This window comes from Ruminiclostridium papyrosolvens C7 (assembly GCF_000421965.1).
Taxonomy (GTDB): Bacteria; Bacillota; Clostridia; order Acetivibrionales; family DSM-1351; genus Ruminiclostridium; species Ruminiclostridium papyrosolvens_A.
This window is the reverse complement of record NZ_ATAY01000063.1, coordinates 230685-328067: the sequence shown is the minus strand read 5'-3', so window position 1 is coordinate 328067 and position 97383 is coordinate 230685. Positions and strand designations below refer to the sequence as shown.

The 97383-nt window shown below is 37.2% G+C and carries 85 protein-coding genes (1 of these 85 cut by a window edge); 72 read left to right on the top strand and 13 right to left on the bottom strand.

Annotated elements, in window-relative coordinates:
* Window positions 1-42: 42 nt before the first annotated feature.
* The 3 genes from L323_RS34605 to L323_RS34595 form a co-directional block, all read right to left on the bottom strand.
* Window positions 43-921 (bottom strand): sugar phosphate isomerase/epimerase family protein, encoded by an 879-nt coding sequence (locus L323_RS34605; protein WP_020816257.1) that lies wholly within the window; start codon window positions 919-921, stop codon window positions 43-45.
* Window positions 922-990: 69 nt separating this feature from the next.
* The gene (locus tag L323_RS34600) at window positions 991-2364 is read right to left on the bottom strand and encodes an FAD-dependent oxidoreductase (RefSeq protein ID WP_020816256.1); all 1374 of its coding nucleotides are present in this window, start codon (window positions 2362-2364) and stop codon (window positions 991-993) included.
* A gap of 43 nt (window positions 2365-2407) precedes the next feature.
* Entirely contained in the window at window positions 2408-3781 is a 1374-nt protein-coding gene (locus L323_RS34595) for an FAD-dependent oxidoreductase (protein WP_020816255.1), read from the bottom strand.
* Window positions 3782-4254: 473 nt separating this feature from the next.
* On the opposite strand from L323_RS34595, the gene L323_RS34590 reads away from it, so the two are divergent.
* The 14 genes from L323_RS34590 (at window position 4255) to L323_RS34525 (ending at window position 23984) form a co-directional block, all read left to right on the top strand.
* Window positions 4255-5874, top strand: coding sequence for a response regulator (locus L323_RS34590; RefSeq protein WP_020816254.1), 1620 nt, complete (start codon window positions 4255-4257; stop codon window positions 5872-5874).
* Window positions 5875-5913: 39 nt separating this feature from the next.
* Window positions 5914-7716, top strand: coding sequence for a cache domain-containing sensor histidine kinase (locus L323_RS34585; RefSeq protein WP_020816253.1), 1803 nt, complete (start codon window positions 5914-5916; stop codon window positions 7714-7716).
* 375 nt (window positions 7717-8091) lie between these two features.
* The gene (locus L323_RS34580; RefSeq protein WP_020816252.1) at window positions 8092-9060 is read left to right on the top strand and encodes an ABC transporter permease; all 969 of its coding nucleotides are present in this window, start codon (window positions 8092-8094) and stop codon (window positions 9058-9060) included.
* Between the two features lie 35 nt (window positions 9061-9095).
* Window positions 9096-9992 carry a carbohydrate ABC transporter permease gene (locus L323_RS34575; protein ID WP_020816251.1) on the top strand — a complete coding sequence of 299 codons (897 nt, stop codon included), beginning with the start codon at window positions 9096-9098 and terminating at the stop codon, window positions 9990-9992.
* A 71-nt stretch (window positions 9993-10063) separates the two neighbouring features.
* A complete protein-coding gene (locus L323_RS34570; RefSeq protein WP_020816250.1) occupies window positions 10064-11641 on the top strand; it encodes an extracellular solute-binding protein in 1578 nt (525 codons plus the stop codon).
* A gap of 85 nt (window positions 11642-11726) precedes the next feature.
* The gene (locus tag L323_RS34565; RefSeq protein WP_020816249.1) at window positions 11727-13100 is read left to right on the top strand and encodes an FAD-dependent oxidoreductase; all 1374 of its coding nucleotides are present in this window, start codon (window positions 11727-11729) and stop codon (window positions 13098-13100) included.
* A 275-nt stretch (window positions 13101-13375) separates the two neighbouring features.
* A complete protein-coding gene (locus L323_RS34560) occupies window positions 13376-14683 on the top strand; it encodes an FAD-dependent oxidoreductase (RefSeq protein WP_020816247.1) in 1308 nt (435 codons plus the stop codon).
* Window positions 14684-14767: 84 nt separating this feature from the next.
* On the top strand, window positions 14768-16036 hold the full coding sequence (locus L323_RS34555) for an FAD-dependent oxidoreductase (RefSeq protein WP_031342215.1): 1269 nt from the start codon (window positions 14768-14770) through the stop codon (window positions 16034-16036).
* A gap of 51 nt (window positions 16037-16087) precedes the next feature.
* Entirely contained in the window at window positions 16088-17167 is a 1080-nt protein-coding gene (locus L323_RS34550; RefSeq protein WP_020816245.1) for an erythritol/L-threitol dehydrogenase, read from the top strand.
* 17 nt (window positions 17168-17184) lie between these two features.
* Window positions 17185-18195 (top strand): zinc-dependent alcohol dehydrogenase family protein, encoded by a 1011-nt coding sequence (locus L323_RS34545; RefSeq protein WP_020816244.1) that lies wholly within the window; start codon window positions 17185-17187, stop codon window positions 18193-18195.
* Window positions 18196-18213: 18 nt separating this feature from the next.
* Window positions 18214-19236: a zinc-dependent alcohol dehydrogenase gene (locus L323_RS34540; protein WP_020816243.1), complete on the top strand. Its 1023-nt coding sequence runs from the start codon at window positions 18214-18216 to the stop codon at window positions 19234-19236.
* Between the two features lie 34 nt (window positions 19237-19270).
* Window positions 19271-20236 carry a carbohydrate kinase family protein gene (locus L323_RS34535; RefSeq protein ID WP_020816242.1) on the top strand — a complete coding sequence of 322 codons (966 nt, stop codon included), beginning with the start codon at window positions 19271-19273 and terminating at the stop codon, window positions 20234-20236.
* A gap of 303 nt (window positions 20237-20539) precedes the next feature.
* Window positions 20540-22573 (top strand): Na+/H+ antiporter, encoded by a 2034-nt coding sequence (locus tag L323_RS34530; protein ID WP_020816241.1) that lies wholly within the window; start codon window positions 20540-20542, stop codon window positions 22571-22573.
* Between the two features lie 130 nt (window positions 22574-22703).
* Window positions 22704-23984 (top strand): DUF3237 family protein, encoded by a 1281-nt coding sequence (locus L323_RS34525; RefSeq protein ID WP_020816240.1) that lies wholly within the window; start codon window positions 22704-22706, stop codon window positions 23982-23984.
* Window positions 23985-24000: 16 nt separating this feature from the next.
* Here the strand turns inward: L323_RS34525 and L323_RS34520 are convergent, their stop codons facing one another.
* Window positions 24001-24768 (bottom strand): helix-turn-helix transcriptional regulator, encoded by a 768-nt coding sequence (locus L323_RS34520; RefSeq protein WP_020816239.1) that lies wholly within the window; start codon window positions 24766-24768, stop codon window positions 24001-24003.
* Window positions 24769-25016: 248 nt separating this feature from the next.
* On the opposite strand from L323_RS34520, the gene L323_RS34515 reads away from it, so the two are divergent.
* The 29 genes from L323_RS34515 to larE all read left to right on the top strand — a co-directional run bounded on the left by L323_RS34515 (window position 25017) and on the right by larE (window position 61771).
* The gene (locus L323_RS34515) at window positions 25017-26435 is read left to right on the top strand and encodes a family 43 glycosylhydrolase (protein WP_038275885.1); all 1419 of its coding nucleotides are present in this window, start codon (window positions 25017-25019) and stop codon (window positions 26433-26435) included.
* A 256-nt stretch (window positions 26436-26691) separates the two neighbouring features.
* Window positions 26692-27750: a hypothetical protein gene (locus tag L323_RS34510; protein ID WP_020816237.1), complete on the top strand. Its 1059-nt coding sequence runs from the start codon at window positions 26692-26694 to the stop codon at window positions 27748-27750.
* An 874-nt stretch (window positions 27751-28624) separates the two neighbouring features.
* The gene (locus tag L323_RS0120905) at window positions 28625-29728 is read left to right on the top strand and encodes a mannose-1-phosphate guanylyltransferase (RefSeq protein WP_051153530.1); all 1104 of its coding nucleotides are present in this window, start codon (window positions 28625-28627) and stop codon (window positions 29726-29728) included.
* Between the two features lie 250 nt (window positions 29729-29978).
* Window positions 29979-30503 carry an antiterminator LoaP gene (loaP, locus tag L323_RS34500; RefSeq protein ID WP_020816235.1) on the top strand — a complete coding sequence of 175 codons (525 nt, stop codon included), beginning with the start codon at window positions 29979-29981 and terminating at the stop codon, window positions 30501-30503.
* A 93-nt stretch (window positions 30504-30596) separates the two neighbouring features.
* The gene (locus L323_RS34495) at window positions 30597-31529 is read left to right on the top strand and encodes a glycosyltransferase (RefSeq protein ID WP_020816234.1); all 933 of its coding nucleotides are present in this window, start codon (window positions 30597-30599) and stop codon (window positions 31527-31529) included.
* A gap of 39 nt (window positions 31530-31568) precedes the next feature.
* Window positions 31569-32291, top strand: coding sequence for a PIG-L deacetylase family protein (locus L323_RS34490; RefSeq protein WP_020816233.1), 723 nt, complete (start codon window positions 31569-31571; stop codon window positions 32289-32291).
* A gap of 102 nt (window positions 32292-32393) precedes the next feature.
* Entirely contained in the window at window positions 32394-32657 is a 264-nt protein-coding gene (locus L323_RS34485; RefSeq protein WP_020816232.1) for an acyl carrier protein, read from the top strand.
* Window positions 32658-32707: 50 nt separating this feature from the next.
* Window positions 32708-33520: an ABC transporter permease gene (locus L323_RS34480; protein WP_020816231.1), complete on the top strand. Its 813-nt coding sequence runs from the start codon at window positions 32708-32710 to the stop codon at window positions 33518-33520.
* A gap of 2 nt (window positions 33521-33522) precedes the next feature.
* Window positions 33523-34320 (top strand): ABC transporter permease, encoded by a 798-nt coding sequence (locus L323_RS34475; protein ID WP_020816230.1) that lies wholly within the window; start codon window positions 33523-33525, stop codon window positions 34318-34320.
* Between the two features lie 8 nt (window positions 34321-34328).
* The gene (locus L323_RS34470) at window positions 34329-35423 is read left to right on the top strand and encodes a radical SAM protein (RefSeq protein WP_020816229.1); all 1095 of its coding nucleotides are present in this window, start codon (window positions 34329-34331) and stop codon (window positions 35421-35423) included.
* Complete coding sequence (locus L323_RS34465) at window positions 35420-36559, top strand: glycosyltransferase family 9 protein (protein WP_020816228.1); 1140 nt, start codon at window positions 35420-35422, stop codon at window positions 36557-36559. Before L323_RS34470 ends, L323_RS34465 begins: the two co-directional genes overlap by 4 nt.
* Window positions 36560-36573: 14 nt before the next feature.
* A complete protein-coding gene (locus L323_RS34460; protein ID WP_020816227.1) occupies window positions 36574-38859 on the top strand; it encodes a glycosyltransferase family 9 protein in 2286 nt (761 codons plus the stop codon).
* Between the two features lie 13 nt (window positions 38860-38872).
* Window positions 38873-39838, top strand: coding sequence for an ABC transporter ATP-binding protein (locus L323_RS34455; RefSeq protein ID WP_020816226.1), 966 nt, complete (start codon window positions 38873-38875; stop codon window positions 39836-39838).
* A 13-nt stretch (window positions 39839-39851) separates the two neighbouring features.
* Entirely contained in the window at window positions 39852-41264 is a 1413-nt protein-coding gene (locus L323_RS34450; protein WP_020816225.1) for a B12-binding domain-containing radical SAM protein, read from the top strand.
* Window positions 41265-41295: 31 nt separating this feature from the next.
* A complete protein-coding gene (locus L323_RS34445) occupies window positions 41296-43200 on the top strand; it encodes a B12-binding domain-containing radical SAM protein (RefSeq protein ID WP_020816224.1) in 1905 nt (634 codons plus the stop codon).
* Window positions 43201-43219: 19 nt separating this feature from the next.
* Window positions 43220-44197: a peptidase U32 family protein gene (locus L323_RS34440; RefSeq protein WP_020816223.1), complete on the top strand. Its 978-nt coding sequence runs from the start codon at window positions 43220-43222 to the stop codon at window positions 44195-44197.
* A 6-nt stretch (window positions 44198-44203) separates the two neighbouring features.
* Window positions 44204-45022, top strand: a complete 819-nt coding sequence (locus L323_RS34435; RefSeq protein WP_020816222.1) for a hypothetical protein — start codon at window positions 44204-44206, stop codon at window positions 45020-45022.
* Window positions 45019-46644, top strand: a complete 1626-nt coding sequence (locus L323_RS34430; RefSeq protein WP_020816221.1) for a B12-binding domain-containing radical SAM protein — start codon at window positions 45019-45021, stop codon at window positions 46642-46644. Before L323_RS34435 ends, L323_RS34430 begins: the two co-directional genes overlap by 4 nt.
* 28 nt (window positions 46645-46672) lie before the next feature.
* Window positions 46673-48307: a carbamoyltransferase family protein gene (locus L323_RS34425; RefSeq protein ID WP_020816220.1), complete on the top strand. Its 1635-nt coding sequence runs from the start codon at window positions 46673-46675 to the stop codon at window positions 48305-48307.
* 5 nt (window positions 48308-48312) lie between these two features.
* On the top strand, window positions 48313-49953 hold the full coding sequence (locus tag L323_RS34420; RefSeq protein ID WP_020816219.1) for a B12-binding domain-containing radical SAM protein: 1641 nt from the start codon (window positions 48313-48315) through the stop codon (window positions 49951-49953).
* Window positions 49954-50008: 55 nt separating this feature from the next.
* Window positions 50009-51640, top strand: a complete 1632-nt coding sequence (locus tag L323_RS34415) for a B12-binding domain-containing radical SAM protein (protein WP_020816218.1) — start codon at window positions 50009-50011, stop codon at window positions 51638-51640.
* 42 nt (window positions 51641-51682) lie between these two features.
* On the top strand, window positions 51683-52765 hold the full coding sequence (locus tag L323_RS34410) for a DUF362 domain-containing protein (protein ID WP_020816217.1): 1083 nt from the start codon (window positions 51683-51685) through the stop codon (window positions 52763-52765).
* 19 nt (window positions 52766-52784) lie between these two features.
* Complete coding sequence (locus L323_RS34405; protein WP_020816216.1) at window positions 52785-53765, top strand: hypothetical protein; 981 nt, start codon at window positions 52785-52787, stop codon at window positions 53763-53765.
* Between the two features lie 30 nt (window positions 53766-53795).
* Entirely contained in the window at window positions 53796-55133 is a 1338-nt protein-coding gene (locus tag L323_RS34400) for a hypothetical protein (protein WP_020816215.1), read from the top strand.
* A gap of 34 nt (window positions 55134-55167) precedes the next feature.
* Complete coding sequence (locus L323_RS34395; RefSeq protein WP_020816214.1) at window positions 55168-56178, top strand: U32 family peptidase; 1011 nt, start codon at window positions 55168-55170, stop codon at window positions 56176-56178.
* Window positions 56179-56195: 17 nt separating this feature from the next.
* Window positions 56196-57578: a class I adenylate-forming enzyme family protein gene (locus L323_RS34390; protein ID WP_020816213.1), complete on the top strand. Its 1383-nt coding sequence runs from the start codon at window positions 56196-56198 to the stop codon at window positions 57576-57578.
* 288 nt (window positions 57579-57866) lie between these two features.
* On the top strand, window positions 57867-58529 hold the full coding sequence (locus tag L323_RS34385) for an HAD family hydrolase (protein ID WP_020816212.1): 663 nt from the start codon (window positions 57867-57869) through the stop codon (window positions 58527-58529).
* A 184-nt stretch (window positions 58530-58713) separates the two neighbouring features.
* The gene (locus L323_RS34380) at window positions 58714-60882 is read left to right on the top strand and encodes a DNA topoisomerase III (protein WP_020816211.1); all 2169 of its coding nucleotides are present in this window, start codon (window positions 58714-58716) and stop codon (window positions 60880-60882) included.
* A 79-nt stretch (window positions 60883-60961) separates the two neighbouring features.
* Window positions 60962-61771: an ATP-dependent sacrificial sulfur transferase LarE gene (gene larE, locus L323_RS34375; protein WP_020816210.1), complete on the top strand. Its 810-nt coding sequence runs from the start codon at window positions 60962-60964 to the stop codon at window positions 61769-61771.
* 66 nt (window positions 61772-61837) lie between these two features.
* Here the strand turns inward: larE and L323_RS34370 are convergent, their stop codons facing one another.
* A complete protein-coding gene (locus tag L323_RS34370) occupies window positions 61838-62284 on the bottom strand; it encodes an RrF2 family transcriptional regulator (RefSeq protein WP_020816209.1) in 447 nt (148 codons plus the stop codon).
* 230 nt (window positions 62285-62514) lie between these two features.
* Between L323_RS34370 and L323_RS34365 the strand changes: the two genes are divergently transcribed.
* The 3 genes from L323_RS34365 to L323_RS34355 are packed head-to-tail and all read left to right on the top strand — an operon-like array spanning window position 62515 to window position 65025.
* A complete protein-coding gene (locus L323_RS34365) occupies window positions 62515-63531 on the top strand; it encodes a methionine ABC transporter ATP-binding protein (protein ID WP_020816208.1) in 1017 nt (338 codons plus the stop codon).
* Entirely contained in the window at window positions 63521-64186 is a 666-nt protein-coding gene (locus L323_RS34360; protein ID WP_020816207.1) for a methionine ABC transporter permease, read from the top strand. Before L323_RS34365 ends, L323_RS34360 begins: the two co-directional genes overlap by 11 nt.
* A gap of 29 nt (window positions 64187-64215) precedes the next feature.
* The gene (locus L323_RS34355; RefSeq protein ID WP_020816206.1) at window positions 64216-65025 is read left to right on the top strand and encodes a MetQ/NlpA family ABC transporter substrate-binding protein; all 810 of its coding nucleotides are present in this window, start codon (window positions 64216-64218) and stop codon (window positions 65023-65025) included.
* A 147-nt stretch (window positions 65026-65172) separates the two neighbouring features.
* Here L323_RS34355 and L323_RS34350 read toward each other — a convergent pair whose 3' ends face one another.
* Window positions 65173-65541, bottom strand: coding sequence for a response regulator (locus L323_RS34350; RefSeq protein ID WP_020816205.1), 369 nt, complete (start codon window positions 65539-65541; stop codon window positions 65173-65175).
* 129 nt (window positions 65542-65670) lie between these two features.
* Entirely contained in the window at window positions 65671-66141 is a 471-nt protein-coding gene (locus tag L323_RS34345) for a CBS domain-containing protein (RefSeq protein ID WP_020816204.1), read from the bottom strand.
* Between the two features lie 379 nt (window positions 66142-66520).
* Between L323_RS34345 and L323_RS34340 the strand changes: the two genes are divergently transcribed.
* From L323_RS34340 to L323_RS34315, 7 genes are all read left to right on the top strand, one after another.
* On the top strand, window positions 66521-69238 hold the full coding sequence (locus tag L323_RS34340; RefSeq protein WP_020816203.1) for a sensor histidine kinase: 2718 nt from the start codon (window positions 66521-66523) through the stop codon (window positions 69236-69238).
* Window positions 69210-69938 carry a response regulator gene (locus tag L323_RS34335; RefSeq protein WP_020816202.1) on the top strand — a complete coding sequence of 243 codons (729 nt, stop codon included), beginning with the start codon at window positions 69210-69212 and terminating at the stop codon, window positions 69936-69938. The genes L323_RS34340 and L323_RS34335 overlap by 29 nt, the downstream gene beginning before the upstream one ends.
* Before the next feature lie 303 nt (window positions 69939-70241).
* On the top strand, window positions 70242-70319 hold the full coding sequence (gene kdpF, locus L323_RS42130) for a K(+)-transporting ATPase subunit F (RefSeq protein ID WP_081665718.1): 78 nt from the start codon (window positions 70242-70244) through the stop codon (window positions 70317-70319).
* Window positions 70320-70337: 18 nt separating this feature from the next.
* Window positions 70338-72059 (top strand): potassium-transporting ATPase subunit KdpA, encoded by a 1722-nt coding sequence (gene kdpA, locus L323_RS34330; RefSeq protein WP_020816200.1) that lies wholly within the window; start codon window positions 70338-70340, stop codon window positions 72057-72059.
* Between the two features lie 13 nt (window positions 72060-72072).
* The gene (gene kdpB / locus L323_RS34325; RefSeq protein WP_020816199.1) at window positions 72073-74127 is read left to right on the top strand and encodes a potassium-transporting ATPase subunit KdpB; all 2055 of its coding nucleotides are present in this window, start codon (window positions 72073-72075) and stop codon (window positions 74125-74127) included.
* Between the two features lie 45 nt (window positions 74128-74172).
* The gene (locus tag L323_RS34320; protein ID WP_020816198.1) at window positions 74173-74511 is read left to right on the top strand and encodes a hypothetical protein; all 339 of its coding nucleotides are present in this window, start codon (window positions 74173-74175) and stop codon (window positions 74509-74511) included.
* Window positions 74512-74545: 34 nt separating this feature from the next.
* A complete protein-coding gene (locus L323_RS34315) occupies window positions 74546-75172 on the top strand; it encodes a K(+)-transporting ATPase subunit C (RefSeq protein WP_020816197.1) in 627 nt (208 codons plus the stop codon).
* 93 nt (window positions 75173-75265) lie between these two features.
* Here the strand turns inward: L323_RS34315 and L323_RS34310 are convergent, their stop codons facing one another.
* Genes L323_RS34310 through L323_RS34300 form a run of 3 tightly spaced genes read right to left on the bottom strand, consistent with a single transcriptional unit; the run spans window position 75266 to window position 77875 of the window.
* Window positions 75266-76255: an ABC transporter substrate-binding protein gene (locus L323_RS34310; RefSeq protein ID WP_020816196.1), complete on the bottom strand. Its 990-nt coding sequence runs from the start codon at window positions 76253-76255 to the stop codon at window positions 75266-75268.
* A 38-nt stretch (window positions 76256-76293) separates the two neighbouring features.
* Window positions 76294-77112 carry an ABC transporter permease gene (locus L323_RS34305; protein ID WP_020816195.1) on the bottom strand — a complete coding sequence of 273 codons (819 nt, stop codon included), beginning with the start codon at window positions 77110-77112 and terminating at the stop codon, window positions 76294-76296.
* Window positions 77105-77875, bottom strand: coding sequence for an ABC transporter ATP-binding protein (locus L323_RS34300; RefSeq protein WP_020816194.1), 771 nt, complete (start codon window positions 77873-77875; stop codon window positions 77105-77107). Before L323_RS34300 ends, L323_RS34305 begins: the two co-directional genes overlap by 8 nt.
* 231 nt (window positions 77876-78106) lie before the next feature.
* Here L323_RS34300 and L323_RS34295 point away from each other — a divergent pair, with 231 nt between their 5' ends.
* On the top strand, window positions 78107-78358 hold the full coding sequence (locus tag L323_RS34295; RefSeq protein ID WP_020816193.1) for a hypothetical protein: 252 nt from the start codon (window positions 78107-78109) through the stop codon (window positions 78356-78358).
* Here the strand turns inward: L323_RS34295 and L323_RS34290 are convergent.
* From L323_RS34290 to L323_RS34280, 3 genes are all read right to left on the bottom strand, one after another.
* Window positions 78353-78622: a hypothetical protein gene (locus tag L323_RS34290; protein WP_020816192.1), complete on the bottom strand. Its 270-nt coding sequence runs from the start codon at window positions 78620-78622 to the stop codon at window positions 78353-78355. The two genes, L323_RS34295 and L323_RS34290, sit on opposite strands and share 6 nt — an antisense overlap.
* Before the next feature lie 77 nt (window positions 78623-78699).
* Window positions 78700-79596, bottom strand: coding sequence for a polysaccharide deacetylase family protein (locus tag L323_RS34285; RefSeq protein ID WP_020816191.1), 897 nt, complete (start codon window positions 79594-79596; stop codon window positions 78700-78702).
* A gap of 28 nt (window positions 79597-79624) precedes the next feature.
* Complete coding sequence (locus tag L323_RS34280) at window positions 79625-80662, bottom strand: M23 family metallopeptidase (protein ID WP_020816190.1); 1038 nt, start codon at window positions 80660-80662, stop codon at window positions 79625-79627.
* 231 nt (window positions 80663-80893) lie between these two features.
* Between L323_RS34280 and L323_RS34275 the strand changes: the two genes are divergently transcribed.
* From L323_RS34275 to L323_RS34190, 18 genes are all read left to right on the top strand, one after another.
* Entirely contained in the window at window positions 80894-81763 is an 870-nt protein-coding gene (locus tag L323_RS34275; protein ID WP_020816189.1) for an amino acid ABC transporter substrate-binding protein, read from the top strand.
* A 206-nt stretch (window positions 81764-81969) separates the two neighbouring features.
* Window positions 81970-82602 carry an amino acid ABC transporter permease gene (locus tag L323_RS34270; protein WP_020816188.1) on the top strand — a complete coding sequence of 211 codons (633 nt, stop codon included), beginning with the start codon at window positions 81970-81972 and terminating at the stop codon, window positions 82600-82602.
* Between the two features lie 29 nt (window positions 82603-82631).
* A complete protein-coding gene (locus tag L323_RS34265; RefSeq protein WP_020816187.1) occupies window positions 82632-83393 on the top strand; it encodes an amino acid ABC transporter ATP-binding protein in 762 nt (253 codons plus the stop codon).
* A 211-nt stretch (window positions 83394-83604) separates the two neighbouring features.
* Complete coding sequence (locus tag L323_RS34260; RefSeq protein WP_020816186.1) at window positions 83605-84144, top strand: helix-turn-helix domain-containing protein; 540 nt, start codon at window positions 83605-83607, stop codon at window positions 84142-84144.
* A gap of 38 nt (window positions 84145-84182) precedes the next feature.
* The gene (gene potA, locus L323_RS34255) at window positions 84183-85229 is read left to right on the top strand and encodes a spermidine/putrescine ABC transporter ATP-binding protein (protein ID WP_020816185.1); all 1047 of its coding nucleotides are present in this window, start codon (window positions 84183-84185) and stop codon (window positions 85227-85229) included.
* A 2-nt stretch (window positions 85230-85231) separates the two neighbouring features.
* The gene (locus L323_RS34250) at window positions 85232-86059 is read left to right on the top strand and encodes an ABC transporter permease (RefSeq protein WP_020816184.1); all 828 of its coding nucleotides are present in this window, start codon (window positions 85232-85234) and stop codon (window positions 86057-86059) included.
* Window positions 86053-86874: an ABC transporter permease gene (locus L323_RS34245; protein WP_020816183.1), complete on the top strand. Its 822-nt coding sequence runs from the start codon at window positions 86053-86055 to the stop codon at window positions 86872-86874. Before L323_RS34250 ends, L323_RS34245 begins: the two co-directional genes overlap by 7 nt.
* Before the next feature lies 1 nt (window position 86875).
* A complete protein-coding gene (locus L323_RS34240; protein WP_020816182.1) occupies window positions 86876-87925 on the top strand; it encodes an ABC transporter substrate-binding protein in 1050 nt (349 codons plus the stop codon).
* Window positions 87926-88117: 192 nt separating this feature from the next.
* Window positions 88118-88705 (top strand): rubrerythrin, encoded by a 588-nt coding sequence (gene rbr, locus L323_RS34235; protein ID WP_020816181.1) that lies wholly within the window; start codon window positions 88118-88120, stop codon window positions 88703-88705.
* A gap of 184 nt (window positions 88706-88889) precedes the next feature.
* Window positions 88890-90089, top strand: a complete 1200-nt coding sequence (locus L323_RS34230) for an iron-containing alcohol dehydrogenase (protein WP_020816180.1) — start codon at window positions 88890-88892, stop codon at window positions 90087-90089.
* 316 nt (window positions 90090-90405) lie between these two features.
* Complete coding sequence (locus tag L323_RS34225; protein ID WP_020816179.1) at window positions 90406-91239, top strand: methyl-accepting chemotaxis protein; 834 nt, start codon at window positions 90406-90408, stop codon at window positions 91237-91239.
* Window positions 91240-91316: 77 nt separating this feature from the next.
* Complete coding sequence (locus L323_RS34220; protein ID WP_020816178.1) at window positions 91317-93314, top strand: FAD-dependent oxidoreductase; 1998 nt, start codon at window positions 91317-91319, stop codon at window positions 93312-93314.
* 31 nt (window positions 93315-93345) lie between these two features.
* Window positions 93346-94251: an alpha/beta hydrolase gene (locus L323_RS34215; protein ID WP_020816177.1), complete on the top strand. Its 906-nt coding sequence runs from the start codon at window positions 93346-93348 to the stop codon at window positions 94249-94251.
* Between the two features lie 45 nt (window positions 94252-94296).
* Window positions 94297-94716 (top strand): DUF3237 family protein, encoded by a 420-nt coding sequence (locus L323_RS34210; protein WP_020816176.1) that lies wholly within the window; start codon window positions 94297-94299, stop codon window positions 94714-94716.
* 225 nt (window positions 94717-94941) lie between these two features.
* The gene (locus L323_RS34205; RefSeq protein WP_031342203.1) at window positions 94942-95502 is read left to right on the top strand and encodes a DUF1697 domain-containing protein; all 561 of its coding nucleotides are present in this window, start codon (window positions 94942-94944) and stop codon (window positions 95500-95502) included.
* Between the two features lie 39 nt (window positions 95503-95541).
* The gene (locus tag L323_RS34200) at window positions 95542-96060 is read left to right on the top strand and encodes a dihydrofolate reductase family protein (protein WP_020816174.1); all 519 of its coding nucleotides are present in this window, start codon (window positions 95542-95544) and stop codon (window positions 96058-96060) included.
* A gap of 125 nt (window positions 96061-96185) precedes the next feature.
* Complete coding sequence (locus L323_RS34195) at window positions 96186-96596, top strand: iron chaperone (protein ID WP_020816173.1); 411 nt, start codon at window positions 96186-96188, stop codon at window positions 96594-96596.
* Window positions 96597-97100: 504 nt separating this feature from the next.
* Window positions 97101-97383: the 5' portion of a hypothetical protein gene (locus L323_RS34190; RefSeq protein WP_020816171.1), read on the top strand. Its footprint extends 83 nt past the window's final position; 283 of the gene's 366 nt are visible here — the first part of the coding sequence; the start codon lies at window positions 97101-97103; its stop codon lies beyond the right edge, outside the window.

The following is a 97383-nucleotide window of genomic DNA, read 5'->3' as shown; positions in this document are numbered from 1 at the left end:
CAGCTCGTCATATTATTGCATATACCTGTATTACCAGAAGTACTATGGTTTGCGGTTTTCTAGCACATATCTGGAAAAATTAAGTGAGGCCTGTGCTTCTCTGTCCAGCTTTTCCTCATCTGCACCGTTGCTAATATCACGCCAAACCTTAATATTGGATCCGACAGTTCCGCCCATTCTTACAAAAGGTTCCATAACAACGCTGCCGTTATAACCTATATCAGCAAGTGCCTTACCAATTTCTATCCATGGAATTCTTCCTCTACCGGGAACTTTTCGATTACATTCGCCGGTGTGTAAATGTCCCAAGTAAGAGCCTGCAGTCCTGATTGCACCTCCCATACTATCTTCCTCGATATTCATATGGAAGGTATCAAGCATTACCTTTACATTGCTGTGACCAACCTGTTTTACAAAATCTACACCCTCTTGTGCGGTGTTAATTAAATAATTCTCAAATCTATTAAGAACCTCAAGGCAGAAATCCACTCCACAAGCCTCAGCTACCTGGGCAACTTCTCGAACATTTTCAACGCTGCGCTCCCAATCACCTTTTTTATCAATTGTCTTTGTGTAATCTACCGGCCAATAAGAATATATAGCTCCACCTATCAAATGTACATCCAGCTTGTAAAGACGTTTTAGTAAATCTGTATAAAAGGCTTTAGCATTTTTGCGAATATCAGGGTCAGGAGATGACAGATTTTGTTCTGCATTGGGTCCATGACCCACCGTAAGAGTAATTCCATTGCCACGGGCACATGCTTTTAGTTCGTTAATCTGATTGTCACTGTAAAAAGGTAGTGGTGAAGCTGCTATCTCTAGAATATCAAAACCAAGTTTTGCAACCTTTTCAATATAATATTTATAATCAGCTTCCCATTCTTGCTCCCAATATGCGTAATATATACCATGTTTCATGTTAGTCCTCCTTAAAGGCAGAAATCACTTCGACACATCTGACAATACTCCCACACTTATATGCTGATTTTATTCAGCGGGTTCAAGAATTACGTTGGCATTGCGGAGGATGTTACGAACTTCCTTCACATCCACCTGAGAGGGAAGGATATTCTGCTTAACTGCCAGTGCAGCACCTACGCCGGCTGCCTCTCCTATAGCCATACAGGTTGGCATAACCCTTGCAGAACTCATAACTACTGCATCCAACGAAGCGCATCTGCCGCTGAACATAAGGTTGTCAATATCCTTACTTACTGTACATCCGTATGGAATACCGTAGGGCTTTATGCGCTTAACAATTGTACCTGCGCCGTTACCTTCATGTATGTCAATGATGTAGGAACCCAGCGCCACTGTGTCTTCCGGCACGTCACCCACCATGATCTTTTCCTCAGTCAATTCACAGAGGCCGGCGAAACGACGTGTTTCACGGATACCCATTGAAGGATATATCTGAGTTATATAGCAATTTTCAAATCCGGGAACATACTTTTTGAGTGTTTCCACCAGCTTTGGAATCTGTAAATGGCCCTCAATTTCTGAACGAGTCAAATCCAGTACATCACTGCCGTTAATTCCCAGATGTCTAGTAGAATTAATGTGTACCTCCCCAGGAATCAGACTTTTAATGTAAATAAGGGTGTCTCTATCAACAGGCAATTCGCCTTTTGCTTTAAGTTCAAGGAATAGCTTACGTAGACCAACCATTACATGGTATGGGTTTGAACGGAAAAATTCAGCATTGTACTTGTCAAAGTCACATTCAATAGTATTACATAAACGCATCTGTTCAGGATCACTTGCTATGAATTCTATTGTTTTGTCGGTATCAACATTACCTAAAGTAAACATAAGAGTAGGTGGCTGCAATGCACCGGTGTCCTTTTGACCCATGTTGTAGGTAGCACCTGCCATATAGCCCATGTCACCATCTCCGCTGGCATCTATATAGACAGCAGCCTCTACCTCAATATGATAACCCTTTCCAAATAGCGTAACTGCTTTAATCTTACCATTCTCTACGTTGGTATCAATAATTTCAGTATGCAAAAGTATTTCAACGCCTGCATTAAGACACATCTCAAATGCAACGACTTTAAAAATCTCATGGTCGTAAAGAGTTATAGAATTGTGCATAGGGCAGGGATAATGATCTGTACAGGAATTACGTTTTTTCAGTTCATCAACAAGTTCTTGTGCGATACCTGCAGTTACAGGTTTACCGTCTTTGTCCAGATACCCTAACAACGGTAAACCTATCGTCAAATTACCGCCAAGATATCCGCTCTTTTCTACCAGAAGTACTTTTGCACCATTTCTGCTTGCTGCAATTGCTGCAGGGATGCCACCTGGACCACCGCCAATAACAACTACATCATATTTTCTTTGGAGGGTTTTCATAGTTTTTGTCTCCTTTAATTTTATAGTTTTATATTAGAGAGAATTAATCCTTGATAACTGCACCTTGCTCAATCAAAGTATTACGAAGATTAACAATGTCCACATTCTCAGGACAAACACCACTTTTAAGTGATATTGCAGCCGCTGTACCTGCTGCCTGCCCCATGGCTATACATGCAGGCATAACTCTATAGCTTGCTGCGGCTTCTGAGGAACCGCATATACTGCGCCCTGCAACAAGCATATTGTCACAGTTTTTAGGAATAAGACATCGGTAAGGTATTGTGTAGTATTTATCAACACAGGTAAATGTAACACCGCCGCCTGTTGAATTGTGTACATCAATTGCATATCCGAAGGTACATATTGCATCGTCGAAATGTTTACGTGAGAGTATATCTTCTGCTGTTAGCTCGTATTTTCCGACAATGTGTCTTGTTTCACGAACTCCTAGTGCAGTAGCTACTTGAATAAGCTGAACATTCTCACAGCCCGGAAGGTATTTTTTCATAAATGCTATAACTTCCTGCACTTGACGTCTGCCTTCAATAAGCGCTTTAGTTATATCTGAAGTCTTGGTAGCATCAATATGCGCAATACGAGTGGTATTTATCTTCCACCTTCCGGGTATATTCTGCTCATAGTTACCTAATTCGTTACGGTCAAGTGTCCAGTCACCGTTAGCCTTAGCTTCTTTTACATACTTAGCAAAACAATTGGCAACGTGGTTGTCCAAATTAGATTTATTAGCTTCAAGCTCCCCTAAATATTTATCACGGTCAATATTACCAACTTCAAAGAAAAGAGAGGTAGGCTGCATAATGCCCGTTTCCTTTTTGCCAAGCCACGTAGGAACTCCTGCGAAATAGGCCACATCAGCATCACCGGTGCAATCTATGTATAGTTTTGCACGAATTGCTGCAATACCTTCCTTCATATTAACAATTACATAATCTATTTTTTCGTCCTTAGTAATGCAGTCAGTAACCTGTACATTGAATAGTATTTGTGTACCTGATTCTTCAAGCATTTCTTCCATTACAACTGCAAGTATCTCCGACTGATAAGGAGTAACGTGTCTATGGCTTGCCATATAATATGAAGAATAAGATGTCATACCTTCCACTTTGGAAGGATGAATAGCACCACCCCGGGCCTCAGTCCGAAGGCAAAGTTCATCAAAAATACCCTTTACTAATTGTTCCTCAGCATCGTTATCATAGCAGGTCATAAACGGACCCACCAGACCTGCTGTAGCCATTCCACCAAGAATGCTTAAACGCTCAATAAGAAGTGTTTTAGCTCCGTTACGTGCCGCTGCAATTGCCGCTCCGAAGCCCGCTGTACCACCACCGATAACAAGGACATCTGTTTCTATTACAGTTTTAATGGTTTTTGTGTATTGAATTTCATTCATGGTATCCTCCTGAAAATCTTATTTTTTTATGTTAACAAATTAAATTTCAATATATACTTTAACGAAATTATTGTAATCAAAAACTACTGTATAAGCATGGAGGATTATCATTTAAAAGATTATTTTCTTTAAATATAACATTTAATACTTTCAAGTCAACAGAACAGGAAAATGAGTAAAAGATAGTGATAGTTTTTAAATAAATAGAACATAACTTCTATATTTTATCTCTGTATAAATCAACAAAATATAACAATTTATGATATAACATTTGATATTTCTACATTTAAATATTGTTGGGCCGTAATCATTTGTGGTATACTATGACACATAGATTTCCTGTATATTTGTTATACAAAAAAGTTTCAAATCATCGCATGTATGTAAGTTAAGCATGGTTTCTATGATAGATATCCAATTTCAGGGCGTGGATTTATAATAATTCGGGTATTAGATTCAGATGGGAGAAAATTATGTATAAAGCGATTATTGTTGATGATGAAGATTTGGTACGCCAAGGCTTAAGAAAACATTTCGATTGGAGCGAACACAATATCGAGATAGTTGCCGATCTTTCTGATGGTCAGAAGGCGTTTCAGTTTGTGAAGGACAATCATGTTGATCTGGTGCTTACTGATGTCCTTATGCCTTATATGGATGGAATAACATTGGCAAAGAATTTACGAGAGCTTTATCCGGAGATAAAGATAATATTTATTAGTGGTCATGATGATGTAAGCTACCTAAAAAATGCACTTAAAGTTGAGGCTGTGGACTATATTCTTAAGTCCATTGATTTGGACGAGCTTAAAGATACGGTTAGCCGTGTGGTAAATACTATGAATACTGAGAATCAGAGTAAAAAAACCATGGCTGATATGGAAAATCTTTTGAATCAGAGCTTTCCACTTTTACAAGAGCGTTTTTTTATAACAATGATTCGTGATGATTTCGAAGATCCGAATATAATGAAAGAACGTATAGAATTTTTGAATATTCCACTTAATGATGAAATGTATTATTGTGTACTGGTAGTGCAGATACAGCGTATTTACAGCAAGTTTCATGTCTTATCGGAACGTGAGCGTCAACTTCTTTCCCTGCAGATACAAAACGAATGTACAGAAGTTGGTAAACAATATAGTGATACCATCTGCTTTGAAAATAAGCAGGGTGAATATGTTATGATATTGTCCTTATCAGAAGATGAATATGAAGAAACTCTCCTTGAAGTTTCTGAAAATATTGACAAGCGTCTCAATGGTTGTATGAATCTGCCGGTATCCATTGGTATCAGTGACAGATTTAAAGGGCTTGAAAATATAAAAACATCTTATGAGAATGCAGCTAATGCCATAAGTAAAAGGTATTTACTTGATGACGAACTGACTATTTCCGTTGATAAATATGAAATGGACGAAAGTCTCAAAGAATATAAGGAGAGAGCTGAAAAAAGTCTTCAGGAATGTTTAAGCTGTGGAAATACAGAGCAGGTATCCGAGGTTCTTAGAGAGCTTTTTAATATTATAAGAGAAAAATTTCATCATGATGAAGAGCAGAATTTGATGATTTTTTTACTGCTGCTCCCGACACGAATAGTAACTGATATAAAAATAAATAAAAAAAGTGATTATTCGAATCAACGGATGATTTTAGAGAAATTCCTGTGCTGTGGGGATTTTGAAGAACAATGTCTTCTGATACAAAAGCTTTATTTTGAGGTGGCAACCCTCATGAGCAGCATGAGCAAAACGTATTCCCATACAATTATCAATCAGGTCCGAAAGACTATTGACGAACGCTTTAAGGAACAGATATCAATAAGTACATTGGCAAAGGATGTTTACTTAACACCCACATATTTGTGCGTATTGTTTAAACAAGTTACCGGAACTACAATAAATGATTATTTAACTCTGACCCGACTTGAGAAAGCAAAGAAACTTTTATCAGATCCGTACATTAAACTGTATGATGTATGTTATGAGGTTGGTTATTTATCACCAAGCTATTTTTCCCGTTTATTTAAGAAATACACAGGAATCTCGCCTAGCGAATATAGGAATGTTGCAATAGCATCTTCTGAGCAATAGCATTTGCATAAGAAATCGGTGTATAGAAAGGAATTATCTATGAATCGAATAAAGTTACGCGAGAAAATTTCCAAACGAATCATATATAGTGACAATATGCGCTTATCAAAACGAGCAATAGCTCTTTTTGCTTTTAGTGTGGTTATACCCCTCACAGTTATCGTATATTTGTATTCCATTCATTCGGCAAATATCATTGAGAATGAGCTTTCAAACAATATGCAATTGGCGGTCAGTCAAATAAAAAACAATTTAGATTACCGTTTTGAACAGATTTCTGAGAGTGCACTTTCAATTCTTAGTACAGCCTATCCTTACGTAAGAAGTGGCAGTACAAGTGTTGAAACTCAGTTAAAAGAATACGATGAACTAAAATCTCTGGTTTCAGCTTATGAAGGAAAACACATGATAAGTAAAGTACGTTTATATGTGCCCTCCGGAAAAATTTATGCAAACCAGCAGGAAACATTTTATTCTTTGCCGGAGCTTACGGAGCAATCCAGTGAAACATACCAAAGGGGCGTTGTTTGGCTTAAAACCTATGGCTCGCGTATTTATGAGGGAAGAGGGTTAACAAATATTATATCCTGCCGTATGACAATTTCCAGTAAAACCAATTATGATGAAATTGCAAGTATACTACAATTAGATATAGAAGAGACCAAGCTTAGCAGAATATTTTCAGCGGGTATAAGCATTGATGAGGAAATTTATCTGGTAGATTCAGATGGAGTTATAATATCTCATCCCGATTCAGACATGATTGGCAAGAATGGCCTTTCTACTACTGAGCTCAGTACTGTATTGCTGAATAAAACGGGACATTTGAGTGGAAGTATGAGTCAGGATGCAGATCTTGTGGCGTTTTCAAAATTGAGTGCAACGGACTGGTACCTTATTATGAGATTACCTTCAACTGCGGTTTATGGCTCTGATGTTTTTTCATTTGATGTTATGCGTGCACTTCTGATTATTGCTGTTGTAGTGGTTTTTGTAATCTCACTGATTTTGATATATTCCAGCATTATTGAAAATACCATAAAACGAATAAATAAAGCTATCATGGTACTTAACAATGAGGGTATTGATCAAGTTGACAGTGCTTTTTCAAAGAATAATAATAAATCACTTGCATTACTGGAGAATAATGCTAACCAATTGGTTGTTACTATCAAAAGGTTAATGGAAGAATCATATGAAGCAAAATTGAAAGCACGTGATTATCAGTTAAAAGCTTTACAGGCACAAATAAATCCTCATTTTCTCTATAATACTTTAGATTCCATCAAGTGGATGATATTGGAGGATCGTAAGAAAGACAGTATATGGATGATTAACGCATTTTCAAAATATTTCCGTCTGAGCTTAAGCAAAGGCAGAGATGTTGTTACTCTTCATGATGAAGTGGAGCTGATTCAGGCTTATATTGGAATTATGCAAAAAAGGTTTAGTAATATTTCTACCATAGATATTAATATAGAAGATAACCTCAAGGAGTGTCTTATTCCTAAATTATCTCTGCAACCGTTAGTTGAGAACGCCCTCAACCATGGAATTCTCCACAAACAAGCAGACGACGGCCGGCTTGTAATTACCGCAAAAAAGGAAAACGGTAAATTAGAAATCATTATAAAGGATAATGGTCAGGGAATGAGCCTGGAGCAGCTGGAAAGGCTTTTAAACCAAGAAAATAGCAATACAAAAGGCTATGGCCTTGGGAATGTAGATGAAAGACTTAAGCTATTCGGAGGGGATGATTGTGGACTCACGGTAAGCTCGGAGTTGAACATAGGTACAACTGTAACCCTGTCGTTACCTTTAAGATATATGGAGCAAGAGTAAATATATAGCTAAACATAACTCTGTGGCGTTAGTAATATTATTAGCGACCGTAAAATAAGTAAAAGAACATAGGGACTGCTAGAATACTATATCTGTGGCTTATTCTAGCAGTCTCTAATTCTATATATCGACTTTTTTAGTGCTATTTCAATAAAATCCATCACAAAATGAGCATATTTTTATGCAAATATAACAGTTTTGGATAAGAAATCAGAAGATTGAGTCATTCAACTCACAATGTTTGTATGCTAATATAAGAACATAGATTGAATACAAACTTGAACTGAAAGCTTTCAAAGTCTATATTCTACACATTTTAAAATGTTCTATTATGTAAAGTTTCTACTGACAGGCAATTTTCGGAGGAATAATACTATGAAAATGATTGCTTCAAAATCAAAAGCAAAAAACGAAATACAAAAGCATTCTAAATTCGGAGCATATTTGAGAGAGCATTATCTCATGTATATAATGTTGCTCCCCGGACTATTCTTTTTGATAGTCTATAAGTTCTTGCCACTGTATGGTATTACAATTGCGTTTAAAGATTATAGCATTTTTGCTGGTAATAATCCGTTGGATGCAATTGCAAAAAGCGAATGGGTAGGATTGCAGCATTTTGAGCGATTGTTCGCAAGTTCAGCGTTTATCAAAGTCCTTTTAAATACTTTGATTATTAACCTTTATAAGATTGTGTTCCTATTCCCAATTCCTATAATATGTGCGATTTTACTAAACGAAATTCGTAATAGAGTTTATCGTAAGCTGGCACAGACGGCAATATATATTCCATATTTCTTTTCCTGGGTTGTTACGTTTGGTATTTTCTATTCCTTGCTAGGAACTTATGGAATTGTAAACACCGGGTTATCTGCGTTCGGGTTTGAAAGGATTAGTTTTTTCTCGGATACAAACGTGTTCCGGGGACTGTTAGTCTTTACCGAGGGTTGGAAAGAAGTTGGTTGGAATACAGTCATTTATTTGGCGGCTATCACAGGTATTGACATTTCCCTCTATGAAGCAGCTCGAGTGGATGGTGCTTCCAAGCTACGTCAAATCTGGCATATAACATTGCCGGGAATGGCATCTACCATCGTATTGATGCTAATTCTAAAGGTAGGGTATATCCTGGATACCGGATTTGAACAGATTCTCGTATTCTACAATGCAACAGTATACGATGTAGCGGATGTAATCCAAACTTATGTTTACCGTATGGGCTTAGGTCAATCAGATTTTGCCTTAGGAACTGCACTTGGTTTATTTAATTCGGTTGTAGCATTTATCTTAATTGTTGGTGCAAATTCTATTTGCAAGAGGTTACTTCATAGGAGCATTTGGTAATTAACTGAAAGTATATCTTGTTAGAGGTGAAAACTATGTTTATGAAGAAAAAGAAAACGGGCACTCCGCTGGAAGCAAGTGAGAAGGTTATGATAGTAATTTCCTACATTATCATGAGTATACTTGCACTGTGTGCGATACTTCCTATTTTACATGTGCTATCAAAGTCATTCAGTAGTGCATCTGCTGTTACATCGGGTTCTGTGTTGTTTTGGCCGGTTGATATACAGTTTGAAACAATGAAATATGTTCTCAAAGAGACTACATTTTTACATTCCCTTAAAAATACCATAATTGTTACGGTTTTAGGTACAATCATCAGTATGGTGGTAACAATTACAACTGCGTACCCACTATCTAAACCCTCATTCAAAGGTCGTAAAGTATTTATTATGTTATACATTATCAGCATGGTGTTCTTTGGTGGAATAATTCCTGCATATATGGTGGTTCGTACCCTAGGTATTATTGATACATTTGCTGCGCTGATACTTCCGTTTTTTATAGTCCATTTCAATATGTTCATAGTTAAGAATTATTTTGAAGGCTTGCCTGAAAGTATTGAAGAATCAGCAAAAATTGACGGTGCCAGTGATACAAGAATATTGATATCCATTGTATGTCCAATGTCTACACCTGTATTGGCGACAGTAGCTATGTTGTATGCTGTTAATTATTGGAACAACTACTTCCACGCAGTTATGTATACCAATAGTACCGAAATGCAGACCTTGCAGCTATTTACCTATAATACTATAAGTAATACACAGACAATTGTTGAGCGTCTTGTAGCAGGTAATTACTCTAATGTTTCAATCGATGGGATTGTTTCAGCAGTAGTTGTTCTTTCACTAATACCTATTGTTGCATTATACCCATTGGTTCAGAGATATATGGTTCAAGGTATTACGATTGGTTCAGTCAAAGGTTAACCAAATTTAATTTTATTCCACATTGTAGTTTATCGGGAGACCGATAAAAATAAAAAGGAGGAAGGGAAATTATGAAGAAGATTTTTGTATTGTTTCTTGCGGTTTTGATGATTGTGTCTAGCTTAGCAGCTTGCGGACAGAGCAGTAATTCCACTTCAAGTAACACCTCAACAGCAGGTACAGCAACTGGGGCGAAAGCTCTGGATGGCGAGAAGCCGGAACTCAAGTATCTTGGCTATAATGTCAGCTTTGATCCTAACACTGACGGCATGGCAAAAATCTATGAAGAGAAAACCGGTTACAAAGTAAAGTACAACGTACTTCCGGCTGAAAATGCAGATGAAAAGCTCCTTATGGAAGTTGCATCCGGTGCTGATTATGATGTTATTCAGGTAAGTGTATCCCAGTTCCAAACGTTACTCTCACAAGGTGCATTGAAGCCTCTTTCAGATTTACTTAATCAGCATGGTCAGGATGTCCTCAAAGGTGTAAATGAAGATTCCTGGAAGGCTTGTTCGGGTCCTGATGGTAAAATCTATGGTATTCCTTACAAATATCCATACCCAACTGAAGTAACAACGTTCATGGTAGCAAGAATGGACTTGATGAAAGCAGCTGGCATTAATGAACTCCCAAAAACAATAGACGAATTCTATAACACTCTTGTTACTCTTAAAAAGTTTTATGGAGATAAATACATTATCTTCACCGGCCCTTTCCGTGCTGCTTCAGAAGCTTCAGTTAACTGGGATATCCCACAGAGTATAACCTCTGCATTTGGTATCTATAATGACTGGATGGTTGATGAAAACGGTAAAGTTTACTACATGACTGAACATAAGAATTTCTCTAAAATGATTGAATTCATGCAAAAACTATCAAACGAGGGACTTATAGATCGTGATTGGGCGGTTAACAACACAACCACGGTAAATGAGAAATTATCTGCAGGAAAAGCAATCATTGCGGCTTCAAACCGTGTTGGGGTTGCTGTTACTACTCCAATCATGACAGGTAAAGACGGGTTAGGCCTAAAGAATGAGGATCTTGGCTATATTGGTGCACTGGCAGGTTCTGATGGCACTTGCAAATATATGAAGACTGAAGCAATTAATCAGGTAACCTGTATACTGAAGAGCTCCAAAAACGCTGAGCATGTTATTAAATGGATAAACATTAAGCAGCAAAATCAGCTCTATCTGAATATCGGTGTTGAAGGTACACACTTTACTTATGATACTGATGGTTCAATAAAACCGATTAACCCTATCTTTGCAGAGGAACGTGGTAATTCCTACTGGTATCTTAACAGTACTAACGAGGAAGAGTTTGCAAAACAGTGGCCTTCTCGTGTTAGAAAGAGTGATGCAATGTGGGCTGCATTCGATGCAGTTACTAACAAAGCAAACAAAGAAACACCAAATATTTTTGTAGATAATACCTTCGCATTCATGCCTTCATTGGAGAATTACTCAAAATATAATCAGTCATTATTTAAGGCTACCAGTGACTTTACCCTCCAGCTTATCGGTGGAACAAAGAAAATTGGTGATCTCAAAACCTTCCAGTCAGACTGGACAAATAGTGGTGGTGAGAAAATAAGAACAGAAATGCAGAATTGGTATAACGAGTTCTACGGTAAAAAGTAAATATATAGCTAGTGTATTATTTGTAGCAGTCCCAATGGGGCTGCTACAAAACTAAATAACGAAATATATGATAAGGAGAAAGAGCATGAGTAAAATAAATTATACAAAAGAACTTCCTGTTTATCGTGATATAGATATTCTTGTTGTTGGTGCAGGACCTGCAGGTATCGGCGCCGCTATATGTGCAGCAAGAAACGGTGCAAAGACGTTAGTAATTGAGGATTCCGGCTGTGTGGGAGGACAGGCTACTAATGGTCTGGTAGGCCCTTTTATGACTGTATACGATGCAAAGAGTGAAAAGCAGATTATTAAAGGTATCTTTGAAGAAATAGTAAATCGCATGGTTGAAATGGGTGGTGCTATTCAGCCCAGTGAAGTGAGATCCAGAACATCTCGTGCAGGATTCTATAAAATTGGTCATGACCATGTAGGTCCCTTTGATCACGAGGCTTTAAAAATGGTTGCTTCAGACATGATTCTCGAAGCCGGTGCAGAACTTCTCCTGCACACCCAGTTTATAGATGTACTAAAAGAAGATGATAAGATTGTTGGAGTGGTGATTGCTAACAAATCAGGAATTTCCGTCATACATGCAAAAATTATAATCGACTGTTCAGGTGATGCAGATGTAGCAGCAAGGTCTGGCGTAAAATATGAACTAGGTAACATAAATGATGGCAACATGCAGCCGGCGACTATGTTTTTCAGAGTTTGTAATGTTGATTCAGAAAGATTGAAGGCGCATATTAAGGAGCATGAGGAGGAGATCCGTCCGTTCTATGGCCCGTTCAGCTGGTTAATCAAGGAAAAACAGGAGGAATGGGGAGATGTCCCTCGTGCAGAGGTGTGTCTCTTTGAAAGTCCTGAACCCGGTGAATATCGTTTAAATGTAACCCGAATTTTAGATATTGATGGAACCAATGCCGAGGATCTGACTAAGGCTGAATTAATCGGTATGAAACAGGTTCATAAAGTATTTGATTTTATGAAGAAATACGCCGTTGGTTTTGAGAATGCAAAGTTTATGGGTACAGCTGCCAGAATAGGAATTCGTGAAACTCGCCATATTGAAGGCCTGTACAAGCTGACATCAGACGACGTTATAAATTGCCGTGTGCCTGAAAACTCCATCGCTGTTCTGGCAACAAATATGGATACTCACAATAAGAGCGACCCGGGTGGAACATATTATACCTTAGAAAATGGCCCTTACTTTGGTGTACCATACACTTGCTTGGTACCAAAGGGTGTAAGCAATCTCCTTGTAGCAGGACGTTCTCTTTCAGCTGATGCCATAGCCGGTTCAGCTACCCGTATGATACCTTGCTGTATAGTATTTGGTCAGGCGGCTGGAACTGCTGCGGCATTAGCCATTAAGGAAGGTAAGCTCCCGGCCTCTATTGATGTAAACGAACTCCGTACAACATTGAAAGAGCAAGGTGCATTTTTAGGCGTATAGGAATTTATATGTTTTTAATATTGATGTTTCACTTGATTTAACTAAGTTTGAAACATTACACTAGAAAATTCCAATTGGATAAATTCCTATACTGCGGGGATTGAAAAAAGGGGAGTCCCCCTTTCAGGAGGGTGCTCAGAAATGTGAAACATCTCGTCCAAGAGAACCTAGGGTTCCCTAACGAAAAAGAAAATTTGTGTGCTACATATAAATACGCACATAAAAAACTGAGCGTAGCGAATTTTCTTGATGAATAAACATAGGAGGATACAGGCATGAGTTTTGAATCAGTATCATATCAGAAATCATTAGAGATAGCAGCACATTATGATGTTGTTGTCATCGGCTCCGGCCCTGCTGGTATTTGTGCAGCTGTTTCAGCGGCTCGAATGGGAGCAAAAACTGCACTAATTGAGCGTTATGGTACCCTTGGCGGTAATTTGACAAATGGTGCGGTTGCACCAATCTTGGGAAGTGTATCAAAAGGAACATTGCGAGATGAGCTTATTGTACGTCTGGGTGTTCCCGACAGCGACGAAACAGGTGTAACTCAACAAACACACGATTTTGAAAAAGCAAAGCGCGTTCTTATAGATTTTGCGCATGAAGCAGGTGTTAAGATATATTTACAGACCCCTGTTGTGGATACAATAACTGATGGAAAAAAGCTTACAGGTATTATCATTTCTCAAAAGACAGGTATGAAGGTAATTCGGGCAAAATCCTTTATTGACGCTTCCGGTGACGGTGATGTTGCGTATTTTACAGGTGCTGAATATGAAATGGGACGTGAAGAGGATTCCCTGTTACAACCTGTTACCTTAATGTTCCGTTTGCAGGGTGTTGAGGACGATGCACTAACTTGTATAGGTGAACTTGACCATGTTACTTACAAAGGTGAAAGATTCCTTGATTATACAACCAGACTTTGCAACGAAGGCCATTTACCGTCTAATGCAGCATCAGTACGTTCATTTCGTACTGCAGTTCCCGGTGAACGTGTTATCAACACAACACAGTCAAACGGTATTTCTGCGCTGTTAAGCGATGATTTGGAAAGAGCAGAAATCGATTTACGTGCCCAGATTGATGCTGTAACTGATTTTCTGAGAAAGTATGTTGATGGATATCAGAATTGTTTTGTAAAGAGTACGGCAAATACTCTGGGAGTTCGTGAAACTCGCCGTTTTATCGGCCAATATATGCTTGAAGACTCAGATCTTCGTACAGGACGAAGATTCGAAGATGTAGTTGTTCACAAGGCAAGCTTTATTGTGGATATTCATAATCCGGCAGGTAGTGCACAGGCTGAAGGAGTGCCGGAGGAAGTAATCCCCTATGATATTCCGTTGCGCAGTTTGATCCCAAAAAGTTTAGATGGTTTAGTTCTTGCCGGCAGATGTATTTCGGGTACACACCGTGCACATGCTTCATATCGGGTTATGTCAATCTGTATGGCCATAGGTGAGGCGGCCGGCATAGCAGCTGCACTGGCGGCACAAAAGGATATAGAACCTCGTGAAGTTGATTTCCAGGATGTGCAGAAAGTTTTGAGTGAACGGGGAGTTGAGCTTTTCGATTGACTTGTCCTTTAAGCTATAAGTTTAGCCATATAATTATTGAGCACTGCAAGGAGGATTTATGTTTACTATTGAAAAAGAAAAAAAATACAAGTTATAGATAGCTACGATGTAATTGTATGTGGAGGCGGACCCTCTGGTATTATTGCAGCAATTGCTGCAGCCAGAAACGGTGCAAAGACATTATTGATTGAGCGTTATGGATTTGTAGGAGGTATGGCATCAAGTGCCCTTGTAACTCCTATTAGCATATTCAAGAAAAAGAAAAAGTTAATTATTGATGGAATCCCATTCGAACTTATGAAGCGGATAAGTGCTCTTAATGGGGCTGATATTTCCCTTGATAGCGGAAATGTTCCTATAGACGATGAGATGTTCAAACTGGCTGCTCAGCAATTGCTCCTTGAAAGCGGTGTTACGCTGCTATATCATACTTATTTTTCGGATTGTGTTGTCACAGATGGAAAGGTTAGTCATGTAATCGTACAAAACAAAGCGGGACGGGTTGCATATGAATGTAAGGCTGCCATTGACTGTACAGGTGATGCAGATCTGGTTCGGGCAGCAGGATTTGAAACTACCAAGGAAACCAAGCTTCAGCCTGCATCTCTATGGTTTCAACTTGGTGGTGTGGATACTGATGCACTCAAAGATTTATTTGCTGATGCCGTAGATGAAAAAATGCCTATCAGTTCTGAAATACGAGGAAGATTGAGTGAGCTTAACCAAAAAGGCGAGATGCCGATATTTGGCGGGCCATGGATAAGCAGGCATTTTCGTGATGGTATAGTTACTATTAATTTGTTACGTGAAAGCACTGATGCAAGCTCTCCGGAACAATTTACAAGGACTGAATGCAGCTTGCGAGAAAATCTGTTTAAAGTAATAAATATTATGCGTGAGAATTTTTCCGCCTTCAAAGATTGTTGGCTTCTAAAATCGGGAACACAGGCAGGCGTACGTGAAACCTACCGTATCATCGGAATGTATAAGATGACAGCAGACGATGTACTCAATCCAAAGCAATTTAAGGACACTATTGCAAAGGGAACTCACGTAATAGATATTCATAAGCCGGATAGTATTGAACAGGACTGCATTAGTTTAAAACAAGAATATAATATACCTTATGGTGTACTCGTCCCTGTAAACAGTGAGAACCTGATTACTGCCGGTCGCTGCGTATGTGCCGATAACTCTGCTTTTGGCTCAATTCGAGTTATGGCAACCTGTATGGCAATGGGTCAGGCCGCAGGTACGGCTGCATCTATTTATGTGCAGAAGCATTGTTCTATGAGCAATATGGATACTGAGCTTCTGGTGAAAAAGTTGACAGAACAGGGGGCCATTATTTAATTAACATAAAACGATTTGAAAAACTTCCTATAAATGGAAAGGAGAAGCGCTATGAGCAATGTGCCAAAAACAATGAAAGCTTTAGTGGCCTATGGAAAAGGGGATTACCGTTTTGAAACGAATTATCCTACACCGGAATGTGGGCCGGATGATATCATCATCAAAACAGAAGGCTGCGGTGTTTGTGCAAGTGACCTGAAATGCCAACATGGGGCAGCAATGTATTGGGGTGATGATAACCAACCGGCATGGGTAGAACCACCATTTATTCCGGGGCATGAATTTTTAGGTCATGTCGTTGAAGTAGGCGAAAATGTAAAGGATTTTCATATTGGAGATAGAATTATAGCAGATCAGATTGTTCCATGCGGAGAGTGCAAATTCTGCAAGACGGGTAGATATTGGATGTGCCAGCCCCATGCAATTTTTGGATTTCAAAAAGGTAACAACGGAGGTATGGCTGAATATGTAAGATTCCCTAAAACCTGCGTGATTTCTAAAGTACCTGAAGAAATACCTCTTAGTGCTGCTCTGTTAATTGAACCTTATGGATGTTCCAAACATGCAGTAGACAGAGCACAAATTCGCAATGATGATGTTGTAGTTATCTCCGGTGCAGGAACTCTTGGTCTTGGTATGATCACATATGCAAGAATGCAAAATCCTCAAAAACTAATAGTACTTGATATGGTTGATGTGCGTCTGGAAAAAGCAAAAGAATTTGGTGCGGATATAGTTTGGAACCCATCAAAGGTTAATGTGGTGGAAGAAATTATGAAGCTGACCGAAGGTTACGGCTGTGATATTTATATTGAAGCCACAGGACACCCATCTAGCGTTATCCAAGGGCTTAACATGATAAGGAAATTAGGACGTTTTGTAGAATTCAGTGTATTTGGAGAACCAACTATAGTAGACTGGTCAATTATAGGTGACAGAAAGGAGCTTGATTTACTTGGCTCCCACTTAAGCCCATATTGCTACCCATTTGTAATCGAAAACATCAAAAATGGCAATTTAAAAACAAATGGGCTTGTTTCAAAGACCTTTACAATTGAAGAATGGGAAACAGCCTTTGAATACGCTTCTGGAAAATATGGTGATTTTAAAGTTGCAATTACCTTTAAATAAAAAAGGAGGGTTATATCGTGAAAGCTTTTTTTATTGAAAAACCCAATTTGGGTAAAGTACGAGATGCTGAAATACCTGTTCCTGCGGATGATGAGATATTGCTTGAGGTTAAGGCCGCAGGTGTTTGTGGTACTGACGTTCACATATATAAGGGTGAATATTTTGGAAGCTATCCTAGAATTCCGGGCCATGAATTTTCTGGAATAGTAGCAGGCGTTGGAAAAAATGTTACTAAGTTCAAGGTTGGGCAGCGTGTTGCAGCAGATCCGAACATTTTCTGTGAGTCATGTGATGCCTGTAAGGAAAATCGTCAAAACTTCTGCTCAGATATGGAAGTCGTGGGCGTTACAAGACATGGTGCCTTTGCCCAGTATCTAACTGTACCTGAGCGTTGTGTATTTGATGTTTCAGGACTAACCTTTACTGAGGCCTCAATGGTAGAACCGTTGTCGTGTGTGGTTTATGGACAGGAAAAGGCAGGTATACCATTAGGAGCCTCTGTGCTGATATTTGGTGCAGGACCAATAGGGCTTATGCATTCTCAGCTCGCTGCAATAAATGGTGCCGCAAGTGTTACTGTTGTTGATCTCTTTGAGGATAAGCTTGCTTTAGCAAAAAAACTCGGAGCAGACTACACCTACACATCAAAAGAATTTGAAAAGCTTGGATTGGTTAATTCCTTTGAGGTTGTTATTGATTGTACCGGTGTACCAAGAGTTATAGAGGGCGAAATAAAATATGTAAAGGACTCGGGTACAATACTTTTCTTTGGTGTATGTCCTGACAATAGTGCAATAACAATAAATCCTTATGAAGTGTTTAAGAGAGAAATAAAGATTTGTGGAAGCTTTGCACTGAAAAAAACTTTTGGAAAAGCAGTTGCCTTTGCAAAAAGCGGTAAGATTAATTTGATGGATCTTGTAGACAAGAAGCTTTTATTGGATGATGCACCGAAACTTTTTGAGGACATTGTATCTGGCAATTCAGGTCTTAAAACTATTTTTTACCCTAATGGAATTGAAATATAATCTAATGGAGGATATTATATGTTACGTGCAATAATGACGAAACCTGGTAAAATTATATTTGAGGACGTTCAGGTTCCATTGGTAGAAGATAATAAAGTATTAGTTAAAATGGCAAGAATAGGTGTGTGTGGTTCAGATATGCATGTTTATCACGGAAAACATCCATATACCTCATATCCGGTTGTTCAAGGACATGAAGTAACAGCAGTCGTCGAAAAGTGTGGTGCTGGAGTTGTAGATTTTGCTCCGGGGGATAAAGTAACTGTTCAGCCACAAGTATTCTGTGGTAAGTGTGCAATGTGCAGAGAAGGAGATTATCATATTTGTGAGAACCTTAAGGTAATGGGATTTCAAACAGAGGGTATGGCAGCGGAGTACTTCCAGGTAGACCAATCAAAGCTTGTGCACATACCCGATGAGCTGGATCTTGACTCCGGGGCACTAATAGAGCCTGTTGCTGTTGGTATTCATGCGGTAAGGCGATTAGGAAATGTAAAAGGCAAAAAAGTATTGGTATTTGGCGCAGGTCCTATTGGAAATCTAACAGCTCAATCTGCAAAAGCAATGGGTGCAGAAAGTGTTATGATAACTGATTTAAGTGATTTTAGAATTCAAAAAGCTGTAGAGTGTGGCATAGATTTCTGTGTTAATACGGCAAAGGAAGATTTAAAGGAAGCAGTTTTAAAGAATTTTGGTAAAGATGGTGCCGATGCAATATTTGAATGTATCGGTATTCAACCTACAATGGATCAGGCTGTATCCATAGCCAGAAAAGGTACTACTATAATGGTGGTGGGAGTATTTGGTGATATACCAAGGGTGGATCTTGGGCTTGTACAAGACAGAGAGCTTACTTTGCGGGGTACTCTTATGTATAAAAGAGAAGATTTTGATGATGCTATAAGATTCATGGCTGATAAGAAAATTGTAGTAACACCACTTATATCACGCCATTTTGCATTTAAAGATTATCTTAAGGCATATGAATTTATTGAAGAATCTAAAGATTTAGCTATGAAGATTTTAATCGACATATTCTAAATAATTATAATAATTATTGAAAGTTGGGTGAATTATGATTGATGTTGTAGCTCTTGGGGAGCTTCTTATAGATTTTACACAGATTCGTTCCAACGATGATTCAGTCAGACGCTTTGAACAGAATCCGGGAGGAGCTCCGGCCAATGTATTGGCAGTATTATCTAAATTTGGAGTAAAGTGTGCTTTTATTGGCAAGGTAGGAAACGATGTGTTTGGAGAGTTTTTAAGGAAACAGCTTTTAGAGCTTTCAATAGATTGCCGAAATCTTGTTTCAGACCTAAATCATAATACAACCTTAGCGTTTGTTACCTTAGATGATAAGGGGGACAGAAGCTTCAGTTTTTATAGAAATCATGGTGCTGATACATGTCTTTCAGAAGAGGAAATTGATTTAGAACTTATTAAGGATTGTAAGGTATTCCATTTTGGAACGTTATCAATGACTCATGAGCCTTCACTTACCGCAACAATAAAAGCTGTTGAATATGCTAAGTCATGTGGAAAAATAATATCCTTTGACCCAAATTACAGAGCTCTTTTATGGGAGGATATTGACAGTGCAATATCAGCAATGAAATCAGGACTAAAGTATGCTAATATTGCAAAGCTGTCTCTTGAGGAAGCACAAATGGTTACAGGAAAAACATTGCCTGAGGATTGTTTGAAAGAACTCCTGAAATATGATCTAGACTTTATAGCAATAACAATGGGCCCTCAGGGCTGTGTTTATGCTACAAATAAGTACATGGGTTCTTTCCCGGAGTATCCGGCTAACGTCGTGGATACAACAGGTGCAGGAGATACTTTTTGGGGAACCCTTATATTAGGATTTTTAAATAACGGTGCAAATTTTGATGGGATTTCAGAAGAAAGACTTTCAGAAATTGTGCTAATGGCAAATATAGCTGCTGCAATGAGTACCGAGAAAAAAGGTGCAATACCATCAATTCCGGAATTTGCTAAAGTCAGAGCGGCTTTTGAAGAAATTAGCAGAAAGTAAGCAGTAAAAAAATTCAGGCTGAACAGGGTTGTTTAGCTAAAAAACGCTCATTTAAGATTGAATGTATCTTAAATGAGCGTTTTTTAATTTCACTGTAATAAGAAATCGTAAAAAGTATTTTAGAGCGCTGGTTGACTTGGCTATAATACATACAGAGGATGATGAGGATTATATTTAAACATATTGCCACCGCTGCTTCTTGGGAATAAAACCCAAAAGATATAAGTGTTGCAGCACGTGTGAAAATAAAGGTAAAATTATTTCTAGTCATATAAATTGGGTTTTACGCGGAGGACATTAATCTTGGACTTATTAACAATTATTTTATTATTAATGCTTGGACTACTTATATCTGATATTGTCAGTCATTATATTCCGTTCGTCCCTACAGCCTTGACCCAAATTTTGTTTGGGATAATCATAGCGTTTGTGATTGGAGATTTTACTTTTGAAATTGGAGCAGAATGGTTTTTGTTATTGTTTGTTGCACCACTATTGTATAATGACGGGCGGCATTTTTCACGCACGGAATTATGGGGGATGAGGTCTCAGATTTTTGGCAATGCTTTCATTCTTGTTATACTAACCACAATACTTGGCGGTTATGTAATTAACCTGCTTATACCCGGTATTCCAATAGCTGTTGCCTTGGCCTTGGCAGCGGTTCTTTCGCCCACAGACCCTGTAGCTGTCAATGGTATTGCCAAAAGGATAAGAATACCCGAAAAGGTGATGGTTCTTGTTAGAGGTGAATCACTAATCAATGATGCTTCCGGACTTGTAGCCTTTAAATATGCTATAGCAGCCGCTGTTACAGGTTATTTTTCTCTACGAGAGGCGCTTTGGGACTTTTCCTATACATTCCTGATTGGAGCTGTCGCCGGCATATTACTCGGTTTGCTTATAACCTTTGTACGCTTCAGATTGCGTAAAAACGGTATAAATGATAAGGTGTTCCATTCGTTGCTGCAGATTCTGACTCCCTTTGGAGTTTATATAGTTGCTGAGGATATCCTGCACGCTTCGGGAGTTATTGCAGTTGTAACTGCCGGAATTATTCACTCCATTGTCAAGGAACAGACAGAAACATACATTGCTGAAGAACAGTTGCTCACAGAAAACACATGGTCAATCGTTTTGTTTGTCTTAAACGGATTTGTGTTCTTATTATTAGGGATGAATATTCCGGCAGCAATGTTTGATACTATTTCAGACCCTGATATAGGGAACTGGCTGGCTTTTGGCTATGTTGCAGTTATCGGACTTGTAATTCTCGCAATTCGATTTGTCTGGTCCTTTTTGAGCAGTGCTTATAGTTATTATTTCAGGAAAAAAAGCGGTGTTGAAAAGCCGAAAGTAAGAGAAGCCATGATTACAACCCTCGTGGGGGTCCGCGGTGCGGTAACCATGGCTGGAATCCTTACCGTGCCTGCTTTTTTAGGAAACGCAGAAGTATTCCCATCACGTTCGCTGCTTCTTTTTATTGCCGCAGGAGTAGTTCTTTTGTTATTAATTCTTGCAACGATATTTTTGCCTTTGCTCTGTAAAAAGGATGCACTTGCAGGAGTTGAGGGGGAGTGTGAGGATCTGACCTGGGCCAAGAATAGACTTCTGCTGACGGCAATTAAAAAAATCAAATCAGAAACAAATGCGGAAAATGAGTTGGTGGCCTCAGAATTGATAAACGAATACACCGTCAGTTTTCAGAGAAATCTTTCGGGACAGCAATCTGATGAACAGCAGGCAGAATATTATAACAGGAAAACAAATGAGGCACGCTTACTGGCCTTAAACCTGCAAAGAAAGTATATCAACAATCTTTTGACCAATGATGAAATAGATATAACGGTTTTCGATACCATAACCAAATTTCTGAATCTTCGGGAAGAAACCCTGGATAATAATTTCCGTTTCGGAACCATAGTTTTCTTAAAACGAGCCATACGTGATTTCCGTCGCTTAGGTGTGAAAAAGCACATTTCCGGAGGTGCCGATTTGGATAATTTACATTTCGTAAGGGACATCCAAATTAACGCTATAAGTGTAGCCGTTACGGGCTTAGAGGAATACGCCAAAACACAGGAACAGCCGGAGTACGTTTATGCCGTTCTTCTGGATTATGAAAAAATGTTGCAGAGATTAAAATATACCGGAGAAAGTTATAATGAAAGTCTCGAAAACCAAAAGGAAGAATTGCGGTTTGAAGTAATGGATTCAGTGCGTTCTGAAATACACAGCATGTATGAAGACGGCGAGATAAACGCGGATCAGGAGAAGAACCTCAGAAGATTTACGAACTATATTGAGAGTATCGTTTTATATGAGCATAACGAATAATGTAAAAATTTCTAAAAATTAAATTCTCACTACTTTTTTATCTGAATATATTCAATTTCCAAAAGTATTTACTATTTACCAATAATAGGATAATATTTTAATACAAATTAGTAAGTAGAGGGGGATTAATATGTTTAAAAAGGTATTATTGTTAACTATTGTGGTTAGCAATATAGTTGTTGGGGCAATGACAACGGGAACAGTGGCTGCGGCGCAAATGGTAGAACCCGCTGCAACAGCGACTGCTAATAATTTTAAATATGGCGATGTTAATATGGATGATGCAGTTGATTCGGTAGATCTGGCATTAATGAAAGCTTATCTCTTAGCTAAAGCAAGTACTTTGCCAAATATTACAGCTGCTGATGTTACTGGTGACGGTACCCTTGATGCACTTGACTACGCTGTACTTAAAAAATATCTTTTGGGCTTAATTACTACACTACCTGCTGATGGCAGCGATAAGATACTTATTCCCCATGAATCATGGACTTGTGGAATGGCTGCTGGAATCCCCAAGCCTGAAAAAGGGGTGCTTGTTTTTGAAACTACCATGAAACTGCAGAACAGTTATGATCTGGGAAAAACCCAATATGGGCAGAGAAAAGTTTTTGTAGTTCAAAGCGGCAGTATAACCGGTTCGAAAATACAAGGTTCTGTATTGTCGGGCGGAATTGACTTTCAGTTGACTCTTTCAAATGGTGCAATGGAAATAGAACAATTATTGATGATAAAGGTCAATGACGGGAATTATATTTATCTAAGAAGTGCCGGTACCGCCGTAAATGAGAATGACGTGAGGATGGTGTGGGATTTTGAGGCTCCAAACTCAAGCTCATATAATTGGCTTAACTCCGGTAAATATGTAGGCAGACGTATTATAGACTCAGTTGCCGGAACAATGAAGATAAGTGTTTATGATGTATCCGGCATAAATTTTACACAGGATTCCACAAATTCATTAATAGTAACTGAACCCAGCGATGTACCGAACCAACCATGGGACTTTAGAAAGGCATCTTCTGAGAGAAACGGCAGTAAATTTATAACAGAGGCAGTCAGTCTTGGAGGGAGTCAATCGGTAGGAGCAAGCAAGAGAGGGAACAGAAACATTATTCCCATAACGGGCGGAACGGTTACCGGAAATTTAACTGCTAAGATTCTACCGGCAGGTGCAGATTATCAGAACCTATCGAATCCTATGACAATTGACGCAAGATATCTTTGGCAAACTGATGACGGAGAAATCATTATTGTTCGAAATGGAGGTCAATTTGGATCTCTAGTACCTACATTCGAAGTTCGGGCAGACAGTAAATACTCATACCTGAACCAAAAGTTATATTTGAGCTCAGATCCTGGTGGCGGAGCAGGCGGTGTTACAATTACGTTCTATGAAAGTATAAAATAGTTGAAGAAACATAGCGTCAGGTTTTTATTGAGTTGCGGAAGGCACTGGGTGTACAGCCGGTGATTTGATGAAACTGCCTGACAAAATGTTCTACATTGTTATATCCGCAAAGCACAGATATCTCTGCAATCGTGTGTGGGCTATGAATAAGCTGGTCTTTTGCAAAACGAATACGGCAATTTATTACGTCTTTCATGCAGGAGACCCCAAACGTTTCTTTGTACAGTGCTTGCAGATAACCTGCACTTAAATGCAGGCTATCTGCCATGGCGGGAACAGTCCAAGGATACCCCGGATTGTTATGAATAATTCTGCGCAATTCCAATATTGATTGAAATTGACTGGAGTTTTTAGTATACTTGGAGGCTTCGTGGAGTTTGATAAACAATACTTTAAGCAAATAGTCAATAGTAAGTTCTCTATAGCTGTTGCTCAACGTATTCTCTGCCACAAGTAACTGAAACAGCTTGTGGCAATATCCCGGATCAGACAAAGGGAATGGAATACCCAGAGGGATTGCAGTATCAATAAGGTATGGTTCTGCGGAATCAAAGCGAACCCAATCGTTAACATATTTGTCCGAGCAGGCCCGGTAAAGTATTTTATGATGTGGAGGGTATAAAACAGCACTGTTTGCAGGGTATTCTGTCATTTCTCCATTTACCCAGAATTGTGCTGGAGTCTGTGTAAGCACCAGCAGCCAACAATCATGCCCTCCAGGCATATCAAAAGCAAAACTTTCAGAGTGAGTGGCATCGTACTCCACGTAGTATATATGAGCCATTATCTTTCTCCGATCTTAGAATAAATCAATTTTATCTTAGTATATATCATTGCTTTAACCGGTTCAATATTTTACAATTTTGTTGATATAGCTGTGTAGCTAAAGCACGCGGTCTATTAATACTAGCTTCTGAGTATTTTTTACAACTATTTGAAATTATCAACCATAGTAGCACTGGCTATATGATGTTATACGAAAGGCAAAGTTTATGAGTGTTAAAAATCATAGCAAAGGAAGTGTAGATAATGATGGTAAAAAAGCAAGGTTTCAATCCATATCTTCCTTCATGGGAATATATTCCTGATGCCGAACCACATGTTTATAATGGCAGAGTATATGTTTACGGCTCTCATGATCGTTTTAACGGTTATGTATACTGTTTGAATGACTATGTATGCTGGTCGGCACCTGTGGAGGATTTGTCTGATTGGCAGTACGAAGGTGTGATTTATAAAAAGACTGATGATCCGCTGAATCCCGACGGCAGTATGTGTCTCTATGCACCTGACGTTACTGTAGGTCCCGATGGACGCTATTATCTGTACTATGTACTTGACAAGGTTCCTGTTGTTTCGGTAGCAGTATGTGATACTCCGGCGGGCAAATATGAATTTTATGGATATGTACATTATTCCGATGGAACACGCCTTGGTGAAAAAGATGGGGATGAACCACAATTCGACCCGGGTGTATTGACAGAAGGAGATAAAACCTATCTGTATACTGGCTTTTGTGCAAAAGGTGACAAATCAAGGAAGGGCCCTATGGCAACAGTGCTTGGGGCGGATATGCTTACGATTCTAGAAAGCCCGGTATTTATAGCGCCAAGTGAGCCTTACAGTGAAGGCAGCGGGTATGAAGGACATGAGTTCTTTGAAGCCCCTTCCATTCGCAAGAGGGGAGATACCTATTATTTCATTTATTCCTCGATTGTTTTTCATGAATTGTGTTACGCTACCAGCAAATACCCGACGAAGGGCTTTGTTTACGGCGGAGTGATTGTGAGCAACTGCGATCTTCATATTGATACTTACAAGCCGGCAGAAAAACCTATGTTTTATGGTGCCAACAATCATGGAAGTATCTGTGAAATCAATGACAAATGGTATATTTTTTATCATAGACATACCAATGGAACTAATTTCAGCCGTCAGGGCTGTATTGAGCCTATTATATTCTTAGAAGATGGCTCCATTCCTCAGGTGGAGATGACTTCTTGCGGCCCAAATGGAGGGCCCCTTGCCGGATGCGGGGAATACCCGGCATATCTGGCTTGCAATCTGTTCTGCAAGGAGGAATCCGTTTATACGGATTGGACCGGGGCATGGATGGATCATCAGTTTCCAAAGATCACCCAGGACGGAAGAGATGGGGATGAGGAAATAGGCTATATTGCTAATATGAAGGAATCCGCTACAGCCGGATTCAAATATTTTGACTGCAAGGGTATCAAGAAAGTCAAGATCAAGGTTCGCGGATACTGTCAAGGCGAATTTGAGCTAAAAACATCATGGAACGGAACTGTTCTTGGAAAGATACCTGTAGTATTTTCAAACATATGGAAGGAGTATTCCGCAGATATCGTTATACCGGACGGTATACAGGCGTTATATTTCTCATATGCAGGGTCGGGCAGTGCAAGTTTGGCTTCTTTTACACTAGAATAAAAATGTGACGACAGCTCTTTTGTCCGGTCAAGACAAACTAAATAAAAAGCAACTAAACATAGACTAATCCTCCAACCGAGTTAAAAGCTCAAATTGGAGGATTAGTTTTTGTTAATTTATATATATATAAATTTATACTCATAAAAAGTACCAACAAAGGAATTTACAGGGTAAAATGTTTGATATATAATACATTTAATATTAAAAAAAAGGCAAAGAATGTTATTTGTTGCGGAAATTTTATAGAAAGGAATTTATGATATCAAATGTATCATATAAAAAAGTAAAAATGCAATTAAAAATTAATCAACCACCGATAGTTTGTTACCTGCATCATGCCTATCCGCTTACTTCAGCAATGCATCACGAAGACTTTAATTCATGGTTTTTCAGTAATTACATACAATTGGAATATCGCTGTCAAACTAAAGAAGTGAACTTTTTTACTTATGTTATATGTGGGAATAGTGTTTTTATTCCTATATTAGATTATAAGATTTTAGATTTGGAATTTATATTTAAAAGTAATATAGATATTATTGAATTTATCAAAAATAGTATTGAAAATGGATATTATGTAACAACATATATAGATGAATTTTTTATACCCGAAAGAACAGCATATAAAAATAATCATTTCCGACATGATATAATGATATATGGTTTTGACTTAAATAAAAAAATTTTTAACGTAACAGGATATAATGATAGGAGCGATTATGCTACGTCATCTGTAGATTTCTCTGATTTCAAGAATGCTTATTTAAATTCTATTAATAAGCAAAACGATTTGATATTATTTAAACCTAAGGATAATGGCTCATATAATCCATCATTTACCTTCGACATTGAAAATGTAAAAAATCTTCTGTATGATTATGTGTTTTCACAAGATTCATCCCATCGATTACGGGCAATAGGAAATCCCAAGGAAAATTTTACTTATGGTATTGAAGTGTACAATGAGTTAATGAATTGTTATCGTTGGGCTATTGAAATTGATAAAAAAGTATGTGATATAAGGCAGCCGCATTTACTTTATGAGCATAAGAAAACAATGGTGGATCGCATACATTTCCTTGTTGCCAAAAAATATCTTAAAAGAGAATATGACTTTGCATCTACATACACAGAGTTAAAAATTAATGCTTTAAAAATGAGAAATGTAATAATTAAATATAATAAAGTTAACGATAAAAGTTTAATCAACAGAAGTATAGAGAACTTGCAAAATATGTTTGAAAAAGAAAAAAAGACAGCTCAAGATTTACTTGAGGCAATTTCAGATAACGTTGCTGTTACATCCCAAAAGTGAAAGCTTTTATCACTAAACAATAACTAATCCTCCGACTGGGGCTAATGTCCCAATGGAGGATTTTTATTAAGTAATTACATAAATACAAATATATTGAAAATTGATAATGTATATTGTATTATATTTCTATTAACTGAAATATTATGTATTTTGAGTAGGTTTATTTCAGTTGAAAGGAAGATGTAAAATTAAAAAGATACTTAGTTTTAATAAACCATATATACGATGCTATCAGCATTATGCCTTTCCATCGGGTATAATGGAGGCTAATTTGCCTAACAAAGATTATCTGTATAATAATTTTATGCTATGTTTCCAAGTGAGTTTTGTGATGATCAAAACTTAGTAAATTTTATAAAAAAATGTATTAATAATAACATTTATGTTAGTGGTATATGGAATGAGTTTTTTATACCATCAAAGCTAGGCTATAAGAATTTTAATTTTGAACGTAATTACCTTATTTATGGATTTGACGATGATACAAAAAGCTTTTTGGCATCGGGGTATATATCAGATGATTTAGTGGATGATAACTTTCTAGCATCTACCAATACTGTTTTGGATCATATTACTTTTATACACGATAGACTCAAATATATATTCAGATTAACGGAACAGAATATAAGAATATTTACTCTATCCAATGAAATAATGGACTTAATATCTGAATTGAAAAAAACGATTAATTCATTATATATAAATATTAAACTATCTGAAAATGATAAAATCTATTATATACAGAAATTTACATATATCTTGGATAAGGAAAAGGATATATTATATGAAATTTGTTTGAATCTTAGTCGGCAATAAAAAGTATATGGAATAAAATCATTCATAGTGTTAAATAGGCGGAGGTATATAAAGTAATATGAAAATCATTATTTTAGCAGGGGGAGGGGGGACAAGGCTGTTTCCTGTTTCGCGGGCTAACAAACCAAAACAGTTTATGAGTGTAAATTCAGGCTTATCTTTATTGGCTCAAACCGTTAAGAGATATCTGCAATTAGTAAAGCCTAGTGATATTTTAATTTTAGCAGGAAATAAGTATTTAAATGATGTTAGAGAAGAACTGAGAAAAATAGAGGCGTTAAACGTACATATAATAGCAGAGCCATGTGCCAAAAACACTGCTCCGGCAGTTACATTAGCCTTAAAATACTGTATTGAGTTTCTTTCTGTAAATAAGTATGAAGAGATAGTTGTTGCCCCTTCTGATCATATAATAGAGCCTGAGGACATATTTGCTGAAAAGGTAAAACTCTGTTTGGAGTACGCCGGGGATGGAAAACTTGTTACAATAGGTGTATCTCCCACCAGGCCTGAAACCGGCTATGGTTATATAAAAATAGGGGGAAAATATAAAAAAGGGTTTTATTGTGAGAAATTTGTGGAAAAACCGGATATAAGGACTGCGGAATTATATCTGGAGGAAGGTTGCTACTACTGGAATTCGGGTATGTACATATTTACTCTGGATACATTTGTTAGTGAACTAAGAGAACATTGTCCAGAATTATATAACTTTATTACAACAAAATCATATTCACAATTTAATGAAAAGTTCGAAAACTTAGAAAGTATATCAATTGACTATGCTATTACCGAAAAATCTACAAGGACTATTACTGTTTTACTTGATATTTATTGGAATGATATAGGCTCATGGGATTCAATTTATGAATATCTTGAAAAAAATGAAGAAGGTAACATACAAATAGGTGATTGTAAAATTATTGACTGCAAGAATTCTATGCTCATTTCTAATGACAGGCTTGTGGTAGCTCTTGGCCTCGAGGATATAATTATCGTAGAAACCGATGATGTAATAATGGTAGCAAAAAAAGGTGAGACACAAAGGATTAAAGAGGTTTATGATGCCATAAAAGATAGGAACGTTGCTCACGAATATATAAATACAAAAGATTGTGGGAAAGTGGTACTAGGCTTCCATAAGGAACAGATTTTAAAGTAAAAAGGTGTAATATACTGACAAATTGTGGTTGAAAATATGAATTCTATGTTGTCATATATATGTAAAATATTGACTTAAATGTAATGACTGGGGTATAATTGAGGAAATACTTAGTAACATTGCTAATCGATGGTGGGTCACGTTAGCTAATGATAAGGAACATATTTACAATTAGCGTAGCTTATTTTTTAATAAGTGAAAGGGCGAAGCTGTGCAAACAGCAAAGTTAAATTATGAGGACGTGAAATTATTGTACTGGTATGTGTTATCTATCCGGACAGGTATGGAGGAAAAAGTTAAAAAACTATTAAATAAAGTACTGGATAATGATTTGTTTATTCCATTTATACCCCTCTTAAAAACTGTATTTAAGAAACAGGGCGTTATAAAATATGAAGTAAAACCGTTATTTCCGGGATATATCTTCATTGAGTCCGAATTGTCACAATCTGAATTTATAAAAGAAATAAGCGAAATTATTTCTTTTATAGATAATATAAACCACCTTTTAAGATACTCGGATACTGAAATCGCCTTGAGGGAAAATGAAAAACAGTTATTACTTAGCTTATGTGATGACAAACATTGTATTGAGTCATCAATTGCTATTAAAGAAGGTAGTAAAATTTATATAGAAGAAGGGCCTCTCAAAGGAAAAGAATGCATTATTAAAAAAGTAAACAGGCATAAACGCTTAGCAACGATTGAATTAAATTTTATGGGAGAGATAAGGCTGGTTAGTGTGTCACTGGATATTATTGAGAAAATATCATAAATTTTTTTAAGGATACATAAATAAAATAACACATCAACATGTTTTCTAATTTCTGGATGATTACTAAATCAACTTTTACAGTTTTTATATAAAATGGGAAAATATTTAATAGATTTAATTATTCCTACATATAATAAATCTACACGATTAAGGCTGGTACTTGAATCGTTATGTAATCAAATAATGCCTACAGAACAATTTAAAGTAATTATTGTTGATGACGGTTCAACGGATGATACATCAAATGTCGTAAATGATTATATTACTAAATTGAATATAAACTATATATATCAAAATAATTCCGGACGCTCACATGCAAGAAATACTGGTTTGAATGCAGCAGATGCGTCTATTGTGGTTTTCTTTGATGATGATGTTATTTTGTCAAATGCTTTTATCAGTGGCCATTATGAATTACATCAGCAGTTTAATAATTCTATAGGTCATGGAAAAATATATGAACTGCCGTACTTGAAATTTTTTAGTGATCCGTCTTTGGGAACTATTTTAAAATCAGATAATTTAACACTTAATACTGATACTTCCGGATTAACAAATTACTTGATTTCCCCAGAAGATATCAGAACACTCGAAAAAATTGATAAACAGAAACGGACATCCTCATTTGAAAAATATATTTTTACTATATTAACAAGAGCAATACAACATGAAAACCTGCATAAGCTAGACTTTATAGGGTGTACAGGTGCTAATCTTTCAGGGAAAAAGGAAGTTTTTGAAAGTGTTGGCGGTTTCGATGAATCCTTTGGCAGACTGTGGGGATGCGAAGATGTAGAAATGGGATACAGACTTCAAAAAAAGGGAGTTAAAATTTTATACTTAGATAAAGCTTCAAACTATCATATAACTCATTTAAGACAGAATTATAAAGAAGCTTTATTGATAGCATACGACCTCTTTTATCAGAAACATCAGGACCCTATCATTAAATCGCTACCAAGGCTATTACTTAATGAGATAAAAGATGTTCATAAGTTTTGTGATTATTTAACAGAGAAAAGTTAATAAATAAATTCTTCCGGCTTATTTATGGAGTAAAGGGATATGACAAGAAATCAAAATCAAGGCATTTTAGAAATAATAAAAAATAATTCTTTTAACAGTATGTTATTTGGAAGGGTTATTCCTGCAAAACGCATCCTCGTATTATCTCCCCACTGTGATGATGAGGTATTGGGTTGCGGAGGAACAATACTTGAATATTTAAAAAAGCAATGTCAGGTTGTAATTATATATCTCACTATGGATAAGGAGAAAAAACGTAAAATAGAAGCCCTAAATGCTTGGAACTCGTTTGACAATATAATTCAGGAATTTTTTTGCTTCGAGGATTCTATGCTTTCTTCATTTGAAAATGATTGCGTAAACAAACTTTGTGAATTAATTGAAAAATATAACCCGGATATTATTTTTACACCTTGGTTTATTGATATGCATAATGACCATCGGGCAACGAGTATCTTTCTGGCACATTCTTTAAAAGCTATTTTAACTAATACAGCCATTAGTACTCAATACATAGCATGTTATGAAGTGAATTTTCCGGTTTATATTAATTATTCTATCAATATTACTAAATCATTTGAACAAAAAATAGAGATTCTTAAAAATTACGTTAGCCAAAACCCTGAGCACCTTGAAAACGTAATTAAGAATTTAAATAAATACCGTGCTGAACAAATCGGACTTAGGCAGATTCTTTGGACAGAGGCCTATTATGTGTGTAATTGTGAAATCTTCTGCACGCTGATTGAAAAGTTTTTATAACAATTTTAAGTAACATTTAGCTACATGTATTATCAAATTAAGTATTTAATAGAGAACTCTATTAATATATATTCTAAATCTAAGAAAGGAAAGAGTATACATATGGATATATCTCAAATTTATGAAACAATAAACAAAGCTATAAAGGAGACTGTAAATCGTGATATTAGTGATGAGATGCTTCGCGATGATGTGGATATTGTTCAGAGCATTGGAATTAATTCAATTGATGCCATCAGTATCCTTGTAAAAATCGAAGAACTGTTTAATATTCAGGTTGATGATGATGACCTAAACACAGAGCTTATACGAACCACCAGAAATTTGGCAGAGTATGTTGAAAAGAAATTGAGCGAAGTAGGTTGATTTTAGGTAGAAAAACAGGACGAATAGTATTATTTTATTAGGAGCAGAAAATGGATTTTATTAAAAAATATAGTGCCATATTAAAAATGGGGTTATCTGATGCTACAGAATATCGTTTTAACTTTTTTACCCAAATTTTATTATGGTACTTTCCATTAGGCATCCAAATTTTACTTTGGAGCGTAGTTTATAAAAATTCAGGAAGTACTACCATTGTAGGTTATTCACTAAGTGCAATGATTACGTATTACATTATAGCAATGATTGTAAATGAATTAGTGAAAACTGAGGGAATTGAATGGACTGTAATATCTGACATCAGAGATGGATTTTTGCAGCGTTATTTAGTTCAACCTGTAGATTTTATTTTTTTCAAACTTGTATATGTGTTTTCCAAAAAGCTAGTGGTTATTATTTGCATTATAATAAATCTTATTCCAATGGCATTATTCTTTCGGAATTTTATACAGTTACCTGAATTTTCACAGAATATATTGTATTTTGTTTTTTCTCTGATTTTAGCATTAATTATTTTTTATTTTATTCAAACAACTATTGCAATGTTGTCCTTTTGGTTTACTGAATTTGCATCAATTTTTCATTTTATACCCTTTATATATTCCATATTAAATGGATCTGCATTTCCGCTAAATATTTTACCTGCTTGGATTCATACATTATTGTCATATACTCCATTTTATTATATGGTTTATTTCCCCACACAATTACTTGCGGGTAATATGGATAACGCTGCAATAGCAAAAGGACTTACAGTCGAAACCATCTGGCTTTTAATATGTTTGGTATTGTGTAAATTTGTTTGGCACAAGGGTGTAAAAGAATTTTCTGCAACCGGAGGTTGATAATGAAAAGCTTAATTAAGTACATAAAATTATATTTTGCATTTTTTAGTTATTCGTTGAGTCGAGAACTACAATATCGGGTCAATTTTATTGTAGTAGTTATCGGATATATTTTTTATCTGGTTGCAAATTTAGCACTGTTTGGTGTTATATATCAATGGACTAATAATATAGGAGGATGGACCTTTAATGAAATCCTTATTTTCTTAGGTACATATCATGCAGTTCACGGATTGTGGGATTTTAGTACTGCTTTAAATGTTGAACGTATCTCTGAATATGTGGGTAACGGTTCTTTGGATCTCATTTTGGTTAAGCCTGTGGATTCACTGTTTTTTGTTATTTTCCGTAACATGAATTTTGCTTCAATTATAAATGTTTTTTTAGGAATTATTTTAACCATAATGGGTGTTGTTGCAAATAAGAGTAGTGTAAATATTGGAACCGTACTTATATATATTGTTTTAGCTATTAATGGTGTTATTATTTTCACTATGATTCAGCTTTTGGTTCAGTTGATTTCATTTAAAGTTATTAAAACAAATATGCTTAATAATTTATTTTACCAAGGTATCAAATTTGCTGAAAAGCCTGATGTAATATTCAGCGGTATTATTCGTCATGTCCTGATGTTTTTAATTCCAATGATAGTAATTGTTAATTTCCCAAGTAGAATATTAATGGGCAGACTAAATGTTACATTTATACTTTATGACCTGTTAGTGACAATAATAGTTTCAGCTATCGGTATAATAGGTTGGCGGCTGGCAGTTAAAAATTACAGCAGTGCGAGTAGCTAAGGAGTACTATGAAAAAGAAATTATTATTATGTGATATGGTAATTGCAAAAAATCTATGTAATGCTTCCTGTGAGTATTGTCTAACAAATTACGACAATTATGATCCGGGTCAAGCATGTTTAAGAAATGAATATAAGTATGAAAAAGGCACTAACTTGTACCAACGTTTGAATTATATCATAGATACTCTTCAGCAGAAGCTTGATATAGGAGCACTTAAAATCAGTGGGGGAGAAATTCTGCTGGTAAAGAATATTATTTCTTTATTGGAAGAACGCTCATCACAATTTATTAATGTTCAGTTAATGACTAATGGTATTTTATTAAATGATGAATCTATTTCAAGACTAAAAGCAATTCCCAACTTCTATCTACAGATTTCCTTTGACAGCAGTGATTTCGAGGGAAATTTTTATCGTAATAAGAACAGGAATATGCATGATAGACTCCTGAAAAATATTGATAAAGTATTAAAAAGCGGAATTCCGTTGGAAATCAATTGTGTTGTTACAGATCGTAGTATTGCCCACTTAAGCAACTTTTTAGATTACTTGAAGCAATACGAGGGTTATCCCTTAAAGGTTTTTCCGTTCCCGGTCCGGGGTGATGAGGTTGAGAAGTACTTTCCAAAGGAAGAACAGATAAGTGAAATCGATAAAATTATAGATAATTACCATAATTATGAAAGTATTATCCCACCAGTACAGTACTGGGAGGGATTAAAATTGTTTCTCCAAAACAAGAGAAGACAAAGAATTTGTATGATTCCATATCATACATTCCAATTTTTCGATGATGGTAAATTTACCCCATGCCCATATTGGTGGACTGTTGAGCTTGGAAATCTGTTTCGTGACAGTGAAGCTGTAATTGATAATTTCCAAACTGCTCCCGTGTACCGCATGTTGCTGGCTAGTAAGCCTAAGTTAGGTTCATGTGACCATTGCTACATACGTTCTGAAGTGCTCAATCTTTATTTTGAAGGTGTACTTTCAAAATCAGATATAAAAACGATTCCGTTCTATGGCAAACCTGAAATGTTGGAATTTTTAGAAAAAGTTAAAGCGGACTATCTTGAATTACATGGGAGGAAGCTGGTATGATTGAGAATTTAAATGAAACGACGGAATTATATCAGCGTTGTATCAAATTTAACGGATATAAGCCTTGTTCTCCTTACAAGGTCTGTGAGGATTGCAATACCCCACAGCTTATTGAAAAACGTATTTTAGTTATCAGCTTGCTTGGCTTAGGGGCAGTTTTGATGGCATCCTCAGTGTTACAGCCGCTGAAGCGAGAATTCAAAAACAGTAAAATAACGTTTTTAACCTCAAAAGCTGCAGGGCCTATATTGGAAAACAACCAATACATAGATGAATTGATTTTTTGGAATCCGGAAACTGTTTTGATTTTATCACAGTTAAAATTTGATATCGTTGTAAATCTAGACAGAACACGTCATGTATCTGCACTGGCAAATATAATTAATGCTGATAAAAAGTATGGATTTGGCTTGGACAGTTACGGGAATATCAATTATTTCAATGAAGAATTTGAGTATTTATATAAATTAGGGATTGATGACAAGCTCAGATTTAAAACAAATACAAAGTCTATGGCACAAATCATGGTTGAAAGCTTGGGATTGGCGTATCAGAATGAACCCTATACCATTACAGTAACCAATAAGCATGAGAACATAAAGGAAAGCACTTTCAAGGAAAAAGGAATACGTGAAGATGCGTATCTTATTGGTATTAACACCGGATGTTCTGACTTAATGCCTCTTCGTAAATTACCAAGGGATGCAAATGAAAAAATTATTAAAAGTCTGTTAGAGAAAGAAAAAGATTGTCAGGTTTTATTATTGGGAGGCAAGGAAGAAGAAGAAATAAATCAATATCTTTCTTCCATTGATAAAAATGTAATCAATTTAACAAATACAAAAGACTTATCCTATGGAATAGCATATACAAGTATGTGTGACATAGTTTTCAGCGGATGTTCATTGGGATTGCATATGGGCATAGCATTAGGAAAACCGTGTGTAGCTTGGTTTGGGCCTTCATGTGAGCAAGAGGTACAATTATTCTTTGGAGGCAAAAAATTTAAAGCTGATGTGGAATGTGCTCCGTGCTGGCAAAAAACATGCAATCAGAAAGTACTATGTAATACCCGGGTACACTTGGATGAAATCGTTGAAGAATTGCTGTTATATAAAGAAAAAATACATAAGTAAGCTGGGTAGGGTATATGTTAAAAACGGAAATAAAATTAATTGGACTATACAAACAGGCTGTACCGGAACAAAGAGAGATAGCTGATAAAACAGAGTATTTGTTTGATATTCATCAGGACAACATTACATTTTATGATTTTGTTCAAGGAATTCCAGCAGACTGGATTTTATTATTGGATAACTTTTTGACATTGAGGGATGATGCCGATGAATGGCTCCAAAGCTATGTATCAGGCTTAGAAGATGGCACTCGGGTTGTAGTTGATGCACAGGCATGGTTACCTGTCATAATTAATAAAAAGTGGCTATTAAGCAAAATTCCAGTAAATTATAAACTAAAATCTCTGACAGAATTACATACCTTTATTCGAGAAGAAGGGTTTGTAAAGATAAATAACTCTGAATGGCCTGTAATGTCTATTATTAGGCCATCCGCAAAGGAAAGATACAATCAGAAGATTTTAAAGCGTTGGTGGGATACCTATAAATATGACTATATAATACAGCAGAATGTTAATATAACAAAAGAGGATTCACAGGATAAATCGTGTATCCCATGGGAGTATTTTGAGAAACAGAAGGAAGGCTACTATGACATTGTAGTCATTGATAACATTCCGGCAGAGATTGAAAAACAATTATGTAAGGAGTTGTCTGAAACAAAAACGATTATATCGTGGAAGGGACATTCTCTATACTTAACTTCAGAAAACACTCTCAATAAGAAGCGAAAACAGGAAGAGCGAAACTTGGAGCAAGCTGCATGGCTTTTATTTATAAAAGCTAAACTTGCAGAATATAGCTTTTTTATAAGAGCTATCGGAACAGATGAAAATTGTACAACTTATTTTATTTTCCAACATGTCAGTTTTATCAAAATAAAGAAGAATGCAGATATGCATCGTGAAAAAAGATTGGCTGTACTAATTGATATGCCGGGAATCGGTGATGCTGTTCGGCTTACCAGCCTGCTACCGGGGATAAAAAAGAAATATCCGGAATACAATATTACATTAATTATTAATGTTAAAGCTAACATTATTTATAGGCAAAATCCTAACATAGATGAAATGTTCATTTGCTCAATGCGCCCGGACCCGCCTGGGTTTCCATACATTATAACAAACCTGATATCAGATTTGTTAATGACCAGAAGGTTTGATCAGGCAATATCATTAACATGGGATACTACGGCTTATTTTAATAATGAAAAATTAAATTTTATTGATGTTTATGCACGGATAGCCGGTGTAGACGAATATACCAGCCAATGTATTACAACCAGTGAGAAAATTGATGAGCATATATGCAGCTTGTTAAAATTAGCTGGAATAGATCGTACAAAGATGACGATAGGACTGCAATTTAATGCATCGATGGAATCAAAAAGCTGGAGCAATGATCGTATCCGGGAATTAATTGATGGTTTAATATCGGTTATACCAGACATTCAATTAGTTAATTTGGATTTTCGGGCTATTGAACATGATCGGGTATTTAATGTTGGAGAAAACTTAAGTATTTTAGAATTTATTTCTGCCATAAAGAATTGTGATTTTTTTATTGGGGTCGACAGTGCCGGAGGACACATTGCTGCAGCATTTAATATACCAAGTATTACAATATATGGTAAAGAAAAACCGAGAATAGGTAACGACCATCGTCCCCTAAGTAATATTAATATAGGAATTATACCTCCGGATGATTGTGAATGTCCAGAATATGCCATTGTATGTACAAAACCTGAAAGGTGCATTAATCTTGTGTCTCCAAGTACTGTAATATATGCACTTTGGAAAAGCAATCAACTTAAATATTATAAACAAGATAAAAAATTTGAAATAACCATACCAAAACAAACGCTTTGGGACACACAATGTAATTTAGAAAATTTAAATATTAATAACAGTATTAAGGCTTGGGATTTTGATTCTTCGATGGGGCTTGGAATAGACGTAACAGATTTATCCGGCGAGAATTTAATCTGTGATTTTAAATTAGATAGAGAAATAGAGATACAAAACAAAATACTTGGAATAGATGTTTGGATAGAAAAGGGTGTATTCAGACTCTCAAGTTATGGGATGATGAAAGTTACAGTTGAAACCTCAGAGAAAAGAGAGACTATTCTTAGAGCACACCGATTACATGAAGGATGGAATCTACTACGTTTTCCAATTCAAGTAGACTTAAAAGCACATGAATTAAAAAGTATACATTTGTATTTGGATTCTCAAAAAGTATTATGCGGAAAATTATATATAAATACTATATATTTCGTTTTTGATAAAAATGATTAAGGAGAAAAGTCATATGGAAACGATTCAAGTGAACAACTTAACTAAAAAATACAGTTACTACGAAAAGGAACAGGGTTTGTCAGGATCATTTAAAAATTTGTTTCATAGGAAAAAATTATTTAATGAAGCAGTGAAACAGGTCAGTTTTTCAATTCAGGAAGGAGAATTAGTGGGCTTTATCGGATCTAACGGTGCCGGTAAAACTACTGTTCTGAAGACCTTGTCAGGGATACTTTACCCTACCAGCGGTGAGGTAAACGTATTGGGATATCAGCCATGGAAGCGAAAAAATGAATTTTTGAAGCAAATTTCTATTGTTATGGGTCAAAAAAATCAGTTATGGTGGGACTTACCTGCACAGGATACCTTTTATCTGAACCAGAGGCTTTATTCAATCCCCAATAAGGATTTTATGAATAGGTTGGATTATCTGGTCGAAAAACTTGAGGTTGAGGAAAAAGTAAATATACAGGTAAGAAAACTATCACTTGGAGAACGTATGAAAATGGAGCTGATTGCAGCACTGCTTCATAACCCTCGTGTTTTATTGCTGGATGAACCGACTATAGGACTTGATGTGAAATCCCAAAAGACAATCCGAAAATTCATTAAAGAGTACAATCAGCAAAATGGAAATACTATAATCCTTACGAGCCATTATATGAAGGATGTTCAGGAACTTTGCAATCGTATAATAGTAATTGATAAAGGTAATATCATATTCGATGGAAATCAAGAGGATTTAATTAAGAAATTTAGTGATGATAAGATTGTTAATGTTTCATTTAATGAGCTGCCCACTAAGGAAGAATTGAGTACATATGGAGAGGTTGTTGATTTGAGCGATATGAAAGCCTCCATTAAAGTCTCCAAGAGCAGCGTAACCAGTGTTGTGAACGTACTTCTGACCTCTTGTGATATCCATGATATTAGTATAGAAGAAACTTCTTTGGAAGATGTTGTAGAAAAAATAATATAGAAGACAGGTGTTTATGAAAGTTATATTATTACAATGTAATTGGCGCTATCATGACAGTATATATCCTGATTTAGGCAGTACGAGACCATATCAGCCTATAGAGTTATGCTATATTGGATCATTGTTAGAGCAAAATCATTCAGTCTTTCTTATTGATGCTTTTCGTGATAATTTGTCTTTGGAAGAAATTGCATTGAAGATATCCGATATAGAACCTGATATAGTGGTTACTTGTACGGCAAATACATACTTATTCTGGAGATGCTGTTTTCCTGATATTGAAGTTGTCAGCCAAACTATCAGAACAATCAAAAAACAAATAAAAGTTAAAACACTACTGATAGGACCTCATGGAACAATAGAACCGCAGTGGACGTTAAAGAAAAGCGGAGCTGATTTTATTATATGCGGTGAGCCTGAACTTGCTGTAAAAGAATTCATTGACAGCAGTTTTCAAAATATACATATCACAGGCTTATATGGCCGTGATATAAGAAATAATACCTCTGCCGTTGTAAGTGATCTTTCGGAATTACCACTGCCGGCATTTCATTTGCTTGATATGGAAAAATACCATTGTCATTCATGGGTTAACAACCCCGAGTTCAATTTTCAAAGAGGAGTTCTTCTTGAATATTCCAGGGGTTGTATGTTTAATTGTGCTTTCTGTTTCAGAAAAGGCTTTCGTCAGACATATAGGGTAAAGCCTGCAGATAAAATTATTAATGAAGTAAAGATGGTCAAGGATGAGTATGGAGTAGATTACATATTCTTTATTGACGATATTTTTAATGTTGATAATGATAATTTCCGTAGATTTTTAAGGCAATTAAAGGATTTGAATATTTCATATGGATGCCAGTGCCGCCCGGATATAATGACAAAGGAACTTGTTGATTTGATGCAGGAATCCGGCTGCATATATATCGAGTACGGACTGGAAAGCCTAAATCCTGTTAACCGTAAAAGGTTAAAGAAAAATGAAGAAATAATAAAAACTATGAGGATAATCAATTATACCAAAACAAAAATAAAGTTTGTAACATTTAACTTGTTGGATTTTACAACATTTGATTTAATTACCGAAACTGAAAATATCAGCAGAACAAATGAGGGAGATTCTATTTTACAGATTACTTCTGAAACGGACGCACTGGAAACTATCATTCTATTTCCTAAAACAGAATTAAGCGAATTTGTAAGTGAGCTTTTTCATATAAAGGACTATGGATGGGAGGATACGATAAGGCTTTACTGGTTATCCTCACTTTTTAAAATGATTTCAAATCCTAAAAAATCTCAGATTGTTTTATGGAGATGGATTTGTTTGCATATGCCCTTTAGTCTTTTAAAAAAGGTAATCAGATATAAAATTAAGTCAAAACCGCTTCCCTTGACATATGTCAGAAAATTAAAAGCGAATTAAACTATATTATTATCGAAAAGAGAGTAATTCAATGAAAACAAAAGAATTTTCTATTACATTTTTAACGCCTCCAAAAGATAAAAAAGGAGACATAAGAGACTTACGAGATGATATTCTTGATAACTACGGATTGAATTCAATTATAGCAACCCTAAACGATAATGGTTATGATGTTGATTATTTTAATGCTGACCTGTTAAACCTTTCCTGTGAACAAGTAGTAAAGATATTGCTTTACAAACAGCAGCCCTCGTTATTAGGAATTTCCGTATTGGAAAATAATATAGAGATAACCTGCAAATTAATTCATGAACTGGCAAAAAACGATTATACACCTAAAATTGTTGTAGGGGGCTTTTTCCCAACATTAAATTATGAGGAAATAATGAAAGAATGTCCGGAAATTGACTTTTGCATTCTTGGTGAAGGCGAAATCAGTATGCTGGAATTAGTTAAGAGATTGGAAAATGACAATCCGATTCATGATATTCCCGGTTTGGTTTACAGAGAAAATAATGAGATAAAAGCCATACCACAGCAGGAATTAAAACTAAACGAACTACCGGCTGCTGCTAAAACACACATGCCATATTTGTTTGAACGTGGAGGAAGTGCTTACGTAGTCACTTCAAGAGGATGCTACAGTAATTGTACATTTTGTTCAATTAAAGCCTTTTATAACTATATAAAAGACAAGGCGTGGCGTCAGATAGAAATTAAAAAGATTGTGGATGAAATTGAAGTACTGGCTACAAAGTGGGAGCATCGTATTATTCCTATTTGGGACGATAATATTATCTCGGGGAAAAGCGGTAAAACAAGGGCATATGAGTTTATAGACGAAATAAAAAAGAGAAATTTACATGTGAAATTTTTCATAAATTGCCGTGTGGATGATGTAGATAGGGATTTATTTATAAAATTAAAAGAAATAGGTCTGGCAAGAGTAGGATTAGGTATTGAGAATCTGGTTCCGGAGCACTTGAAATTTTACGGGAAAGGTATTAATGTTGATAAAATAAAAAACGCTGTAAATATCCTTGATGAATTGGGAATCAAATCTTATTTGACCTTTATCTTATTTAATCCCTTTACAAAATTTGAAGATATCAGAGTGAATCTGGACTTCTTTTTAAACAGGCTGGAGAAAGAGTCAGGGAGCTCTTTCGGGAATCTACTACTCCCGTCAGTTTCTATTTTGGGACTGTCAGTAGGCTCAAGTATATTATCCCATCCTACCATTAAAGAAATAGCTGTAAAAAAAGGCTTTCATTACGATTATAAGATAATTGACAAAGAGGTTGAGCTTTTTAAACGTCTGGTATTCTATATGTCCACACAATGGTGGCCTGTTTATATAACTCTGGTACATCTTGAGTATTATATATTTAATCCTTTTTATGAACCATTGGCTAAACCTGTTTCAACTGACACTATTGGTGAATACAACTCCATTTGGCACGATTTGGCGAAGCTTCACTTGTCATCCTACAAGAATATACTGGACAACCTCAGTGAAAGTAAATTAAATTGCGAAAGTATACTTTCTGGATTTATTACAGAATTAAATCAATTGATACAAAGGCTTAAGAGTTTTATTAGTGATAATAAATTTGATAATTCTTTTATGAAGATTCAGTATTATACTTTCAAAAAGGATATTGATTGGGTACTTTTTGATATTACAAAGTCTGAGTTCTTTATTATTACAGAGTTAGATAACAAGGTGATACAAAAGTACAATTTGTTGGATGAAAAGCAGATTATTAACTTATTGATTAATGAGTATGAATATTCCAGCATTACGGCTTCACTGGAAAAGATAAGGACGTTAATCTCGAATGGAAACCTGGTTTATTCCAACTATCAATTAACAGAGATTAGTGAAACCCAATTTAAGCGTACAGCTCAGATTATTCTTAAAAGTAAGTATTAGTGATAAAGAGGTATTAGCTATGATACTCTATTCGCCTGCAAATTCAATAAAGGAAGCAGAAGAGGTTATTAAGGCCGGAGCAGACGGTATTTATATTGGAGGGGTAACAACAATTTACTCAAATTATCCCTATGGCAGTAATGGCTGGACAGTAGGAGAAAATAAACTTTCAGTGAGAGAATTTAAAGAACTTGTTGAGTTCTGTCACAGGAACAAGGTTTTAGTTCAATATAATGTCTACACGGATTGTCTAAGTGATTCTGTATCGGCAAAGCATAATTTAGCAGAGTATTTTTCGGATTACGTAAAGTTTGGATTGGATGCCGGTGTTGATAGTATTTTATTGGATGATATCAGCGCAATAATGAGAGTTAACAAGATCGATCCGAACGTAGATATCCATGCCAGTTTTTTATTTGACATTGTAAATGCTGAGCAACTAAAGTTTTTTAAAAGTCTTAATGTAAAAACAATTGAACTATCCCCTCAATTAGCAATAAAGGAGATTTGCGAATTAAGTGAAAATTCTCCCATAAGTCTGGGATTGATTAGTCATTTAAATTGTGCTGCTTACGAGGGATCATGCTATATTGACCATTTTATTGAAGATGACCATAAAATGATTCCAATAGGACTTCCCTGCAAATCAAACTATAGATTAACTATTGATGATAAAACAGTTGAAGGCTCCTTTATTGATATGACACTCAGCTGTTCTGTTTGTAATATGCCGGCTTTGATAAACTCTAATATTAATTATATAAAAATACCGGGAAGGCATATCGATTTCAGTTTGATTTTGAATTGGACAATGGTTTATCGGGAAGCCATCAACTTGTTAAAAGGCGGACATATAAACACCGGACAAGAACTTAGGGACAACATAATTAAAAAGTATCCAAACTGGAATCTTTGGTGTCGGTTAAATCGTAAAAAAGGATGCTTATATGATAATGAAAATAGCGTAAGCAAATTCTGTATGAGCAGGGTGATTTAAAAAATAATGGAACTTGAAATAAGGATTACACATAATAGCTTAATAGATGAAGCAATAGCGAAAAAACCATATGCTATTTCATTGGGGCATGAGGGATGTCTGGGAAGATTGCCTGATTTAGACGATTTGGTTGAGGCAGGAAAACGGACAAAAATAAAGTTGGTCTTGCCAAAAATTTTAAATCACTCAATGACCTATGTTGAAAATTATATAAGAGCAGCAGCGGCAAAGCTTGGCACCTTAGAGGTTACTGTCAATGATTTTGGAACTATGCTTAGACTTTATGATATTAAAGGAATTAAATTAATTGCAGGAAGACTTCTGATTAAGGCATTTGAAGAACATCCGCTGGGGCACCTGGTTTCTGAACGTTATCCGGAAGAGTGGCGCCAGAATATTTTGCAGTCATGTATCTTTTCCGAAGATAAAATCAGCCTTCTGAAACAATATAATGTTGTCGGAATTGAAATGAATATATTTGAAAATACAGCAAAAGCATTGCAGCAATGGAATCTCAACGAAAAAATAGCAGTTCATGGCTTCTTTAATCAAGCTATTCTGGCAGTATTCCGTTACTGTCCTCATGCAAGGCTTAACGAGAAATTGCCACCGGATTGCAGATGTACCTGTGAGAGATATATCCCTTTGGAATATGTAAATAATCAAAGGGATTCAAACCTGACAAATTCAAATTCCTGCAGCAATTTGACAGGAATATTGGACGGCAATGTGTTGATGAGAGAAGTAAAATCAGACCATTTTGTAAAAATAGACAGGCAAGTTGCTTTATATCCTGAAATAAGTAGAGGTGAAAGAATTAAATGAAAAAAGTATTACTGATATATCCTATGAGTCGTAGTGCAGATACTATTGAACATATCGGTTTAGGCTATATTGCTTCTGCGTTACGACAAAAAAACCATCAGGTAAAACTATTCGTATATCAAGTTAACCAGAATACGAAAGCCCTGCTGGAAGAAATCAAATTATTTAAGCCTGATTTTATTGGTTTTACAACTTTTATCGAAAGTATGGAAAATATTATAGAAGTTTGCCGGATGATAAAAAATATAGATAAATCAATAAATATAGTTTTCGGAGGACATGCAGCTGCTCAGGAAGCTGAAAGTATTTTAGAAAATAATGAATGCGTGGATTATATTGCTCAGGGAGAAGGTGAGATTACTCTATGCGAACTTCTTGATTCCTATGACGATTCCATTCGGCTCAAAGAAGTATCAGGGATAGTATATCGGCTTGAGGATAGGAAAATAAGGTTTAATCAACCTCGTGAGAGTATAAGTGATCTCGATTCACTGGCTTTCCCGGCACGGGATATCTACAAAGAGGCTGAGGTAAAGCCACCGATTGCATTACTTTCAACGAGCAGAGGATGCCTGGGTCATTGTTCCTTTTGCAGTTATTCCAGTAAGAGGAATGCAGGAACTGCTGTCTGGCGGGGGCGAAGTCCGGAAAACGTGGTAGATGAAATTGAGCAACTGGTAAAAGAATATGGAATGAGTACTTTCTTTATTACTGATGTTACATATGAAGATCCCGGCCCAAAAGGTAAAAAGCGTATCGAAGCAATTGCCCGTGAAATTATTAAGCGAAATTTGGATATCAGTTATGAAGTGCACATGAGAGCAGAAAACTGGACAGAAAAAGATCAGCCCTTACTTGAATTGCTCTTTGAATCTGGACTTGAATCAGTTGTTGTTGGAATAGAATCAGGAAGTGCTCAAACCCTGAAAGTATATAGCAAGATTGCCACACCGCAGGATAATGTGCGTATTGTAAAGCTACTGAAAAATGCACATATCTCATTAGAGTATGGTTTTATAATGTTTCAACCCTATACTTCTTTTGAAGATTGTTACGAGAATATACAATTCTTTGAGAATACAGGGCTAGGTTATAATATCAAATGTATTTTAACACGATTGGAAGTTTACCCCGGCGTAAGTATTGAGGAAAAGCTCGCCCAGGATGGACTGCTTGAAAAAGGCTCATTTAAAGAGGGAAACATATTTAATTATCGTTTTGTAGATGAAAGGATTAAGGTTTTATCCGATAGTTTATGCGAATTGCCTTCAAAAGTCCCATCTATTGAAGAATTTGATTTGGTGAATACCCGGTTAAGAATTCTATTAGCTAGAATTTGGCGCAGACTTTATGCAAAAGGGCTGATGCAGGATGAAATTATACAGTTTGCAGATAATATCGATAAATTATCAATGGAAATGATGAAAAACAATACTAGATTTTTGGATGAATGTTTGAAATCAGCTAAATCTACTTGGTCTGATGACATTTTTAATAGTTTGGTAAAAAGCTATATTGTAGATTATTTGCCTGAAAAAATTGAAGAAGTTAAAAGAATTCAGTTTGATTTTTGGCGCAAGCTAAATAGAAATAAAATTGATATTTCAAAATTAAAATTTTAAATGATACCTGAAAAGGAGAATGTAAAATATGTACATATTAGGTATGGGAGGCTCTGACCACAGTTTCGCGGCTTGTTTGGTATCAGATAATGGAGTTGTTTGTGCAGTAGAAGAGGAAAGAATTACACGTGAAAAATATAGTTTGGGACCTAATTCACTGTATGCTAATTGCCGCAAGTATTGCTTGAATGAATTAAACTTGAGTATTGATGATATCGACATGATAGTTGGAAATGATATTTTACATCCAATGACATACTTTCCAGTGAGAAAACGTATTGAACTTATAAATCATCATCTTGCTCATGCATATTCCGCTTTTTATACAATTCCACATGATGAAACGGCTATACTGATAGTGGATGGGACTGGAAGTAAAGTGAACAAAGAAAGTAAAATCGCTGAAACTGTAACATATGCAGTAGGGAAATCCGGTGATGTGGAAATTATCGATAAAGTAGGCGGATTGGGATGGTCAAAGGATGATGAGCGTGAAACATTAACTGAAAATTCCCTTGGAGATTTTTATAGGAAATTTACTGAGGAAATCGGGTTTGGTTATTTGCAGGATGGGAAAACTATGGGACTGGCTCCTTATGGAACTGATAAATTCTACAATGAGGTTAAATCATTTGTAAAGTTTTTAGGGGATGGCCAGTTTGAAATCAAAATCAATGAACCTTTTATTGGAGAATTTGTACAAAAAATATTAAGTAGTCAAGCGAATGAAAAGGATTTATTCCAAGCTAAAGCTGATATAGCCTGGGCAGCTCAGACTGTTCTTGAAGACTGCATGTTCTATTGTGTCGACTATTTATATCAGAAAGCTCCAAAAGATGTTTTGTGTATTGCCGGAGGAGTGGGCCTGAACAGTGTAGTTAATGGAAAGATTAAAGAAAAGTCTAAATTTAAGCATGTATATGTACCTCCGTATACTTCAGACTCCGGTACGGCAGTGGGCGCGGCGCTCTACGGATACAATCTGCTTTCAAAAAATAAACCTCTTAAAAAGAGTACTACATATAATGCATTTACAGGACATGCATATTCCGAACCGGAAATTCTTGAAGTGTTAAAATCATTTGAGAATGAAGATATCGAGTATACATATTATGATAATGTTTGCCCTATAGTTGCGGAAGCTTTAAAGGATGGCAAAATTATCGGCTGGTTCCAGGAAGGGTCAGAAATGGGGCCCCGTGCTTTAGGTCACAGAAGCATATTAGCAGATCCGAGAGATCCCGAAATGAAGGACAAGCTGAACTATAGGGTTAAGAAACGTGAAGGCTTCAGGCCGTTTGCACCGGCTGTTCTGCAAGAACAGGCAGCAAATTACTTTAACATTGATTTTCCTTCACCATTTATGTTGTTTGTAGTAGATGTAAAAGAGGATAAAAAGAAAGTCATTCCTGCAGTAACTCATGTTGATGGTACTGCCAGAGTGCAGACTGTAGATCAGAAAGATAATCCGATTTTTTATAATTTAATAAACGAATTTTATAAAATAACAGATGTACCGGTTTTGTTAAATACGTCCTTTAATATTTTAAAGGAACCTATTGTAGAAACACCAAAAGATGCTATTACATCTTTTTATAATTCACAGATTGATTTACTTTGTATTGGTAATTGGATAGTTACAAAGACAAAAATAAAGGATTAACTGCTATGGAAAACAATATGAGCATAGAAAATTTCGATATTGCAGTTGTCATATTAGTTTATGGGGAAAATTATGAAGTAGCGGATGATTTGGTAGCAGGTTATATCACAGCAATGTTAAGAAAGAATGGGCATTCCGTAGATATTATTGAAATCGACAAGGACAATGAGAATATTGGCTTGGATTACTTGACATCTAAAGAATACAAAATGGTTATTTTTACAATACCAACATCATCTAATATTCCTGAGCTAATTAATTTCAGTAATTATGTAAAGAGTAAAAACCCTATTTGCAATACAGTTTTAACCGGTTGGGATCATCATTCTGCCCCAATTGATATTGATGCTGTGATTCGCTCCAGTGAAGCCATAGATGTGATTATAAGAGGAGAGGGAGAACAGACAGTTGTTGAGCTGGCTGAGCTGCTTTATAAAAATGAAAGCCTTGATAACTGCGAAGGTATAACATACCGAATTGGAGAACGCATTGTTACAAACAACAATCGATCTCCAATAGCTTGCTTGGATGAATTGCCGTTTCCGGCAAGAGATACACATACCAGGCATGCTTATGAATCATTTCGCATATCATCCGCCCGCGGTTGCCTTGGGAATTGTACATTTTGTCCTGTTCCTGCAGAGAGAGTCAGCGGGAACTTGCCTTGGAGAGGGAGAACGCCTGAAAATGTTGTTTCTGAATTAAAAGAGCTGGTTAATACTTTGGGGATAAGGCACTTCATGTTCATTGATCCAACTTTTGAAGATCCGGGAGAAAAGGGTAAGGAAAGAATCAGGGAAATATCCCGATTAATTATAAAAGAGAATTTAAATATTAATTTTCTGGTAAACATGAGGGCTGAAAACTGGTCCGATTCTGATAGAGAATTATTGGAATTGCTTTATCAGGCAGGTTTGGAATCTGTAACTGTGGGAATTGAAGCAGGAAATGAAAGAACCTTGAGACTTTTTAACAAGCGTGCCCACATACAGGATTTCTTTACTTTTATCAACCTTATGAAAGACTTTAATATATATCTTGCGTACGGGTTTATTATGTTTCACTCCTATTGTGAAATCCAGGATCTCAGGGACAATAATAATTTCCTGAAAGACGCAGGTATAGGGCATATGATGGGAGCATACTTGATAAAACTAAAGGCTTTTCCAAGGACTCAGATTTTTCAGAAACTGCAAAGTGATAACCTTGTTAAAACAACACAAAACGGAATTTACAGTTTGTTCGATTATAAATATATCGATCCCCGTGTTCAAAGGCTGGCGGAAAAAATGGACTGGGTTGGACAACAGTTAAATGTCAGACCGGATATTCACTTTTATAATATTCAGAAGTTTACAACCTTTGTATCCAGAATACGCAGAAAAATAGAGAAATCAGACAATCAAGAGTCCATGAAACATCTGTTACCTATAGAAAATGCAGTTGAGCATATGAAAAGCTCACTGAATGAGCTAAACCATAAATGGTTTTCACAGTGCATTGACTGGGTTGAACATAATGGTAAGGATGAAGAATTTGATAATATTATGAATAAGCATTTTGCTGATTTAAAAGTGGAATACGACAAGGTGAAATCTGTGCAGATGAGAAGTGGAAGAGGATTGATACGGGTTATGAATATGTAATACTAATATTGACTATTGGAAATGGGCCAATTAAAAATAAAAAAGAAGGTGTAATATGAGTAAATATCAAATAAATGTTGTGTCATTATTATATGACTACGAGGATTATGAAGCAGCTGACGACTTGGTTGCCGGGTATATAATCGCAATGCTTAGAAAAGAAGGGCATACAACTTCTTTAATTGAAATAAGCAGAGGCTGTGAAGATGAGGACTTAGTAAAATTAATGCAAAACATGCCGGATGTCGTAGTTTTTACAATACCTCGTACTTCAAATATTCCAGAGTTGGTATCCTTCTCACGTTACGTTAAATCAATAAATCCTGAGTGCAAAATAGTTCTCGCTGGTTGGAGTCATCATTCAGCACCTATGAATACAGAACTGATTATGGAGCAATGTTCTGATATTGATGTGATAATTCGTGGTGAAGGTGAACATACGGCTACAGAACTGGTTGATTTATTTATCAGAAATGAAAATCTGGGTTCTTGTTTGGGAATTACATACCGGGACAATGGACGAATTATTGCAAACGATGATCGGCCACTCGGCTCATTGGATGAATTACCTTTTCCGGCAAGAGATTCACAGCTGCTCCATAACTATAGCTCAATGTGGGTTTCTTCTGCAAGGGGATGTCTGGGCAACTGCGCCTTCTGTGCAATTCCGGCTACAAGAACCAAGAATGACCCGGTTTGGAGAGGAAGATCCCCGGAAAATGTTGTTGAAGAATTAAAGTATTTAAATAATACCTACAATATAAAGCAATTTAATTTTCTGGATCCTACATTTGAAGACCCGGGGCATAAGGGTAAAGAAAGGATAAGAAAGATAGCAGAATTAATTCTAGAATCAGACCTTGACATTACATTTCTGGCGCATATGCGTGCAGAAAATTGGTCAGAGGATGATTGCGAGTTAATGGAATTGCTGTATCTTGCCGGACTTGAGTCAGTGCTTGTTGGTGTAGAAGCAGGAAACAACAGTAGTCTACAGTTATTCAATAAACGGGCAAAAGTAGAAAATTATTTCTCATTTGTTGATTTAACAAGTAAATTCAATATAAATATTGATTGCGGTTTTATTATGTTCCATCCATACAGCACCTTTGAAGATTTAGCTGCCAATGCTGATTTTCTTAAAAAAATCGGACTCGCTGATACATTGTGTACATATTCGTCAAAATTATATCTATTTCCGAATACACGCATATATCAAAAGTTACAGGAAGATAACATGCTGTTAAATCAAGGTGAAGGTATTTACACGTTATATGATTATAAGTTTTTAGATGAGCGGGTTAAGAGATTGTCGGATAAAATGCTGACGGTTAACGCGGTTTTAGCTGAAAAAGCATTTTTCCATTTTAAAGGTATCACTAAGTTAGTAACATACATCTCACGTATGCGTAGAAAATTATTGAAATCAAGTGTTTTGGGACAGGAGTACCTGTCTGACAATCTGTCCATTCTTGAGGAAGCTGTCAGGGATATGAGAAAGGACATAGATGATTTAAATCATACTTGGTTTTTAAAGTGTATTGATTGGGTTAAAAATGATGGTTCGGACAATGAATTTTCCGAAATCCTGAAAGATCACTTACTGAGAATAGAAGAGAAAATTTATAAGGTTCAGAAAATTCAATTGAAATATGGAATGAGTATACAAAGGTCATTAAAAATTTAAACACGCCTTTGGATGTTCATAACCAACGATATGAGGGGTTGAATGAATAAGATTTCTTTAAAATTAACTAAAACCTATGATGAAAATGAGATTCTGAAAGCATTAAGAGAATCCTTCGAGTTTATAGGCGGATTGGACAGTATTGTAAAGTCGGGAGATACTGTTCTGCTAAAATTAAACTTAACCGGGCCGTTTCGTCCGGAACAAGCAGCTACAACCCATCCGGTTCTTGTAAAAATGATGGTTAGACTGATTAAGGAGTGTGGAGGACATCCGATTATTGGAGACGGCCCTGCTACTATTAAATCTCCCATTAAAGATACCGGAATTGAGGACGTCGCACAGGAAGAGAAGGTACCGGCTTTTGTGTTCGAAAAATTCCAACAGGTGCATCTCTCAGATTATTCAATTGTAAGAGATATTTCTTATAGTACTGATGTACTGCAAGCCGATAAGGTGATATCAATGCCAAAATTAAAAACCCACGCTCTTACATTATATACGGGAGCAATCAAAAACATGTTCGGTGCGGTAGCTTTTGAGCAGAGAAAAGCATTGCATAAATATAAAACTCAGGAAGAATTCTCAAAGCTGCTAACAGATATATTTAGTGTCCGAGTACCTGATTTGACGGTAATGGATGGTATTTGGGGAATGGACGGCATTGGGCCTGTACATGGTAATCCTGTGAATTTTGGTGTACTACTTGTTTCCCGGGATGCAGTTGCAATTGATGCTCTTAGTGCCACCTTATTGGGTTATAAAATTGATGATGTGCAAATGATTGGGCGAGCTTCGGAGCGGAATCTTGGTGAATCTAATCTGGATAACATGTTTATAGACGATAGTTGCTATAAGGAAAGAATATTGCATACCGCAAATTTAATACCTACTTTACAGGGAGGATTACGTGAAAGATTCCTAAAGTTGGTTCTTGGTAAGATTCAGTGCGATTCTTCCAAATGCTCCAAATGTTCTGCGTGTCTCGACGGATGTCCTGCCAATGCAATTACCATGAATCCTTACCCCGTAGTAGATGAAAATGCCTGTTTACATTGCTTCAGATGTTATGAAATATGCTTCCATGGGGCGTTATCTATAAAATATAAAAAAATAAATTCTTGAAAGGTTAAGACTGTACGGTATGAATAAAGATGAATTAGTCGGTAAAAAAGTAATCTTGTATCCTGATAACTATATAGCCCGCAATTTGCTACAGCTACAGGATGTCTTATCATTTAATATTATTAGCATAATTAATGAACTTGATATGAAGAAAGACAAATCCGGCAGTTTTAACAGTAATATAATAAGTACGCTGGAACAATGCGATTTAGTATTGATCTTGGAAAGTAGTCCCAAGACATTGCTGTTACCACCATGGACTGAAAAATATGATTGTTACTTAATGATACTCAATGCTGCTACAGAAAGAGGCATTCCTGTAGCCAGTCCATATTTTGAATTATCCATACCCTGTGATACTAATTGCCGAAGGTCTATTTCAGTTAATAAAATTAATCATTCCATTCTTGATGTTATTGAAGATAACCAGATGGTGGTAAATGAACAGCCATCTATTATGGTTACTGCCACAAGAAAAGAAATTAATATTCATTCAATGGACCTTAAAATTAAAAAGGCACTGGAAAAGTATCACTTACCAAGCTTTATTATGAGCAGTAATCCCGTATCAAGTCTGCTGCCGTTTGATACTTCAAAAAACTTGAAGGAAGAATATGCATATACAAGTCCCATTATTATTTTTGACGGGCCAGCCCAAGGCTTCCCATTTCAGACAGACAGTAATTTAGTTGACTCTTTCAAATCATGGGATTTTACAGAATTTTTCAGACTTGATGGGGTCTTGCTTGCAATACATTCCAAGGATTCAGCAGAAATGGTACAGGAAACTGCTGAATACCTTAATAGTTGTGGTCTGAAAGTTTTTGGGTTAATCGAGGAAAAGGCATCTAGCCCTTGGTTTCAGGTGTATATGGAGGGTAAAACAGGAATACCTGTAACTGATTTGGATTCATCGGAACAGCAATATAAATTAACCTCAATAATCCTGAATTTCTTGAGCGATGATATTGAAATACCAAACAATAAGGTACTAAAGTAATCCTTAATATAAATGAGAGTGAGTTTGAATATGAGCAAAACATTACCAGCTGCGTTTATAATCGGTTTTATGAATGATAAAGATGTGAGGATAATAGAGAGTGATGAGAAAATAATTACCTTTGAGACGGATGAAAAAATTCCTGATATATCTTCATTTAATTTAAAGGTATTCGATTTTCAAACATTCCAATATATGAGCTTTTCCTTTTCAGAGATAAGGATAATTGAACTTCAAGAAAAACCCTTTTCGGTAATATATAAAATTGAACTGCTCAGACCCTCGCAAAAATATATTACCTGTATGAAGAAGCTATTTCTCATAGATGACAATGTAAAGGGTGCCGGTGATATTGAAACATTAAAAACCATAGTTGAGCCTAATCCAATTTATCCTAAGGAAAACGATAAAAATTTCTGTACAGACTGGGAGGAACAGGAGAAAAAGTGGTTTCAGGTATCTGTTACTACTGAAGATAACCAACGTTTCCGAAAACTTTCACAGAAATTTGAATTATGCTTCACTCTTGATAATAATGAGCTATATCATCAATTTTTAGAGTGTCCGGCAGATAAAATGTTTGCTGAAAGATTGCAAGAGAAGGGCTTACAAAACCATGGGATTATATCCGAATTTAAACGTGTATATATCGGAAGTGAATTCTGCTGTAACTTGTTTCCGTCTATAGATTTACTTGAAAATTGTCTTGAAAAGGCCTGGCAGCAGAATTTGGGGATTACTGTTGTGTTTTCGTTTATTAGGGAAGATAATGTAAACTCTATGGAAAAGGTAATAGAGTTTTTATATCAATGGCAGGAACAAAAGGAGATTACAATAGAATTAGTAATCAATGATTGGGGGATGCTGCATTATATAAATACACATTTTCCCAAGTTTACCCTGGCATACGGCAGAATGATAAATAAGAAACTCAAGGATACAAAAATACCTTGGAAGTGGGGAATCGACAAGGTAAAAGACAAATTAGAAGAAAATAGTTTGAACCTGAGTCACTTTACAAATTTTTTGCAAGAACTGGAAATCAAAAGAATTGAGTTTGATTTCCGGAATAATAGGCCTGATAAATTTAGTGGAGGGCTAAGTTTTCACTTTCCGTATTTTCAGACTAATTCATCTCTATACTGCCCACTCAATGCTGAATGTACAACTTATAACCGAACCAAACAGGGGGTAGTTGCCAGCTGTCCTCAATTTTGTAATGAATTTGTATATCTTTACCCCGAACATCTATATATGGTAGGAAAAGGTAACAGTATATTCGGATTTAACCGTGAGGTTATAACTGGTGCTGAATTATTGGAAGATTTATGGAATCAGGGCTATGACAGATTAGTACTTAATTTGTAATTAATATAAATGTAGTTTTGAAGGAGTGATGAATTTGAAAGTAGTAACTCCACTATCGAATATGGATTATTATATTCCACTGGTAGAAGCTGGTGCTGATGAGTTTTTTTGCGGGATATTACCTTTTGAATGGTTGGACAAGTATAACGTAACAATGCCTTTAAATCGTCGTGAGTATTTATTGGATAATTGTAATATATGTACCTTGAGTTCAGTTAGAATATTAAAAAAAATGATGGAAACTTACAAGGTTAATGTTAAAGTAACATTAAATTCCTTGTATTACATTAAAGAGCAATACCCTTTAATTGTTAATCTGATTAAAATGTTACAGGACTGCGGAATAAATACCTTTATTATTGCAGATGTGGCATTAATCTGCTATTTGAGGGAGAAAAATATAGACTGCAATATCCATTTAAGCGGAGAATGCGGTGCTTTAAACCATTATACTTTAAACTTTTTTGAACCGTTAAATATAGAGCGGTTTATTTTTCCGGGTAAGGAGTCTATAGATAATATAAGGGCAAGCATAGAGCAGTATAAAACCGGCAATAAAAAGGAATATGAGTCCTTCATATTGAATGACTGGTGTATGTTCCTGGGGGCCTTTTGCAATACTGTCCATTGTGATGAGATACCTCATTCATGCCACTTGCCTACAAAAACAGTACGCATAGACAAGAATTCTACAAAATACAAAGATATCTATCATGTTTTAAAATTACGAAATCAATTAGCCAGTAAAACCGATATTGTAGATAGGAGCTCCTATTATAACCTTTCCAAACGCAGGGCAGATACATACAATTTTGCTGAAAAGGGCTGTGGAATATGCAAAATGCATAAGTTAATGAGGAGTGGTATTACTCATATAAAATTAGTTGGGAGAGGCCACACTCTGGATATGGTAAAACGGGATTTGGAATTCCTTAAAAAAGGTATAGCTATAATGAATACTGCTTCAAACTCAGAGGAATTTGAAGAGAAAATCAAGCTAAACATTTTTAACAATAAGTGTCCCACAACTTGCTTTTATAATTAAATTTTCGAAGGTTAATTATGATGAACTTATTTGATTATATTAAAGAATACACAGATAGCAACCCAAGCAGCTTTGCTGTAGTTGCCGAAGATAGAACCATTACATACAAAGAGCTGTATAATTATATAAAAAGTAATAACGTTACACTAAAAAAATATGGTTTCACACCAATGCAAAAAGTAATAGTTAAAATTAGCAGACAAGTTGATTTTATCATTGCTTTACTAAGTCTTCTATCAGTTGAGTGCTGGGTTATACCTGTTCCCGATGACATCAAACAGGATGAGTTGGAAAAAGTGATAAATTTAACCGGCGCAACAATATTTCCATACGAAAACTGGGAATTTTATAATTGCTTGGAGTATGCAGATGCTGTAAATATATCTGATTCAAATAACACCGGAATATTGCACCTTACTTCAGGTTCAACCGGTGCACCAAAGCTTTGTATTCGTACCCTTCACGGACTAACCTGTGAAGGCCTGAGTTTTAAGAACACTTTTTCTATCACCACTCAAGAAAGGGTTCTAAGTGCATCTCCACTTTATCACTCATATGCACTTGGGGCTGCAATTATGGGAGCTTTTGTATCCGGAAGCTGTATTTATACTATTGACAGCTTTGTTCCAAGAAAAGTGTTAAAAATAATTCAAAATAATAGTATTACATTTTTCATATTAGTACCGGCTATGGCCAGTTTGATATGCAATACAATATCTGACCAGAAATATGATTTGTCTTCTCTTCGTATTGCACTGGTTGGGGCAGGTCCAATTAAAGAACAGGTCTATAATAAGTTCAAGGAGAAATATGGAGTAGCTTTATTAAGCAACTATGGGAGTACAGAGACTGGTGCGCTAGTATCACGTCTTGATCCGTTGACCTATACTTCTATCGGAAAGCCTATGGATGGAGTGGAAATCAAGCTGTGCAATGAAAACGGGGAAAAAGTGGGCACTGGTGAAACCGGAGAAATAATGGTTAAATGCGACGGTATGCTTAAAGCTTATTTTGGTATATCTGAACCGCCTTTTGACAAGGATGGTTTTTTCGCAATGGGCGATATTGCTGTTCAGGATTCTGATGGCTATGTGTATATAAAAGGAAGAAAAAAATTGCTTATTAATGTTGGAGGAAAGAAAGTAAATCCTTATGAAGTTGAAGAAGTATTAATGGAATTAACCGGGGTCAGGGAATGTATGGTTACAGGATATATCAATCAGAACGAAGAAGAAAGAGTCAGCGCATATATTGTAGGAGATGGAGTTACTGAGAGCCAGATTCGAAGCTTTTGTTCTGAAAAACTGAGTCAGCACAAAATTCCTAACGAAATAATATTTACTGATTGTATCCCCAAAAATAAGCTTGGAAAAGTTATTCACCAAGAATTGAAAAGGTAGTGATACTTTTTCGGAAAAGAAAATAAGACTTGGATTTATAGGGTGCGTATGGATAGTAGAAAATGCGAATATCCCAGTTTTTTCAAAGCTGGATACTATTTAGATTTTATCAGTATTCGATGTTGATATCTTTAGAGTTAAAAAAATATCTGAAATAATTAATATTATAAATTTGATATTGAACTACGCTAAAAGGGTTTAACTCAGCAGTTAGGGGTTAAGCTCATTTTTTTTCAGTCAAATGAGATAGCACAAGGCTAAAATTAAAATACTGAGATAGGTGATAATATGAGAAAAGCAGCTATTTTTGACTTCGATGGGGTTATTATTAACTCTTTGGATATTCAAAAACAGGCACTTGAAGAAAGCTATAAAATAGTTGTTGGAAAAGGAACTCCTTCTTTTAGAGAATTTCTAAGCCATAGTGGGAACAGTCTGGAAAATATATTTAAAAACATGAATTTACCGCTGGAAATGGTTAAACATTATAGAAGGATTAGTCAAGAAAAAGTCGGTACAATAAAAATTTATCCGGGGATAAGAGAAATACTTACAAAGCTTAAAGATGATAAGGTCATCTGTGCTCTATGTACCGGTAAGGATAGAGTGAGAACCTTGGAGATTCTTGAGAAATTTTGTATGGAAAAGTTTTTTTCAATTGTTGTATGTTCAGATGATGTAAAGCATCCAAAACCCCACCCGGATAGCTTAATCCATATTTTAAATCAATTGGATATAGATGCTAATAGTGCATTAATGATAGGTGATGCGAAGAACGATATAAAATGCGCAAAGAATGCAGGAGTTAAAAGCATTGCTGTTACGTGGGGAGGATTTTCACAAGCGGATTTGGAGCAAGAATCCCCAAACCTAATTGTTAATAATATGTTTGAGCTTTATACGGGAATAAATATGTTTTTAGATATAAAACAAATCGACTTTGTGAATTAATTAACGGTAGTCTTTTCACCCAATGATGCTGAGTGTCTTAAATTAAATATTTTTATTTTACTTTATTTTTTGTTATTATAAACTCTATAATAAGTTAGAGCAAGTTGTGCCTTTGATTTTTATAGAAAGTCGGAGGAGAGACACCATCAGAAATATACGAGTTTTAGGAGGATTGACATAAAATATGGGTTTTACATTAGTAATAGCAGAAAAACCTTCGGTAGCAAGAGACTTGGCAAAAGTTTTAAACTGCGGACAGAATGCCAATGGTTATATAATGGGAAAAAAATATATCGTAACCTGGGCTTTGGGGCATCTTGTTACCCTTGCAGACCCTGAGGCTTACGGTAACAAGTACAAGACATGGAATCTGGAAGACCTGCCAATGCTTCCAAACAAAATGGAACTTGTTGTAATAAAGCAGACCGCAAAACAGTACGGTGTAGTCAGAGGGCTACTGAACAGGGCCGATGTGGACGAGCTTGTAATAGCAACTGATTCGGGGCGAGAAGGAGAACTTGTTGCCAGGTGGATTATAATGAAAGCAGGGTTTAAAAAGCCCACTAAACGTCTTTGGATATCTTCTCAGACTGACAAAGCCATAAAGGAAGGTTTTGCAAAATTAAGACCTTCCAACGAATACGACAACCTGTATTATTCGGCACAGAGCAGGGCTGAAGCCGACTGGCTGGTTGGGCTTAACGTCACCAGAGCATTGACCTGCAAATACAACGCACAGCTATCAGCAGGGAGAGTACAGACACCGACTCTTGCCATGATTGTTGAAAGAGAAGAGGAAATTCGTAAGTTCAGGCCAAAAGACTACTGGACTATTTCTGCACAATTTAACGGATTTTCGGTACAGTGGCAGGATAGTAGAACCAATCAGACCAGAACCTTCAACAAAGAAGAAGCAGACGGAATAGTAGCAAAAATAACAGGGCAGATGGGTGAAGTGGTTGAAGTAAAAAAAGAAACCAAGAAAGAATTGCCTCCATTGGCTTATGACCTGACAGAGCTGCAAAGAGATGCAAACAAAAAGTTTTCATACTCAGCAAAACAAACCCTCAATATAATGCAGCGTCTTTATGAGTCACACAAGCTGGTTACGTATCCCAGAACAGATTCCAGGTACATAACAGATGACATTGTACCGACCTTGAACGAACGCTTGAAAAGCATAGCAGTAGGCCCCTACGCAAAGCTTGTGCAGGGAGTTATGAGAAACAGAATAAGTGTTACAAAAAGGTTTGTAGATAACAGCAAGGTTACAGACCACCATGCTATAATACCAACAGAACAATTTGTTGATTTGTCCTCACTGAATCCAGAAGAGAGAAATATATATGACCTGATAGTCAAGAGATTTATAGCAATACTAAGCCAGCCCTTTGAATATGAGCAGACTACGGTAAAGCTTGATGTCGCAGGAGAAAGCTTCTATGCAAAAGGAAAAATTGTCAGGTCATCGGGCTGGAAAACTGTTTATGACGGTTTTGGAAAACTGGATGAAGACAGTGATGAAGACGATAATGACCAGTCATTGCCGGATATTCAAAAAGGGTATAAGGCAAAAGTTGTTGCACCTAAAGCAATAAATGGAAAAACTAAGCCGCCTGCAAGGTATACCGAGGCCACTTTACTTTCTGCAATGGAACACCCGGGGAAATTTGTAGACAATAAAGCGTTAAAAGAAGCTCTGGAAAACACCAGCGGACTTGGTACGCCTGCAACAAGGGCAGATATAATAGAAAAGCTATTTAATACCTTCTATATAGAAAGACGAGGCAAGGAAATCTATCCTACCTCAAAGGGAACGCAACTTATTTCCCTGGTTCCGGCTGACCTGAAATCTCCCGAGCTTACAGCAAAGTGGGAGCAACAGCTTTCATTGATTAGCAAAGGTAAAGTCAACTCAAATGCATTTGTAGGTGAAATGAAAAATTACGCAAAAAAATTGGTGGGAGCAGTCATAGCAAGCTCGGAGCAGTTCAAACACGATAATGTAACAAGGGAAAAGTGTCCCGAATGTGGAAAATACCTTTTGGAAGTAAACGGCAAGAAGGGGAAAATGCATGTCTGCCCTGACAGAGAATGCGGATATAGAAAATCGGTAACCGTAATATCAAATGCCAGATGCCCTGAATGTCACAAGAAGATGGAAATCAGGGGAGAAGGCGAGAATAAATCCTTTTACTGTTCCTGCGGGTACAGGGAGAAGCTGGATGCCTTTAAGAAGCGCAAGGGTGAACAGGTAGACAAGAAGGATGTTGCTAGATTTATGAGACAACAGGAAAAGGACGAAAGTATAAATTCAGCTCTTGCAGATGCGTTGGCCAAGTGGAAAAAATAATTGACACGAATATCCGATTATTGTATTATCATTATAATTTATATAGGATAACTAGGAATAATATTTCCGGGAGGATATTATGAGCGTATTTGATAAACTTGATTTTCTGAAAACTAATATAAAATCATTGGGAAGTGCAGCCGTAGCTTTTTCCGGCGGAGTGGACTCTTCCTTTTTATTAAAGGTAGCATTTGATGTACTTGGAAAAAACGTTGTAGCGGTAACGGCACATTCTTCCACATATCCTGAAAGAGAGATGAATGAGGCAAAGGAATTTACTGCAAGCTTTGGTATAAGACATAGGATAATCGACTCAGAGGAGCTGGATGTTGAAGGGTTCTCAGATAATCCCGTTAACCGCTGTTATTTATGTAAAAACGAGTTATATGATAAAATTCAGACGGTTGCCAAAGAGGAAAATGTAAAACATATTCTGGAAGGCTCCAACCATGACGATTTGGGAGATTACAGACCCGGACTTCAGGCAGTTAGTGAACATGGTGTCCTTAGCCCACTGAGGGATGCTCTGCTTACAAAGGACGAAATACGTTTTCTTTCAAAGGAAATGGGTCTTAATACATGGGATAAACCTGCATTTGCGTGCCTTTCCTCCAGGTTTCCATATGGAGAAAAAATTACTCACCAAAGGCTCAGAATGATAGACAGGGCAGAGCAGTTACTCATGGACTTGGGTTTTAAACAGGTGAGAGTAAGGTTCCATGGTGATATAGCAAGAATCGAAGTAGGACAGGAACAGTTCTTGAAATTTCTTGATAATGGAATAAGAGAAAAGGTTTATTCTGAATTTAAAAAAATAGGCTTTATGTATACTGCTTTAGATTTAAAAGGCTATAGAACAGGCAGTATGAATGAAGGGTTAACATTATAAAAACGTCAGGGTACACTGCTGCAATAATTACGTGGTACAACAGGATTTTTGCAGCAGTAAACCAAACTAGATATAAAACATAAAGGAATCATCTTCCGGGTTTCTTTCTGCTTCATCAACAAGATCGGTGAGAGTAGTATTCTTGAGAACTTCGGAAATTGATTTATCTATCTTGTTCCAGACCAAAGCAGTTATTGATTTCTCAATTCCCTCTGCCTGCTGGGAAACGGAACGCTCGGTCTTTTCAAACAAACTTATTTCAACTGCTTGCAAAATATCATAAGCTGTAATTTTTTCTGGTGGTTTAGCCAGTTGATATCCGCCCTGAGACCCTTTGATTGAAGTAACAAGCTTTGACCTTTTTAAAAGCGAAAAAACTTGTTCAAGGTATATTTTTGATATTCCAAGTTTTTCCGAAATGCTTATTACAGTAACAAAATCACCGTTTCTGCCTAATTGTGCAACACATATCATAGATGCTATCCCGTATCTGCCCTTTGACGAAATTCGCATAATTACCTCCCATTTCATACTAATTATATATGTTTTATTGAACCACATACTTTATAATGTGTCAATATTTTTAGTTTTTATTCACATTTATTCCCAAGCAGTTCCATTGGAATAGTAAAAAATAACATTGACAATATTGGAAACAGCCATTATACTAAAGAAAACAATAGAATACATATATGAATTATATGAATAGTATGAATATATTCTAACAGGTAGGTGAATATATAATGGACAGCAAGCCTGTAATTAAAATAGAAGGACTTACAAAAATATTTTCAGGAAAAACAAATGAAGTTAAAGCACTTGAAAATGTAAATCTTACAATCAACCGGGGCGACATTTTTGGAATAATCGGAATGAGCGGAGCAGGAAAGAGCACTCTGGTTAGATGTATAAACTATCTTGAAAAGCCCACAGGCGGAAGGGTAGTAGTAGATGGGGTAGATTTGGCAGGTCTCAATGAAAAGGAATTAAGAAAAGTCCGCCAGTCTATGGGAATGATATTCCAACAATTTAATCTTCTGATGCAGCGTACGACAATAGAGAACATAACGTTTCCTCTTGAAATATCAGGTATAGATAAAAAAGATGCTTTGAAGCGTGCAGAAGAGCTGCTGGAACTTGTTGATCTGGCAGACAAAGCCGAAGCCTACCCGTCCCAGCTGTCAGGCGGACAAAAGCAGAGGATTGCAATAGCCAGGGCATTAGCAACAAACCCTAAAGTTTTGCTGTGCGATGAGGCTACGTCTGCACTTGACCCTAATACTACAAAATCAATCCTTTCCTTGCTGAAAGATATTAACAGCAGACTTGGAATTACCATTGTAATAATTACACATGAGATGAGTGTAGTTGAACAGATATGCTCACATGTGGCAATCATAGATAAAAGCGGCATTGCAGAGCAGGGAAAGGTATCTGAGGTTTTCTCACACCCAAAGACACATGCGGCTCAAAGATTGGTTTTCCCGAATGGCAATAAAAATGAAAGAGATATCGGAAGTCGCTGCTGCAGGATAGTATTTGACGGCAGTTCCTCTTATGAGCCTGTTGTTGCCAGAATGATATTGGATTGCGGAGCGCCTGTTAACATAATGTTTGCTGACATGCGTGATATAGATGGGAAAGCATTTGGTCAGATGGTTATACAGCTTCCTGAGGATCAACTGACCTCAGAAAAAATAATCAATTACCTGAAAGAAAGAAATCTTGCGGTAGAGGAGGTTTTTGACCATGTGGGATAGTTCAACGTGGATAATGATATCCAAAGGTCTTCTTGAAACAGTATATATGACATTGCTTTCTACATTTGCAGCGTATGTGATAGGTCTTCCACTGGGAGTACTGCTTGTTACAAGCGAAAACAGCGGAATCCTGCCTATACCCAAACTAAACAAGGTTCTGAACGTAATAGTAAACCTGCTTCGTTCAATTCCTTTTCTTATATTATTAATTGCCGTAATGCCAGTTACAAGAACACTAATCGGAACTACCATCGGGTCAACTGCTACGGTGGTACCCCTTGTAATAGCGGCAGCACCTTTTATTGCAAGACTTGTGGAATCCTCTCTTCAGGAGGTTGACAAGGGTGTTATAGAAGCGGCTGTGTCAATGGGCTGCAGCCCGTTTCAGATAATCCGTAAGGTCATGTTGCCTGAATCAGTACCATCCCTTATTACCGGGGCTGCAATAGCAACCACAACAATACTTGGATATTCTGCAATGGCAGGAATAGTAGGAGGCGGAGGACTCGGCGATATTGCAATACGCTATGGTTATTACAGGTACCAAAATGACATAATGTTTATTACCGTTGCACTGCTTGTTATCGTTGTACAGGTAGCACAGGAAGCGGGAACAGGAATAGCCAGAAAGCGCGATAAAAGAAAACAAAGTTAATACATTCAATATAAAAAGGAGGTCACAAAATGAAGAAAAAATTACTTGCATTATTACTTACAACGGTATTTGCAGTCTCCGGTATATTATCCGGCTGCGGATCCCAATCCAAAAAGCTTGTTGTTGGAGCATCGCCTTCACCTCATGCAGAGATACTTAAAGAGGTTCAAAGCGTACTTAAGGACAAAGGATATGAGCTTGAAATAAAAGAATTTACTGACTATGTTCAGCCAAATCTTGCATTACAGGACAAAACACTTGATGCAAACTACTTTCAGCACAAGCCATACATGGACAATTTCAATGATGAACATAAGACAGAATTGGTATCCGCAGCGGGAATCCATTACGAACCTTTGGGAATATACCCCGGGAAGATAAAGTCACTTGATGCTATCACTGAGGGAGCAACTATTGCCATTCCAAACGACACCACAAACGAAGCAAGAGCACTTTTACTTTTGCAAACAGTCGGGCTGATAAAAGTAAATCCTGATTCGGGCCTGAAGGCAACAGTAAAGGATATTACGGAAAACCCAAAGAATATTAATATCAAGGAATTGGAAGCCGCTCAGCTGGCAAGAACTTTGCCTGATGTGGAGTTGGCAGTTATAAACGGAAACTATGCATTGCAGGCAGGCTTCAATGTTGAAAAGGATGCTCTCGCAAAAGAGGAAGCTAATTCAGTAGCTGCAAAGACATATATCAATATTCTTGCTATCCGTAAGGGTGACGAGAACAGAGAGGATATAAAAGCGTTGGTGGATGCTCTTAAAAGCGAAAAGGTTAAGAAGTTTATAGAAGAAAAGTATAAGGGAGCAGTTGTACCGCTATTCTAAAATTGATGAGTTGTAATAAGGTGTACTGTAAACAAGGGCTGTTGCACAGTGAAAAAATTCTTCATTGGCAGCGGCCCTTTCCTGTTTTCCATAATCATTTTTCGGTTGTATAAATACTGTGTATCCAATGTGATAATTATGGTTAACTTATAATTGCATTGTAATTGCCGTCTGTATCCGGGAAAGCAATTCCTTGGTTGTAAAAGGCTTTTTAATATAATCCGCACCTAAATCAAGTGCCATTATCATATCTTGCTCATTGCTACGTGCAGTGTTTACTATAATTGGTGTACTCGATTTTTCACGTATTCTTTTCAATACATCTAAACCATCAATGTCCGGCAGTCCCAAGTCAAGAAGAATAATATCCGGGGAATGGGATGTAAACAAGGAGAGGCCTTCTTTCCCTGTTTTTGCTTTATCTACCTTAAAGTTGTGTGTGGTTAAAACTATTGATACAAAATTGCGTATATTATCATTATCTTCAATAATTAAAACCAAAGGGTTTATACTCATTAAATCGCTTCCTTTCAGAGTCACTAAGTACACACGGTCCGGTGGTACAGGTCTTATTATAATTGCTTTTCAATTAAATTAGTGTTAGGGTTAAAGTGACCGCATAAATAATATATTAAGAGACAAAATTTAAAGATATGTAAAAGGTTTGATTTTTTCTATTAAATTGGGATAGCACTTTATTATGTCCTTTCTGGTAATTATCCCAATGAACTTTCCTCTATCATCAACTACCGGGACAAAGTTTTGGTCTATAATACGAAGAAGAAGTTCGTCCATGGTGGCATTAATTTTTACTGCGGGAATCCAGCCAATTCGGAGTATATCAGAAATTGAATAATCTTCCTGTGATTTTATAGAATACATACCACTATCCAGCATATGCCACAGAAAATCTCCTTCACTGACTGTTCCTACATAACTCCCATCCTCTGAAATTACAGGTATAGCGGTATATATATGAAACCTCAATTTTTCCAGCCCCTGACGCAAGGTGCAATGATTATACAAAAATACCACTGACGATTTAGGCGTTAATAAATATATAATGCATTTATGACAAAAATTCTGGTCTTTTAAAGATTTTAAAACAAGCTGCATACTCAAGTCACCTCAATAAATCTATTATTATATGATAGTCTACTTTTAAGAGAATTAGGCTCATAAATGAGTTGCTTTGCCATTTGAGCTGGTGGACAAATCTTTTTAATGAAACCTAAGTAATATATTATAGATGATTTTTAATCAAGATAGTGTAAAGGTAAAATCAGTAACATAAAAATTGCATTAACATACAGCTAATTTGTATGCAACCTGTTATGAAAATTCATATAGATGCAAAGATGAACTCTCAGTTTTATTTACTTTGATATTATCTTAATACAATCTTAATGCTACAGGTAAAGTTATAATGCTATGCTGATTTTGCTTATGTTATACTAAGGTTAAAAAAGTTATATAAAGAAAGGGGCGTATTTCAATGGCAATCAAGCAAACAGATTCAGGTTCTCTGCTTGAGCAGCTTTCCACCATTCCGTCAGAAAAAAAACGCGGCAGGCTGAGAATATACTTTGGTTATGCCGCAGGTGTAGGAAAGACCTGTGCCATGCTGAATGACGCCCATGAAGCAATAAAAAATGAAGTTGATGTGGTCGCAGGGTACATTGAGCCACATGCCCGACCTGAAACCATGGCACGTTTAGATGGGCTTGAAAATATTCCTTCTCTTGAAGTATCCTACAAAGGTGTTGTATTAAAAGAATTTGACCTTGATCTTGCAATAAGAAGAAGGCCTGAGCTTATTCTGGTGGATGAACTGGCACATACGAATGCCTCAGGTTGCCGTCATAAAAAAAGATATCAGGATGTGGAGGAACTCCTGCGGGCAGGAATTGATGTTTATACAACAATCAATGTTCAACATATCGAAAGTTTGAATGATGTTGTAGCGTCTATTACCGGTATTAGTGTGAACGAGCGCATCCCGGACAGCATATTTGACAGCGCAGATCAAATCGAGCTTGTGGATATAGAGCCGGATGATCTGATTGAACGACTGCATAAAGGAAAGGTCTATGGTGAAGAACAGGCGAAGCGCGCACTTTCTAATTTTTTTACCAAAGAAAAACTGGTTGCATTGCGTGAAATCGCCCTACGTCGCACAGCAGATAAGGTAAACCGGGTCGCAGTTCAAAACAGTGAACCGTCAAGGAATAGCAGCCCTTATACTAATGAGCATATTTTAGTTTGCTTGTCGTCAGCTCCATCCAACACAAAGGTCATCCGTACTGCCGCGAGAATGGCGGATGCTTTTCACGGTGCGTTTACGGCGTTGTTTGTGGAGACCCCGGAAACAAAGGAAATGAAGGATAAAAACAAATCAGCCCTGAGAGAAAATCTTAGACTGGCAGAACAACTCGGTGCACAAATTGCCACTGTATACGGAGAAGATATTCTCGGGCAAATCGCAGAATATGCCAAGGCAAGCCGTGTTTCAAAAATAGTGCTGGGGCGCTCCAGCCGCATAAGAAGATGGTTTATAAAGTCTAGCTTTGTTGATAGACTTGGGGCTTTGGCACCAACAATTGATATTTATATCATTCCTGATTTGCAGCCTTCCTCCCATATAAACTTTAAATTTAAAAGGCCATCAAATCCGTCATTAGTCGATACTGCTAAATCAGTAGCTTTGTTGTTAATCTGTACCTTGATAGGATTTCTGTTTACTTATTGGGATTTTAGCATAGCAAATATAATAACTGTTTATATTCTTGGCATCCAATTAAATGCGGTAGTTACGAGAGGAAGAATATACAGCGCTGTATCATCGGTATTAAGTGTCCTCATATTTAACTATTTCTTTACAGAGCCCCGCTTTTCTTTCCAGGCAACTGACCCGGGTTACCCTGTGACATTTTTAGTCATGCTTACAGCTTCCTTAATCACAAGTACATTGACAAAGCGGGTCAAGGAACAAGCCTACCAATCAGCACAAAAAGCCTACCGTACAGAGGTTCTCTTAGAAACAAGCCGCAAGTTGCAGCAGGCAAAAGATAAATCAGATATTTTAAATGAAACTGCACACCAACTGGTAAAGCTGCTGGACAGAACCGTAATTATCTATTCTGCACAGCAGGATACCCTATCAGAACCTTTGGTTTTCCAAAATGAAGAGTTGCCGGCTAATTCACAGGCGTATATTGAAACGGATGAACGCGCAGTAGCAGAATGGGTATATAAGAACAATAAACGTGCTGGGAACACCACAAACACACTTTCAGCTGCTAAATGTCTCTATCTTGCAGTACGCGGTGGTAAAGAGGTTCTTGCTGTGGTGGGAATTGTTATGGATAAACAAGCTCCTTTGGAGTCTTTTGAAAAGAGTCTGACTATTGCTATGCTTGCAGAATGTGCTTTGGCACTGGAAAAAGAGCAACTCAACGAAACACAGAAACAAATTTCTATACAGATCCAGCAGGAACAGCTTCGTACCAACCTGCTCCGGGCGATTTCTCACGATTTACGTACCCCTCTTACCAGCATATCTGGCAATGCGGGTGTTCTCATGGGAAATTCTAAAGTGCTAAGTGAAACACAGAAAAATGTGCTTTACACTAATATTTATGATGATTCCATATGGCTAATCAATCTGGTAGAAAATCTGCTTTCTATTACACGGCTTGATAATGGCACATTAAATTTAAATATGCAGCCTGAGCTACTGGAAGAAGTTATTGCAGAGGCACTGCTTCATATAAACAGGAATAGCGTGGAGCATAAAATAGAGACCGTCTTAGATGACGAGCTCCTCATGGCAAAAATGGAATCCCGGTTGATTATACAGGTTTTGATAAATATTGTAGACAATGCCATTAAATATACACCAATGGGATCTCATATTACTGTTTCAGCAAAACATCAAGACAAAATGGTACTTGTAGAAGTTGCCGACGATGGGCCCGGTATGTCAGACGAAGTGAAGGAAAGGCTATTTGGCATGTTCTATACGGCAAATAACATCCGAGGTGATAGCAGGCGTGGTCTTGGGTTGGGACTTTACCTGTGTAAATCTATTATTGATGCCCATGGAGGGAATATCTATGTAAAGGATAATTTCCCACAGGGTACTGTATTTTGCTTTACATTGCAGGCCGAGGAGGTGACCGTACATGAACAAACCCTTAATTCTTGTGGTTGAGGATGATAAAGCAATCTCCAAGTTGATTACAACCACTTTAGAAACACAAGGATACAGATATCATACAGCCGGGACGGGTGAAGGCACAATTTTTGAGGCTGTTTCCAAGCAGCCGGACATTATGATATTGGACTTAGGACTTCCGGACATGGATGGTGTAGATATTATCAAAAAAGTGCGGGCATGGTCTAACATGCCTATTATTGTGGTAAGTGCGCGAAGTGAAGATAGAGATAAAATTGATGCGTTGGACGCCGGGGCTGATGACTACCTGACTAAACCGTTCAGTGTGGAAGAATTACTGGCAAGGCTCCGGGTCAGCCTCAGGAGAGTTCGGTATGACAGTGAAAAGTTACAAAGAGATGCGTCAATATTTATTAATGGAAACTTGAAAATTGACTATGCGGCAGGCTGTACATGGCTGGACGGAGAAGAAATACACCTCACTCCCATAGAATATAAGCTCCTGTGCCTTCTTGCAAAGAATGTTGGAAAAGTGCTGACACATAATTTTATACTGCATGAAATCTGGGGCAATTATGCCAGTGACATTCCCGCCCTTCGTGTTTTTATGGCAACCATGCGAAAAAAATTAGAAAAAACACCATCACAGATAAAGTATATTCAAACCCATATCGGTGTCGGCTACAGGATGCTTCGGGTAAGTGATGATGGCAATTCCTGTGATATGAACTCATAAATCTGGATTGAATGAGCTTTAAATTAAAACTAATCCATGTCTGATTAAAAGGCATGGATTAGTTTTTTTTGACCTTGAAAACTAATTCAAAAGGGTATCTTAATATTTTCTTAATTCCCCGATAGAAACCCTAACCCTAAATTTATAACAGAAATGATACACTGAGTCAGAAATAATCAATAAGGAGGAAGTACATATGGATTTTTTAATGATTGGTATCTTGGCAGTGTGCTTTATATCAACCAAGTTGTTTACCGATTGGTGCGGGTGTCAGATTGAGAAATCATAAAGGAGGAGGGTTTTATGCTGTTTCTTGGAATTTTAATTGTAGCTTTGGGAGCATACCTGGTATTTGCATTGGTAAATCCCGAAAAGTTTTAACGGAAAGGTGGAGAAAAAATGCTACAAGTACTTATATTTTTGGCAGTGTTTATTGCCGTCATATTTCCAATGGGGAAATACCTATACCATATTGCGCTTGGTCAACGCACCTTTGCAGACCCTGTTTTTGACCGCATGGACAATGTGATTTACCGTATATGCGGTATAGATAGAAAAGAAATGAACTGGAAGCAGTATGCGATAGCCATGCTAGCTACTAATGCTATCATGGTATTCGTTGGATATCTTATTTTGAGAATTCAATCCCTTCCGATTTTAAACCCAAACGGTATCGGAAGCATGGAATCAAGTCTGTCATTTAACACAATAATAAGTTTTATAACGAATACAAATCTCCAGCACTACTCTGGAGAATCCGGCCTTTCTTACATGAGCCAGATGCTGGTGATAATCTTTATGATGTTTACATCAGCGGCTACCGGCTTTTCTGTTGCCATAGCAGCTATCCGTGGTTTTGCAGGCAAAACAAAAACAATGGGCAACTTCTATGCAGACCTTGTTCGCATTACGACACGTGTTCTACTTCCGCTTTCTTTTATGATCGGGCTTGTGCTTGTGTCACAGGGGGTAGTACAGAATCTGTCTCCGAATACAACTGTTCAGACAATTGAAGGGAAATTTCAGGACATCGCTATGGGGCCAATTGCTGCATTAGAATCAATCAAGCATTTGGGAACCAATGGTGGCGGCTTCCTGGGAGCCAACTCAACCACCCCTTTTGAGAATCCAAACATTCTTACCAATATGATTGAAATGCTCTCCATGATGATTTTGCCGGGAGCCTGCGTTGTAATGTTCGGACTTATGGTCCGTAGCCGTAAGAAGGAGACTGAAAGAGGCATTGAGAAAAAGAGGGTTCTGTTTGGCAGTGAAGCCAAACCTATCTTTGCCGTTATGCTTATCATTTTTGTTGTGGGTATTGCTGTCTGTTTTGGGGCGGAGCAAGCCGGAAACCCGGCACTAGAGAAGGCTGGGTTAAGCCAGAGTATGGGTAATATGGAAGGTAAGGAAATGCGCTTTGGAATTGCTCAATCCTCACTATTTACCACCGTAACAACAGCTTTTACTACAGGCAGTATTAACAATATGCATGATACACTTACACCATTGGGTGGCATAGTCCCGTTGATGAATATGATGCTTAACCTTGTATTCGGCGGTAAGGGTGTCGGGCTGATGAATATGATTCTGTATGTAATTCTGACGGTATTTATTTGTGGGCTTATGGTAGGTCGCACACCTGAATATCTGGCCAAAAAAATTGAAGGCAAGGAAATGAAGCTTACTGCACTGGGAATAATCATCCATCCACTACTTATTTTAGCTTTTTCAGCGTTAGCTCTTGCTGTACCGGCTGGTTTAGCTGGAATCACCAACTCCGGTCATCATGGATTGACTCAGGTAGTATACGAATATGCCTCCTCAGCTGCCAATAACGGCTCCGGTTTTGAGGGCTTGGCAGATAACACTTATTTCTGGAATATCACTACGGGGTTGGTCATGTTCTTTGGACGCTACCTGTCCATTATCATATCGCTGGCCATTGCAAGTTCGTTGATGTTAAAACAACCGGTCAGCGAATCAATAGGAACATTAAGAACCAATACAAGGACATTTACCATATCACTGCTCATGGTCATTATAATTATTGCTGCGCTGACGTTCTTCCCGGCATTAGTCCTTGGCCCTATTGCTGAGCATATGAACTTGTGGAGTTAAGGAGGATATTTTCATGAGTGAAGAAAAGAAAACAAAATTATTAACAGGGGATATCTTTAAATCCTCTATTCTCGGAGCATTTAAGAAATTGAATCCACAATACATGATGAGAAATCCCGTTATGTTCGTGGTAGAAATAGGTTTTATTGTAACGTTACTACTCTGTTTTTTCCCGAACCTGTTTGGAGATGAAGGAAACAATCTGCGGTTATACAATGCAATTGTATCGGCAATTCTTTTGATTACTGTGCTTTTTGCTAATTTTGCAGAAGCGGTAGCTGAGGGCCGAGGCAAAGCGCAGGCACAAAGCTTGAAAAAGACACAAAAGGATATGCAGGCCCGTATTCTGAACAGTAATGGCAAGGAAACCATCATAAGTGCAAGTGGATTAAAAAAGGGCGATGTTGTGCTTGTTAAAGCTGGGGAACTAATCCCTAATGACGGAGAGGTAATCGAAGGCATTGCCTCGGTGGATGAATCAGCAATTACCGGTGAATCTGCACCGGTATTAAAAGAAAGCGGCGGAGATTTTGCATCGGTCACAGGTGGAACAACCGTTGCCAGTGACTGGTTGAAAATTCGCATTACATCCAATCCGGGGGAATCTTTTCTGGATAAAATGATTTCTCTTGTGGAAGGTGCAACTCGTAAAAAAACACCCAACGAGCTTGCATTGAATACTTTGCTGGTCAGCCTTACCATCATCTTCTTAATTGTAATTGTCAGTCTCTACCCTATCGCAGCATACAGCGGCGTTCGTTTGCAAATTTCTACAATGGTTGCACTGACTGTTTGCCTGATTCCCACAACCATCGGTGGTCTGCTTTCTGCCATAGGCATAGCCGGTATGGATCGTGTTACACGATTTAACGTCATTGCTATGTCCGGCAAAGCTGTGGAGGTATGCGGTGATGTAGACACCATGATCCTTGACAAAACTGGTACCATCACCTATGGAAACCGTAAGGCCTCGAAATTTATGCCTGTAGGTAATTCAAATGAACAGGAGCTTATGTATTATTCCGTTATCAGTTCACTAAAAGATGATACTCCCGAAGGGAAATCGGTCATAGAACTTGGAGAACGCTTAAGCGGAAAGCATCAAGAGGAAATACTAGGTATGGAATTTCAGGAGTTTACCGCCCAGACACGTATGAGCGGAGTCAATCTTCCCGACGGCACTATGATACGTAAAGGCGCTTCCGATTCTATTCAAAATTATGTACAGGAACATGGTGGCTCTATTCCAAAGGATTTAGAAAGTAAAGTCAATGAAGTTGCCAAATTAGGCGGAACTCCTTTGGTAGTGTGCGTAGGAAATCGGATTTTAGGGGTTATTTATTTAAAGGATACTATTAAAGAGGGATTGGTAGAGCGTTTTGCAAGGCTACGTGCCATAGGAATTAAAACTATTATGTGTACAGGAGATAACCCGCTCACAGCGGCCACCATAGCACAGGAAGCCGGTGTGGACAGCTTCATTGCAGAATGTAAACCGGAGGATAAGATTAAAGCGATTAAAGCCGAGCAGGCAGAGGGAAAGATTGTAGCCATGACAGGAGATGGCACTAACGACGCTCCTGCTCTGGCACAGGCAAATGTGGGTATTGCCATGAACAGTGGTACCTCTGCAGCAAAGGAAGCAGCGAACATGGTGGATTTGGATTCGGACCCTACCAAGATTCTGGATGTAGTAGAAATAGGGAAACAGCTCTTGATTACAAGAGGCTCACTGACAACCTTCAGCATTGCCAATGATATCGCAAAATATTTTGCAATAATCCCCGCAATGTTTATGGCTGTCATTCCACAAATGAGGGTGCTGAACATCATGGCATTGTCCACGCCTTACAGTGCTATTCTTGCTGCTTTGATTTTTAACGCTATTATTATACCGTTGCTGATCCCGCTTGCAATGAAGGGTGTCAAATACAGGCCCATGGGAGCGGAAAAGATGTTGTCCCGCAACATGCTGATTTATGGGCTAGGCGGTGTCATTGTACCCTTTGCTGGGATAAAGTTGATTGATATTGTCATTACTCCGATACTGGCATCTTTGGGGCTTTAGCAGTAATGAAGCGGGAATTGTTTTTACTTGAAGGGAGGTCGTTTTATGGAAAGTTTTTTAGCGAACGTCGGTCTTATTTCCATTGTCATTGTAATTATTTTCGGCTACAAGAAAATACGGGATTACTATTACTTTAACCATTCGGGCTTTTATGAGAATGAAAAGGTCTATAAGGCAGCTGAAGAATTTGTTTATGGAGCATCTTCCAGCGATGTCAAAGCTATTCTGAAGGGTTGTTTTGATTTATCTGAAGAAGATGCCGAGGAAATTCTGTCAAGGTCAGCCTCGCACAAAAATGACAAAGACAGGGGCTATAGTGCATTTATAAAATCTGTAAACAAACTATTAGGAGAAGAAGTCTACAGCGAGAAATGCCGCTGTTGATACTTTGTGTTTAAGAATAGGAGGTTCTGATGTAATGAGTTCATTTTTGAAAGGAATAAAAAAGCCATTTTTGGTGACTATAGCATTGCTTCTGATATGCGGAGTGGTTTATCCACTGTTGCTTACTGGAATAAGCCAGATAATCCTGCCTAAGCAGGCAAATGGCAGCATGATTATTATAAACGGTCAGTCTGTCGGTTCTGAACTTGTGGGTCAGGATTTTTCAGATGCCCGGTTTATGAAAGGCCGTCCTTCTGCTGTGAATTACAACACATATACACAGAAGGATAAAGAGAGCGGCGATTATACTGGAGTTGGCTCCGGTTCAAAAAACTACGCACCGACAAATCCGGATCTTGTCAAACGTGTGGAAGCCGATATTGCTGAGTTCCTGAAAGCAAATACGTCCGTAAAGAAACAGGATATTCCTACGGATTTATTGACGGCATCCGGCTCAGGACTTGACCCGCATATCAGTCCCGCAGCGGCTTCAGTTCAGATACCGGCTCTGGTTAAAACGACTGGTTTATCAAAGGAAACACTGGAGGGCATAGTCGAAGCTAATACAGAAGATAAGTTTCTAGGATTTTTTGGGGAAGAAACTGTCAATGTATTGATGGTTAACCTCGACATTGCCAAGAAACTGGGGCTGCTTAAATAAGCAGCTATAAAACAGGCCCTTTACAAAATCGAAGGAGTATCGCTAGCTACTTTTAGTGTAGTTACGCGGCACTCCCTCAGTTTTATTTAAAACCTACTTAACCGCCTTGTCGGCGTAGGTGTTGACAACCACCTTATCATAGGGAGCTTTCTGCTTGAGTTCACCTGCCTGATTCATTACAGTCTGGAGCAGTTCGAAGGACTCCTTCTTCATAGCGGGTTCCTTGCACCAGGCATCGATTTTCTTGTACCTTTCGGCAACAACCGCCAGAAGCTCAGTATCAGTATCCGGAAAGGACGGTTTTAATACTTCGGCAATTTCTTTGGGAGAATGGGTGTCTACCCAGACTTGGCCTTTGTAAAGAGCATCTGTAAACTTTTGAATTATATCCTTATTTTTTTCAATAAAACTTTTTTTTGCAAAGTAAGCAGTAAAAGGTATCTCGCCGCTTTCCTGCCCTACGGAAGCCAATATATAGCCTTTTCCTTCCTTTTCAAGAGAGGATGCAACAGGTTCGAACAAAGTTACATAATCGTCCTTTCCACCGGTAAATGCGCCGGCCATAAGTGCAAACTGTATACTTGTATCAACATTTACATCGGCTCCGGGAGCAAGCTCGTTTTTATTCAGGACATATTCAAGAGTCATTTCGGGAACTCCGCCTTTTCTTCCACCTATGATATTCTTGCCTTTGAGGTCACTCCACTTGAAACCGGGTTCGGGTTTTCTTCCTACAAGAAAGGAACCGTCCCTTTTGGTTATCTGAGCAAAAACCTGTGCATAGTCTGCTTTACCTTCGTTATATACGTATATACTTGCTTCGGGGCCTGCCAACCCTATGTCGCATTGTCCCGACAATACAGCAGTCATAACCTTGTCGGCACCTTGACCGTTCTGAGGCTCGATATCCAGTCCTGCATCCTTGAAAAAGCCTTTATTTAATGCAACATACTGTGGAGCATAAAAAACTGAATGAGTCACTTCACTTAACTTTACTTTAGTTAAATTATCATTACTGCCGCAGGATGGCAGTAAAAAAATACTACTTGTTAATATAGCTAATAAAATAAATAATTTCTTCATATACAACTCCCCTTTCTTTTATAAAACTTAGATTAGTATCAGATATGTTTCTTTATAAGAACTTTTTGAAGCAGTACAACTGCCTGATACATGATACCTGCGGCAATGCATAGTATAATAACGCTTGCCATAACCAAATCAAGCTTGAAAACCTGCCCGCCATACACTATTAGATAGCCAAGTCCTGATTTGGAAACCAGAAATTCACCTACAATTACTCCTACCCATGAAAGACCAACATTTACTTTCAACGAGTTAATTATCACTGGGAGGTTCGCAGGGAAAACCACTTTTGTAAAAACCTGAAATCTGCTGGCACCAAAGGTTTTAACCAGCTTTATCTGCTCTTCGTCGGTTGCCATGAATCCATTTAGTACTTCCAGAATAGACACCACAATGGATATGGCTAGTGCAATAATGATAATTGAAGTAGTCCCTGCTCCGAACCAAACGATAAAAATAGGCCCAAGAGCTATCTTTGGTAGACTGTTTAGGATTACGAGATAGGGTTCAAGCACCTTTGATAAAAACTCCGACCACCAAAGCACCACGGCAATCAACGTACCCAACACTGTACCCGCTACAAAGCCTACAACGGTTTCCCAGCATGTAATGCCAATGTGGTGGAATAACTGCCCTTCTCTGTAAAGATTGATTATTGTATTAACAATACGGGACGGCTGGCTTGTAATGAAGGAGTCTACAATATTTAACCTTGCAAGTATCTCCCACTGTGCAAAAAACACCACAAGAATCACTATTTGTGTTACAAGGACAGATACTTTTCGTCGCTTTTTGGACTTAAGATACTCAAGTCTTTCCGATGACAAATTCGTTTCTTGTTTATGCTTAAACATGTACATCCAGCTCCTTCCATATTAAATTAAAATAGTGTCTGAATTCGGGAGCTTCACGGCTGTTAAAAGGGGTCCTTACGTCATTGCAGGATAACAATATGTTGTGCTCACTTCTAATAGATGACGGTCTGCCCGTAAGAACAAAAATTCTGTCAGCCATACTAATACTTTCAGCTATGTCATGAGTAACCATAATTGCAGTTTTGTTTTCTTTCTTGATGATATAATATATATCCTCTGTTACTGCCAGTCTGGTCTGGTAATCCAAGGCAGAAAATGCTTCATCCAAAAGAAGTATTTCAGGCCTTAAAGCCAGAGTTCTAATCATAGCGGCACGCTGCCGCATTCCTCCTGACAGCTGGGAGGGATATTTATCTTTGAATTCACTGAGTCCATATGTATCAAGAAGCTTATAAACATACTCCCTGTTTTCAGGTGTAAGGGCTTTTTTAATATCAAGCCCCAGCATGACATTCTCTAGTATAGTACTCCACTCAAAGAGAAAATCCTTTTGAAGCATATAACCCACCTGCTGCAAACATTCACCGCTACGGCCGCCATTTATGACAATATTTCCGCAAGAAGGTTTAACAAGTCCTGCGATGATAGATAATAGCGTTGATTTGCCGCATCCGCTGGGCCCCACAATACAAATAAATTCGCCTTTTGATATATTCATACTGATGTCAGCTATGGCAGGAATTTCGCCATTTGGTGATTGATAATTCATTCCAATGTTTTTAATTTCAACTATATATGACATAATAGACACCTCCCGCCATTTGTATTAATTTATATACAAACTCTTAATACAGTATATAGACATAATGCCGAAATGGTTAAAGATTTATATAAAATAAAAAACGCATAGACCAAGAAAGTCTATGCGTTAAAGGAGAAGTGGATGGCATTAGCTACCAACTGCTAATACACTTAATGTTGCATTCATAATTGATGCTCCCGGCGTTATATCAATTATGGAGTTTGTAGAGAGTTGTACGGAATAAGTGTAGTTGCCGGGTGCCAGCAGGCATCAACAAACTGGAAACTGAAGGATTCTGCCTCCAATACGTCAACAATAGTTGAGAACGTAAAGGAAATAGTTGTCACCGTCTGGCATAAAATTCACTCCTTTAAATATTGCAAAGGTTTACATAATCCTTTGCAATATATAATATTAAATAAAACTACAAAAGGTTACATAATTAGGAGTGAAATATGCCTAAAAAACAGAAAATTTCTATAAATTTTCTGTTTTCTCAAGCCTTTTATTCCTATAGTATAGACAGATATCTGTAGACACCATAACAAGGTTGATTATGTAAAGTATCATAACAATATCTCTTTGATATAAAATCTTGTTTGTTATACCGCACAGGTAGCCGAATATTAGTATGTAAAGGAAGGCAACACTCTTTCCTGCTGTCTTCCTTGATTTATAAGACCTGTATATCTGCGCAGGCCATGCCGCACCGAAACTTAAAAGCATTAGTGCTTCAAAAATACTCATATGTGATTAATCTCCAGATTCTTTTAAATGTGGTCTCTGCCTTGATAATTATACACCACTGGAGAAAAAATGGGTATCTATGGGCAGAATTTTTTAAAGAAACTTTCTGTGGAAACTCCGTGGGGACGATTTTTCCGCTTTAAGCCGTAAAGAATGTCTTTTTTATTTCTGTTAATGATATTAACACCTTCAGAGCAAGATAAAGTTGCCTTAAAGCCCATTTCCTTTAAAATAGGTATTGAATCACTACACATATAACCAAAGGGGTATGTAAAGGTATTTGGCTCTATACCTGCAGATTCCTTAAGTCTTTTCTGAAGGAGTCCTACGTCAGAGTACAAAAGGTTCTTGTAGGCTTCAATGGACTCGCCTCTGTTCTTTTTTGCACCCAATCTCTTTTTACCGTATTTGTGAAGATTATATGTATGATTTTGTATCTCATAGATACCTGAGTCATTCATGTTTTTTATTTGCTCCCATGTCACGTAGGAATACTGTACATTGTTTTCCGGTATTCTGGTGGATGCTTCCGTAAACTCTCCCACAACAGATATAACGGCTTTCATATCGTAGTTTTTGAGAATAGGCGTTGCATATATATAATTATTATAATATCCGTCATCAAAGGTTAACATAACAGGCTTGGATGGAAGTTCTACGTCATTATATACATAGTTTATAAGGTCCGTCATTGTAATAGAGGTATATCCATGATTCTTCAGATATTTAATATCACTTTCCAGTTCTGCAGGAGTAATCACAAATTTGCCCAAATCCTTGGATTTTGGAACTGTCCCATGGTACATTACTATGGGTACTTTAATTCCGTTGTCTTTTCCCAAGCTTTCAAGCGCCTCATCAAAAACGCTGGTTGTAGCAGACAAAATAAGAGCCAAAGGTAGTATCAGAATTAGAATTACGGCAAAAACAAGTAAAATATATTTAATTATTTTTTTATTAAACAATTCATACATATAAAAGCCTCCCAATTTATATAAAATTTTAAAAGTGGTAGTTCATATTCGGTTCGATAATGTCGTAAGTACGATAGAAATCACGGGTTTCTTCGTCCTTTGTAACTGCCGAACGATTCTTTTGAAGAAGGTTTACAATATTGTATACATCAATCCAGATTTCATTATTGCTTTCTTTTTGAGATTCATCAAAAATAAGCTGCATTCCAAAATGAAGATGAGGTGTGGTAATGTTGTTAACATTTTCACGTGTGCTGTAGCCGGTCATTCCAAGGTATCCTATAACATCTCCGGCTTTCACAATCTTACCTTCATAGAGGTCTGCATGAAATGGCCTGTCTTTTCTCAAATGCGCATAATAATAGTATCTTTTCTGGTCAAAGCTGCGGATGCCTATTCTCCAACCTCCATACATATTCCAGCCCATTACCTCCACAATACCGGATTCCACCGCCATAATAGGAGTTCCTATAGAACCCATGAGGTCGTTGCCCAAGTGCTTTCTGGAAAAGCCGAAAGAACGGCTACTGCCAAAATCTTCGTAATGACTAAAGCTGTATCCTTTGGCGATAGGAGAAAAGACTTTTAGACCGTACTTTTTCTGCCAGATTGTCTTTTCACTGTTATCAGGGTCTTTTACCTGAATGTCGTATTCACCGACAAAGTTACCCAGGATAGCGTCGTAAGCCTGATAAAAATAGTTGTAATGCTTCATATTTGCAGTGAGCTGTTCCATAGTCTGCCCCTGATTCAGCTTGTCGGCAAGTTCATCCAAATCCTTTGCTTTATATTTTTTAAAGTTTCCCCCGTATTTGGTAGCAATATATGCCAGCATTTCAACCCAGTGAAGCTGAACAGGTTTCTCATGGGATTTTACATCCATGCTTAGCGCCTTTTCCATTGCTTCATAGGGTACATTATATTCCACCCATTTTATATAGCCCTCGTTACTCACCGATAACACCTGACCTGTGTTATCTCTCAATAATATTGCAGTTGACCCGGCAAGGATACAAACTATTAAACCGAAACACATTATTATTTTAAAGAACTTGGTTCTAGCCAAATAAAGTCACCTCTTAACCGTTTAATGAAAGACAAGTATCTACTATTTAAATTTATGCAGTACAAACCCAACATATCCTATTAATTTATTTACAGTTAATAAAAAAGTAATAAGATTCATTAACTTATTACTTTACTTTATTAAAGTTATGACGTAAAATAATATGTAGAAGAAAGACGAAAATAGAGAGAAAAAAGAAAAACATTATTTTATTTGAAGGGATTGGTTTTTGTGAAAAAAGGTAGGATAATCAAGGCTTTGGCCAGTGCCATGGCATTGACATTTTTAGTTTCAGGGTGCGGGACTCCGGGAGAATCTTCAAAAAGTTCAAGTACAGCTGGTGAAAGCACAGCTTCTTCAAGTACTGCGGCTGTTGAACAGTCATGGGACAAGGTCAAGGAAAAGGGTGAGCTTGTACTGGGCTTGGATGAGAATTTTCCTCCTATGGGATTCAGAGATGAAGACAATAATATAGTAGGGTATGACATAGATCTTGCAAAGGAAGTTGCATCACGTTTGGGTGTAAAGCTTACGATTCAGCCTATTAACTGGGAGTCAAAGGATCAGGAACTGAACACCGGAAACATAGATTGTATCTGGAATGGTTTTTCCATTAACGAGGAAAGAAAGCAAAATATACTTTTTTCAGATCCTTACATGAAAAACAATCAGGTGGTTGTCGTAATGGCTGATTCGAAGTACAATACCTTGGCAGACCTGAAAGGAAAGTCAGTTTCACTTCAGGCACAATCAAGTGCTGCCGATGCATTAGATAAAAATACTGATTTTAAAAGTTCCCTTAAAGATGTAGTAGAACTCAAGGACAACACACTATGTCTTATGGACCTGAAAACAGGCAATACCGATGGCGTTGTCATGGATGAGGTAGTAGCAAGATATCAGATTAAGATGAATAGTGAAAAATACAGGATATTGGATGAATCACTGGCTGCCGAGGAGTATGGAGTTGGTTTCAGAAAAGGTGACGTTCAACTTATGACAAAAGTAAATGATACCCTAAAGGCAATGGCTAAAGACGGCAAGATAACTGAAATATCAAACAAATGGTTTGGTAAGGATATATCTATTATAGTAAAGTAATTATAAAGGCTTACAAGAAAAATTGATTATATGTACAAACTTTAAAGGGCCGATACCTCATATATCGGCCCTTTTTTCAGGTGAATAGTTGCAAAATGGCAGTAAATGATGCAATATAAATGTAGAAAATTGCTCTATTGTAATATAAAATAGATAAGCACGGGTATAGGGCCCGGCTTAGTTAATGACGGAGAGGGGATTTATCAGTGAAGCTGGTATTGTTGTTATTGGAGGGAATGGTAGTTTCTTTGCAAATATTTGCATTAACGCTTATTTTTGCAATACCTTTAGGACTTATTATATCCTTTGGTAGAAGGTCAAAAAACATAATTATTAGCGGAATTACAAGTATTTATATCTCAATAATGAGAGGAACGCCATTAATACTGCAGCTGCTGGTTGTTTATTTTGCACCGTCCTATGTTTTTGAAGCTAAAGTAGGGAGATTTACTGCTGCCGTTATTGCATTTATACTTAATTATGCGGCTTACTTTGCTGAAATATTCAGAGGCGGAATTGAATCTATTCCTAAAGGGCAGTATGAAGCAGGAGAAGTTCTGGGCTTTACGAAACTACAGGTGTTTTTTAAGATTGTTTTGCCTCAGGTTATTAAGAGGGTATTGCCGCCTATCAGCAATGAGGTAATAACCCTTGTTAAGGATACTGCACTTGTAACAGCAATCGGTGTGGAAGAAATGTTCAGAGTTGCCCAAAATGCTTCCAGCAGGGTATCCTCGGTACAGCCTTTGTTTGTTGCCGGAGTCTTCTATTATGTAATGAATCTTATTGTGGCTCAGGCGTTTTCATTTGCAGAGAAAAAGCTTAATTACTATAGATAGGTAAAAAGGGATTTATCCGGAGGAAATGTATGGAAATGATAAAAGCAACAGATATATATAAAAGCTTCGATGGCAACGTCGTACTTTCAGGAATCTCATTTGAGGTTAACAAAGGCGAGGTTGTTGCAGTAATAGGCCCATCGGGGTCTGGGAAGAGTACATTGCTCAGATGTATTAATCTTTTGGAGAAGGTAGATATGGGTTCCATTACCGTTGAGGATGACGTAATGGTTTGTACCAATGCACAAGGTAGAGCTGTCTATGCAGACAAGAAGAAGCTGAGGGAGATACGTTTGAAAATAGGTCTTGTATTTCAGAGCTTCAATCTTTTTCCTCATTATAGTGTTTTGGATAACATTATGACCGCTCCTATAAGCGTTGCGGGGGTGAGCAAGGCAGAGGCCCAAAAAGCAGCCATGGAGTTGCTTATAAAGATGGGACTTGAAGACAAAGCAAATGCATACCCATGTAACCTGTCAGGAGGCCAGTGTCAGAGAGTAGCTATAGCAAGGGCACTTGCACTCAAACCTGATGTTCTTTTTTTTGATGAGCCAACGTCTGCACTTGACCCACAGCTTACAAACGAGGTGCTTAAAGTTATCAGACAGCTTGCAGAAGAACATATGACAATGGTAGTTGTAACCCATGAAATGAATTTTGCACGAGAAGTTGCAGACAGGGTTATTTTTATGGATGGCGGCGTTATTGTAGAAGAAGGGAAGCCGGAGGACATATTTACAAATCCCAAGAAAGAAAGAACAAGAGCATTTATAAGAGGTTTCATCGGATAGAAAGATGTAAATTTGTGTAAAGCAGTTGTACATTCAAAAACGTGCAGCTGCTTTTTTAGTGGATAAAAAGCCATCATTTTAAGTACATGTTGTATATTTATGCAAAAAAACGTTAGATTTTATTGACACTGATAATATAATATGATATACATTTATTTGTTGTTTAATTGAAGTAAACAAAAAGTTTACTTATGCTAAATGAGGAACGTCAATGAAAATCGGTGAAAAAATAAAAGAGCTAAGAGTTAAAAATGGTCTTACACAGGAAGAACTTGCCGGAAGGTGCGAATTGTCAAAAGGCTTTATATCACAGCTGGAGAGGGACTTAACTTCTCCATCAATTGCAACCCTGATGGATATTCTGGAATCACTGGGAACCAATATAAAGGACTTCTTCAATGAATCTGTCAACGAAAAGGTTGTTTTTAAAAAAGATGATGTTTTTACAAAAGAAGATAAGGATTCTGGTTACGTGATACATTGGCTTGTTTCAAATGCCCAGAAGAACGCTATGGAGCCTATTCTTATAAAGCTGGACCCGGAAGGAAGTTCAGAACTTGACAACCCCCACGATGGTGAGGAATTCGGGTATGTTGTCAGCGGAGGTGTAACTGTTTATCTGGGTACACAAAAGTACAAGGTAAAAAAAGGCGAATGTTTCTACTTTAAACCTGTCACAACCCATAAAATAGTTAATTCAGCCAAGAGTCAGTCCGTTATTCTATGGGTATCATCACCGCCTAGTTTTTAAGATGGAAGTTAATCAGTAACAATTGTTGGAGGAAAAGAATGAGCGAAAATCAACAAATTATATTACTACAGGATGTTAAAAAGAGTTTTGATGATAGCCAGGTACTAAATAATATCAATTTATACATACTAAAAAATGAGTTCATTACCTTTCTCGGGCCAAGTGGCTGCGGAAAGACAACGACCCTTAGAATAATAGGCGGGTTTGAAAAGCCTGACAGCGGAGATGTTTTTTTTGAAGGTAAAAGGATAAATGATCTTCCTCCATATCAAAGAAAGGTCAATACAGTTTTTCAAAAATATGCACTTTTTCCTCACATGAATGTATATGAAAATATTGCATTTGGACTGAAAATCAAAAAATTGGACAAAGCCACAATAAACAAGAAAGTTGAAGAAATGCTGGAGCTTGTAAATCTTAAAGGTTTTCAGAAGAGGTCTGTGGATTCCTTGTCAGGGGGACAGCAACAGAGAGTTGCAATCGCAAGGGCCCTTGTAAACCAACCGGAGGTTTTATTACTTGATGAGCCTCTTGGGGCCTTGGATTTAAAACTTCGCAAAGAGATGCAGATAGAGCTGAAAAACATACATAAACAAACAGGTATAACCTTTGTCTACGTTACTCATGATCAGGAAGAAGCCCTTACAATGTCCGACACAATAGTCGTTATGAACGCAGGCAGCATACAGCAGATAGGCACGCCTCAGATGATTTACAACGAGCCTAAGAATGCTTTTGTAGCTGATTTTATAGGTGAGAGCAATATTATAGAAGGCAAGATGATAAAGGATTTTACAGTTGAATTTGCAAACAGAGTCTTTGAGTGTCTTGACAAAGACTTTTCAGAGAATGAAGAAATAGATGCAGTAGTGCGACCGGAAGATATTAAGCTTGTCAGTGAAGATAAAGGAATGATATCAGGAATGGTAAAGTCAGTTACCTTTAAAGGAGTTCATTATGAAATGCTGGTGGAAGGACAGGACTATGTCTGGACAATCCACAGTACTCAGATGGTAGAGGCCGGATCAAGAGTAGGCATGGTAATGAACCCCAATGATATTCATATTATGAAAAGGATGGGCTGATAATGAAAAAGAAGTGGTTGTCTTATCCATACCTTGTATGGATGGCTATTTTTATAATTATACCTTCATTGCTGATCCTTTTTTATGGATTTACAGTAAAGGATGAGCAGGGTTTCAGATTTTCACTGCAAAATTTTTACAGATTCTGTGATCCGATATTTTTCAGCGTTTTGTTTAAGTCGCTATGGCTGGCTCTTTTAAGTACCTTCGTGTGTTTAATTGTAGGTTATCCGGTTGCACTTATACTTGCCAGTAAGGAGTACAGTAAAAAGACTACCATGTCAATGCTTTTTATAATACCCATGTGGATGAACTTCCTGCTTCGTACATATGCATGGCTGACACTACTGGAAAAGCACGGGATAATAAACTCTATACTATCATTTTTTCATCTCCCGACGATTAATATACTGTACACAAATGGGGCTGTTGTTCTGGGAATGGTATATAACTTTCTTCCATTTATGATACTTCCCATATATTCAGTACTAATGAAAGTAGACAACAAGTTGGTAGAGGCTGCACAGGATTTGGGCGGAAACTGGGTTACGGTATTCAGGAAAGTAATTTTGCCTCTGAGCCTGCCTGGGGTTATGTCAGGGTTGACCATGGTATTTATGCCGGCAGTTACAACCTTTGTAATATCAAAGCTGCTGGGAGGTGCACAGTATACACTTATAGGAAATCTCATTGAGAGACAGTTCCTGACGGTGTACGATTGGAACTTTGGCGCTGCTATATCAATTATAATGATGATATTCATATTAATAAGCATAGCAATTATGTCCAGATTTGACGAGGACAAGGGAGGAGGGGCAGCGCTATGGTAAAAAAGGTTATAATGAAGTCATATCTTGGTCTGATACTGCTTTTTATGTATCTACCCATAGTAGTTCTGATTGCCTTCTCCTTTAACAAGTCCAAGTCCCGGGGTAACTGGACCGGCTTTACCTTCAAGTGGTATGAGGAGTTGTTCAGAAACTCCCAGATAAAAGATGCTCTTTACAATACTATTATCATAGCTCTGCTTTCATCTGTAATTGCTGTTGTAATAGGTACATTGGCGGCAATAGGAATACATAGTATGAAGAAGGTAAAAAAGACCGCCGTAATGAATCTGACTTATCTGCCGGTTCTGAATCCCGACATAGTTACAGGGGTTTCCCTTATGCTGATGTTTGTATTCATAGGTACATTTGTCAAAATGCAAATGGGTTTTTTAACAATGCTTCTTGCACATGTGACATTTAATATACCATATGTTATTTTATCTGTTTTGCCAAAGCTAAAGCAAATGAATACAAATTTGTATGAGGCAGCTTTGGATTTAGGTGCAAGCTCATCATACGCACTTAGAAAAGTAATAATACCGGAAATAATGCCGGGTATTGTATCGGGATTTCTTATGGCAATAACCCTTTCAATAGATGATTTTGTCATAAGCTACTTTACTACCGGTTCGGGAGTTTCAAACCTGTCCATCACCATATATTCAATGGCAAGGACAGGGGTAAAGCCAACAATTAACGCATTATCCACTCTTATGTTTGGAGGCGTACTGCTTCTTCTTTTTATAATAAATATACGCTCAGACAGAGAGGAAAAGAAAAGGAAGTCAATTAAAACTGGTGGCATGGAGGTTTAAAATGAGAAGAATATTATCAGGTATTTTAGCAGCAGCTGTGGTTACTGTAAGTGTAGCTTTAACAGGCTGCGGAGGAGCTTCAAACGATAAAACTACCCTAAAGGTATACAACTGGGGAGATTACATCGGGGAGGATGTAATTCAGAAATTTGAGGATAAATTCAACATAAACGTTGTGTATGATACATTCCCTACAAACGAAGAAATGTATGTAAAGCTTAAAGCAGGAGGAAGTGACTATGATGTTGCCATTCCATCAGACTATATGATAAAGAAAATGATAAATGAAGGTATGGTTAAGAAAATAAATTTGAATAATATACCAAACTACAAGTATATTGAAGAAAAGTTCAAGAATCTTTCCTTCGACCCCAATAATGAGTACTCTGTTCCTTATATGTGGGGTACGGTAGGTATTATTTACAATAAAACAATGGTTAAGGAACCTGTGGACAGCTGGAATATACTGTGGGACAAAAAGTATGACAAACAGATATTCATGTTGGATAGCCAAAGGGATTCTATAGCAGTTGCATTAAAAAAACTGGGTTATTCCCTTAATACTAAAAACAAGGATGAACTGGAAAAAGCCAAGAACGAATTAATAAAACAGAAGGATATTGTACAGGCCTATGTTGGAGACGAAGTCAAAGATAAGATGATTATGGGCGAGGGAGCCTTGGCAGTAGTCTGGTCAGGGGATGCAGTATACATGAAGAGTCAGAACAAGGACCTTGAATATGCAATACCAAAGGAAGGAAGCAATTTGTGGTTTGACTCTATGGTTATTCCAAGTACCGCAAAGCACCAGAAGGAAGCAGAGGAATTTATAAACTTTATGTGCGATACCGAGATTGCACTTGAAAATACCAACTATATTGGATACTCAACTCCACAGACGGAAGCAAAGAAAAAGCTTGACCCTGAATTATTAAAGGATATTGCAGCTTATCCAACCGATGAACAGATGAAAGACTGCGAAGTTTTTATTGATTTGGATGCTTCTATCAAGGATTATGACAAGATATGGACTGAGATTACTTCCAGATAAATTAACATTTAAAATTATGAAAACCCTATGGGACAGATAGTGAAAAAAGTCTCCCCATAGGGCTTTTTCGCTTCTTTGTAAATAATTACCTTATCTATAATATTCGGAATTAAAATACATTTCTGGATAATCTGCATAAATTGCTTTTCACAGGAAACAATATACATTAAATTCTATTATAGGAGGACATCTATGGGAAAGTTATCAGGTACAAGAACTTCTGAAAACCTAGCTAGAGGGTTTGCAGGAGAATCACAGGCTAAAAACAGGTATACATTTTATGCGAATTATGCCAGGAAAGAGGGACACGCTGTTATCGAACAGGAGTTTCGACAAATAATAAAAAACGAGGAAGCTCACGCAAAGGTGTTCTATGATTTACTTATTGACGGGATGGGTCCAGGTGAGAGTAACGTTAATGTAGACGGAGGTTATCCCTTTGAACTGGGAGATACACTTGCAAACCTAAAAGCTGCTGCTGAAGGTGAACATGAAGAAAATTCAAAAGTATACCCTGCTTTTGCTGATGTAGCCAAGGAAGAGGGATTTCCCCAAGTAGAAGCTGCTTTCAGAATGATAGCAAAAATCGAAGGGGGACATGAGAAAAAATTCAAACAGATGGCAACTGAACTTGAAAATCAGACATTATACAAAAAGAATGCACCTGTTAGGTGGGTCTGTACCAACTGTGGACATATACATGAGGGTACTGAGGCACCGGGAATCTGTCCTGTATGCAAACATCCTCAGGGTTGGTTTGAAGTATCAAAGCAGTCATAAAGGAAAACGGTTAAAAGATTAACAAAGTTATGTAATCCTCTATTTAATTAATATAATAAGAGCAGACAAGGTAAAATTGTGTTAAAATATAGTTAATGATTGTTGTTTTTTTAACAAAGTAGTTATAATATTAGCATATAATTAAAAGTTATCAAATAAATTACAATATATGGAGGGTAAAGATATGTGGGAAAACAAGATTGATATTAACCAGGTAGTGGAAATAAGAGCTAAGACAACTACGTTTTTTGGTGTAGGAGCTATCAACAAGATGGCGGATGTTGCAGCAAACTTGTCCGGAAGAGGTATAACAAAAGTTATAGTTATGACAGGAAAAAGTTCACATGTTAAGACAGGTGCATGGGACGTAACAAAGAAAGCTCTTGAAGACAATGGAATCAAGTACTTATTGTACAGTAAAGTTACTCCCAACCCTACAGTTGATCAGGTTGACGAAGCAACTAAAGAAGCAAAAGAATTTGGTGCTGAGGCTGTTATTGCAATAGGCGGAGGAAGTCCTATTGATGCAGCTAAGAGTGTTGCAATACTTCTGGCTTATCCTGAAAAGAATGCTACAGAGCTTTATGAACTCAGCTTTGCTCCTGAAAAGGCGGTCCCTGTCATCGCTATAAACCTTACCCACGGAACAGGTACTGAAGTTGACAGATTTGCAGTTGTAAGTATTCCGGCTAAAGAATACAAACCTGCAATAGCATATGATTGCATCTATCCTTTGTTTGCTATTGACGACCCTGCATTGATGACTAAATTACCGGCTGAACAGACAATATATGTATCAGTTGATGCTATAAATCATGTTGTTGAGGCTTCAACAACTGTAGTAACAAATCCTTTGGCTATTCTTCTGGCAAAGGAAACAATAAGGTTGGTTGCAAAATATTTACCGATTGCCATAAAGGAACCTGAAAATCTGACTGCAAGATACTATCTTTTATATGCTTCATTGATAGCAGGAACTTCCTTTGATAATGGTTTACTGCACTATACACATGCCCTTGAACATCCTTTAAGTGCTGTAAGGCCTGACCTTGCTCACGGACTTGGACTTGCAATGCTGCTTCCGGCGGTTGTAAAGGAAATTTATCCGGCTTCAGGAGAAGTTCTGGCAGAGATTTTTGAACCGATTCTTCCTGGCTTGAAGGGTTCAGCAGATGAAGCTGACAAGGCATTTTCAGGGCTTAGAAACTGGATTGAGAGCGTAGGCATTAAGTCACACTTGAGAGATGAAGGGTTTGACGACAGTGTTGTTGACAAACTTGTAAACCTTGCGTTTGAGACTCCAAGTCTTGACGGACTGCTGGGTATTGCACCAGTTAAGGCAACTAAGGAATCAGTGAAAAATATTTATGTTAACTCACTATAACAACCAAATATAATAACTCAATATTTATAAAAACAGCAGTTGTGATTCTACAGCTGCTGTTTTTTATGTGTGGACGTTTGTAATGGAGTGGGCAAACGGCTGAAAGTACTATGTCATGCTGAGGTTTGGTCAGTATATCACAGAAGGAGGTATTTGCTAAAAATGTTAACGAATCCGTCCAATAAGGTGTGTGTAATCGAAATAAAAACTTATTCCTTATTTAATCAGTAATTTTACTTTAAAATAGGAACTTTACTTTAGACACAAATCAAGTATACAATTGTTGTTATAAATCTATTGTAAAGGATATGATACTATGCCAACAACTGTCATCGATAATGAAATCTTGGCTGCATTCACTAAGGTTTTACCTTATATGGCCACATTTTTTGACAATGCAGCATCAATAGCAATAACGGATAGGGAAAGATACGTAATTAATCAAAGCTGTCCCAGTCTTAAGCTAAAGGCAGAACCCGGAGATCCTATACCGGAGGGAGGTGCTGCGTTTAAGGCAATTCAAACAGGCAAAATGACAATTAGTATTGTTCCTAAGGAAGTTTATGGTGTACCATTCAAGTCGTATGCACTACCAATAAAAGAAAATGATAATGTAGTCGGTTGCATTTTACTGGGAAAAAGCTTGCAAAAAAGCTCTGATTTAAATGAGGCCTATAAGCACCAATCTACAGCGTTACAGCAGATTTCCGGCGCAATTAGTGAGGTATCCGCAGGGTTACAGAACGTTGTGACAATGAGCAATGAGATTCAAAAAGAAGCTACTGAAGCAGATGAGAATACAGGGACAACTGATGAAATACTTAGTTTTATAAGGGGTATTGCATCACAAACAAATTTGTTGGGCTTAAATGCAGCCATTGAAGCAGCACGGGCCGGTGAACACGGAAAAGGCTTTAATATAGTTGCACAGGAAATTCGTAAGCTAGCCAATTCAACAAATGACTCTATCAAGCAAATTGACTCAGTACTAAAACAGATAAAAAATTCTATAAAGGAAATTAGTGAAAAGATAAACAATGCAAATGATATCTACCAATCCCAAGCAGCATCTTTTGAGGAGATAGCGGCTTCGGTAGAAGAATTGACTTTATCTGCAAAAGTATTGGAAGATATGTCTAAGGATATATAACTTTAAAGATATTTTACGTATAAGATAAAATTTACAAAATATAAATAATAACTAAGAAGTAAGGCTGGGGGAATTCTATGCTGAAAAAGTATGAGAAATTATTCGAAACCATTAAAATTGGTTCTGTAGAAATAAAAAACCGGTTTGCCATGGCGCCTATGGGGCCTTTAGGTCTGGCAGATGCAGAGGGAGGTTTCAATCAACGTGGAATCGACTATTATACTGCTCGTGCAAGAGGTGGAACCGGATTGATTATTACCGGAGTTACCTTTGTAGATAATGAGATTGAAGAACATGGAATGCCCAATGTCCCGTGTTCTACTCACAATCCGGTGCACTTTATCCGAACTGCCAGAGAGATGACAGAACGTATTCACGCTTATGATTCAAAGATATTTTTACAACTTAGCGGAGGCTTCGGCAGAGTAACCATACCAACAAATCTGGGGGAATATCCTCCTGTCGCACCCTCACCAATTAAACACAGGTGGTTGGACAAGACTTGCCGTGAATTGACTGTCGAGGAGATAAAATCAATAATTAAGAAATTCGGAGACGGGGCCTATAACGCAAAACGTGCAGGGTTTGACGGGGTACAGATTCATGCTGTACACGAAGGTTATCTCATTGATCAGTTTGCAATTTCTTTTTTCAATCACCGTACTGACGAATATGGAGGATGTCTTGAGAACAGGCTTAGGTTTGCCAGAGAAATTGTTGAAGAAATTAAAAGAAGATGCGGAAAGGACTTTCCTGTTACATTAAGATACAGTCCTAAGAGTTTTATTAAGGATTGGCGTGAAGGGGCTTTACCCGGGGAAGAGTTCGAAGAAAAGGGAAGAGATATACCTGAAGGTATTGAAGCAGCGAAATTACTGGTTTCCTATGGGTATGATGCTCTTGACGTAGATGTGGGTTCTTATGATTCCTGGTGGTGGAGTCATCCTCCAATGTATCAGGAAAAAGGGTTATATATACCTTATGCTAAAATTGTAAAAGAATCCGTAAATGTTCCTATCCTGTGTGCAGGGCGTATGGATAATCCTGATTTGGCGATAAAAGCTATAGATAATGGCGCTTGTGATATTATCAGTCTTGGACGCCCCTTGCTTGCTGACCCGGATTTAGTTAACAAGCTTAGAGCAGGTAAACTAAAATCCATAAGGCCTTGCTTATCCTGTCAGGAGGGTTGCATGGGACGTATTCAGGAGTATTCTGCTTTGAACTGTGCAGTAAATCCTGAGGCGTGCAGGGAGGCTATACATAGCTTGACTCCGGCTTTAAAAAGCAAAACAGTGCTTATTGCAGGCGGAGGAGTGGCAGGCTGCGAGGCAGCAAGAGTTCTGGCTCTCCGTGGGCACAAGCCGGTTGTGTACGAAAAACGCAGTCGTATTGGAGGTAATTTGTTACCCGGAGGAACACCGGACTTTAAGGAAGATGATCTTTTATTGGTGGCTTGGTATGAGGAAACTCTTAAAGAACTGGGAGTAAAGGTGAATTGCAATACAGAGTTAACTGCGGAGATGGTAAAAAACAGTGAAGCGGATACGGTTGTTATTGCAACGGGTTCAAAACCTAAGATATTCAATCTGGGTGAATATAATAATGTCTTCACTGCTGAAGATGTGCTGCTGGAAAAAGATGAACCGGGTAGGGCAGTAATTGTTGTAGGAGGCGGCTTGGTTGGCTGTGAGCTTGCACTTTGGCTTGCACAAAAAGGGAAAAAAGTCACCATAGTTGAAATACAAAACAAACTCCTTGCATTAAACGGCCCTTTGTGTCATGCGAATTCAGAAATGTTGGAAAGATTAATACCGTACAAAGGGATTGAGGTGCTTACTTCTTCCAAGATAATAAAAACAACCGAGAAAGGTGCTTTGGTTGACGTCGCCGGAGATATTAAGGAGATATGCGCCGATAGTATAGTTTTAGCCGTAGGCTACAATTCCGAAAGGAATATTTATGAGCAGATCAAATATGATATTGATGACATACATTTGATAGGAGATGCACGTAAGTTATCTAACATTATGTACGCTATTTGGGATGCTTATGAAGTTGCCAGAAACATATAGGATTAAAATTTAAAATGAAAGGGTGTTTAGAGTGGATAAGCAAGCAGCCTATTTTGCAGCAAATGAAATGCCGGAAGGGACTCAGATTTTATTCGGTGAGTTTTCTGAAGGTGGAAAGTACTATTCATGTACATATCTAAAGGATATTACCTATGCCGAGTATGGTGATCTGGAATTGAAACTGCAAGTAATAAAACCTTGTCAGGACGGTCAAAAATTTCCACTTGTAGTTTATGTACAAGGTTCTGCGTGGAGAAATCAGGATTTATATTGTGCTATACCAAATCTATCACATGTTGCTGCAAAGGGATATGTAATAGCAAGTGTTGAAATCAGAGATACCGATAAAGCTCAATTCCCGGCATCGTTGGAAGATGTAAAGTGTGCTATCAGGTTTATGCGTGAGAATCAAGACACCTATGGAGTTGACCCTGAGAGGGTTGCAGTATGGGGAGACTCATCAGGCGGACACCTTTCATTAATGACCGGACTTACGATTGGAGAGTACAATAACGGACTTTATGGCGAACAATCAGATGAAGTATGTGCTGTGGTGGATTATTATGGGGTTTCGGATTTACTTACATTAGGCAAATATAATGATATTCTTGACCATGATTCTGCAGATTCTCCTGAAGGTTTGCTTATGGGAGGAAGAGTAAAGGACAATATTGAACTGTCCAAGAAGGCAAGTCCTGTTTATCAGGATTTAACAAAAAAACTTCCTTCATTTCTTATTATACATGGAGATAGTGATAAAATAGTTCACATTAATCAGAGTATTGAAATGTATAAGGTACTAAAGGAACATGGCCAGAATGTTATTTTTTATAAGGTTGTAGGTGCAGACCACGGTACAGGCATATGGAATCCTCAGGTACTTAGCATAACAGAACAGTTTTTATCTGCAAATCTTAAACGGCATGACAAGCGATGATTGCATTTTTAATAATTTGATATTGATAAGTTGAGGAGAAGTCCTATGAATTTTGAAGAAGTATTAACAGTAAACGTCAAAATAGAAAGTGCAATCGATTTAAAAAATGATAATGGTGATTCAGTTGTAATGATTTCTTTTACAGGTGATGTTAAAAGCAAGTATTTTGAAGGACAAGTACTTCCGGGCGGAATTGATACTCAAATAATTGGAAAGTCCGGCGACAGACATACCTTGTCGGCAAGATATATGCTTGAGGGAAAGGATTACACAGGTGAAACCTGCAAGATGTTCATAGAGAATAATGGCCATATGAACAAAAATCTGCAAGGTGTCCTCTTTAGAACGTATCCAAAGATAATAACAGATAGTAAGGCTTTAGATTTTATGAACCATGATATTTTAATAGGGGAAGGATTCCCCGCAGAGGATGGGGTAAAAATAGTAATATATAGGGCTATATAAAGGTATAGTTTCCACATTATAAAAAGAACTATGCTATGGCATAGTTCTTTTATATATATGTTGTATTTAGTTTTACAGGGCATCCGTACAATGGTACATTCCAAGCATCACCTATTTTTATTATTGCACAAGGTTGATCATGTGCCTGAAAAAGAGGCAGAGCCTTTAGAAAGATGTATAGTGCATGATGAATGGGATAAGGATACAATATGGAGGGCTTACAATATGATTGTTTATATAGCATTTTTAAGAGGTATTAACGTAGGTGGAAAAAATATAATTAAGATGGCAGATTTAAAACAAGTATTTGAATCAATTGGGCTTTGTGAAGTTAAAACATATATTCAAAGTGGAAATGTTCTATTCAAATCAAATGAAGCAGAGGAATCTCTGTGTGATAAAATTGAACATAAGATTGGGGCTGTTTTTGGGATTCCTGTAAATGTTATTTTGAGGACGTCTACAGAGTTAGAGCATATTATTTTGAATTGCCCATTCTCGAAGGATGAAATAATAGAAGCAGAAACATTATCCAAAGTTGAGAGTCTATATGTTGCATTATTGACACATAATCCTTTAAAAGAAAAGATTGAGTATATAAATGTTTATAGAAGTGAAAGTGATAAATATCATATTGTAGGGAGAGATATATATCTGCTATTCCATCATAGTATTCGAAATTCAAAGCTTTCTAATAATCTTTATAAATTGAATGTATCAACAACTGTGCGTAATTGGAAAACACTAAGCAAACTTGCTGTATTAGCAAAAACAATGCAAATATGAAAAGATTACCATGTGTACGTACTGGAAAGGAGTTTAAGAATGAGTATGTTTTTTTATGGTTGTATAACTTTAGACGGCTATCTTGCTGATAAAAACCATAACTTGGACTGGCTTTATCAAACCGGTACAATAGAAGAAACTGATTACGAAAGTTTCTATAAAAATATGGATATTACTATCATGGGCAAAAGGACATTTAATGAAATTAAAAATATAGAGAATATAGATAGTTTTTATCCGACTACTAAAAACTATGTTTTAACGCATGATGAAAGCTTATCAGTTGAGGGATTTATTCCTATTAATTGTGACATTGTAGAATTTGTTAAAGAAATAGAAAAGGATAAAAACATTTGGATTGTCGGAGGGAACACAATATTAGCTCCTTTATTGGATAATGATATGATAGATAATATAATAATACAGATTGCTCCTGTGTTGTTAGGGAGCGGAATACCATTATTTTCACAGAAAGAAGCATTAAAGCGATTTTACTTGAAAGAAGTAAAAAAATACGGACAATTTGCAGAATTAATTTATGCACAATTGCAAAAGTAAGTTCTGAACTAAGTGACAATAATAGTGAGTCCGGTATTAAAGGTCTTTTACGGGTAAAAATATAGATGTCATGGGTTTTTTGAGCCCATGGGCGAATTTCTTAGAGAGAGGGAGGCGAATGCACTATGTGGCAATGTCCTAATTGTAGACGGGAGTTTAAGAACACAAATCAAGACCATTACTGCGGCGAGCCGCCGAAAACGATTGATGCCTATATTGCTGCACAACCTGAGGATGTTCAGCCGTTGTTAAATCAAGTGCGAGAAACGCTCCGTGCCACACTCCCAAATGCGGAAGAACGTATTTCGTGGAGTATGCCAACTTACTGGCTTAAACAAAACATAATCCACTTTGCGGCATTCAAAAAGCACATCGGCCTGTATCCCGGTGATAAGGCTGTTGCACATTTTAGCGAAAGGCTCACTGAATATAAAACGAGCAAAGGCGCCATACAGTTTCCGTACAACAAGCCATTACCACTCCAGCTTATCGCCGAAATAGCGAAATGGAGTTACGATAATGGAAAACATGACTAGAGTATTGTCTCATTTTTAAATAATAGATTTAACCGGATTGAAAGTTCTTTATAAAGATAGACGGATATAGCTGTTTACTAAAAATCAGCGGGGAGTAATTTAAAGCGGGAATACCCCCCGCTTTTTTATGCCCTTTTTTATGGATTTAAATAAATAATGTTATGAAAGAATGATTAAATCAGAATGCTCTGCCGTGAACTGGCTGATCTTAAAGACATGTCAAGAAGCGGCTATTATGATTAGAAAAGGAAACGCCTAAAATGAGCTTTGAACTTAGTCATACAGCAATCCAAAATGGAAATATGCCGGAATATTTGCTGACGATGGCAAAATTGGACTTGCTACTGATAAAATCAGCATGAATTTTAAGAAATATTAAGAAATAAATTTTAAATTACAATATTTAACATATTTTTCAAAATATGTATGATATCATTGGATTTATAAAAACTTAGGAGGTCTTGTTTATGAAGAACAGGTCAAAAAAAATACATAGGATTAGCTTTGGTAGTTTCAATTTGCACAGCATTAACAATTGGGACTAGTGCAGCAACAGTCAGTAACAACTCTACATCGAGCATTTCAGCAAGTAGTACGGTAACTGCAATTTCTTCCTCAAAAGCTGTAAGCATTATTAAGGGGTTAATTGCGAATGGAACAATTGTAGTGGATGCTCCAACTTATCAAGTCCAATACTGGGATACTGGTTCGTATAATAATAAATCGTATTACATAATAAGAATTGCTTATATAGACCCCAATTACCCAGAGATGACCGAAACATTAG

Bases quoted from the DNA above. Each gene is read 5' to 3' on its own strand.
- L323_RS34605 (WP_020816257.1), bottom strand. From the start codon at position 921: ATGAAACATGGTATATATTACGCATATTGGGAGCAAGAATGGGAAGCT.
- L323_RS34600 (WP_020816256.1), bottom strand. From the start codon at position 2,364: ATGAAAACCCTCCAAAGAAAATATGATGTAGTTGTTATTGGCGGTGGT.
- L323_RS34595 (WP_020816255.1), bottom strand. From the start codon at position 3,781: ATGAATGAAATTCAATACACAAAAACCATTAAAACTGTAATAGAAACA.
- L323_RS34590 (WP_020816254.1), top strand. From the start codon at position 4,255: ATGTATAAAGCGATTATTGTTGATGATGAAGATTTGGTACGCCAAGGC.
- L323_RS34585 (WP_020816253.1), top strand. From the start codon at position 5,914: ATGAATCGAATAAAGTTACGCGAGAAAATTTCCAAACGAATCATATAT.
- L323_RS34580 (WP_020816252.1), top strand. From the start codon at position 8,092: ATGAAAATGATTGCTTCAAAATCAAAAGCAAAAAACGAAATACAAAAG.
- L323_RS34575 (WP_020816251.1), top strand. From the start codon at position 9,096: ATGTTTATGAAGAAAAAGAAAACGGGCACTCCGCTGGAAGCAAGTGAG.
- L323_RS34570 (WP_020816250.1), top strand. From the start codon at position 10,064: ATGAAGAAGATTTTTGTATTGTTTCTTGCGGTTTTGATGATTGTGTCT.
- L323_RS34565 (WP_020816249.1), top strand. From the start codon at position 11,727: ATGAGTAAAATAAATTATACAAAAGAACTTCCTGTTTATCGTGATATA.
- L323_RS34560 (WP_020816247.1), top strand. From the start codon at position 13,376: ATGAGTTTTGAATCAGTATCATATCAGAAATCATTAGAGATAGCAGCA.
- L323_RS34550 (WP_020816245.1), top strand. From the start codon at position 16,088: ATGAGCAATGTGCCAAAAACAATGAAAGCTTTAGTGGCCTATGGAAAA.
- L323_RS34540 (WP_020816243.1), top strand. From the start codon at position 18,214: ATGTTACGTGCAATAATGACGAAACCTGGTAAAATTATATTTGAGGAC.
- L323_RS34535 (WP_020816242.1), top strand. From the start codon at position 19,271: ATGATTGATGTTGTAGCTCTTGGGGAGCTTCTTATAGATTTTACACAG.
- L323_RS34525 (WP_020816240.1), top strand. From the start codon at position 22,704: ATGTTTAAAAAGGTATTATTGTTAACTATTGTGGTTAGCAATATAGTT.
- L323_RS34520 (WP_020816239.1), bottom strand. From the start codon at position 24,768: ATGGCTCATATATACTACGTGGAGTACGATGCCACTCACTCTGAAAGT.
- L323_RS34515 (WP_038275885.1), top strand. From the start codon at position 25,017: ATGGTAAAAAAGCAAGGTTTCAATCCATATCTTCCTTCATGGGAATAT.
- L323_RS34510 (WP_020816237.1), top strand. From the start codon at position 26,692: ATGATATCAAATGTATCATATAAAAAAGTAAAAATGCAATTAAAAATT.
- L323_RS0120905 (WP_051153530.1), top strand. From the start codon at position 28,625: ATGAAAATCATTATTTTAGCAGGGGGAGGGGGGACAAGGCTGTTTCCT.
- L323_RS34495 (WP_020816234.1), top strand. From the start codon at position 30,597: ATGGGAAAATATTTAATAGATTTAATTATTCCTACATATAATAAATCT.
- L323_RS34490 (WP_020816233.1), top strand. From the start codon at position 31,569: ATGACAAGAAATCAAAATCAAGGCATTTTAGAAATAATAAAAAATAAT.
- L323_RS34485 (WP_020816232.1), top strand. From the start codon at position 32,394: ATGGATATATCTCAAATTTATGAAACAATAAACAAAGCTATAAAGGAG.
- L323_RS34480 (WP_020816231.1), top strand. From the start codon at position 32,708: ATGGATTTTATTAAAAAATATAGTGCCATATTAAAAATGGGGTTATCT.
- L323_RS34475 (WP_020816230.1), top strand. From the start codon at position 33,523: ATGAAAAGCTTAATTAAGTACATAAAATTATATTTTGCATTTTTTAGT.
- L323_RS34470 (WP_020816229.1), top strand. From the start codon at position 34,329: ATGAAAAAGAAATTATTATTATGTGATATGGTAATTGCAAAAAATCTA.
- L323_RS34465 (WP_020816228.1), top strand. From the start codon at position 35,420: ATGATTGAGAATTTAAATGAAACGACGGAATTATATCAGCGTTGTATC.
- L323_RS34460 (WP_020816227.1), top strand. From the start codon at position 36,574: ATGTTAAAAACGGAAATAAAATTAATTGGACTATACAAACAGGCTGTA.
- L323_RS34455 (WP_020816226.1), top strand. From the start codon at position 38,873: ATGGAAACGATTCAAGTGAACAACTTAACTAAAAAATACAGTTACTAC.
- L323_RS34450 (WP_020816225.1), top strand. From the start codon at position 39,852: ATGAAAGTTATATTATTACAATGTAATTGGCGCTATCATGACAGTATA.
- L323_RS34445 (WP_020816224.1), top strand. From the start codon at position 41,296: ATGAAAACAAAAGAATTTTCTATTACATTTTTAACGCCTCCAAAAGAT.
- L323_RS34440 (WP_020816223.1), top strand. From the start codon at position 43,220: ATGATACTCTATTCGCCTGCAAATTCAATAAAGGAAGCAGAAGAGGTT.
- L323_RS34435 (WP_020816222.1), top strand. From the start codon at position 44,204: ATGGAACTTGAAATAAGGATTACACATAATAGCTTAATAGATGAAGCA.
- L323_RS34430 (WP_020816221.1), top strand. From the start codon at position 45,019: ATGAAAAAAGTATTACTGATATATCCTATGAGTCGTAGTGCAGATACT.
- L323_RS34425 (WP_020816220.1), top strand. From the start codon at position 46,673: ATGTACATATTAGGTATGGGAGGCTCTGACCACAGTTTCGCGGCTTGT.
- L323_RS34420 (WP_020816219.1), top strand. From the start codon at position 48,313: ATGGAAAACAATATGAGCATAGAAAATTTCGATATTGCAGTTGTCATA.
- L323_RS34415 (WP_020816218.1), top strand. From the start codon at position 50,009: ATGAGTAAATATCAAATAAATGTTGTGTCATTATTATATGACTACGAG.
- L323_RS34410 (WP_020816217.1), top strand. From the start codon at position 51,683: ATGAATAAGATTTCTTTAAAATTAACTAAAACCTATGATGAAAATGAG.
- L323_RS34405 (WP_020816216.1), top strand. From the start codon at position 52,785: ATGAATAAAGATGAATTAGTCGGTAAAAAAGTAATCTTGTATCCTGAT.
- L323_RS34400 (WP_020816215.1), top strand. From the start codon at position 53,796: ATGAGCAAAACATTACCAGCTGCGTTTATAATCGGTTTTATGAATGAT.
- L323_RS34390 (WP_020816213.1), top strand. From the start codon at position 56,196: ATGATGAACTTATTTGATTATATTAAAGAATACACAGATAGCAACCCA.
- L323_RS34385 (WP_020816212.1), top strand. From the start codon at position 57,867: ATGAGAAAAGCAGCTATTTTTGACTTCGATGGGGTTATTATTAACTCT.
- L323_RS34380 (WP_020816211.1), top strand. From the start codon at position 58,714: ATGGGTTTTACATTAGTAATAGCAGAAAAACCTTCGGTAGCAAGAGAC.
- larE (WP_020816210.1), top strand. From the start codon at position 60,962: ATGAGCGTATTTGATAAACTTGATTTTCTGAAAACTAATATAAAATCA.
- L323_RS34370 (WP_020816209.1), bottom strand. From the start codon at position 62,284: ATGCGAATTTCGTCAAAGGGCAGATACGGGATAGCATCTATGATATGT.
- L323_RS34365 (WP_020816208.1), top strand. From the start codon at position 62,515: ATGGACAGCAAGCCTGTAATTAAAATAGAAGGACTTACAAAAATATTT.
- L323_RS34360 (WP_020816207.1), top strand. From the start codon at position 63,521: ATGTGGGATAGTTCAACGTGGATAATGATATCCAAAGGTCTTCTTGAA.
- L323_RS34355 (WP_020816206.1), top strand. From the start codon at position 64,216: ATGAAGAAAAAATTACTTGCATTATTACTTACAACGGTATTTGCAGTC.
- L323_RS34350 (WP_020816205.1), bottom strand. From the start codon at position 65,541: ATGAGTATAAACCCTTTGGTTTTAATTATTGAAGATAATGATAATATA.
- L323_RS34345 (WP_020816204.1), bottom strand. From the start codon at position 66,141: ATGCAGCTTGTTTTAAAATCTTTAAAAGACCAGAATTTTTGTCATAAA.
- L323_RS34340 (WP_020816203.1), top strand. From the start codon at position 66,521: ATGGCAATCAAGCAAACAGATTCAGGTTCTCTGCTTGAGCAGCTTTCC.
- L323_RS34335 (WP_020816202.1), top strand. From the start codon at position 69,210: ATGAACAAACCCTTAATTCTTGTGGTTGAGGATGATAAAGCAATCTCC.
- kdpF (WP_081665718.1), top strand. From the start codon at position 70,242: ATGCTGTTTCTTGGAATTTTAATTGTAGCTTTGGGAGCATACCTGGTA.
- kdpA (WP_020816200.1), top strand. From the start codon at position 70,338: ATGCTACAAGTACTTATATTTTTGGCAGTGTTTATTGCCGTCATATTT.
- kdpB (WP_020816199.1), top strand. From the start codon at position 72,073: ATGAGTGAAGAAAAGAAAACAAAATTATTAACAGGGGATATCTTTAAA.
- L323_RS34320 (WP_020816198.1), top strand. From the start codon at position 74,173: ATGGAAAGTTTTTTAGCGAACGTCGGTCTTATTTCCATTGTCATTGTA.
- L323_RS34315 (WP_020816197.1), top strand. From the start codon at position 74,546: ATGAGTTCATTTTTGAAAGGAATAAAAAAGCCATTTTTGGTGACTATA.
- L323_RS34310 (WP_020816196.1), bottom strand. From the start codon at position 76,255: ATGAAGAAATTATTTATTTTATTAGCTATATTAACAAGTAGTATTTTT.
- L323_RS34305 (WP_020816195.1), bottom strand. From the start codon at position 77,112: ATGTTTAAGCATAAACAAGAAACGAATTTGTCATCGGAAAGACTTGAG.
- L323_RS34300 (WP_020816194.1), bottom strand. From the start codon at position 77,875: ATGTCATATATAGTTGAAATTAAAAACATTGGAATGAATTATCAATCA.
- L323_RS34290 (WP_020816192.1), bottom strand. From the start codon at position 78,622: ATGAGTATTTTTGAAGCACTAATGCTTTTAAGTTTCGGTGCGGCATGG.
- L323_RS34285 (WP_020816191.1), bottom strand. From the start codon at position 79,596: ATGTATGAATTGTTTAATAAAAAAATAATTAAATATATTTTACTTGTT.
- L323_RS34265 (WP_020816187.1), top strand. From the start codon at position 82,632: ATGGAAATGATAAAAGCAACAGATATATATAAAAGCTTCGATGGCAAC.
- L323_RS34260 (WP_020816186.1), top strand. From the start codon at position 83,605: ATGAAAATCGGTGAAAAAATAAAAGAGCTAAGAGTTAAAAATGGTCTT.
- potA (WP_020816185.1), top strand. From the start codon at position 84,183: ATGAGCGAAAATCAACAAATTATATTACTACAGGATGTTAAAAAGAGT.
- L323_RS34250 (WP_020816184.1), top strand. From the start codon at position 85,232: ATGAAAAAGAAGTGGTTGTCTTATCCATACCTTGTATGGATGGCTATT.
- L323_RS34245 (WP_020816183.1), top strand. From the start codon at position 86,053: ATGGTAAAAAAGGTTATAATGAAGTCATATCTTGGTCTGATACTGCTT.
- L323_RS34240 (WP_020816182.1), top strand. From the start codon at position 86,876: ATGAGAAGAATATTATCAGGTATTTTAGCAGCAGCTGTGGTTACTGTA.
- rbr (WP_020816181.1), top strand. From the start codon at position 88,118: ATGGGAAAGTTATCAGGTACAAGAACTTCTGAAAACCTAGCTAGAGGG.
- L323_RS34230 (WP_020816180.1), top strand. From the start codon at position 88,890: ATGTGGGAAAACAAGATTGATATTAACCAGGTAGTGGAAATAAGAGCT.
- L323_RS34225 (WP_020816179.1), top strand. From the start codon at position 90,406: ATGCCAACAACTGTCATCGATAATGAAATCTTGGCTGCATTCACTAAG.
- L323_RS34220 (WP_020816178.1), top strand. From the start codon at position 91,317: ATGCTGAAAAAGTATGAGAAATTATTCGAAACCATTAAAATTGGTTCT.
- L323_RS34210 (WP_020816176.1), top strand. From the start codon at position 94,297: ATGAATTTTGAAGAAGTATTAACAGTAAACGTCAAAATAGAAAGTGCA.
- L323_RS34205 (WP_031342203.1), top strand. From the start codon at position 94,942: ATGATTGTTTATATAGCATTTTTAAGAGGTATTAACGTAGGTGGAAAA.
- L323_RS34200 (WP_020816174.1), top strand. From the start codon at position 95,542: ATGAGTATGTTTTTTTATGGTTGTATAACTTTAGACGGCTATCTTGCT.
- L323_RS34195 (WP_020816173.1), top strand. From the start codon at position 96,186: ATGTGGCAATGTCCTAATTGTAGACGGGAGTTTAAGAACACAAATCAA.